This is a genomic window from Bacillus sp. LJBS17 (assembly GCF_019334685.1).
GTDB lineage: Bacteria > Bacillota > Bacilli > Bacillales > Bacillaceae > Bacillus > Bacillus subtilis.
This window is the reverse complement of sequence record NZ_CP079759.1, coordinates 172,501-287,843: the sequence shown is the minus strand read 5'-3', so window position 1 is coordinate 287,843 and position 115,343 is coordinate 172,501. Positions and strand designations below refer to the sequence as shown.

108 protein-coding genes, 5 tRNA genes, 3 rRNA genes, 2 pseudogenes and 1 other annotated feature (2 of these 119 only partly in view) are annotated in these 115,343 nt (G+C 44.7%); of the genes and pseudogenes, 41 read left to right on the top strand and 77 right to left on the bottom strand.

The genetic code is table 11. From position 1 onward, the window contains the following. Positions 1-200 carry the beginning of a YcdB/YcdC domain-containing protein gene (locus tag KXZ66_RS01580; RefSeq protein ID WP_151870466.1) on the bottom strand. The gene continues 1,222 nt to the left of window position 1, outside the view, so only the first 200 of its 1,422 coding nucleotides appear in the window; the start codon lies at positions 198-200; its stop codon lies beyond the left edge, outside the window. 173 nt (positions 201-373) lie between these two features. Here KXZ66_RS01580 and KXZ66_RS01575 point away from each other — a divergent pair, with 173 nt between their 5' ends. Continuing rightward, positions 374-505, top strand: coding sequence for a hypothetical protein (locus KXZ66_RS01575; protein ID WP_003246334.1), 132 nt, complete (start codon positions 374-376; stop codon positions 503-505). A gap of 22 nt (positions 506-527) precedes the next feature. Continuing rightward, entirely contained in the window at positions 528-1,592 is a 1,065-nt protein-coding gene (locus KXZ66_RS01570) for a DUF4352 domain-containing protein (protein ID WP_003234750.1), read from the top strand. 39 nt (positions 1,593-1,631) lie between these two features. On the opposite strand, the gene KXZ66_RS01565 is transcribed toward KXZ66_RS01570, so the two are convergent. From KXZ66_RS01565 to natA, 3 genes are all read right to left on the bottom strand, one after another. Then, positions 1,632-2,564 (bottom strand): aldo/keto reductase, encoded by a 933-nt coding sequence (locus tag KXZ66_RS01565; RefSeq protein ID WP_151870467.1) that lies wholly within the window; start codon positions 2,562-2,564, stop codon positions 1,632-1,634. 135 nt (positions 2,565-2,699) lie between these two features. Beyond that, complete coding sequence (natB, locus tag KXZ66_RS01560; RefSeq protein ID WP_151870468.1) at positions 2,700-3,860, bottom strand: sodium ABC transporter permease NatB; 1,161 nt, start codon at positions 3,858-3,860, stop codon at positions 2,700-2,702. Next, on the bottom strand, positions 3,861-4,601 hold the full coding sequence (natA, locus tag KXZ66_RS01555) for a sodium ABC transporter ATP-binding protein NatA (RefSeq protein ID WP_015252894.1): 741 nt from the start codon (positions 4,599-4,601) through the stop codon (positions 3,861-3,863). Between the two features lie 143 nt (positions 4,602-4,744). Here natA and natR point away from each other — a divergent pair, with 143 nt between their 5' ends. Together natR and natK are read left to right on the top strand one after the other, a co-directional pair. Beyond that, entirely contained in the window at positions 4,745-5,446 is a 702-nt protein-coding gene (gene natR / locus KXZ66_RS01550; protein ID WP_041850663.1) for a two-component system response regulator NatR, read from the top strand. A 12-nt stretch (positions 5,447-5,458) separates the two neighbouring features. Continuing rightward, positions 5,459-6,415, top strand: coding sequence for a two-component system sensor histidine kinase NatK (gene natK / locus KXZ66_RS01545; protein WP_088325262.1), 957 nt, complete (start codon positions 5,459-5,461; stop codon positions 6,413-6,415). Positions 6,416-6,454: 39 nt separating this feature from the next. Here the strand turns inward: natK and KXZ66_RS01540 are convergent, their stop codons facing one another. Then, complete coding sequence (locus tag KXZ66_RS01540) at positions 6,455-7,531, bottom strand: helix-turn-helix domain-containing protein (protein ID WP_003234762.1); 1,077 nt, start codon at positions 7,529-7,531, stop codon at positions 6,455-6,457. A 234-nt stretch (positions 7,532-7,765) separates the two neighbouring features. On the opposite strand from KXZ66_RS01540, the gene KXZ66_RS01535 reads away from it, so the two are divergent. Continuing rightward, on the top strand, positions 7,766-8,149 hold the full coding sequence (locus KXZ66_RS01535) for an RDD family protein (protein ID WP_151870469.1): 384 nt from the start codon (positions 7,766-7,768) through the stop codon (positions 8,147-8,149). A gap of 37 nt (positions 8,150-8,186) precedes the next feature. Here KXZ66_RS01535 and lipA read toward each other — a convergent pair whose 3' ends face one another. Both lipA and ansZ read right to left on the bottom strand, forming a co-directional pair. Then, entirely contained in the window at positions 8,187-8,825 is a 639-nt protein-coding gene (gene lipA, locus KXZ66_RS01530; RefSeq protein ID WP_003234767.1) for a lipase EstA, read from the bottom strand. A 161-nt stretch (positions 8,826-8,986) separates the two neighbouring features. Then, positions 8,987-10,114, bottom strand: coding sequence for an asparaginase AnsZ (gene ansZ / locus KXZ66_RS01525; protein ID WP_003234769.1), 1,128 nt, complete (start codon positions 10,112-10,114; stop codon positions 8,987-8,989). Between the two features lie 216 nt (positions 10,115-10,330). On the opposite strand from ansZ, the gene lmrA reads away from it, so the two are divergent. Together lmrA and lmr(B) are read left to right on the top strand one after the other, a co-directional pair. After that, a complete protein-coding gene (gene lmrA, locus KXZ66_RS01520; RefSeq protein ID WP_003234771.1) occupies positions 10,331-10,897 on the top strand; it encodes a transcriptional regulator LmrA in 567 nt (188 codons plus the stop codon). A gap of 38 nt (positions 10,898-10,935) precedes the next feature. Continuing rightward, the gene (gene lmr(B) / locus KXZ66_RS01515; protein ID WP_003234772.1) at positions 10,936-12,375 is read left to right on the top strand and encodes a lincomycin efflux MFS transporter Lmr(B); all 1,440 of its coding nucleotides are present in this window, start codon (positions 10,936-10,938) and stop codon (positions 12,373-12,375) included. 41 nt (positions 12,376-12,416) lie between these two features. Here lmr(B) and KXZ66_RS01510 read toward each other — a convergent pair whose 3' ends face one another. Beyond that, complete coding sequence (locus tag KXZ66_RS01510) at positions 12,417-13,529, bottom strand: aminotransferase class V-fold PLP-dependent enzyme (protein ID WP_151870470.1); 1,113 nt, start codon at positions 13,527-13,529, stop codon at positions 12,417-12,419. A 78-nt stretch (positions 13,530-13,607) separates the two neighbouring features. Here KXZ66_RS01510 and pcp point away from each other — a divergent pair, with 78 nt between their 5' ends. Then, on the top strand, positions 13,608-14,255 hold the full coding sequence (pcp, locus tag KXZ66_RS01505; protein WP_038427317.1) for a pyroglutamyl-peptidase I: 648 nt from the start codon (positions 13,608-13,610) through the stop codon (positions 14,253-14,255). On the opposite strand, the gene tatC is transcribed toward pcp, so the two are convergent. The 6 genes from tatC to cwlJ form a co-directional block, all read right to left on the bottom strand. Beyond that, a complete protein-coding gene (tatC, locus tag KXZ66_RS01500; protein WP_003234779.1) occupies positions 14,252-14,980 on the bottom strand; it encodes a twin-arginine translocase subunit TatC in 729 nt (242 codons plus the stop codon). The two genes, pcp and tatC, sit on opposite strands and share 4 nt — an antisense overlap. Positions 14,981-15,040: 60 nt before the next feature. Continuing rightward, positions 15,041-15,253 carry a sec-independent protein translocase protein TatAD gene (tatAD, locus tag KXZ66_RS01495; protein ID WP_003223835.1) on the bottom strand — a complete coding sequence of 71 codons (213 nt, stop codon included), beginning with the start codon at positions 15,251-15,253 and terminating at the stop codon, positions 15,041-15,043. 12 nt (positions 15,254-15,265) lie between these two features. After that, a complete protein-coding gene (gene phoD / locus KXZ66_RS01490; protein ID WP_014475691.1) occupies positions 15,266-17,017 on the bottom strand; it encodes an alkaline phosphatase PhoD in 1,752 nt (583 codons plus the stop codon). A gap of 18 nt (positions 17,018-17,035) precedes the next feature. Beyond that, the gene (locus tag KXZ66_RS01485; protein WP_003234785.1) at positions 17,036-17,212 is read right to left on the bottom strand and encodes a hypothetical protein; all 177 of its coding nucleotides are present in this window, start codon (positions 17,210-17,212) and stop codon (positions 17,036-17,038) included. 79 nt (positions 17,213-17,291) lie between these two features. After that, complete coding sequence (locus tag KXZ66_RS01480) at positions 17,292-18,023, bottom strand: vWA domain-containing protein (RefSeq protein ID WP_031315684.1); 732 nt, start codon at positions 18,021-18,023, stop codon at positions 17,292-17,294. 105 nt (positions 18,024-18,128) lie between these two features. Further along, positions 18,129-18,557 (bottom strand): cell wall hydrolase CwlJ, encoded by a 429-nt coding sequence (gene cwlJ / locus KXZ66_RS01475; RefSeq protein WP_015715185.1) that lies wholly within the window; start codon positions 18,555-18,557, stop codon positions 18,129-18,131. A 313-nt stretch (positions 18,558-18,870) separates the two neighbouring features. Here cwlJ and KXZ66_RS01470 point away from each other — a divergent pair, with 313 nt between their 5' ends. Beyond that, positions 18,871-19,257: a YndM family protein gene (locus KXZ66_RS01470; RefSeq protein WP_003246313.1), complete on the top strand. Its 387-nt coding sequence runs from the start codon at positions 18,871-18,873 to the stop codon at positions 19,255-19,257. After that, a complete protein-coding gene (locus tag KXZ66_RS01465) occupies positions 19,217-19,351 on the top strand; it encodes a hypothetical protein (protein WP_119122840.1) in 135 nt (44 codons plus the stop codon). The genes KXZ66_RS01470 and KXZ66_RS01465 overlap by 41 nt, the downstream gene beginning before the upstream one ends. Here KXZ66_RS01465 and KXZ66_RS01460 read toward each other — a convergent pair. The 15 genes from KXZ66_RS01460 to glnK all read right to left on the bottom strand — a co-directional run bounded on the left by KXZ66_RS01460 (position 19,312) and on the right by glnK (position 35,552). Beyond that, positions 19,312-19,998, bottom strand: a complete 687-nt coding sequence (locus tag KXZ66_RS01460; RefSeq protein ID WP_080121049.1) for an ABC transporter permease — start codon at positions 19,996-19,998, stop codon at positions 19,312-19,314. The two genes, KXZ66_RS01465 and KXZ66_RS01460, sit on opposite strands and share 40 nt — an antisense overlap. Positions 19,999-20,016: 18 nt before the next feature. Beyond that, positions 20,017-20,940, bottom strand: a complete 924-nt coding sequence (locus tag KXZ66_RS01455) for an ABC transporter ATP-binding protein (protein WP_125121482.1) — start codon at positions 20,938-20,940, stop codon at positions 20,017-20,019. Positions 20,941-21,031: 91 nt separating this feature from the next. Next, entirely contained in the window at positions 21,032-21,967 is a 936-nt protein-coding gene (gene ycbM, locus KXZ66_RS01450) for a two-component system sensor histidine kinase YcbM (protein WP_049140292.1), read from the bottom strand. Position 21,968: 1 nt separating this feature from the next. Next, positions 21,969-22,649 carry a two-component system response regulator YcbL gene (gene ycbL / locus KXZ66_RS01445; RefSeq protein ID WP_009966453.1) on the bottom strand — a complete coding sequence of 227 codons (681 nt, stop codon included), beginning with the start codon at positions 22,647-22,649 and terminating at the stop codon, positions 21,969-21,971. Between the two features lie 96 nt (positions 22,650-22,745). After that, positions 22,746-23,684: a DMT family transporter gene (locus KXZ66_RS01440; protein WP_151870472.1), complete on the bottom strand. Its 939-nt coding sequence runs from the start codon at positions 23,682-23,684 to the stop codon at positions 22,746-22,748. Between the two features lie 20 nt (positions 23,685-23,704). Then, a complete protein-coding gene (gene rtpA / locus KXZ66_RS01435; RefSeq protein WP_003234807.1) occupies positions 23,705-23,866 on the bottom strand; it encodes an anti-TRAP regulator in 162 nt (53 codons plus the stop codon). A gap of 96 nt (positions 23,867-23,962) precedes the next feature. Further along, positions 23,963-24,210, bottom strand: a binding site (T-box leader). A gap of 57 nt (positions 24,211-24,267) precedes the next feature. After that, positions 24,268-25,188, bottom strand: a complete 921-nt coding sequence (gene mphK, locus KXZ66_RS01430) for a macrolide 2'-phosphotransferase MphK (protein WP_151870473.1) — start codon at positions 25,186-25,188, stop codon at positions 24,268-24,270. 276 nt (positions 25,189-25,464) lie between these two features. Continuing rightward, positions 25,465-26,997 carry a galactarate dehydratase gene (garD, locus tag KXZ66_RS01425; protein ID WP_015715177.1) on the bottom strand — a complete coding sequence of 511 codons (1,533 nt, stop codon included), beginning with the start codon at positions 26,995-26,997 and terminating at the stop codon, positions 25,465-25,467. A gap of 90 nt (positions 26,998-27,087) precedes the next feature. Then, complete coding sequence (locus KXZ66_RS01420; RefSeq protein WP_003234813.1) at positions 27,088-27,789, bottom strand: FadR/GntR family transcriptional regulator; 702 nt, start codon at positions 27,787-27,789, stop codon at positions 27,088-27,090. 69 nt (positions 27,790-27,858) lie between these two features. Beyond that, the gene (gene gudD / locus KXZ66_RS01415) at positions 27,859-29,226 is read right to left on the bottom strand and encodes a glucarate dehydratase (protein WP_219144764.1); all 1,368 of its coding nucleotides are present in this window, start codon (positions 29,224-29,226) and stop codon (positions 27,859-27,861) included. Positions 29,227-29,262: 36 nt separating this feature from the next. Further along, positions 29,263-30,630, bottom strand: coding sequence for a glucarate transporter GudP (gudP, locus tag KXZ66_RS01410; protein ID WP_014475680.1), 1,368 nt, complete (start codon positions 30,628-30,630; stop codon positions 29,263-29,265). A gap of 84 nt (positions 30,631-30,714) precedes the next feature. Next, the gene (gene gucD / locus KXZ66_RS01405) at positions 30,715-32,181 is read right to left on the bottom strand and encodes an alpha-ketoglutaric semialdehyde dehydrogenase GucD (protein ID WP_041850657.1); all 1,467 of its coding nucleotides are present in this window, start codon (positions 32,179-32,181) and stop codon (positions 30,715-30,717) included. Between the two features lie 29 nt (positions 32,182-32,210). Next, the gene (kdgD, locus tag KXZ66_RS01400) at positions 32,211-33,137 is read right to left on the bottom strand and encodes a 5-dehydro-4-deoxyglucarate dehydratase (RefSeq protein WP_003246372.1); all 927 of its coding nucleotides are present in this window, start codon (positions 33,135-33,137) and stop codon (positions 32,211-32,213) included. Between the two features lie 227 nt (positions 33,138-33,364). Next, complete coding sequence (gene glnL, locus KXZ66_RS01395; RefSeq protein ID WP_041850656.1) at positions 33,365-34,309, bottom strand: glutamine utilization two-component system response regulator GlnL; 945 nt, start codon at positions 34,307-34,309, stop codon at positions 33,365-33,367. Positions 34,310-34,319: 10 nt separating this feature from the next. Beyond that, positions 34,320-35,552 (bottom strand): two-component system sensor histidine kinase GlnK, encoded by a 1,233-nt coding sequence (gene glnK, locus KXZ66_RS01390; RefSeq protein WP_072692859.1) that lies wholly within the window; start codon positions 35,550-35,552, stop codon positions 34,320-34,322. 301 nt (positions 35,553-35,853) lie between these two features. Here glnK and KXZ66_RS01385 point away from each other — a divergent pair, with 301 nt between their 5' ends. From KXZ66_RS01385 to mmuP, 4 genes are all read left to right on the top strand, one after another. Then, positions 35,854-36,837, top strand: a complete 984-nt coding sequence (locus KXZ66_RS01385; RefSeq protein ID WP_021481886.1) for a glutaminase — start codon at positions 35,854-35,856, stop codon at positions 36,835-36,837. A gap of 22 nt (positions 36,838-36,859) precedes the next feature. Then, on the top strand, positions 36,860-38,296 hold the full coding sequence (locus KXZ66_RS01380; protein WP_021481887.1) for an alanine/glycine:cation symporter family protein: 1,437 nt from the start codon (positions 36,860-36,862) through the stop codon (positions 38,294-38,296). A 128-nt stretch (positions 38,297-38,424) separates the two neighbouring features. Continuing rightward, complete coding sequence (mmuM, locus tag KXZ66_RS01375) at positions 38,425-39,372, top strand: homocysteine S-methyltransferase (RefSeq protein ID WP_165634629.1); 948 nt, start codon at positions 38,425-38,427, stop codon at positions 39,370-39,372. Between the two features lie 120 nt (positions 39,373-39,492). After that, positions 39,493-40,905: an S-methylmethionine permease gene (mmuP, locus tag KXZ66_RS01370; protein WP_009966441.1), complete on the top strand. Its 1,413-nt coding sequence runs from the start codon at positions 39,493-39,495 to the stop codon at positions 40,903-40,905. Between the two features lie 36 nt (positions 40,906-40,941). Here the strand turns inward: mmuP and KXZ66_RS01365 are convergent, their stop codons facing one another. From KXZ66_RS01365 to gamR, 3 genes and pseudogenes are all read right to left on the bottom strand, one after another. After that, positions 40,942-42,012 (bottom strand): branched-chain amino acid aminotransferase, encoded by a 1,071-nt coding sequence (locus tag KXZ66_RS01365; protein ID WP_019712566.1) that lies wholly within the window; start codon positions 42,010-42,012, stop codon positions 40,942-40,944. Positions 42,013-42,221: 209 nt separating this feature from the next. Next, a pseudogene (locus tag KXZ66_RS01360) lies at positions 42,222-42,501 on the bottom strand (DUF1648 domain-containing protein). Positions 42,502-42,534: 33 nt separating this feature from the next. Then, complete coding sequence (gene gamR / locus KXZ66_RS01355; protein ID WP_041850654.1) at positions 42,535-43,242, bottom strand: transcriptional regulator GamR; 708 nt, start codon at positions 43,240-43,242, stop codon at positions 42,535-42,537. Between the two features lie 218 nt (positions 43,243-43,460). Here gamR and nagB point away from each other — a divergent pair, with 218 nt between their 5' ends. The 3 genes from nagB to gltP all read left to right on the top strand — a co-directional run bounded on the left by nagB (position 43,461) and on the right by gltP (position 47,515). Then, positions 43,461-44,210 carry a glucosamine-6-phosphate deaminase gene (gene nagB, locus KXZ66_RS01350; protein ID WP_163138461.1) on the top strand — a complete coding sequence of 250 codons (750 nt, stop codon included), beginning with the start codon at positions 43,461-43,463 and terminating at the stop codon, positions 44,208-44,210. Positions 44,211-44,230: 20 nt separating this feature from the next. Next, the gene (gene ptsG, locus KXZ66_RS01345) at positions 44,231-46,126 is read left to right on the top strand and encodes a glucose-specific PTS transporter subunit IIBC (RefSeq protein ID WP_032724820.1); all 1,896 of its coding nucleotides are present in this window, start codon (positions 44,231-44,233) and stop codon (positions 46,124-46,126) included. A gap of 144 nt (positions 46,127-46,270) precedes the next feature. After that, on the top strand, positions 46,271-47,515 hold the full coding sequence (gene gltP / locus KXZ66_RS01340; RefSeq protein WP_014478694.1) for a glutamate-aspartate/proton symporter GltP: 1,245 nt from the start codon (positions 46,271-46,273) through the stop codon (positions 47,513-47,515). Between the two features lie 34 nt (positions 47,516-47,549). Here the strand turns inward: gltP and KXZ66_RS01335 are convergent, their stop codons facing one another. The 10 genes from KXZ66_RS01335 to purT all read right to left on the bottom strand — a co-directional run bounded on the left by KXZ66_RS01335 (position 47,550) and on the right by purT (position 56,213). Continuing rightward, complete coding sequence (locus KXZ66_RS01335; protein WP_003246287.1) at positions 47,550-48,518, bottom strand: oxygen-dependent tRNA uridine(34) hydroxylase TrhO; 969 nt, start codon at positions 48,516-48,518, stop codon at positions 47,550-47,552. 248 nt (positions 48,519-48,766) lie between these two features. After that, a complete protein-coding gene (locus tag KXZ66_RS01330) occupies positions 48,767-50,107 on the bottom strand; it encodes an erythromycin esterase family protein (RefSeq protein ID WP_038827913.1) in 1,341 nt (446 codons plus the stop codon). A 104-nt stretch (positions 50,108-50,211) separates the two neighbouring features. Continuing rightward, positions 50,212-50,490 (bottom strand): hypothetical protein, encoded by a 279-nt coding sequence (locus tag KXZ66_RS01325; RefSeq protein ID WP_021481898.1) that lies wholly within the window; start codon positions 50,488-50,490, stop codon positions 50,212-50,214. 54 nt (positions 50,491-50,544) lie between these two features. Beyond that, the gene (locus KXZ66_RS01320; protein WP_003234858.1) at positions 50,545-51,336 is read right to left on the bottom strand and encodes a phosphatidylserine decarboxylase; all 792 of its coding nucleotides are present in this window, start codon (positions 51,334-51,336) and stop codon (positions 50,545-50,547) included. After that, the gene (locus KXZ66_RS01315; protein WP_003234861.1) at positions 51,329-51,817 is read right to left on the bottom strand and encodes a DedA family protein; all 489 of its coding nucleotides are present in this window, start codon (positions 51,815-51,817) and stop codon (positions 51,329-51,331) included. Before KXZ66_RS01315 ends, KXZ66_RS01320 begins: the two co-directional genes overlap by 8 nt. Continuing rightward, positions 51,808-52,341 carry a CDP-diacylglycerol--serine O-phosphatidyltransferase gene (pssA, locus tag KXZ66_RS01310; RefSeq protein ID WP_031315691.1) on the bottom strand — a complete coding sequence of 178 codons (534 nt, stop codon included), beginning with the start codon at positions 52,339-52,341 and terminating at the stop codon, positions 51,808-51,810. The genes KXZ66_RS01315 and pssA overlap by 10 nt, the downstream gene beginning before the upstream one ends. A 195-nt stretch (positions 52,342-52,536) precedes the next feature. After that, on the bottom strand, positions 52,537-53,427 hold the full coding sequence (gene cesB / locus KXZ66_RS01305) for an enantioselective carboxylesterase CesB (protein ID WP_072175264.1): 891 nt from the start codon (positions 53,425-53,427) through the stop codon (positions 52,537-52,539). A gap of 170 nt (positions 53,428-53,597) precedes the next feature. Then, positions 53,598-53,996: a YbfJ family protein gene (locus KXZ66_RS01300; RefSeq protein WP_015715171.1), complete on the bottom strand. Its 399-nt coding sequence runs from the start codon at positions 53,994-53,996 to the stop codon at positions 53,598-53,600. After that, positions 53,959-54,900, bottom strand: a complete 942-nt coding sequence (mpr, locus tag KXZ66_RS01295) for an extracellular metalloprotease Mpr (RefSeq protein WP_015252930.1) — start codon at positions 54,898-54,900, stop codon at positions 53,959-53,961. The genes KXZ66_RS01300 and mpr overlap by 38 nt, the downstream gene beginning before the upstream one ends. A gap of 143 nt (positions 54,901-55,043) precedes the next feature. Then, positions 55,044-56,213 carry a phosphoribosylglycinamide formyltransferase 2 gene (gene purT, locus KXZ66_RS01290; RefSeq protein WP_257475332.1) on the bottom strand — a complete coding sequence of 390 codons (1,170 nt, stop codon included), beginning with the start codon at positions 56,211-56,213 and terminating at the stop codon, positions 55,044-55,046. Between the two features lie 215 nt (positions 56,214-56,428). Between purT and KXZ66_RS01285 the strand changes: the two genes are divergently transcribed. The 4 genes from KXZ66_RS01285 (at position 56,429) to KXZ66_RS01270 (ending at position 60,937) form a co-directional block, all read left to right on the top strand. After that, positions 56,429-57,256, top strand: a complete 828-nt coding sequence (locus KXZ66_RS01285; RefSeq protein ID WP_219144763.1) for an AraC family ligand binding domain-containing protein — start codon at positions 56,429-56,431, stop codon at positions 57,254-57,256. Further along, the gene (locus tag KXZ66_RS01280; protein ID WP_219144762.1) at positions 57,253-58,173 is read left to right on the top strand and encodes a DMT family transporter; all 921 of its coding nucleotides are present in this window, start codon (positions 57,253-57,255) and stop codon (positions 58,171-58,173) included. Before KXZ66_RS01285 ends, KXZ66_RS01280 begins: the two co-directional genes overlap by 4 nt. Positions 58,174-58,247: 74 nt before the next feature. Further along, positions 58,248-60,437 (top strand): glycoside hydrolase domain-containing protein, encoded by a 2,190-nt coding sequence (locus KXZ66_RS01275; RefSeq protein ID WP_041850649.1) that lies wholly within the window; start codon positions 58,248-58,250, stop codon positions 60,435-60,437. Positions 60,438-60,511: 74 nt separating this feature from the next. After that, positions 60,512-60,937, top strand: coding sequence for a hypothetical protein (locus tag KXZ66_RS01270; RefSeq protein ID WP_064672064.1), 426 nt, complete (start codon positions 60,512-60,514; stop codon positions 60,935-60,937). A gap of 34 nt (positions 60,938-60,971) precedes the next feature. On the opposite strand, the gene KXZ66_RS01265 is transcribed toward KXZ66_RS01270, so the two are convergent. From KXZ66_RS01265 to KXZ66_RS01255, 3 genes are all read right to left on the bottom strand, one after another. Then, positions 60,972-62,222, bottom strand: coding sequence for an MFS transporter (locus KXZ66_RS01265; protein ID WP_128442055.1), 1,251 nt, complete (start codon positions 62,220-62,222; stop codon positions 60,972-60,974). Then, positions 62,219-63,136 (bottom strand): bifunctional helix-turn-helix transcriptional regulator/GNAT family N-acetyltransferase, encoded by a 918-nt coding sequence (locus KXZ66_RS01260; protein WP_128441314.1) that lies wholly within the window; start codon positions 63,134-63,136, stop codon positions 62,219-62,221. The genes KXZ66_RS01265 and KXZ66_RS01260 overlap by 4 nt, the downstream gene beginning before the upstream one ends. 91 nt (positions 63,137-63,227) lie before the next feature. After that, positions 63,228-63,476 carry a YbeF family protein gene (locus tag KXZ66_RS01255; protein ID WP_015715167.1) on the bottom strand — a complete coding sequence of 83 codons (249 nt, stop codon included), beginning with the start codon at positions 63,474-63,476 and terminating at the stop codon, positions 63,228-63,230. A gap of 296 nt (positions 63,477-63,772) precedes the next feature. On the opposite strand from KXZ66_RS01255, the gene glpT reads away from it, so the two are divergent. Continuing rightward, the gene (glpT, locus tag KXZ66_RS01250) at positions 63,773-65,107 is read left to right on the top strand and encodes a glycerol-3-phosphate transporter (protein WP_003246460.1); all 1,335 of its coding nucleotides are present in this window, start codon (positions 63,773-63,775) and stop codon (positions 65,105-65,107) included. 98 nt (positions 65,108-65,205) lie between these two features. Further along, the gene (locus KXZ66_RS01245) at positions 65,206-66,087 is read left to right on the top strand and encodes a glycerophosphodiester phosphodiesterase (RefSeq protein WP_041850646.1); all 882 of its coding nucleotides are present in this window, start codon (positions 65,206-65,208) and stop codon (positions 66,085-66,087) included. Between the two features lie 47 nt (positions 66,088-66,134). On the opposite strand, the gene KXZ66_RS01240 is transcribed toward KXZ66_RS01245, so the two are convergent. Next, positions 66,135-67,754 carry a glutamate/serine transporter AimA gene (locus KXZ66_RS01240; RefSeq protein ID WP_041850645.1) on the bottom strand — a complete coding sequence of 540 codons (1,620 nt, stop codon included), beginning with the start codon at positions 67,752-67,754 and terminating at the stop codon, positions 66,135-66,137. Between the two features lie 267 nt (positions 67,755-68,021). Here KXZ66_RS01240 and KXZ66_RS01235 point away from each other — a divergent pair, with 267 nt between their 5' ends. After that, a complete protein-coding gene (locus KXZ66_RS01235; protein ID WP_003234883.1) occupies positions 68,022-68,282 on the top strand; it encodes a hypothetical protein in 261 nt (86 codons plus the stop codon). Between the two features lie 40 nt (positions 68,283-68,322). Here the strand turns inward: KXZ66_RS01235 and cypC are convergent, their stop codons facing one another. Continuing rightward, a complete protein-coding gene (cypC, locus tag KXZ66_RS01230) occupies positions 68,323-69,576 on the bottom strand; it encodes a CYP152 family fatty-acid peroxygenase CypC (RefSeq protein WP_021481914.1) in 1,254 nt (417 codons plus the stop codon). Positions 69,577-69,748: 172 nt separating this feature from the next. On the opposite strand from cypC, the gene blaOXA reads away from it, so the two are divergent. Continuing rightward, positions 69,749-70,552 (top strand): class D beta-lactamase, encoded by an 804-nt coding sequence (gene blaOXA, locus KXZ66_RS01225; RefSeq protein WP_070548428.1) that lies wholly within the window; start codon positions 69,749-69,751, stop codon positions 70,550-70,552. A gap of 29 nt (positions 70,553-70,581) precedes the next feature. Here the strand turns inward: blaOXA and KXZ66_RS01220 are convergent, their stop codons facing one another. The 4 genes from KXZ66_RS01220 to KXZ66_RS01205 all read right to left on the bottom strand — a co-directional run bounded on the left by KXZ66_RS01220 (position 70,582) and on the right by KXZ66_RS01205 (position 74,040). Then, the gene (locus tag KXZ66_RS01220; protein ID WP_003234886.1) at positions 70,582-70,773 is read right to left on the bottom strand and encodes a DUF5370 family protein; all 192 of its coding nucleotides are present in this window, start codon (positions 70,771-70,773) and stop codon (positions 70,582-70,584) included. Between the two features lie 16 nt (positions 70,774-70,789). Then, positions 70,790-71,038, bottom strand: a complete 249-nt coding sequence (gene csgA / locus KXZ66_RS01215) for a sigma-G-dependent sporulation-specific acid-soluble spore protein CsgA (RefSeq protein ID WP_003234887.1) — start codon at positions 71,036-71,038, stop codon at positions 70,790-70,792. A gap of 111 nt (positions 71,039-71,149) precedes the next feature. Next, positions 71,150-72,538 (bottom strand): amino acid permease, encoded by a 1,389-nt coding sequence (locus KXZ66_RS01210; protein WP_049140317.1) that lies wholly within the window; start codon positions 72,536-72,538, stop codon positions 71,150-71,152. Between the two features lie 317 nt (positions 72,539-72,855). Continuing rightward, on the bottom strand, positions 72,856-74,040 hold the full coding sequence (locus KXZ66_RS01205; RefSeq protein WP_219144761.1) for a DUF4885 domain-containing protein: 1,185 nt from the start codon (positions 74,038-74,040) through the stop codon (positions 72,856-72,858). 131 nt (positions 74,041-74,171) lie between these two features. Here KXZ66_RS01205 and KXZ66_RS01200 point away from each other — a divergent pair, with 131 nt between their 5' ends. Together KXZ66_RS01200 and KXZ66_RS01195 are read left to right on the top strand one after the other, a co-directional pair. After that, complete coding sequence (locus tag KXZ66_RS01200; RefSeq protein ID WP_219144760.1) at positions 74,172-75,029, top strand: hypothetical protein; 858 nt, start codon at positions 74,172-74,174, stop codon at positions 75,027-75,029. Positions 75,030-75,114: 85 nt separating this feature from the next. Continuing rightward, positions 75,115-75,885 carry a serine/threonine protein kinase gene (locus KXZ66_RS01195; RefSeq protein WP_219144759.1) on the top strand — a complete coding sequence of 257 codons (771 nt, stop codon included), beginning with the start codon at positions 75,115-75,117 and terminating at the stop codon, positions 75,883-75,885. On the opposite strand, the gene KXZ66_RS01190 is transcribed toward KXZ66_RS01195, so the two are convergent. From KXZ66_RS01190 to KXZ66_RS01090, 21 genes are all read right to left on the bottom strand, one after another. After that, positions 75,870-76,133 (bottom strand): hypothetical protein, encoded by a 264-nt coding sequence (locus KXZ66_RS01190; RefSeq protein WP_024571603.1) that lies wholly within the window; start codon positions 76,131-76,133, stop codon positions 75,870-75,872. The two genes, KXZ66_RS01195 and KXZ66_RS01190, sit on opposite strands and share 16 nt — an antisense overlap. A 138-nt stretch (positions 76,134-76,271) precedes the next feature. Then, positions 76,272-76,613: a hypothetical protein gene (locus KXZ66_RS01185; RefSeq protein WP_032724785.1), complete on the bottom strand. Its 342-nt coding sequence runs from the start codon at positions 76,611-76,613 to the stop codon at positions 76,272-76,274. A 208-nt stretch (positions 76,614-76,821) separates the two neighbouring features. Beyond that, positions 76,822-77,994, bottom strand: coding sequence for an MFS transporter (locus KXZ66_RS01180; protein ID WP_070548416.1), 1,173 nt, complete (start codon positions 77,992-77,994; stop codon positions 76,822-76,824). 126 nt (positions 77,995-78,120) lie between these two features. Beyond that, the gene (locus KXZ66_RS01175; RefSeq protein ID WP_003234907.1) at positions 78,121-78,423 is read right to left on the bottom strand and encodes an ArsR/SmtB family transcription factor; all 303 of its coding nucleotides are present in this window, start codon (positions 78,421-78,423) and stop codon (positions 78,121-78,123) included. A 483-nt stretch (positions 78,424-78,906) separates the two neighbouring features. Continuing rightward, positions 78,907-79,281: a Na-translocating system protein MpsC family protein gene (locus KXZ66_RS01170; protein ID WP_003246482.1), complete on the bottom strand. Its 375-nt coding sequence runs from the start codon at positions 79,279-79,281 to the stop codon at positions 78,907-78,909. Between the two features lie 57 nt (positions 79,282-79,338). Beyond that, positions 79,339-79,629: a DUF6407 family protein gene (locus KXZ66_RS01165; protein WP_049140332.1), complete on the bottom strand. Its 291-nt coding sequence runs from the start codon at positions 79,627-79,629 to the stop codon at positions 79,339-79,341. A 63-nt stretch (positions 79,630-79,692) separates the two neighbouring features. Then, a complete protein-coding gene (locus KXZ66_RS01160) occupies positions 79,693-80,220 on the bottom strand; it encodes a carbonic anhydrase (RefSeq protein ID WP_038827946.1) in 528 nt (175 codons plus the stop codon). Between the two features lie 76 nt (positions 80,221-80,296). Then, positions 80,297-82,912, bottom strand: coding sequence for a DUF2309 domain-containing protein (locus KXZ66_RS01155; RefSeq protein ID WP_219144758.1), 2,616 nt, complete (start codon positions 82,910-82,912; stop codon positions 80,297-80,299). Positions 82,913-82,926: 14 nt separating this feature from the next. Further along, positions 82,927-84,444 carry an NADH dehydrogenase subunit 5 gene (locus KXZ66_RS01150; RefSeq protein WP_219144757.1) on the bottom strand — a complete coding sequence of 506 codons (1,518 nt, stop codon included), beginning with the start codon at positions 84,442-84,444 and terminating at the stop codon, positions 82,927-82,929. A 1,068-nt stretch (positions 84,445-85,512) separates the two neighbouring features. Continuing rightward, entirely contained in the window at positions 85,513-86,136 is a 624-nt protein-coding gene (locus tag KXZ66_RS01145; RefSeq protein ID WP_083504421.1) for an undecaprenyl-diphosphatase, read from the bottom strand. Between the two features lie 295 nt (positions 86,137-86,431). After that, positions 86,432-88,234: a glutamine--fructose-6-phosphate transaminase (isomerizing) gene (gene glmS, locus KXZ66_RS01140; RefSeq protein WP_015252962.1), complete on the bottom strand. Its 1,803-nt coding sequence runs from the start codon at positions 88,232-88,234 to the stop codon at positions 86,432-86,434. 433 nt (positions 88,235-88,667) lie between these two features. Continuing rightward, positions 88,668-90,014, bottom strand: a complete 1,347-nt coding sequence (gene glmM, locus KXZ66_RS01135; RefSeq protein WP_015382618.1) for a phosphoglucosamine mutase — start codon at positions 90,012-90,014, stop codon at positions 88,668-88,670. 18 nt (positions 90,015-90,032) lie between these two features. Next, positions 90,033-91,487, bottom strand: a complete 1,455-nt coding sequence (cdaR, locus tag KXZ66_RS01130) for a CdaA regulatory protein CdaR (RefSeq protein ID WP_032724771.1) — start codon at positions 91,485-91,487, stop codon at positions 90,033-90,035. Continuing rightward, entirely contained in the window at positions 91,480-92,301 is an 822-nt protein-coding gene (cdaA, locus tag KXZ66_RS01125) for a diadenylate cyclase CdaA (RefSeq protein WP_003223651.1), read from the bottom strand. Before cdaA ends, cdaR begins: the two co-directional genes overlap by 8 nt. 160 nt (positions 92,302-92,461) lie before the next feature. After that, a complete protein-coding gene (gene rsiW / locus KXZ66_RS01120) occupies positions 92,462-93,088 on the bottom strand; it encodes an anti-sigma-W factor RsiW (RefSeq protein ID WP_015252964.1) in 627 nt (208 codons plus the stop codon). Between the two features lie 13 nt (positions 93,089-93,101). After that, complete coding sequence (gene sigW, locus KXZ66_RS01115; protein WP_003223646.1) at positions 93,102-93,665, bottom strand: RNA polymerase sigma factor SigW; 564 nt, start codon at positions 93,663-93,665, stop codon at positions 93,102-93,104. 230 nt (positions 93,666-93,895) lie between these two features. Beyond that, positions 93,896-93,967 (bottom strand) — tRNA-Gln (locus tag KXZ66_RS01110). A gap of 4 nt (positions 93,968-93,971) precedes the next feature. Further along, positions 93,972-94,056, bottom strand: a tRNA-Tyr gene (locus tag KXZ66_RS01105). 22 nt (positions 94,057-94,078) lie between these two features. Next, positions 94,079-94,151: transfer RNA gene (locus tag KXZ66_RS01100), tRNA-Thr, on the bottom strand. A 4-nt stretch (positions 94,152-94,155) separates the two neighbouring features. Then, positions 94,156-94,231 (bottom strand) — tRNA-Val (locus KXZ66_RS01095). 3 nt (positions 94,232-94,234) lie between these two features. Beyond that, a tRNA-Glu gene (locus KXZ66_RS01090) sits at positions 94,235-94,309 on the bottom strand. Between the two features lie 179 nt (positions 94,310-94,488). Between KXZ66_RS01090 and KXZ66_RS01085 the strand changes: the two genes are divergently transcribed. The 13 genes from KXZ66_RS01085 to KXZ66_RS01025 all read left to right on the top strand — a co-directional run bounded on the left by KXZ66_RS01085 (position 94,489) and on the right by KXZ66_RS01025 (position 108,919). After that, positions 94,489-94,944, top strand: coding sequence for a 2-thiouracil desulfurase family protein (locus KXZ66_RS01085; protein WP_021481932.1), 456 nt, complete (start codon positions 94,489-94,491; stop codon positions 94,942-94,944). A gap of 12 nt (positions 94,945-94,956) precedes the next feature. Then, positions 94,957-95,439: a GNAT family N-acetyltransferase gene (locus KXZ66_RS01080; protein WP_014475628.1), complete on the top strand. Its 483-nt coding sequence runs from the start codon at positions 94,957-94,959 to the stop codon at positions 95,437-95,439. Positions 95,440-95,548: 109 nt separating this feature from the next. Next, a complete protein-coding gene (murQ, locus tag KXZ66_RS01075; protein WP_172861270.1) occupies positions 95,549-96,463 on the top strand; it encodes an N-acetylmuramic acid 6-phosphate etherase in 915 nt (304 codons plus the stop codon). Between the two features lie 16 nt (positions 96,464-96,479). Then, complete coding sequence (locus tag KXZ66_RS01070; RefSeq protein ID WP_015252968.1) at positions 96,480-97,331, top strand: MurR/RpiR family transcriptional regulator; 852 nt, start codon at positions 96,480-96,482, stop codon at positions 97,329-97,331. Between the two features lie 25 nt (positions 97,332-97,356). After that, complete coding sequence (locus KXZ66_RS01065; protein WP_014478646.1) at positions 97,357-98,724, top strand: PTS transporter subunit EIIC; 1,368 nt, start codon at positions 97,357-97,359, stop codon at positions 98,722-98,724. A gap of 56 nt (positions 98,725-98,780) precedes the next feature. Then, positions 98,781-100,106, top strand: coding sequence for an N-acetylmuramoyl-L-alanine amidase (gene amiE / locus KXZ66_RS01060; protein WP_219144756.1), 1,326 nt, complete (start codon positions 98,781-98,783; stop codon positions 100,104-100,106). A gap of 27 nt (positions 100,107-100,133) precedes the next feature. Next, entirely contained in the window at positions 100,134-102,062 is a 1,929-nt protein-coding gene (gene nagZ, locus KXZ66_RS01055) for a beta-N-acetylhexosaminidase (RefSeq protein ID WP_124048579.1), read from the top strand. Positions 102,063-102,075: 13 nt separating this feature from the next. Beyond that, the gene (locus tag KXZ66_RS01050; protein ID WP_124048580.1) at positions 102,076-103,320 is read left to right on the top strand and encodes an exo-beta-N-acetylmuramidase NamZ family protein; all 1,245 of its coding nucleotides are present in this window, start codon (positions 102,076-102,078) and stop codon (positions 103,318-103,320) included. A gap of 190 nt (positions 103,321-103,510) precedes the next feature. Further along, on the top strand, positions 103,511-105,100 hold the full coding sequence (btr, locus tag KXZ66_RS01045) for a bacillibactin transport transcriptional regulator Btr (protein WP_021481938.1): 1,590 nt from the start codon (positions 103,511-103,513) through the stop codon (positions 105,098-105,100). Positions 105,101-105,190: 90 nt separating this feature from the next. Continuing rightward, positions 105,191-106,144 (top strand): iron ABC transporter substrate-binding protein FeuA, encoded by a 954-nt coding sequence (gene feuA / locus KXZ66_RS01040; protein WP_014475620.1) that lies wholly within the window; start codon positions 105,191-105,193, stop codon positions 106,142-106,144. Between the two features lie 18 nt (positions 106,145-106,162). After that, positions 106,163-107,167 carry a FecCD family ABC transporter permease gene (locus KXZ66_RS01035; RefSeq protein WP_021481939.1) on the top strand — a complete coding sequence of 335 codons (1,005 nt, stop codon included), beginning with the start codon at positions 106,163-106,165 and terminating at the stop codon, positions 107,165-107,167. Then, positions 107,160-108,170: an iron ABC transporter permease FeuC gene (gene feuC / locus KXZ66_RS01030; protein ID WP_003234980.1), complete on the top strand. Its 1,011-nt coding sequence runs from the start codon at positions 107,160-107,162 to the stop codon at positions 108,168-108,170. Before KXZ66_RS01035 ends, feuC begins: the two co-directional genes overlap by 8 nt. Beyond that, positions 108,167-108,919 (top strand): alpha/beta hydrolase, encoded by a 753-nt coding sequence (locus tag KXZ66_RS01025; RefSeq protein ID WP_219144755.1) that lies wholly within the window; start codon positions 108,167-108,169, stop codon positions 108,917-108,919. Before feuC ends, KXZ66_RS01025 begins: the two co-directional genes overlap by 4 nt. 8 nt (positions 108,920-108,927) lie before the next feature. On the opposite strand, the gene KXZ66_RS01020 is transcribed toward KXZ66_RS01025, so the two are convergent. Both KXZ66_RS01020 and KXZ66_RS01015 read right to left on the bottom strand, forming a co-directional pair. Continuing rightward, positions 108,928-109,848, bottom strand: coding sequence for a bile acid:sodium symporter family protein (locus KXZ66_RS01020; protein WP_072175431.1), 921 nt, complete (start codon positions 109,846-109,848; stop codon positions 108,928-108,930). Positions 109,849-109,993: 145 nt separating this feature from the next. After that, positions 109,994-111,430: a SulP family inorganic anion transporter gene (locus KXZ66_RS01015; protein ID WP_151870497.1), complete on the bottom strand. Its 1,437-nt coding sequence runs from the start codon at positions 111,428-111,430 to the stop codon at positions 109,994-109,996. 314 nt (positions 111,431-111,744) lie between these two features. On the opposite strand from KXZ66_RS01015, the pseudogene KXZ66_RS22470 reads away from it, so the two are divergent. Then, a pseudogene (locus KXZ66_RS22470) lies at positions 111,745-111,977 on the top strand (MFS transporter); the annotation flags it as partial. Between the two features lie 37 nt (positions 111,978-112,014). Here KXZ66_RS22470 and rrf read toward each other — a convergent pair. The 3 genes from rrf to KXZ66_RS01000 all read right to left on the bottom strand — a co-directional run. After that, positions 112,015-112,130: ribosomal RNA gene (rrf, locus tag KXZ66_RS01010) — 5S ribosomal RNA — on the bottom strand. A 54-nt stretch (positions 112,131-112,184) separates the two neighbouring features. Then, positions 112,185-115,106, bottom strand: a 23S ribosomal RNA gene (locus KXZ66_RS01005). 170 nt (positions 115,107-115,276) lie between these two features. Beyond that, a 16S ribosomal RNA gene (locus KXZ66_RS01000) occupies positions 115,277-115,343 on the bottom strand (it continues 1,482 nt past the right edge of the window). Together the 16S, 23S and 5S rRNA genes form the textbook arrangement of a ribosomal RNA operon.

Sequence of the window (115,343 nt, the reverse complement as noted above, 5' to 3'; positions counted from 1 at the left end):
AGGGATTCCAGCTCCCCGTCCGGTCCAAGTTCCACGATAATGCCGATATTCTCATCCTGAGGATCTGTCCAACAAAAACAGACTCTTTTGTCATCACCGCCATAATCTTCAATTTCCAGTTTTAAGTATGTCGGCACCCGGCCGATTTCCAGTGCTTTTTGTTTCAGTCCCTCTTTCTTCACAAAGGCAGCCCCTTTCATCCTTCTTAAGTTCCCTCCAACTAATCAAAAAGTAATAGTCTAAAATACACAGTTTTCTGAGTTTACCAGTTTTACCAGAACATTTTTCACCAAAAATAGGATGATGAACCTATTCAATATAAAAGCTAATAATCTTAAAATTAATTCCGTTGTAACTTTTTATAGGTCCATTCATGACAAAGGAGGGCGGAGTTTCCAGAAAATCCGGTGAAAACCGTGAGAAAAGAACTGATTTTTTTGGTTATATGATGCTAATCCATTCAAAAAGATCCATTTCTCAAAGACAAAAGACTCCCCTTTCCTAAACCATTCGAGGAGGAAAAATGAATGTTTCAGAAAAAAACGTACGCTGTTTTCCTAATTCTTCTGCTGATGATGTTTACAGCTGCTTGTTCCGGCAGCAAAACAAGCGCGGAGAAGAAAGAATCAGAAACAGAAAAAAGCTCAGATATAGCTCAAGTCAAAATCAAGGATGTCTCTTATACGCTTCCGTCTAAATATGATAAGTCCACTTCAGATGACCAGCTTGTGTTAAAAGTCAATGTCGCGGTGAAAAACACAGGAAAAGACCCGCTGAATGTAGACAGTATGGATTTCACATTGTATCAAGGTGATACCAAAATGTCTGACACAGACCCTGAAGACTATAGCGAAAAGCTTCAAGGCAGCACGATTAACGCTGACAAATCCGTTGAAGGAAATCTTTTCTTCGTTGTAGATAAAGGCAAGCAATACGAGCTCAACTATACGCCGGAATCTTACGGTGATAAAAAGCCAAAATCAGTTACTTTTAAAATTGACGGAAAAGACAAAAAAATTCTGGCGACGGCAGATAAGCTCCAAGATTCTGCAAAAGCGTTATCAGCTTATGTTGATGTCCTTCTTTTCGGCAAAGATAACGCCGATTTCGAAAAAATCACCGGCGCTAACAAAAATGAAATTGTAAATGATTTTAATGAATCAGCCAAAGACGGTTATCTCTCAGCTTCCGGCCTTTCCAGCACATATGCGGACAGCAAAGCGCTTGATAATATCGTGAACGGCATTAAAGAGGGATTAAGCAAAAACTCTTCCATTCAAGCAAAAACGACTTCAATCTCTAAAGACGAAGCAATTGTTGAAGCCACAGTTAAACCTGTAGATGCATCTTCTCTTTCAGACCGTATCGAAGACAAAGTGAAAGACTACTACAGTAAAAACTCTAGTGCCAGCTATGAAGAGGCAGTGAAATACGCGCTTCAAGTCTACCCTGAGGAATTTAAAAAGCTTGGACCTGCTTCATCTGAAAAAACAGTTGAAGTAAAAATGAAGAAAAATGACATCGACCAATGGCAGCTTGATATGGATGATTACAGAGCTGCAGAATTAGTCGAAGCATTCATCAAAGAATAAAACACCAAAAGGAAATAGCCTCGGAGGCTATTTCCTTTTTTATTTGAAAATGTCGCTGATGAAATTCACTTCATCTTCGGTCAGTTCAATGTTCAAGGTTTTCAGGTTATCCTGTAATTGCTCAGGTCGTTTAGCTCCTGGAATAATGGCATCAATCGCCGGTCTCGTTAACAGCCACGCCAAGGCGACATGTGCCGTATCCGCTTGTTTTTCCTCCGCTACTGCTTTCAGCTTATCTACTTTTTCGAGATTGTGGATAAACGTTTCACCCTGAAATTGAGGTTTATCCTTTCTGAAATCATCAAAGACTGTGTCTCGCGTGAATTTTCCTGTCAGCAGTCCGGACGCAAGCGGAAAGTAAGGAATAAAGGAGATGCCTTGTTTTTCACAGTATGGAAGAAGCTCTTTCTCGGCATCACGCTGTATGAGAGAATATTCGGCCTGGAAGACCTCCAAATAGCCGTCAGCATTAAAATCCTGCAATTGCTGATAATCGAGGTTCGAAGCGCCGATCGCTTTGATTTTCCCCTCATCCTTCAGCTCTTTCAAAGTGCCCGCCACTTCAGCGAGAGGTGTTTTTCCATCCGGAAAGTGAACATAATACAAATCAATGTAATCTGTTTTCAGCCGCTTCAGGCTCTTCTCCACCTCGCTGCGAAGAAACTCCCGGCTATTGTCTAATTCAATGCTGCCGTTCACTTCTTTATGAGCTCCTTTGGTGGCGATGATGAGCTCATTCCGCACGCCGCGTTCCTGTACGACTTCGCCGATTAATTCTTCAGATCGCCCCAATCCATATATAAAGGCGGTATCGATAAAGTTGACGCCGCCATCCAATGCCGTGCGCACTAAATCCTTCCCTGTTTCATCATTTAGATTTGGAAATAGATTATGCCCGCCGACCGCATTCGCGCCGAATCCGATCCGCTTCACCTTCAGCTTCGTTTTGCCGAGTGTACGTGTTTGATCCATTGTTCCTTCTCCTTTGAAACCAATTTTGATGAAAAATAGTGCAGGGTCACTTTTTGTATTAGATATCCTTTTTCTATTTTCCTTCTTTTTTCAGGATATACAAAAAGGAGAAAGTGTATTTCTCCTTTCGCAAGTTTATTTTGGAAGAACCCATTTGTCTTTCAGGAAGCAGGCTCTGGCTAGTAAAAAGAAGATGGCGATGAGCACGGCGATGGTTCCTGACGTAGACAAAATGGCAGCCGGGTCAACCATCCCGAATAAAAGCTGTTTAAATAACGCATGCAGGTTCAGAAACGGGATGAGAAAGTATGATAAGTCAAATTGGTTCGGTGCCTTGCTGAAGATGAAAAACATCGGGAACACAGGCAGAAAGACGACGAGAGACATATAGCTTTGCGCTTCTTTTACCGAGCTGGACATGATGCTGATGAAAAGTTCCATCGCAGATATCAGCAATGCAGAGAGCACAATGATTAAGGCTGAAGCGCCGATTACACTCCACATATGATCTCCCAGCTGGAAGGCCGTTTTTAAATTTTCGGTAAATAACACGGTGGACAAAATCAAAAACACCAAAGCCAATACACCTGAAGCCACGGCAAAAGTGGAAACCGCAAGCCACTTGCCGACCAGCACTTTGTTTCTGCTGACTGGCGTTAATAGCAGCGCCTCGATTGACTTCCGGTCCTTTTCACCGGCCATGATATCAAGAGCGATCGGCATTGCGCCGGAAACAATGGAAGTCAGAATCAGCATGGGCAGAATGGCGGAAAGCATAATAGCGGAAGTCTCTTTCTCCTCATCCGCTTCCTTTTGCTGAATCGTAAACGGCTGGATCACCGATTGATCAATATGCTTATTTGTTAAACGTTGCTGCACAATTTCATTTTTGTACTGATCTAAGGCAGACTGCACAAGCTGCATGGCATTTGAAGACCCTTGATCGATTGAATTGCCGTAAACATCAACCTTAAAAGGTGTCATGCTGTTGACATATGAGTCGAACTCTTTCGGGACGTTCAGATAGGCATCTGCTTTTCCTTCATCAACTGCCTCTTCAGGCTTTGCAAATGTTTTTACGCTGATTTCGTCAATCTCATTAAGCTTGCTTTCCAGTGCGGGCGGAAGCGAATGGCCGACAGCCAGCGTGTACTGCTCCCCTTTGTCGGACAGCATGCTTTCATAAAAGAAGACAAGTCCAAGCATCATAATCATCGGCACTAAAATTGTGAGTAAAATCGTTTTTCTGTCGCGCAAAGCGTCGATCATTTCTTTTTTATAAATATGGCTCAGCATTTAAGAAATCCCCCTGACAAGCTTAGACATAAAGATGTAATTCAAATCCTCACTGCGCTCGCTCTCGTATAGTGATTCAAGTGCCCCCCGGTAAATCACCTCTCCGCTGTGAATCATGATGACACTGTCACAGAGCGCCTGCACTTCCTCCATAATGTGGCTGGAGAAAAGAATCGTTTTTTGTTCTCTTTTCAGCTGCTGTATAAATTCGCGGAAGATGTTGCTTGACGTAATATCAAGCCCAGTTGTCGGCTCATCAAATAAAATGATGTCCGGATCGTGAATCAGCGCTCTGGCAATGGCGACTTTCTGCCTCATGCCTTTCGAAAACCCGCCCACTCTCCGGTTCATATAATCGCGCATGCCGAACCGTTTCGATAAATCTTCTATTCTTGCTTTGATCTCGTGGCGGTTCAGCCCATACAGCCTGCCGAAGTATTGGAGATTTTCTTTAGCGGTCATCCTGTCGTAAAGCCCGGTTTCTCCTCCGAATAAGACACCGATTCTTTTTTTGACCTCAGCCGGCTGCTTGACCGTGTCAAAGCCGTCTACTGTGATTACACCCTGTGATGGTTCAAGCAAGGAAGCAATCATTCTCAGCATCGTGGTTTTGCCGGCACCGTTTTCTCCGAGAATGCCGACCACTTCTCCTTTTTCAATTGTTAAGCTTACATCTCGCACCGCTTTAACTACTTTTTTCTTATCCTGAAACCTGCGGCTGCAATCGGTCAGTGTAATCATGTCACAATCTCCCTTATCTTTATTTCTAGTAATGACTATATAAGAAAAGCTGGATTAGTTGGATAAAGTTGTCGCGAAGAGTTCTTTTTATGTCGCGAAATGGGATAGAATAAAGATGATTCTATGTAACTAGGGGAATGATAATGGTAAAAGTCGGACTTGTAGATGATTATCGAGTAGATTTAGAGAAGCTGGAAGCGATCGTGTCAAGAATGCAGGACGTCGAAATTGTCTTTTCCACCGATTCAGCGGAGGAAGCCTACAGGCGGGTAAAGAATGGAGACATTGATCTGCTGCTTGCCGATATCGAGATGCCCCATATATCTGGCTACGAGCTTGCTGATTTGATCAAATCCCATTCACTTGATGTGGATGTGATTTTTGTTACCGGCCACGGCGGTTATGCGGTTCACGCCTTTGACCTGAACGTCCATGATTATATTATGAAGCCGTACTATGCCGAGCGTCTGGCCGCTTCCTTCGACCGTTACTTGAAAAAGAAAACGGAAACGAGTTTGAATGGGCGTATATTGATAAAGCAAAAGTCTGAAATGCACGTCCTGCAAAAGAAGGATATTATTTTCGCAGAACGGACGGGACGTTCGACGACGATTGTGACAACCGCCGAAGAGGTGCAAACGTATCAAACATTAAATGATATTAAAGGCGACCTGCCCGAAAAAGATTTTCTTCGTTCGCATCGTTCCTTTATTATCAACATTCATTACATAAAGCATTTTTCCGCTTATACCAAGCATTCATTCACAGTTTCCTTTGAGGGAACGTCTAAAAAAGCGATGATCACCAAGCAGCAGCTTGATTATTTTCAAAACTACTACTTTTGAGGAGTTCAGAACGTGATTACCCTTTTTCAATGTCTTTATCTGGTTTTATTTAGTTTCATATGTTATCAGGGAGCTGCTGCTTTTTCACACAGCACAGCCGCCTCTTGGCTCACCGCTGTTTTAGGCGCAGCTGCTGCAGGATTGTACATTTGGAATACGAATCGGGTGTGGAAACACTGTTCCTCAGGGCTTTGTGCATGGATTGCCGTGATTCAAGTGATGTCGGCGGGAGTGGTGCTGATCGGCACAGACATCATGCAGGCATTATGTGTAATCGTAATATTTGCAGGGTGTGAAGGGCTCCGTATCGGACAGTCTGCTTTGCAGGCAAGGCTTTCTGATCAAATTGATAAGCTGACTCAAGCTGAACAGCACGCCAATCAAATGCTGATTGATGTGAGAAGCCGGAATCATGACACAATGAAACATATCACTGCAATCAAATCAGCTCAGCCCAAGGCAGATACACAAGCATATATTCAAAACTGGGCGGATCAATACAGTCAATATGACCGATTTTTGAAGGGAGAGAACGCGTACGTTGCAGGGGTGCTTTATGATTTTTTAGAAAAAGCCCGCGCCTCGAATGTGAGTGTTTCGCTGCATATTCATACACCGCTTTCTTCCCTTCCGTTTTCGCCTGCTGATCAGGTCAGCTTGGTCGGCAACATATTAGAAAATGCGCTCGACAGCGCGGCGGAGGCCCGAGAAAAAGCAGAGATTAAACTGGAGACTTCACTGCGCAGCGGACTTTATGTACTGACTTGTGAAAACAGCACTCCCGGGATGGACCCAAAAGTGCTCGATACAATCTATCAATCGTTTGGCCGCTCAACGAAAAACGGCGCTCATGAAGGCATGGGCACATATATCATTCAAAAACTGGTGAAGAGCGCTTTTGGCAGGCTGGATTTTACCTACCGCCACCCCATCTTCCGGTTAGAAATCAAAATTCCGTTTCAGAAATAAAAAAACCTTGAAAAGCCCGGCTTTTCAAGGTTTTTTTCATTATGAGGATAACGCTTGTGCAAAACGATCTGCTTCATCTTGCAGCGTGCTTTCAATTTCTTTGTAACGGCTGGAAATCGTTGATGCACTAACTCCGTATTTTTTCGCCAGTTTAGCTTGAGAAACGGACGCGCCGTTGAGAGAAATCGCGTTTACATAATATTCAACTGCCGCCGCAAAAGCTTCCGGCTTTCTGATGACAGGTGATTTTTTCTCGCAGAATGTTTTCCAGATGTCAATAACAGCTGGGATCAATTCAGTCGGATACTCTTCCCCGCTCATGCCTTCTTCAATAGCCGCAGCGGTTTCTTTCTCCAAGTCGTTTGCCCACTCAACAGTGCTTACTTCCGCTTTCTCTGCTTGTGGCTCTTCATCTTTCTCAGCTAACAACGCGAACAGAACGTTGTTGAATTCCTGCTTCATGAAGTCCTCCGGCGTTTTGCCTTCCTTCACAGCGGCATCCGCATATTTCTTCACCTTGCTGATCAGCGCTTCTGTTCTCTTCACCGGGAAGATCGTGAACTGCATGAAGAATTCTGCTTTTTCCGCTTCGTGGATTGGGTATCCAAGAATCAGGCTTCCCACTGGAGGAAGGTCTTGATTGCTGGCGTCCATTTCCACTTCGAATTGTTTTGCCGTAATAACATCTTCAAAGTGAATGATGCCTTCCTTCAGGTCCTTCAGCAGCAATAAAGCAGGCGTCATGCTCTGCCATGATTCTACGATCTCACGCGTTTTAGGACGAGTGATCGAATCGCCTTTTTTCTGAAGGTACTCTTCGAAGATTGTCTTCTCACCAGCAAGCGGGTGGAAGAAGATTCCCCAGATTCCTAAGTTAAATACGCTGATGTCTTTCGTCTGTCTGTCCATAGCAGAAAGAAAATCATGCTGGTTGATAAAGCCTGAAATGCTTTCTCTATGTACTGTGAAGGCATACTCCACTAAGTCTTCCTGAATTTGTTTCGCTTCTTTTGCCGCTAGTTCCGCCGGGAAGTCGACAACTTTACTTCCGCAGCATTTTTTATATTTCTTGCCGCTGCCGCATGGGCAAGGGGCATTTCGTTTCACTTTTCCCACAATAAACCCTCCGAATTCTGTTGTAACTTTTCTATTTTAACAAAAATAACTTCTGAGGGCTTGGTTTCGGGCTAAAAAAGAATTTGGTAATGTGATAAGCTGGCTGATTATGCCAATTTACCTATGACATTTTCACCAACTTTTGTGATTTAAGGCTTATCACCTATTCCCACTTTAGGCCCTTCTTTTTTACAATCATTAGGTATTTATTTAACATTTTAAGGAGTGTTTCTATTGGAACTAGCTGGTTTCATGCTGCGCGCCTGCGCTCTTGTACTTGATGTAATCATTGCCGCAGCAGTGATTTTGGCAGCCGGATTTACGTTTGGCGATGAGTCCGCCGGTGTCATTATTGTCGCCATATTGATGCTGATTGTGTATCCTTTGCTGATGCCGCTGACAAATTGGAAGGGCACACTGGGCAAAAAAATCATCGGGCTGCAAATCGTGAGGGACGAAACACACGAGAAAATTTCTTTCCTACAGGCGATTGTCCGTTACATCATAGCGTGGGTGCATGTATTCTCCCGCCTGATCTATTTGACTGCCGCATTTACGAAGAAAAAACAAACCGTTCATGATATGGCGGCGAAAACCATTGTGCTGAAAGCAGAATAACCTTGAAGAATAGCATTCTTCAAGGTTTTGTTTTTCATTAATTCGTATTCTGGCCCCCGCCGTTCAGCCCTTCTTTAATCAGGCTGTTGACTTGGCTGCTGTACAGAAGGCCGATGTGTCCAACGCCATGGATTTGAACGTTTCTAGCACCGTCTAATCTTGATAAATAATTCATGACAATCATATCGGCACTGCTGTAAATGGATGTGTATAAAATCTTTTGATTTGGATCTGTTCCCGGAAGCGCCTTACCTGTCGTCAAACGGTTGGCGCCGCCAAGCGTCACGACGTTTTCAACTTTATTTCCGCCGTCCAGATTTTTTATGTAGTAAAGTGTGTTCGCGCCCCCCATACTGTGAGCGACAATATCCACTTTTTTCGCACCCGTTTCATCTAAAACCTTTTGCACAAATCGTGACAATACCGGGCCATTGTTATAATTTGTGCCTGTCTTGTCCCAAAAATCAACTGCATACAGCTTGTCCCGCGACCAGCCCTGAGATACGAGATAGCTCTTAATTCCCGCAAAATTGAATGATGCCCCTCCAATGCCGTGAACCATAACGACTGGATTGTGTTCAGCGGCTTTTACTGACGGCTGCAACGCAAACAGCGATGTAACAGACAGCATCAAAATTGTTACAAGTGCAATAATCCTTCTTTTTACAAATTTCATAATATCCTCCTTTTTTTGTAACAAATTCTCCAATTATATTACGTTACCAAATTAATTAAGTAAAGGGTAATTTTGGCTTATTTTTAAAGAAATTTTAAGATTCAGAGGTCATTATTGGTCCTAAAAAGCCAAAAAAAGAAGGCTTATTCGCCTTCTTTTCTTCAATACTCATTGAAATAAGCTTGGATTTTTTGAGGATCATTTGTTTTGGTAAGCGCAAGCATCAGCAACATCCGTGCTTTTTGGGGGTTTAAAGAGTTCGATGCCAGCAGGTCCTTTTCCGCATAGTCTTGGTTTGGTGTGACGACACCATTTCCCGTGCGGGTAGAGCGCACCACTGTAACGCCTTTTTTGACTGCGCTGTCCGCCCCTTTTTCGGCTGCATCAGATAAAGACCCGTTCCCAGAACCGGCAAATACAATCCCCTTTGCTCCGGCTTTTACAGCAGCGTCAAACAGGTAGCTTCCGTCATTTTGGTATCCATAGATAATGTCAACCTGCGGCAGCTCATCAAGATTAGAAACCGAGAAATCCGTGTCCTTCGTATGCTTACGGGTAATCTCATTATTAAAATAGATATCATCTGCAATTGTTCCGACGAAGCCCATTTCTTCTGATTTAAATGTATCTGTTGTGGTTGTGTTTGTTTTGGTGACATATCGGGCTGAGGCAATCCGGTCGTTAAGAACAACAAGCGTCCCTTTCCCTTTTGCCTCAGGGGCACCTGCCACTTTCACTGCATTGTACAGGTTAGAAGGCCCATCAGCGCTGATGGCTGTGGAAGGTCTCATCGAACCAACAATAACAACCGGTTTATCACTTTTCACGGTAAGATTCAAAAAATAAGCGGTTTCCTCCAATGTATCTGTTCCATGAGTCACGACGATTCCGTCTACATCATCTGAAGCGAGCAAGTGGTTGATGCGTTTCGCCAGCTTCAGCAATATTTTATTATCAATATTTGTGCTGCCGACGTTAACAATCTGCTCGCCGCTGACGTTTGCAATGTCTTTCATTTCTGGAACTGCCTCAATCAGTGATTCAACGCCGACAACACCTGCTTTATATTCAGTCGTTGAGGTTTTCGATTGATCGGCACCAGCTATCGTGCCTCCTGTCGCTAAAATTCTAATGTTTGGCAGACCTTTTTTTTCAGAGGCAGAAGCCGAAGAGACTTTTTGTGTCTGCGTTTTTTCTTTCGGGGATTCTTTTGTTTCAGGAGAATGTGAACATCCGGTAAAAACAAACAATAGTGCGGTAAAAAGTACGAGCATTCGTTGTTTTTTCATCTATTTCTCTCCTTACATCCATATGATGATTAATCATTGAACATTTTATCTATTCAGTCAAAAGATCAGTCAGCTTTTCTCTCAGTATTTTTTGTTGTCATATCCTTCTTTTTTTGTCTTTTCATACAATGAATTTTTCTTGACAATTGATGATTGAATCAAGATAATAGACCAGTCACTATATTTTTGATTGCAATTCAGTAAGGTGGGAATGTTATGAGTTATGGAGATTCCCGTGAGAAAATCCTTTCGGCAGCTACCCGGCTTTTTCAGCTGCAAGGGTATTACGGCACGGGGCTGAACCAGATTATAAAGGAAAGCGGTGCGCCTAAAGGCTCTCTTTACTACCACTTTCCCGGGGGTAAAGAACAGCTTGCGATCGAAGCCGTAAATGAGATGAAGGAGTATATCCGTCAGAAAATCGCGGACTGCATGGAAGCCTACACCGACCCAGCGGAAGGCATTCAAGCCTTTTTGAAGGAGCTCTCCTGCCAGTTTTCATGTACGGAAGACATTGAAGGCTTGCCTGTGGGCTTGCTAGCGGCTGAGACGTCATTGAAAAGCGAACCGTTGCGCGAAGCCTGTCATGAAGCCTACAAAGAATGGGCCTCTGTATATGAGGAAAAACTGCGGCAGACTGGCTGCAGCGAGAGCCGTGCAAAAGAAGCCAGCACTGTGGTTAACGCGATGATTGAAGGCGGTATTCTTTTATCTTTGACGGCAAAAAACAGTACGCCGCTCCTTCATATCTCCAGCTGCATTCCTGACCTGCTGAAGAGATAAAAAAACGACATCCTACATGCAGTTGATAGAGAGGGGAAATGATTTTGGAAACAACAGCTAAAGCATCTCAGCAATACAAAGTGATGCCGATTATGATTTCCTTGCTGTTGGCCGGTTTTATCGGCATGTTCAGTGAAACAGCACTGAATATTGCGTTAACCGACCTTATGAAGGAATTGAACATTACAGCGGCAACCGTCCAATGGTTAACGACGGGCTACCTGCTTGTACTCGGTATCCTTGTTCCTGTTTCAGGACTGCTGTTACAGTGGTTCACAACAAGACAGCTTTTTACCGTGTCACTAATCTTTTCAATTATAGGAACCTTGATCGCGGCGCTTGCGCCGAGCTTCTCGTTTTTATTAGCAGCAAGGATCGTTCAGGCACTTGGAACCGGTCTTTTACTGCCCCTAATGTTTAACACAATCTTGGTGATTTTCCCGCCTCATAAACGGGGCGCCGCAATGGGAACGATCGGTCTTGTCATTATGTTCGCGCCCGCCATCGGCCCAACTTTCTCAGGATTGGTTCTGGAGCACCTCAACTGGCACTGGATTTTCTGGATCTCTCTTCCATTCCTTGTGCTGGCGCTTGTGTTCGGTATCGCATATATGCAGAATGTATCTGAAACGACAAAGCCGAAAATCGATGTATTGTCTATCATCCTGTCGACGATTGGCTTCGGCGGCATTGTGTTCGGATTCAGCAACGCGGGTGAAGGCTCCGGGGGATGGTCCAGCCCGACTGTTATCGTGTCGCTGATTGTCGGCGTTGTCGGCCTTATCCTATTTTCAATCCGCCAGCTGACAATGAAGCAGCCGATGATGAACCTCCGTGCGTTCAAATACCCGATGTTTATTTTGGGTGTGATCATGGTGTTCATTTGTATGATGGTCATTCTGTCATCTATGCTGCTTCTGCCGATGTATCTGCAAGGCGGCTTAGTCCTGACTGCATTTGCATCTGGTCTTGTTCTCTTGCCGGGCGGTATTTTAAATGGATTTATGTCCCCTGTTACAGGCCGCTTGTTCGATAAATACGGGCCGAAATGGCTTGTCATTCCGGGATTTGTGATTGTCACAGTTGTACTATGGTTCTTCTCAAATGTAACGACCACTTCAACAGCTGTGCTGATTATCATCCTGCACACCTGCTTGATGATCGGGATTTCTATGATCATGATGCCTGCACAGACAAACGGTTTAAACCAACTGCCGCGTGAATTTTATCCAGACGGCACCGCCATTATGAACACGCTGCAGCAAATGGCCGGCGCTATCGGAACAGCGGTTGCGGTCAGCATTATGGCTGCAGGCCAGCATGATTATATGAGTACAGTTAAAAACCCTGCCGATCCGGCAGTCATCCCGCAAGCTTTGACAGCGGGTGTACAGCACGCATTTGTGTTTGCAATGATTGTTGCCATTATCGGTTTAATTGGCGCTTTCTTTATGAAGCGCGTGAAGGTAGATCATTAATATGAAAAGCCCCTGACTAATGTTCAGGGGCTTTTTTATGTTTACTTGTGGATCGTTTTCGCCGCGATTTCATCAATCGCGTGCCGCATTTCCTCCTTCGTATTATAAAAATGGGGAGCGAGACGGATAACTTTTTCCCGCGCCGCGCAAATCACTTTTTTCTTCTTCAGCAACGCCGCCGTTTCCGATGCCCGCTCATCCCGGATCGCAACCATGCCCGGCTGATCCCCACCTTGTGCCGCCGCCAGCTGCAGGCCTTTTTCAGCGGCATATTGAACTGCATCGGCACAGATCGTTTTCACATGATCCCTGATATGAGAAACCCCAATATGATTCAGCAGCGATAAAGCTGCTGCAGCTGCGTATACGCTGATAAAAGCTGGGGTGCCCGTTTGAAAACGGCGCGCGTCTTTTGCATAAGCCCCATCAAATCCGCTCTCTCTTCCGAACCAAGCTGATGCTTTCGGCTTCAGTGCGTCAGCCAGCTCCTTTCTCACATAAAGAAACGCCACACCCGGTATGCCGAGCAAATACTTCCGGGTGCCTGCTGCCAGCATATCTACGCCCCATTCCTTCACATCAATGGGAATATGCCCGGCTGATTGATAAGCATCTACAAACAATAAAGAGCCCTTTCTCTGAGAAATCTCGGCAATCGCTTTTATATCCTGAACATAGCCGTCACGATAATGAACGTGAGGAACACACGTCAGTACTGTTTCATCCGAAATATGCGTTTCATATTGTTCAAGCGGCAGCACGCCGTCTATTGATGGAATGACGGATACGGTATAATCGGAGTGTGCCTGCCAAACATGAGGCACCGCCGGAAAATCCATATCTGTATATACAACGTGCTTCTTTCCAAATGCAGTTAAGGACGATGCTACAGAAACCAGTGCATCAGAAACTGACGGCACAATCGCCACTTCATCCGGTTCAGCCCCGATCAGCTTTGCAAACTCGTTTCTCGCAAACTCTGTTTTTTCGATCGCTTCTTTCCAGTTCGTCCCCATATACAGCAGGCTATCATGATAATCCTGGATCGCCCTTGATACAGGCTCTGCCAATGCGCTCTGAGAACAGCTGGCAAGCATCATATGCGTCTGCAAGGTTGGGAATAAATGACGATACTGCTGCGGCAAATGCTCCATTATGATTCACTCCTTTACATTATTTTGATGAAAAACCCATAAATAAACAATAGAATAAAAGAAAAAGGAGATGGGAGAATGAGAAAAAAAGTGCTGATCACTGGCTTTGACCCTTTTGACAAAGAAACCGTCAATCCATCATGGGAAGCGGCGAAACGGCTTAATGGCTTCGAGACGGATGAGGCAATCATTACAGCGGAACAAATTCCTACTGTCTTTAGATCCGCTCTGGACACTCTGCGCCAAGCCATTCAAAAACATCAGCCGGATATCGTAATTTGTGTCGGCCAAGCAGGAGGACGGATGCAGATTACACCGGAACGAGTGGCGATCAACCTTGCAGATGCGCGAATCCCCGATAACGAAGGACATCAGCCGATTGATGAAGAAATTTCTCCAGATGGGCCCGCCGCTTACTGGACAGGGCTTCCCGTGAAACGAATGACTGCTAAGATGAAGGAACATGGCATTCCAGCTGCGGTTTCCTACACAGCAGGGACCTTTGTATGCAACTATTTGTTCTACGGGTTAATGGATCACATTAGCCGGACATCCCCGCACATTCGCGGCGGTTTTATTCATATTCCTTACATTCCGGAGCAAACAATCGACAAAACAGCGCCGAGCCTCAGCCTGGACACGATTGTCCGGGCATTGAGAATCGCCGCTGTTACGGCCGCACAATATGATGAGGATGTGAAGTCACCGGGCGGTACGCTGCACTAAGCGGCCGCCGCTGTTTCTTCCCTCAGCCTCTTTTTATAGACAAACGCCGATAGGGTGACACTCACTTCAAACAGGACAAGAAGCGGGATCATCACGAGAAAATCAGAAATAAAATCAGGCGGTGTAATTAATATAGATACGACAATCAGCAGAAAATAGGACAGCTTTCTCGCTTTGGCCAGTCTGTAAGGATTTAAGATACCCAGCCTTGTTAAAAACATCACCACCAAGGGCATCTCAAACAAGAAGCCGAACGGCAGGCTCAAATTCACCATAAACCTAAAGTAGCGGTCAGCCGTAAACATCGTTTCAAAGTGGCCGGAGGATAAATGAGTCAAAAAGCTGAGCACGATCGGAAACAAGACAAAGTATCCGAAGGAGATGCCCGCCAAAAACAACGCAAATAAACCTGGTATGTACATGAGCGTCACCTTGCGCTCCATTTTCGTCAGCGCCGGTGCAACGAAACGCCACAGCTGGTACGCGGCAACAGGGATAGAAGCCGCAATGGCACAAATGCCGGAAAGCATCATATACACCCAGAGGATTTCACTCGGCCCAAGCACAGCCAGCTTTCCATCCAAATCCCTGATCAGCCAGTCATAAATGTCCTGTACGAACAAAAAAGCCGTGATGAGAAATAGAAAAAATGCCGCAAGGGTGACGATAATCCGGCGGCGAAGCTCTTCTAAATGCCCGATCAGATGGGTTTCTTTTTTATCCATTCAAAAAAGCCCTCCCTTTCATAAAAAAAGAGGCAGACCCGGTGTCTGCCTCATCAGCATTCAGCCCGCGTTTTTGTCCTGCTTTACCGCTGTCAGCTCAGCTGATTTCTCTTCTTTTTCATCACCAGACACAAGTGATTTTGTGGCGCTTTTAAATTCCAGCAGTGTCCGTCCGGCAGCACGCCCGATTTCCGGCAGCTTGGAAGGGCCAAAAATAATGAGGGCGATGACAAAGATCAGAATCAAGCCCGGTATTCCAATGTTTGAAAACATAATTTCCACTCCTTAATTCGTGATTTTTGCCCGCTTCTTAATCATTTGTTTTTCGTGGGCTTTGTTGTGCGCAAAGAAACGATCCTCTTCGACCTCATCGGATTGCTTCACCCCGCCTTGGATTGTTGTGGATGATACCTTTCTCAACCCAGTTTGATCTTTCTGGTAAACGAATGAAGCCCTCGTGGAAATGGCTGCGCCCGGCTCGGTCACAAACGGCATCACCCGATAATCGGCTTTCCACTGGTGAGGCGTCACTGTACAGCGGACATATCCGCGATAGTCGTTAAAGAACTTGATGTGCGGATTTTCTTTTAAAATTTGGTCCGTATCCGCTCGCTTATCGGCGCCGTTCCCTCCGGAAGTGATCGAGGTTCCGACAAATTCGGCTCCGAATATTTTTGAACTTGTCTTCTCGAAATCGACATGCAAGTTCGATGCCCAGCTTGCGTGTACATCACCTGTCAGTACGACAACATTATTCAGATTTTTGCTTTTAATGAAATTGATAACCCGTTCGCGCTGAGCCGGGTAGCCGTCCCACGAATCCATGCTGTAGATCGGGCTTGCGCTTGTCCCGAAATTCCACTTGGCAAAGAAAATCTGCTGCGCCAGCACATTCCAGTGGGCTGTCGAACTGCCCAAATTGTTGAAGAGCCACTGCTCCTGTTCTTTTCCAAGCAGGGTCCGATTCGGATTGCGCGATTCATCAGAAGGCGGCTTATTGCCGTCGTTATTGGCTTGGTCGTCCCTGTACTGGCGGGTATCAAGCACATTGAAGGACGCCAGGTTTCCGTACGTAAAGTGCCGGTACAGCTGCATATCTGGGCCATTCGGCAAAGAGGAAATGCGGAGCGGCATATGTTCATAGTATGCCTGGTATGCTGCCGCGCGGCGGAGCACGAATGCTTCAACCGACTGTCCTTTTTCAGGTATTTTATTGGCATAGTTGTTTTCAACTTCATGGTCATCCCAAGTTACAACCCAAGGGAATGCCGCATGTGCAGCTTTAAGATTGGCGTCAGAACGGTATTGAGCGTGACGGTTCCGATAGTCTTGCAGCGTAATGATTTCCGCGCTGTTGTGCGTGCGGACATTGCCTGTTTTTGATACATATTCATTTGGGCCGTATTCATATATGTAATCACCGAGATGGAAGACAAGATCAAGCTTTTCCTTCGCCATATGCTTGTAGGCCGTATAATATCCGTGCTCATATTGCTGGCAGGAAGCAAATGCAAAGGTCATTTGCGGCACATTGGCGCCAGGGGCAGGCAGTGTTTTTGTTTTTCCGACAGGGCTTAGTTCATGGCCGGTTTTGAAACGGTAATAGTACACTTTGTTTGGCTCAAGCCCGTCCGCTTCCACATGAACGGAATGGGCAAGACTCGGTTTAGCCATTTCAGTGCCTTTTCTTACGATTTTGCGGAAATGCTCATCCTTTGCGACCTCCCATTTGACAGGCACCGCTTGCTTCGGCATTCCTCCGCCGTTCAGCGGATCTGGTGCCAGGCGCGTCCAAAGCACGACACTGTCAGAAAGCGGATCACCTGACGCTACCCCTAATGTAAACGGATAGCTTGAGAATTTAGGCGCAGCATTTACTTCAAAGGCCCCAACCGACTGGGCAATCGTTAATCCAAGAGAAAGTCCTGCAATCTTCCCCGCTCCTTGAATAAATTTACGGCGGTCAAACGTATTGTTTTGAAAGCTTTCCTCTTTCAGTTTCTGTACCCATTCATCAAAACGACTGTCGTATGCCATTCAAGATCCCCTCTCTCCTCATTGATCGTCTCCATTATAGGAAATCATTGTTAAACGACTGTGAAGAAGTGTGAACCGATTGTAAGCGCTGAACATTAAAAACAGGTCTTCCCTCACAAGCCTGCCGCTGAAACATGCCGAAAGCTGGCTGAATGACGCGTTTTCTGCATATCCTGTCGTTTGCAAGCCGCCCATTCGGACTATTTTTCTTCACATGATCTTAAAAAAACAAAAACACCGAGCCATTTCGCAGAATGGCTCAGTGCCTTATCAGTTATTTCGAAAACAATCTGCTGAAAAAGCCCTTCTTTTTCGGCTTTTCAGCAGGAGGCTCTTGTTCTCTTACAATCCCTTTTTCCTTCGCTTCTTTCAGCCAAAATGGAAATTCAGCAAGCAGAGCATCATAAAGCTCATCATCAGAAATGCGGTCAATCTCTTCGATATGCAGGAAATTCGTGTTATCAATGACACGCCCTTCTAACGTATCCAGTTTATTGAGAAAATCAAAGTTTCCGTTTCCGATGCCGACAAACTGCCAGAACACCGGTTTATCAGAAGAAGCTTCAATTATCGGTTTGATTGACTTTTTACAGCCCCCATCATTGATAAAAACAATGAAAGCAGGATACGAGCTCGGTTCCTCCGCAACATATTTGCGCAGCACGTCCTTCATGACTGGCGGCTCATCATTTCTGCCGAATTTATGCAAGCGGTCATTATTTAAAATTTCACGATCGACATAGCCCGAAAAATCCTTTTCTGAAACTGGCTTTAATCGGGAAAATTCATTATCATACACCCATACATCCAGCAAACCGTTATCATCAAACTGATCAGCCACTGCCAAAATCCGCTCCACCACATTTTGAACCGTCCCGTTTTTGTAGAGCGGTCTCATCGATCCCGTAATATCAAGAACCAGTCCGACACGAGCCGTCACCTTCGTTAACTGCTTTTTCTCCAGTACGATCTTTACACTTTTCTTTTGCAGGTCAATTGTTGCCATTCTGTCATCTCCGTCAGCTCTTTTTTCTTCGATTATCTCACAGGAATATTTTCCATTGCATCTTTTCAAAGAAAAACACCGTTCAACTTGAACGGTGTCCTGTCTCTAAAATGTGTTATATACATTTTCACACGTCTCCGCCGTCGGCTGATAAAAGCAGTGTGACTTAAATCTGGCCACAAACGGCTGGTTATACCACTGGGCTGGACAGTCCCCCTCCGGCCTGAAATACCATAAACTAAATTTTGCAGGCCAGCGCCTTTCACCATTAATCGACCGGCGTGCAAGGGCACGCTCGCTATCCCGCGCTCTTTGATAAAAATATCCATGAGTCACAGCCTCAAACGCGTGTGGCTGATAAATCATCTGCCTGATGGTGCGGAGGCCTTTAAAATCTGAGCAATTCGCCCGCAGCCGATTAATTCCAACGTTGCCGACAAGCAGCATCCCCTGCTTGCCTTCACCTTCCGCTTCCGCTCTGAGCAGCCTTGCCATCAAATCGACATCCGCACTCGTTGCTCTCACGACCGCCATCACGTCACCTCCCCTTGATCTCTTTTCATCATATTTCATTACTTCAGAAGTGATGACGGAGGGACAGGAGAAGTTTTTAAATTTATTCATCTAAAAACAGCAAACATAATGGGCTGTTGGGCATCAAAGCAGCGTCCGGTGCAGTACAAGCTTCACATTTCCGCTGTCGAAGCGCCGCAGCCTCAATTCCTGGATTCACATCATTGACCCCTCCCCAGCAGATTTGCACCCGCCTCCGAAAAAAAATAAGGTTTAACTTTTTACATTTGAGGAATTATACATAACAAATCAAATGACAAAAGGAGGAATTGTAATGACACATGTGAAAGCGCTCGCTATTAAAGGTATTATGACGATTATTGTGTTGTATCTGGTGCTTGGTCTGGGCTTTGGGTTCACGTTTGGTGATACGCTGCTAATGACGATTGTGTTAGGGGTTATTTCTTATTTACTGGGCGATCTTTATGTATTGCCGAAATGGAATAATATGATTGCAACTTTGGCTGATTTTGGTTTGGCCTTTCTCGTGATCTGGCTGATGGGCATGCCGCTTTCTATGGGGATGACTGGCGGTGAAGTTGCATTGGCGGCTTTATTCGGCGCGATTGTCATGGCAATCGGTGAATATTGCTTCCATTTCTATATGATGAGCAAAGAGATTGGCAAGAAGCATTATCTTGAAACAAGAACAGACTCATAATGGAAAGGCCGGTGCTGACAGCATCGGCCTTTTATACATATTGGGCGCCTTTGTTTACGCATCCTGCTTGTCCGCATTCCTGATCGCCATGTAGGAAAAGAACAATCCGAATGCCGCTAACGATAACGGGATATACACAACAGATGAAATCGAGAAGCCCGGACTTGTTGAGCTGATGAGCATCACAATTACTACAGATGAAATGATGGTCGCCGGAACCGAGTGTCTACGCATCCCAAAAAAGATGGGAACTAAACTGGTTCCAGCGGCGCCAAAAGCGAAAACCGCCATTTTGACCGCCTGTTGAGAAATGATCTCGGAAGTAAGCTCTCCCGGTATGAAATGGTAGATCGAGTTCAGCCAAAAGAAACCGGCGGCTATGAGTATATTTGAAAGTAAAATCGTGATAAACGTCAGTCCGCCCGCGATCATGAGCTTAGCGGTGAGCAGCTTTTTACGGCTGATCGGGTACGTGAACATCACAAGAATGGTTTTGTTTTTATATTCCGAAATCACCAATTTTACGATCAGCACAGCGCCAAATACGATAAATACCGCTCTGACGAAGGTGCCGATGATGAGGAATGCTTCATCCGTACTTTGGAACGAAACCCCACCATCGGCTTTTTCGGAATAACTGATCAGCCACATAAAACCCATAATGATCACGTTGGCAATAAGGGCACCTCTGATATACCAGCCCATTTTCATTTTTCTTAATTCGATTCTGATCAAATTCATCAACGTGTCTCTCCTCCTTTACGCACTGATGCTATTGCCGTTGATCAATTTGATAAAATAATCCTCCAGCGACGTATACTTTTTGTTCAATGATTCAATGTCTACATCATTTAAAATCAGCGCTTTGGATATAGCAGCCTGAGAGGCTTCAGCCTCGTAAATTCGAATCGTTTTCTCATTTAATATTTTAAAGTTGGTTAATTGCAGCTCTTTCTCCAGCACAAAGCAGGCCCTTGTCTGATTCGATGTAACAAGCTCGATGTATTCAGTGTTCTGGCCCCTGACATCCTCCATTGATACCTCTTCAAGCAGCCTGCCGTCCCGAATGACGCCGATTGTGTCCGCGATTTGTTCGATTTCACCCAGCAGGTGGCTTGAGATCAGCAGTGTCATCCCGTACTCTTTGCTCAGCACTTGAAACAATTGCCTGATTTTTTTAATGCCGAGAGGGTCAAGCCCATTCACCGGCTCATCCAGAATAAGCAGATCCGGCTTTGTAAGGATGGCACGCGCAATTCCAAGGCGCTGCTTCATCCCGAGGGAAAAGGTTTTGACGGGTTTTTTGTCGATTTGTTTTAAATTCACCATATCCAGCACTTCTTGTATGGCTTTTTTATTGTGGTATCCCATATATTCACAATGCAGATCTAAATTTTCTTCAGCTGTCAGGTTTTCATAAAAAATCGGATATTCAATCATGCTGCCGATGTTCCCCAGCACCTCATATGACGTGTGGGTGAACTTGTTCCCAAGAATGATGATTTCACCGCTTGTCGGTTTGACAAGGCTCGTCAGCATTTTCATGATGGTTGTTTTCCCCGCGCCGTTCGGGCCGAGAAAGCCATAGATTTCACCTTTTTTAATATGCATGCTGACATTGGATACGACCTCTATGCCCTGATACGTTTTGGTCAGCCCGTTTGTTTGTACGATATAAGTCAACTTTGTTTCTCCTTCCCTCTCTTTTCCTGTTTTCTATTGTAGCGGCGAGCCCTGTCATTTTTATTTCTCAAACCTTAAGAAATTCTTACGATTAATATGTCATGCGTTTCAATGTGATCGTAAATGCAGTCCGTTCGTACGGCTTGCTTTGGACGGATATGATGCCTCCCATTTTTTCTGTAAGCCGTTTTGTGATGGTTAAACCCAGTCCGCTTCCTTGAAATGCTTTATTTCTGGATTCTTCAAGTGTATACAGCCTCTCAAACACCCGCTGCTGATCGGTTTCACTAATCCCTTTTCCGCGATCCCATACGGTGATGGCGATGTTCCTCTCATCATAAGACAGCGTCAGCCCGATTAACTTGCCGGCCGCGCCATATTGAATCGCATTGGACAATAGGTTTTGCAGGATTCTGTCCAGAGCCTCTTCATTCGCCTGCGCATACACCGGCGTATCGGGGATATCGATGGCTGCTTGAAAGCCTTTTGACTGAACAGCGTCATAATAGTGCAGGATATTTCGTTTGCATATGTCGTTCATATGTACTTTGGTGATCGGGATCTCTTTATCTTCAGATTCTAATTTCGCTAAATCAAAAAAGGAATTGATCATCTGAATAAGTTCATTTGTTTTCTGGCGGAGCTTCTCCAGCAATCTTTCCCGCTCTTCGTCCGGCATGTTCGGGTCACTTTGAATGGCTTCGATATAACCGAGAATGACCGTTAACGGCGTTTTCAGGTCGTGCGACATATTGGTCAGCATCCGCTTCATGGATTGCTCTGTTTTCGCAAACCGGGCACTGATTTGCTGACGATTCTCAAGGAAAAGATTGATGTTAACAAGCAAGTCTTTGAGCACATGATCGTCTGTAGGAAGCAAAATTTGTCCTGCCGAATCCCGGCTGAGCATGTAGCTAAGCTGGTCAGCCGTGTAAGCCAGATTCCCGTCCCGCTTCTTTTTCATTATGAATTGAATCACATTCAGACACGCCAGAGCGATGACAGCTGCCACCCATAGCACTGTCATTCTAAAACTCTCCTAATTTATAACCGATGCCCCATAGCGTTTTAATATATTGAGGGGAGGAGGGGTCATCCTCAATCTTTTCTCTGAGCCGCCGCATATGTACGTTAATGATGTTCTGATCATCAAAGTACTCTTCATTCCAAACCGAACGGTAGATTTGTTCTTTCGTAAACACTTTTTTAGGATTTGATGCGAATAAGCACAGCAGCTGCCATTCTGTTGACGTCAGCTGGAGCGGTTCTCCGTTTTTCAAAACGGAAACATTGTCTATATCTATCGCAAGCTGGTGAATCCGGATCACCTTATTCACAGCCGGCTCCTCTGCCGAATATTGCGTCGCCCGCCGTATCGCGGCTTTTACTCTGGCTGTCAGCTCAATCATCGAAAACGGTTTGGCGATATAATCGTCCGCCCCAAAGCCCAGTCCCAATGCCTTGTCTACATCTCCGTCTTTTGCCGAAATCATTAAGACCGGTATATTGCTTTTTTCCCGGATGATTTTCAGAAAATCCATTCCGTTCAGCTTCGGGAGCATGATATCAAGGAGGACCAAATCGTATGAACCCTGCTGAAACAGCCGGATGCCCTCTTCTCCGTCGAAGGCATGCACAATTCCAAAGCCTTCTTTTGTTAAATAATGATCCACCATTTCACTGATTGAGTGGTCGTCTTCTACAAGCAATATGCGCTGCATCTTCTCACCTAACCTTTACAAAATCAAAAAACACACACGTAATTACACTTATTGTAATTGAAAAACGTGTGTGTTTTATAAAAATTATTCTTTTTTTCCTGTTTTCAGCTTCATGTATTCTATGCCCGTAATGACAAAGAATACAGCAGTGCATCCAATGACTTGAATAAGCCGAAGCCGTTCACCGAGAAATAAAGCTCCATAGAAAATCGTCAGGACAGGCCCTGCCATTGAAATGGCGGCGGCTCGCTGTGCCCCGATTCGTCTTATGCCCTCAAGCATTAGCACAAATGGAATCACAGTGGTTACGACTGCAATTACCGCGAACAAACCATACATAGAAAGCGGATATGCTGCCATTGGCGTATTCATGCCAGCCGCCGATTTTATCCCTGTGTAAAGCATCATGGCAGCTCCAGCAGCTGTCATCCCGTATGCATTGAGACGGATCCCCCCGATTTGATGGACGAGATGCCCGGAAAGGACAAGATAACCAGCATAGACGGCCGAAGATAACAAAATGAATACAGCTCCAATCATATTCGCCTGAAAAAGCTCAGCATTCCAGCCGCCCAGCGCCAAGAAAAGCCCAAACATGACTGCCAGAACTGCGAAAAGGTCCTGAATTGAAGACATTTTCCGGTCACGACACGCGGTGAATCCAAACACAAACAACGGATAGCTCATCAGCAATATACGTTCAACCATTGCGGATACATGGTTCAGCCCGATAAAATCAAGCAAGGGAGACAGAAAAAAACAAAACACTCCCGCGCCACAAGCCTTCCATAGGTCTCCTTTTTTCTTACCGTCTGGCATTGGAGGTCGGTATATTAAAAAAATCAGCCAAAATAGCGGAACAGCCAGCAGCTGCCTGTATAGCAGCACGGCATCTGGCTCAGCACCCATTTGGTATGCCCATTTTATCCAAATCGATTTAGACGCAAAACAAACTGTTCCGATCAGCAAAAAAATCGTACCTGCTGCGGCCTCACGAATCTTACTCTGCTCTTCTGCTCTCATCTCAGCTCAGCTTTTCTCCTTTACTTATTCAAATGCTTTTGGATAAAATCCAGAAGCGTATATCCTTGAGCAGTCAGAATAACACCTTTTCCGCTGCAGGCCGGGCAAGGTGTTCCTTCGATTTCTCCCGCTCTTTCACATTTAGGACATGCGACCTCAAGATCATCAGTTGCAATGACCATTTGATATCCTCCTTTCTAACTCATCTGCTATGCCACCACCAGCCATCATCCATTGGCCGTCACCTCCTTTAAGAAACACAAAAACCCCCGTCCTATGCAAAGGACGAGGGTCTCGCGGTACCACCTTTATTAACAGCTATACAGCCGTTCACTCTAAGTACAGAAAACCTATGTTTCGATACTCCTCTCTTGGTAACGGGGAGAGAAACCCGGCATCGCCTACTATCCGTTCAGCAAAGCAATTCAGAAGCCCATTCGACATCAGGGGAGGATCGGTTCACACCTGCCACCGACTCTCTGAACCTCCATTCTGATGCGTACTTACTCTTCCTCACGATTGTTGATCCGTTCTATTATTTGTAAAGTTTATAATACTTGGTTCTTGAAATGAAGTCAATTGGTTAACCCGGTTTTACACCAAGTGCTTCCAGCGCCATATTGATGTGTTCCTCCTGCTGTGTTTGCAGAGCTAGCTTGGCGATTTCCACCGGATACGCCGCCTGCATCTCTGAAATGTGTTCCTGCATTTTTGCCCATATTCGGCCGCCTGCTTGATCATAGTATTCAAGCAAACGGGCAGTTTCTTTTTCTCCGAAAATGGTTTGATAAAGAACAAAATCCTTGGCTGGGTCAGCAACCTTCGCTTCTGTCCAATCCAGAAGTCCTGTGACACGTCCATTTTGATCGATAAGGATATGCGGCGGGTGGAGATCGCCGTGTATCAAAGAAGAGAAACCCGGCCAGTATGCATCATCATTTATCCACTTTTGCCATCTTTCCCAAAGCGTCGTAGATACGCCAAGCTTATTCTTCACATCAACCATAGAGTCTGCTGTCATTTGCCTGAAATCTTCTGGCCTTATCACTTCTATTCCGGATTGCCCAGCAGATATTTGATCCGTGCCATGTAATTCAGCCAGTATGTCGGCAAGTGTGCGGACAAAGTCGTCTGACGGCGGCTGATGATCCATATTCCATACATATTGCTTTTGTTCCAAGTCAATTCCAGCAGCCGGCGTTCCTTTTAACATTGGGTAAGCGATCAATTCCGGTGTATGAATTCTCCAATCCGGCACATCAGCAGTCAGATTCGCGCGGAGAAAGGCAAGCGTTATGCCTTCTGCAGATGCTCTTTCCACAACATCACTTCGCCGCGGTTTTCGCAGCACCCATGGCATACCTGTGTCGTCCTTGGCAAATACAACTTGAAAGTCCATTCCGGTTTCATTCAATTGCGCGTTCTCAGAATGAACCGTCAAACCTTGGCTGCGTGCAAGCCCGACAATCTCAGTGATAAGCTGTTTTTCGTTAAGGTTTGTCATCCCATTTCCCCTTTCTCATGCTCCGGCCTGCAGTAGAGAGAAGGGATGCTTGAAGGCACAAAAAAGGGCAGGCACGCCACCCTCTTTTTTGATAATCATGTAAGGGCTCATACATAGGCGGATTCATCCCGATTCTCTCGCATTCAGGCGAGAGTTGTTCACTATTGAATTCGTGTCACTCGGAATCTAATGAATGCCATGCTGTAACCCCTCCGTTTCCTATACGCTGATTTTCATTTTACAGCATATTCCATCTTTCCGCTATAAAAACATGAATCAAGTCACTGGAGCAGGATTAAACAAGCACAAATCATTATGGAGACCCCAACGGTCTGCCCACGTTTGTTTGCGGCCGCTTGCCACATCCAAAATCGTCCTGAAGATTTCCCAGCCTACGTCTTCGATACTGGCCTCTCCTGTCGCGATTCGGCCGGCATTGATATCGATTAAATCAGCCCAATGCTCTGATAAGGAATGCCGAGTCGATACTTTCAGAACCGGCGCAGCAGCCAGGCCATATGGTGTTCCTCTCCCTGTCGTAAACACCTGCAAATTCATGCCCGCAGCCAGCTGCAGGGTGCCGCACACAAAATCGCTTGCCGGTGTCGCCGCGAACAGCAGGCCTTTTTGCTTTGCTCTTTCACCAGGGCCGAGCACGCCGGAGATGGGGCTTGTGCCTGATTTCGCTACCGAGCCTAACGCTTTTTCCACCACATTGGATAATCCGCCTTTTTTATTGCCTGGTGACGGGTTTGCGCTACGGTCTGCGTCTCCCCGCCGAAGATAGCTGTCATACCACTTCATCTCTTTGATCAGCGATTGTCCGACCTCTTCACTGACAGCCCGCGGCGTTAATAAATGAATGGCATCCCGCACCTCTGTCACTTCAGAAAACAAAACCGTTGCACCTGCGCGAACCAATAAATCAGCCGCATACCCCACGGCAGGGTTTGCCGTCACGCCGGAAAACGCATCACTGCCGCCGCATTGCAGGCCGATAACCAGATCCGAAACAGGGCATGACACCCGGGTTCTGCTGTTCAGCCTGATTAACCGTTCCTCCGCCATTTCCAAAATGGATTGAATCATCGCCGCAAAACCTCGGTGATCCTGGAGCGATAGAATGTCATCACCATTTTCGGAGGCAATTCTTTCCGGGAGGAGCTTTTCACATCCCAATCCGATTACCATTACTTCTCCGCCGAAGTTCGGATGCTTCGCAAGATTTTGAATCGTGCGGATCGGAATGACAGCGTCGGGCGCATTGATCGCCACGCCGCATCCGTATTGATGATGCAGCGGCACAACGTCATCGACATTTGGGTATTTCGGCAGCAGCTCTTCTTTTATTCGTTTGACTGCATAATCCAAAACGCCAACAACACATTGAACACTTGTCGTGATGCCGAGAATATTTTTTGTCCCCGTACTGCCATCCGCATTTCGATATCCTTCAAACGTATAGCCTTCAAGAGACGGCCGCGGCTGCGGCACTCTATTTGCAAGAGGAAGATCGTCTAACGCCGGAGGAGCGGGCATTCTCACGAGGTCTTCCCGTATCCAGCTCCCGCGTTTGATCGTCTCATCAGCAAATCCGATCACCTCTCCGTAACGCACGATCTCGTCCCCTTGATTGAGATCGGTGAGGGCCACCTTATGGCCTTGAGGAACATCCTCTTCAAGTACGAGCCCGCATGAGAAAACAGTGCCCTTTGGCAGTCCTCCATCATTTACAATAATCGCGGTGTTATCTATTTCATGCACTTTGATGTAAAGGGGGGCTTGGTTCTTCCTGAGGTTCATCGCCATATGAAAATCACTCCTCATATTTTAGTAAGCGTTTTCTAAATTGGTTTAAAAAAACCGCAGCTCTTACGTTTCAACTGCGGTTGCTCACCATTATTTTTCATCCATTCCTTTTAGAATTTTGTCACGGACAAATTTCAGATGCTCATACATGTGGTAATGTGCTTTGTACGGATCTCTTTTGGCAAGGGCGTCGTAGATTTTTTTGTGATATTCGACCGTTACATCTCTCTCCCTGTACGGAATTTGGCTGTCAATTTTCGCATGGGTGATCAGCAGGGACTGAATCATCCCTTCAACGACGGGGTTATTGGCGCTTAACGCAATAATTCGATGGAACTCTTTATCCGCTTCACCATAAAGATTGTCAGTGCTGTTGGCAATATCGTCGATCGTCTTCTGCAAACGCTGAAGCTCTTCCTCATTGATTTTTTCCGCGGCAATTGTCACGAGTCCGAGTTCTAGCGCCATCCGCGCTTCAATGATAGCCGGAAGATTATCAGTGGCCAAGGCAAGCATGACGGAAAACGGCTGCATGCCGATTTTATCGTTGAAATATGTGCCCCCTCGTGTTTTTCTCGTAATGACGCCCAGCGTTTCAAGTGAACTGAGTGCCTCCCGAAGCACAGGCCTGCTGACATGCAAAATGTCCATCAGTTCCATTTCTGTCGGCAATTTGTCTCCGGCCCTCAACTGTCCGCTCGATAATAAATGGACAATCCGTTCGATGACCTGCTTGGCTAATGTTTTCCGATTGACTGTATCGACTTTCAAATCCTCTAAACCTTCGTACACGAACAACTCTCCCTTCAGTTGTTCAATTGTAAGACAAAATAGCGGATATGACAATATTTACAATCAAACTTATCGCACAAGACACGGGCGCTTCCGGTCAAATTCCCAGTTGCTGATCAGGAACTGCATTGGGATCGCGTCATTCCGTGCGCCTAAATTCATTTTCCGATAGATCTCATGCGCTTTTTCCACTTGTTCCATATCAATATCGACGCCTAGTCCAGGCTTATCCGGCACCTTGACACAGCCAGAAGAAATCTCAAAAGGCTGTTTCGTTAATCGCTGCCCGTCCTGCCAGATCCAATGGGTATCAATCGCCGTGATCCGCCCCGGAGCCGCTGCTGCCACATGGGTAAACATCGCAAGGGAAATATCAAAGTGGTTGTTGGAGTGCGAGCCCCATGTCAAACCCCAATCATGGCACATTTGCGCAACCCGCACCGACCCTTGCATCGTCCAAAAATGCGGATCAGCCAGCGGTATATCGACCGCATGGAGCTGAATCGCGTGACCCATTTCCCGCCAGTCAGTCGCAATCATATTTGTCGCAGTCGGAAGCCCTGTCGCGCGGCGGAATTCAGCCATTACTTCACGAGCGGAGTAGCCATTCTCATCCCCGCACGGATCTTCCGCATACGCGAGCACATCTTGCTTTCCTTTGCATAATGCAATAGCTTCCTCTAATGACCATGCCCCGTTCGGATCAAGAGTGATCCTTGCCTCTGGAAAACGTTTCGATAATGCGGTAACAGCTTCGATTTCCTCTTCTCCCCGCAGCACCCCGCCTTTCAACTTGAAATCCTGAAAGCCATAGCGCTCCTGTGCGGATTCGGCAAGACGCACAATGGTCTCCGGCGTCAGCGCTTCCTCATGGCGCAGACGGAACCACGCACAATCTGACTGCTCATCGCTTTGATACGGCAAGGTCGTCCGCTTTCGGTCGCCGATATAAAAGAGGTAGCCGAGCATTTTTACTTCATCACGCTGCTTCCCTTCGCCCAGCAAAGCCGCGACCGGTTCCTGAAGAAACTTTCCAAGCAAATCTAACAAAGCCGCTTCCAGTGCGGTGACGGCGTGCACAGTGGTGCGCAAATCAAACGTCTGGTTTCCTCGCCCTCCCCTGTCCTGATCGCCAAACTGCTTTCTGACCGTTTGCAATATCGCTTGGTACGCACCGATAGATTTTCCGACAACAAGCGGCTCTGAAAGCTCCAGTGTGCGGCGAATATGCTCTCCGCCAGGCACCTCGCCGACTCCCTGATTTCCGCTGCTGTCCGTTAAGATTACGATATTCCGGGTAAAAAACGGGCTGTGCGCTCCGCTTAGATTCAGCAGCATGCTGTCATGTCCCGCAACAGGAATCACCTTCATTTCAGTAATTGAGGGAATATTCGATCTTTTCTCTTTTTGAACCTGCTCTTGTATCGGTGAACTCATGCATTTTCCTCCCTTTATAAAGCGCTTTCATAAATATTAGACAGGCAACGATTGATCGGGGTCTTGTTCTTGTTTCTTTAACACGACCCGTTTGATCGGCCCGACCAGCAGCAAATAGCTGAGGATCGCCGCAATCGCGTTAGCGCCGACAAACACAAGCGCGCCATTAAAAGATCCAGTGGCATTAACAATGTATCCGATAATAATCGGTGTTGTAATCGAGGCAATATTGCCGAAAGTGTTGAACAAACCGCCGCTTAATCCTGCACATTCTTTCGGAGACGTGTCCGACACGACAGCCCAACCCAATGCGCCGAAGCCTTTTCCGAAAAACGCGAGCGACATAATAACAACGACAAGCCACGCTGAATCTGTATAGTTGCAGACAATCATACTGCAAGACAGCAGCATGCCGGCAATGATTGGCACTTTTCTTGCAAAGGTCAGTGAACGGCCTTTTTTGAGCAAGATGTCTGACACAATGCCCCCAAGGACGCCGCCGGCAAATCCGCACAGCGCCGGCAGGGAAGCGACAAACCCAGCTTCAAGAATAGACATGCCGCGGGCCTGAACCAAATATACCGGAAACCATGTGAGAAAGAAATAGGTGAGAGTCGTAATACAGTATTGCGCAATGTACACGCCAATCAGCATGCGGTTCGTTAACAGCTGTTTGATATACGGCCATTTCGATTCTGTTTCTTGTTTGCTTTTACTGTCATCCATGGAAATCAGCCCGCCGCCCTGTTCGATGTACGCAAGCTCAGCTTCATTAACCTTCGGATGTTTTTTCGGTTCATACACCGTTTTTAGCCAGATGACAGCCAGAAGAATGCCTGCAATACCCATGACAACGAAAACGGAATGCCAGCCGAAAGAGTGGGTAAGCCAGCCCATTAAAGGAGAAAAAATGACGATTGCGAAGTATTGTGCTGAATTAAAAAAGGCTGAAGCTGTCCCGCGCTCGGAGCTTGGAAACCATGAGGCAACAACTCTGCCGTTTCCGGGAAATGAAGGCGCTTCTGATAAACCAACCAGAAAACGCAGTGCAAATAGCAGGATAATCGCTGTGCCGGCGGAGAAAAAGCCAATCGCCCCTTGCAGCAGCGTAAAAAACGACCAGAAAAAGATGCTTAACGCAATGATAGTCTTTGAACCAAAACGGTCCAGCAGCCAGCCGCCCGGAAGCTGTCCGATGACATAGGCCCAGCCAAAGGCAGAAAAGACATATCCCATGGCGACCGAGTCCAATCCCAAATCGTGCTGGACGGAATCTCCGGTGATGGAAAGCGTCGCTCGATCCGCGTAGTTAATAGAGGTCACAAGAAACAGCATAAACACGATGAACCAGCGCACGGACGTTTTTTTGCCCGCCGGTGTAACATTCGCAAAGTCTTTTTTCATAGTATCTTCTCCTTTTCAAAGTAGAGAATCATATGCTGGCTGTGATAAAGCCGGGAAAGAGACGCACGTCTCTTTCCAGCACCATTACGGCTTCACAAAAACGGTTTTAATCGCTGTGAAAAAGTCCTTCGCTGCCTCACCCTGTTCTCGGGAGTGGGAGCTCGACTGCTTCATGCCGCCAAAAGGCGCCTGCAGCTCAACACCTGCGCTTTCTGCATTGATCCGAACCAGCCCGGCATCGATTTCATCAATGAAAGAAAGCATTCGGCCGATGTTTTCCGTGAAGATGGATGCACTTAAACCGAACTTCACATCATTGGCAATGTTCAGCGCCTCCTCCATCGAGTCCACCTTGATCAAGGCGATCACCGGACCGAAAATTTCCTCCTGGGCAATTGTCATCTCAGATGTCACATTGTCAAAGATGGCAGGCTGAACATAATAGCCGTTTTGATACTTTCCGTTCTCCAGCTTTTCTCCTCCTATTAAAAGGGAAGCCCCCTCCTGTTTGCCTTTCTCAATGTATGACAGGCAGTTATCAAGCTGATTCTTGCTGGCAATCGGTCCCATCCAGACATCCTCTTTTAAGCTGTCTCCGATTGTAATATCTTTTGTGCGCTGGAGCAGTTTTTCTTTAAAGCGCTCATAAATTCCGCTTTGTACAATGACACGGCTTGTCGCGGTGCATTTCTGGCCGGTTGAACGGAAGGCCCCCGTTATGACAGCTTCAGCCGCAGCTTCAAGGTCAGCGTCATCAGCTACGATAACAGGGTTTTTGCCGCCCATCTCAAGCTGGTACTTAGCTCCCCTCGCTAAAGCGGCTTGCCCGATGATTTTTCCGACTTGATTTGAACCGGTAAACGTAACGGCGTTTACACCGTCATGCTCAGCAAGCCCCTGCCCGACAACAGAACCCGGGCCTGTCACCAAATTGATGACCCCTGCCGGGAGCCCCGCTTCCTCAAAGCAGGCAATGATCTTCGCGCATGTCACAGCTGTTTCTGTCGCCGGTTTGATGACAACGGTATTGCCGTATACCAATGCCGGCGCCATTTTCCAAATCGGAATCGCCACTGGGAAGTTCCACGGAGAAATCACGCCGACCACACCGAGCGGAACACGGGTGGTAAACATGAGCGCGTCTTTGTCAGTAGACGGAATGACGTCACCCGTTTTTCGCATGCCCTCTCCGGCGTAATAGCGCAGAATGGCAATCCCCCGGGCTGTTTCTCCCTTCGCTTCCGGCAATGTTTTACCCATTTCACGCGTTGCACAGGCGGCGATTTCCTCCAAGCGCTGCTCCATGATATCCGCTGTTTTGTATAAGTATTGGCCGCGCTCGGCACCCGTCAGCTTTCTCCAAGCCGTTTTGGCTTCATTGGCGGCGGCGACGGCACGTTCCACATCTTCAGCCGTTGAATTCTGTACATATCCGACAATATCATTCACATCGGCAGGGTTTTCGACCTTGACCATATCGCCTGATTGAGACTTAACCCACTCTCCTTTAATAAAGTTGAGGTACGTGTTTTGTTCCGTGATCACAGACATGCCCATTGCCCCTTTCGTGTTTTTTCTGGTCAAACCGTCGCGGCTTTTTTCGGAAAACGGTCAGCCGCCTGCTTCAAAATTGCTTCCAATTGCTGATAATGATCTTTTTCAACCGGGCCGACAGGCGGTCTGGCTGTATTCCTTACATTCAAACCCATGATTTCCATACCGGCTTTAATCAAGGATACGGCGTAGCCTTTTCGTTGTTTGCGAATGTCGTTGATCGGCAGAATCACATGCCGATAGAGTTCCTTCACAAGCTCGTCATTTCCGTTTTTCAATGCATCATAGAACATTCGCGAAATATGCGGGATATAATTTGAAATCGCTGAAGAGTAAGAGTGGAACCCGATCGGCAGATATGCCGGCATCGTCACTTCAGCCATCGGCATTCCGTTGAGCCATCCCAAGCGGTCGCCGATCGTATAGACGAGGTTGATATTCAAATCCATATTTCCTACCCCGTCTTTGACACCGACAAGCTGTTCACATTCGGTCAGACGTTTGATCTGTTCAACAGAGAGAACTGCGTTATCGCGCTGATAAAGAATCGCGTTCAAGTCAGTGCTTTCAATAATCGTTTTCGCATACTGGTACAGCCCCTCCTGTTCGCCATGCACCAAATACGGAGGCAGAATCAAGTAGCCGTCGGCGCCTTTTTTCTCCGACAGCTGCGCCCAATCAAGCGCTGTGCTGAGGTTGCCGCCCACCCCCGTGTAGACCGGCACCTTTCCTCCGGCTGCCGAGACTGCGACTTCCACCATTTGCTCATATTCCTTCTGGCTGAGAGATTGGAATTCACCAGACCCGCAAGCGATAAATATCGCTTCCAAGCCCTCATTCAGCAAAAACTCAATGTTTTGAAAAAGAGCTTCTTCCTCCAGTTTTCCTTGTGTGTTAAAAGGAGCAACCGGAAAACCTAAAATTCCAGCGGGTGCTTTTCTGATACGGCTCATCAACATAACCTCCTGTTATTTGTGTATACAGCCTCTATCTGTAAGCGCTTTTATTAATTTTTCTTTCACATCCGCTCCTTCCCCATATATCCTTTTGTTTAATTGTAAGACAAATAAACAATAAGTCAATATCTTTATTTTCTGATATTTTATAAAAAAGCGGTAAATCACTGTCCGGCCGGGATTCTGCGCAGCAAAAAAACAGCCTGGTCAGCCGGCTGTTTGGTTTATATCCTTCTTTGTTTCATCGTCTCATGCAAAAGCTTTGCTTCCAAAAAAAACACGTGGATGAATTTTTTCATATTTATTCTAGCAGGTGCAAGGGGTTTTGCATCCTTGGATTGGAGTTCTTTCATTTTCTGGCTGACAACCGGAAAATCAAAGAATTTCGATGCATAGGTTTCAAATTTTGGATTCGAAAAATCAGTTGTGCCCAGTGAAGCAAAATGGTGCAGCGAATGAATAATCGCTCTGCGGATACGCTGCTCCGAGGCTTTCATTTCGCGATTGACGTCCGTTTGTGAGGCCCCTGTCCCCAGCTTCCGTACCGCTACTTGGGTGAATATTTGTTTTAACGAAGGGCTTTGTTTTTCGTGCGGCTCGGATTGCTCGTGTTCTGCTAAATACTGCAGGACCGCCATGAGATCATGTGCGCCGCCTTCTCCCATCATGCCCAGCTCGGACAACAGGAATGTTCCTGCCTCTTTTAAACCGCTGTCACTCTTCTGCTGGGGACGCGCTTTCCGTTCAGTCCGATTGACAAGCCGGCTTAGAGAATGCTGGATGGCTCCAATCGAGTGTTCAAGCTCGATCCGCTCCTTCACCTTTTGGAGAACCGTGACAATTTCAATGCGGTTAATCGGCTTATGGATAAAATATTCGATGCCGAGCGAGTACGCTTCCCCGACCATTTCCTTCGCCTCCACTTGAGAGATCATTACGATTTTGCCGGAGTACGTATTCTGGATCTGACGAATCGTCTCAATGCCGTCTCTTCCGGGCATTAACAGATCGATTAATAAAATATCAATCTGCTTAAATTGCAGCATATGCCCTTCCACTTGGCTTCCGTCGTCAGCTTCACCAGCAGCTTCCCCGAGATCTTCGTCCTCAATGATCTGCCTTAAAATTGACCGCACCGCACGGTCATCATCTGCAATAAAAAAACGCATAGCTTTCGGTTCACCCTTTCTGAATCAAATGCCGGACAGGCAGCCTGATGGCAAACACCACTCCCCGCTGCTGATTATCAAACGTGATATCCCCTTCTAGCTCTGTCACGATTTCCTTTACGTAGGAAAGTCCGATACCTGTAGAAGGCGTGCCAAATTCGTCATATTTTGAAGTAAAGCCCGGGTCAAACACAATGTCTCCGATTTTCTCGGAAATCCCGGGGCCATTGTCTTCCACCTGGAATTCTACCATACTCTCATTTGGCTTACGGAGCCTCAGGCTGACCATTCCCTCTTCATCCATAGCCTCTACCGCATTTGCTGTTAGATTATTAATGATCGAAAGCACGATAAATACGTGATATTCGTCATGCTCTCCCTCGATCGAGCAGTAAAAATCAATCTGCTTCCCTAGTGCTTCAGCGTACTTTTCATTCATTCTAATCACGAGCTGCAGCAAATCAGAAGCCCTCATATAATCTCTCAAACTCTCATTCGAAATCAGTTTTGAAAGCCCTGCGAATATCCGCTGGTTGTCCTTTTTCACTTCATGAATCTCTCCGGCCAGTCTCAGGATTCTGCCGCTCAGCTGAACATCCTTGCCCTTCATTTCCCGATAGAGCTGATACGAATCGTTTGTCACTTTCTCTGTCGTTTTCAATGTCTTTTTTAGGTGCACCGTTTCTTCATATAAATTGGAAACGATCATCAGCATGTGCTCGTGCTGCTGCCTTGTCTGTTTTTCTCTCGATTGTGTTTCATACAGCTTCAGCACACTATAAAAGCTCATCACAATAAATGTGTGAGAAATCGCAATCACCGCAATGTCAGTGATTTTCTCAGGCGTGACAACCGTATGAAAAATGAGAAATTGCACAGCCAGCTCGACACAATCTGACACAACTTCAATCATAAACCCAATGAAACCGAGCATAATCGGCCGTTCACGGAAACGATTGGCCTTTAATATGGAAAACAGACAGGCGTAAGTCATATAAAAGAAAAAGCCAGACGCTTGATCATACAGAATCGGAGTCAGTCCATTGTGTCCTCCGCCCCATAATTCCAGAAAGACGCGAAAGATGAAAACAGCCGCTCCAGTCAGAAAACCCGGCAGCACAGCGGGCACATGCCGCAACAATGATAAAAAGAAGAAAAAAACCGGTGCCCCAAAGCTGACCCGGAATTCTTCATTGAGGGGATAAAATTTCAGTTCACCGGCCAGCGGCACCGTAATCAGCATGAGGGCCAGTATATATCCGTCTTTTTCAATAAACCGTTCCAGTTTTATGTTGATCACATCCTCGCTTTTTATTTTGGGGAATCGGGAGAAAACCTGCAAATTGCTTTTGACCCAGAACATGAGGTTTTTATAAATCTTACTGCTTATTTTCAAAATGTTTTTGTCGTATTTTGTATGATTCTGTAGTCTCCATTATACAGTAATTATACCTTCCGCTATTATGAAAGCGTTTAACGCCCCTTTAGCCTTCGTTTTGATACACCTCAGTCCTTTAAGAAAAAAATCAGTGAGGAGGAATTCGATGAAAGAATTGATAAAAGAGCACCAGAAAGACATAAACACGGCGTTACAGCTTCATGATTGGGTTGAATACTATCGCCCTTTTGCCGCCAATGGACAAAGCGCAAACTATATCCCCGCTTTAGGAAAAGTCAATGATTCACAGCTCGGCATCTGTGTATTGGAGCCTGATGGAACGATGATACACGCCGGCGACTGGAACGTCTCTTTTACCCTGCAAAGCATTTCAAAAGTGATTAGCTTTATTGCCGCCTGCATGAGCCGCGGCATTCCCTATGTGCTTGACCGCGTAGATGTCGAGCCGACAGGTGACGCCTTTAATTCAATCATTCGGCTCGAAATCAACAAGCCGGGAAAGCCCTTCAATCCCATGATCAACGCGGGTGCCCTCACCATCGCTTCGATCCTTCCCGGAGAATCGGCATACGAAAAGCTCGAGTTTCTTTACTCGGTGATGGAAACTTTGATAGGAAAACGGCCAAGAATTCATGAAGAAGTATTCCGTTCTGAATGGGAAACCGCCCACCGCAACAGAGCGCTGGCCTACTATTTAAAAGAAACAAACTTTTTAGAAGCTGACGTAGAAGAAACACTTGAGGTGTACTTGAAGCAATGCGCTATGGAGAGCACCACAGAAGACATTGCGTTGATCGGCCTGATCCTTGCTCATGACGGGTATCATCCGATTCGACGCGAGCAGGTGATTCCAAAAGATGTGGCAAAATTGGCCAAGGCATTAATGCTGACGTGCGGCATGTACAACGCTTCAGGCAAATATGCGGCGTTTGTCGGCGTGCCGGCCAAAAGCGGCGTCTCCGGCGGCATCATGGCGCTGGTGCCTCCAAGTGCCAGAAGAGAACAGCCTTTTCAATCCGGATGCGGCATCGGCATTTACGGGCCTGCCATTGATGAATACGGCAACAGCCTCACTGGCGGTATGCTGCTGAAGCATATGGCGCAGGAGTGGGAGCTCAGCATTTTTTAAACATGAAAAAAGAGGTGATTGTATGCAGCAAATCCTGGAACATATCGTCGGTATTGCAAATGATCTTTTGTGGTCAAAGCTATTAATTGTTTTGCTCCTTTCTCTGGGAATCTATTTTACGTTCAGGCTTAAGTTTTTACAGGTTCGCATGCTGAAAGAAATGGTCAGGGTATTAAGAGAAGGTGCTGCTTCCCGGTCAAAAAACAGCATTTCTCCGTTTCAAGCCTTTTGCATCAGCATGGCGGCCCGTGTCGGAACGGGAAATATTACGGGTATTGCCATCGCCATTGCACTCGGCGGGCCCGGTGCAATCTTCTGGATGTGGATTATCGCTATTATCGGATCAGCATCCAGCTTTGTGGAAAGCACACTGGCTCAGATTTATAAAGTAAAAGATGTAAACGGCTTCCGCGGCGGGCCGGCGTATTACATGGAAAAAGGGCTGAACAAAAGGTGGATGGGCGCGCTGTTCGCTGTGTTAATCACCTTATCGTTCGGTATCGTCTTCAACTCGGTTCAATCCAATACAGTCAGCCTTGCCTTTGAAAACGCGTTTGGCACAAACCGCCTGACATTGGGACTCATTTTAATTGCTGTATTCGGCACGATTATTTTTGGCGGAGTCAAGCGCATTGCAAAGCTGGCTGAATCCATTGTCGTCGTATTGGCTGTCCTGTATATCGGAGTTGCGTTTTTCGTCATTTTCTCCAACATTACGCAGCTGCCAGGTGTGCTTGCGCTAATCGTGAAAAATGCGTTTGGTTTTGACCAGGCCGCCGGCGGGGCTTTGGGCGCGGCACTCATGCAAGGCGTCAGACGGGGAATCTTTTCAAACGAAGCGGGAATGGGAAGCGCACCGAATGCCGCTGCCACCGCCACAACAAGCCATCCCGTCAAACAGGGGCTGATCCAAGCTTTTGGTGTACTGACAGATACACTGGTCATTTGTACAAGCACCGCCTTTATCATCCTGTTTTCGGATGCCTATCATACTCCGGGTCTGAGCGGAATCGCCTTGACACAAGCCTCTCTCAGCTCCCATGTCGGATCATGGGCATCAGGCTTTCTCGCCATTCTGATTTTGTTATTCGGATTCTGTGCTTTAATCGGAAACTATTATTATGGCGAAACCAATATCGGCTTTTTGAACAAAAGCAAAAAACTGATTTTTGTCTACCGTATCGGCGTGCTGGCAATGATCGTGTTTGGCTGTGTTGCCAAAGTCCAGCTCGTCTGGGATCTTGCTGATTTGTTCATGGGTTTGATGGTCGTCGTGAATTTAATCGCGATTTTCTTACTATCAAAGGTCGTTTTTACGGCGCTGAAAGACTATACACGCCAGAAGAAAGCAGGCAAGGATCCGGTCTTTTATAAAGATGTGCTCAAAAACCATAATGGCATTGAGTGCTGGCCGGTTTCAGACACAAAGACTGACACGCACAACAAACAAATATCATAAGAAAAGGGTGTTCAGACATATGGGCTGAACACCTTTCTCTTTTTGCGTTTATTGACAAACACGTAAGCCTCCATTACGATTTTCATATCTTTTTCAAAAAAATCTGAAAGAAGGCATCGGTACATTCTATGAATCCTATCCAACACATATTAGATACATACCCGCTTATTGTGCTAGACGGCGCCATGGCGACCGAGCTTGAACGCAAGGGCTGTGATTTGAACGACAGTCTGTGGTCGGCAAAAATCCTGATGGAAGAGCCGGAGCTGATTAAACAAGTTCATACTGATTATTTTGCGGCAGGCGCCGATTGTGCAATCACCGCCAGCTATCAGTCTACATTTGAAGGCTTTGCCGCACGCGGGCTGAGCGAAGCGGAAGCACGCCGGCTCATCGAGTTGTCCGTCAGCATCGCAGCTGAAGCACGCGATGAATTTTGGTCGCTTGAAGAGAACCGTTTGAATCGGCCAAAGCCGATCATTGCGGCTTCTGTAGGCCCTTATGGCGCTTATCTTGCAGACGGGTCTGAATATCGCGGCAACTACGCAATACCAGAAGATGAACTGATTGAATTTCATCGTCCCCGGATGAAGGCGCTGATTGAAGCCGGAGCTGATGTTTTGGCATGCGAAACGATTCCGTGTCTGACTGAAGCCAAAGCGATTGTTCAGCTGTTGAAGGAATTTCCTGAAACGTATGCGTGGATCAGCTTCAGTGCTAAAGACGGCTTGCATATCAGTGACGGAGCACCTGCAGCTGACTGCGCATCGTGGCTTGATGAACACCGCCAAATTGCAGCACTCGGCATCAACTGCACGCCGCTTCAGCATATCCCTTCCTTGATAGAGGAGTTAAAAAAGAACACGTCAAAACCGATCATTGTCTACCCGAATTCAGGTGAGCAATATGATCCGGAAACAAAAACGTGGAACGGCGCAGCATGCGCAGAATCTTACGGGGCGAGCGCCCGCACCTGGCATGAAAAAGGAGCGAGGCTGATTGGCGGCTGCTGCCGGACAAAACCCGAAAATATTCAAGAAATTGCGGCTTGGGCCCGCTCTTTAAAAACAACTTGACTTATCGGAATAGTTTGTATATTCTAACTTAAAGCCGGTTCGCCGGAGTCTCGTGTCACTTTCTGACATGAGATTTTTTATTAGGAAGGAAATAAATCGCTGATAGAAAGTTGGAAAAAGATGAACTCTGCCCACAACAAGAATGAGACAACCTTTCAGAGAAGTATGAAAAGCCGGCACCTCTTTATGCTTTCCTTGGGAGGTGTCATCGGAACCGGGCTGTTTTTAAGCTCAGGTTATACCATTCAGCAAGCAGGCCCGGCCGGAACGATACTCGCCTACTTAGTCGGGGCCGGCATCGTCTATCTGGTCATGCTATGCCTCGGTGAGCTGTCAGTCGCCATGCCTGTGACCGGCGCCTTTCACACCTATGCAGCCAAATACATAGGGCCGGGCACCGGATTTACGGTCGCTTGGCTGTATTGGCTGACATGGACCGTGGCATTGGGATCAGAATTCACAGCAGCCGGCCTGTTAATGCAGCGCTGGTTCCCCCATACATCGGTTTGGATGTGGAGTGCCGTCTTTGCGCTGTTCATTTTCTTGCTTAACGCATTTTCGGTCAAGTTTTTCGCTGAATCAGAATTTTGGTTTTCCAGCATCAAAGTATTAGCCATTGTATTATTTATTCTTTTAGGCGGCTCTGCCATGTTCGGCATCATTCCGATCAAAGGCGGAGAAGCCGCTCCGATGCTGTCCAACTTCACCGCGGAAGGCGGGCTTTTTCCAAATGGATTTGTCCCGATTTTGATGACGATGCTGTCCGTTAATTTTGCCTTTTCGGGAACGGAACTAATCGGAATCGCAGCCGGTGAAAGCGTTGATCCTGACAAGACGATACCAAAAGCGATTAAAACAACGGTCTGGCGTCTCTCACTCTTCTTTGTCGGAACAATTTTTGTGCTGTCAGGGCTGATTCCGATTCAAGATGCAGGTGTCATCAAAAGCCCGTTTGTCGCTGTCTTTGACAGAGTCGGTGTACCATACGCAGCCGATATCATGAACTTTGTTATCCTAACAGCGATCCTGTCAGCGGCTAATTCCGGACTCTACGCTTCTTCCCGGATGCTGTGGTCTTTATCAAAAGAAAAAACGCTTCATCCGACATTTGCAAAGCTGACGTCAAAAGGAACCCCTTTTAACGCGCTGGTGTTCAGCATGATCGGCGGCATTCTGTCGTTGCTGTCCAGCGTATTTGCGCCAGACACTGTATACGTTGTGCTCGTGTCGATTTCCGGTTTTGCCGTCGTTGTCGTGTGGATGGGTATCGCTGCTTCTCAATTCATGTTCAGAAAACGTTATATCGAAGCGGGAAACAAGGTTACTGATTTGAAATACAGAACCCCTTTGTATCCGTTCGTGCCGATTGCCGCGTTCCTGTTATGCCTGGCTTCCGTTGTTGGCATTGCCTTTGATCCGAATCAAAGAATCGCACTCTATTGCGGCGTTCCATTTATGGCCATTTGCTATGCAATATATTATGTAAAAAACCGCAAAAGCCAGCCGGCTGCTGATATGACTCATTCAAAATAAAAAGAACCTGCCTCCGGGCAGGTTCTTTTTCAGTTTTCACACTTCCACTGTCCAGTTAAACGGGCCCTTCACCTTGCCAAGCTGAATATCTGTTATCGTTTCATACAGCTTTTTCGAGAGGTCCCCGATTTGCCCGTCGCCTACAATCACCGTTTTTCCATGAATATTGAGTTCACCGACAGGCGTAACGACGGCTGCCGTGCCTGTGCCAAAGACCTCTGTCAATTCTCCGCGTGCAGAGGCCGCATACACCTCATCAATCGATATTCTCTCTTCACGAACCGGAATGCCCCAGCTTCGAATCAATTCAATCGCAGACGCACGTGTAACCCCGCTTAAAATGCTTCCGCTTAAAGCAGGTGTGACAGCTTCCCCGTTTATGACGAAAAAGATGTTCATGCTCCCTACTTCTTCCACATATTTCTTTTCGATGGCGTCCAGCCACAGTACCTGGTCATAGCCCAGTTCATTCGCTTTCCGCTGTGCCTGAAGACTGGCGGCATAGTTTCCAGCCGTTTTTGCAAACCCGACTCCTCCGTTGACCGCCCGCACATACTCATCTTCGACATAGATTCTAACCGGCTTCAGCTGATCGTCGCCATAATAGGAGCCGACAGGCGAAAGCACGATCATAAATGTATAGCTCCTGGATGCCTTCACACCGAGACTCGGTTCTGTGGCAATGACAAAAGGACGAATATACAGTGACGTTCCTTTTTTCTTTGGAACCCAATCTTTCTCAAGTTCAACTAATTGCGTCAATGCCTCAAGCACCAGCTCTTCGTCTAAAGGGGGCATGCTCATGCGCTCACACGATCTGTTCAGCCGTTTGATATTTTGATCCGGACGGAACAGGAGCACCCTGCCATCCTCTGTTCTGTATGCTTTTAACCCTTCAAAAACAGCCTGGCCGTAATGAAAAACAGATGAAGACGGATCAAGCGTAAGCGGTGCGTACGGCGCAATTCTCGGATGATGCCATCCAATCCCCTCTTCGTAGTCCATCACAAACATATAATCTGTAAAATATTGTCCAAACCCCAAGGAAGACGGGTCGGGCTTTTCCTTATAATATACAGTTTTTTCTCGTTCAATAAGCTTATTCAATCTAATCAGCACACCTTTCGCATAATTGTTTAAATATTCAGTCTTTTTAAAGCTGCAAAAAGTATACAGCCTTTCCTTTAATAATACGCCGCTTCACACCTATAAATTTCAGAATATTCTTTAGGATCATCAGCTATTATACACCACATTCATTGTCAGATGAAGCTGAAATTAAAGAAAAACAGCCAGTTTTATTCTGGCTGTTTGATTTAGACCGCTAAACAAAGGACGACAATGTGGCAAATCAGCAAAATATACACTGCGAACACTAATTGCCAATTGATCTTCCGCGCCCATGCAAACACCACCATCAAAACAGGCAGCATCACAGTCCCCGCCAGCTTGTTAACCGTCAGATTCGGACTGTTCGCAACATCATAATGAATCGGCATCTGCGTCGGCAGAGAAGGGTAAAATAAATACTATTGAAAGGATGAATGCAGCAATCACTGCTCCCCACAGCACTTTTCCATTCGTCAATAAAAACATAGAACCACCATTCCCTTCTTAAAACACATTGCTTTATGAATGATATGACTGTTCTATGGTGAATTTCGTTCGGTCTCCCCGGGTAATAATTTGCGCATATTCCACCACTTCTTCATTTTTATCATAGGTAAGGGATTCTGATAAAAACGCAGGCGCTCCGACATTGGTTAATAAGTGGCCGCTGATCGTTTCATCCGTTAAAATCGGTTCGATCGATTCCGTGCCCCTGCTGATTTCAATATTGTATTTTGTCCTTAACAATTCAAACAGCGAGCCGGTGCATTCCTCCTGCACCAGCCCCGGTGCCGCCTTCCAGGGAATATATGAGGTATGATACTGCAAAGGTTCCCCCTCGGCGTATCTGACTCTGACAAGCTTGTTGACAGGTTCATTCTCTTTCATTTTCAAAAGCTCGGCAATGGAGTGATCGGCAGGAATCACAACAAGCTCAAGCACTTTTGATTCAGAACGAAGGCCTCTCATTTGTTCTGCAAAGCTCGTAATCTTATGCGGAATCGGCGTTTGTATTTTTGCCGCCGATACAAATGTCCCTTTTCCTTGAATTCTTTTAATATATCCCTCAAGCTCTAGCTGCTGCAGAGCCAGTCTCACAGTTGTTCTGCTGACATCATATTGTTCGCAAAACTCACTCTCTGTCGGCAGCTGATCATTCGCCTGATATTTGCCCGATTTAATTAACTCAATGATTTTAAACTTGATAACAGAATATAAAGCTGTCATTTCATTCTCCCCATTCTGTATGCAATCCGTTCTTTTTCATTGAGACCATAATACCATTTGCCATCCCAATATGAAAGATTTGTATCCTTCTTTTATAACAAATTTTCAGAAATTAATATTGACAGTTTAATAATGTTGGTGCTAAATTCGTAATGACAAGTATTATAAATTGGTCATAACAAATATGGTGCTTGTCTATCTCTTTGAGGGGGTGTCACATGAAGATTCTGATCGCCGAGCACTACGAAGAACTCTGTAAGTTAAGCGCTGCCATTATTAAAGAACAAATACAAGCTAAGAGAGATGCCGTTCTCGGCCTGGCAACAGGAAGCACACCGGTCGGCTTGTATAAGCAGTTGATTTCAGGCTATCAGGCAGGCGAAATTGATTTTTCAAAGGTTACTACATTTAATTTGGATGAATACGCTGGTCTCTCTCCATCTCATCCGCAAAGTTATAACCACTTTATGCATGAGCATCTATTTCAGCATATCAATATGCAACCTGATCATATTCATATCCCGCAAGGAGACAACCCGCAGCTTGAGGCGGAATGCAAAGTATACGAGGATCTCATCCGCCAAGCGCGAGGCATTGATGTCCAAATTCTCGGCATCGGCGCCAATGGCCATATCGGTTTTAATGAACCGGGATCTGATTTTGAAGACCGGACACGTGTTGTGAAGCTCTCGGAAAGCACGATACAGGCAAATGCCAGATTCTTCGGCGGCGATCCAGTGCTGGTGCCGAGACTCGCGATTTCAATGGGCATTAAAACCATCATGGAATTCAGCAAACATATTGTGCTTTTAGCAAGCGGCGAGGAAAAAGCAGACGCTATTCAAAAGATGGCTGAAGGTCCTGTCACGACAGATGTACCAGCCTCTATTCTTCAAATACACAATCATGTAACCGTTATCGCCGATTATAAAGCAGCTCAAAAATTAAAGATTGCACCATGCTCATAAAACAATAAAAGGAGACTGTCATGTTTAAAAAGGCATTTCAAATTCTGCAGCAGCTTGGCCGCGCGTTGATGACTCCGGTTGCCGTCCTGCCGGCAGCCGGTCTTTTGCTCCGTTTCGGAGACAAGGACTTACTGAACATCCCTATTATAAAGGATGCGGGCGGCGTTGTATTCGATAATCTCCCGCTGATTTTCGCCGTGGGGGTCGCGATCGGATTAGCCGGCGGAGAAGGTGTAGCCGGACTTGCCGCTGTCATCGGATACTTAATTTTAACCGTCACCCTCGACAATATGGGAAAATTACTCGGCCTTCAGCCTCCGTATGAAGGAGCCGAGCACCTGATTGATATGGGGGTTTTCGGAGGAATCATTATCGGGCTTCTCGCCGCCTATTTATATAAGCGATTTTCATCAATCGAGCTGCATCCGGTCCTTGGATTTTTCTCTGGAAAACGCTTTGTCCCGATTATTACTTCCGTCAGTTCATTGGTGATCGGTGTCATTTTCTCATTCGTTTGGCCGCTGATCCAAAACGGAATTAACGCAGCCAGCAGTTTAATTGCCGATTCAACAGTCGGCCTGTTCTTTTATGCAACGATCTATCGTTTGCTGATTCCTTTTGGCCTGCATCATATTTTTTATACGCCTTTCTATTTTATGATGGGAGAATACACAGACCCATCAACAGGCAACACCGTAACCGGCGACCTGACAAGGTTTTTCGCGGGAGACCCGACAGCCGGGCGCTTTATGATGGGGGATTTCCCTTACATGATTTTCTGTCTGCCGGCCGTTGCTCTTGCCATTATCCATACCGCGCGTCCGGAAAAGAAAAAAATGATCTCCGGCGTGATGATTTCTGCGGCGCTCACATCTATGCTGACCGGAATTACAGAACCGGTTGAGTTTTCTTTCTTGTTCGTTGCGCCCGTGCTCTATTTGATTAACTCTATTCTTGCCGGCGTCATCTTTGTCGTTTGTGATTTATTCCATGTCCGCCACGGCTATACGTTCTCAGGCGGGGGAATTGACTACGTCTTGAACTACGGACTGTCTACAAATGGCTGGGTTGTCATTCCTGTCGGGATCGTGTTTGCTTTCATTTATTATTATTTGTTCCGATTTGCGATTCTGAAATGGAATTTGAAAACGCCCGGCCGTGAGACAGATGAAGACGGTCAGAATGAGGAGAAAGCTCCAGTTGCAAAAGACCAGCTTGCCTTTCACGTGCTGCAGGCCTTGGGCGGACAGCAAAATATCGCTAACCTGGATGCATGTATCACAAGGCTTCGTGTGACCGTTCATCAGCCAAGCCAAGTCAGCAAGGATGAATTAAAACGGCTTGGTGCAGTAGGTGTGCTGGAGGTCAACAACAACTTCCAGGCAATATTCGGAACCAAGTCCGATGCCTTAAAAGACGACATCAAAACAATCATGGCCGGAGACGTCCCTGCCACCGCCGCCGCGCTGGACACGGTAACTGACAAACCGCTGAAGCCCGATTCCGGTGAGACCTTTATTTATCCGATTAAAGGAGAAACAGTCTCTTTAGGGGATGTGCCTGATCAAGTCTTTTCAGAAAAAATGATGGGCGAGGGATTTGCGATTATACCATCAGAAGGAAAAGTCGTTGCACCTGCGGACGGCGAGATCGTCTCGATTTTTCCGACAAAACACGCCATCGGCTTTATGAGCGCCGGCGGCACTGAAATCCTGATTCATGTCGGCGTTGATACCGTCAAACTGAATGGGGAAGGCTTTGAAGCACATGTCACAAGCGGACAAGCCGTCAAACAAGGCGAACTGCTTCTCACCTTTGATCTCAATTACATCAAGCAGCATGCCGCTTCAGCCATAACACCGGTTATTTTCACAAATACCTCTGAAGAAGATCTAAAGCACATTCAAATGAAGTAAAAAAGTCCCCCCTGCTGCGGGGGACTTTTTCGCCAACATAATGAAAGCGCTGTCAAAATAAAATAACTTGAAAAAAGGTGTTTGCATTTGAATCACGAATGATATGAATATGCCTACATTCTATCGTTCTAAAGGGGGATTCATTTGAAAAAATTAATCGCGTTTCAAATTTTAATCGCTTTGGCTGTCGGCGCGGTGATCGGCCACTTTTTTCCTGATTTCGGGATGGCACTGAGGCCTGTCGGAGATGGATTTATCCGCCTGATTAAAATGATTGTTGTGCCGATTGTGTTTTCTACCATTGTCATTGGAGCCGCAGGAAGCGGAAGCATGAAAAAAATGGGCAGTCTCGGCATCAAGACGATCATTTGGTTCGAAGTGATTACAACGTTGGTATTAGGGCTTGGACTTTTATTAGCGAATGTCTTAAAACCAGGTGTCGGGCTTGACCTCTCCCATTTGGCAAAAAAAGATATTCATGAACTTTCCGGCTACACAGACAAAGTTGTTGATTTCAAGCAAATGGTCCTGGATATTATCCCTACAAACATTATTGATGTCATGGCCAGAAATGATTTGCTTGCCGTTATTTTCTTCGCCATTTTATTTGGTGTCGCCGCAGCTGGTATCGGCAAAGCTTCTGAACCAGTAATGAAGTTTTTTGAATCTACAGCTCAGATTATGTTCAAGCTCACGCAAATCGTCATGGTCACTGCTCCTATCGGCGTGTTAGCCCTGATGGCTGCTTCTGTAGGCCAATATGGCATTGAACTCCTCCTCCCTATGTTTAAGCTGGTTGGCACCGTATTCCTTGGCCTGTTCCTGATCCTCTTTGTCCTCTTTCCGCTTGTCGGTCTCATCTTTCAGATTAAGTATTTCGAAGTATTGAAAATGATATGGGATCTGTTTTTAATTGCATTTTCCACCACCAGCACTGAAACCATTCTCCCTCAGCTGATGGATAGAATGGAGAAATACGGCTGTCCCAAACGAGTGGTATCATTTGTCGTTCCCTCCGGCTTGTCATTGAACTGTGACGGCTCCAGCTTATATTTATCGGTTTCTTGTATCTTTCTCGCACAGGCCTTTCAAGTAGACATGACATTGTCCCAGCAGCTGCTCATGATGCTTGTGCTTGTGATGACCAGTAAAGGCATTGCAGCTGTACCCTCAGGATCGCTTGTAGTTCTTCTGGCGACTGCCAATGCTGTAGGACTGCCGGCTGAAGGCGTTGCCATTATCGCGGGTGTTGACCGCGTCATGGACATGGCGAGAACAGGCGTGAACGTACCGGGACATGCGATCGCCTGTATCGTGGTATCAAAATGGGAAAAGGCCTTCCGCCAAAAAGAATGGGTTTCCGCAAACAGCCAAACCGAAAGCATATAGAAAAAAGAACACCTCAATCCGAGGTGTTCTTTTTTTATTCAGCAGCAGCGTGATCTTCTGTTTCAATCGCTGCCAGTCTTGCGTTTACTTCTTCTTCTGTCATATTATGCTCTTTCACATACAGGTTTCTTGGGTTCGTGCGGCATTCGTGGCTGCAGCTGCGCATATATTTATACTCATTTTCCGGTGTGCATATCATTTTTTTATTGCAAGATGGATTTGCGCAGTTCACATAACGCTCACACGGTTCTCCTGTAAAGTAGTCCTTACCGACAATCACGTGCTCGACACGGTTGACAGGCACGCTGATTCTTTCATCAAATACGTAGCACTGGCCGTCCCAAAGCTTGCCTTGCACCTCAGGATCTTTTCCGTATGTCACGATTCCGCCGTCAAGCTGTGCTACATCTTCAAAGCCTTGCTTCACCAGCCATCCCGAGAACTTTTCACAGCGCACGCCGCCTGTACAGTACGTTAAAATCTTTTTGCCTTCAAGCATATCCTTGTGTTCTTCGATCCATTCAGGTAATTCACGGAAGGCTTCGATGTCAGGACGGACCGCACCTCTGAAATGGCCAAGGTCATACTCGTAATCGTTACGCGCGTCGATGACAATTGTGTTTGGATCCTGCATCTTCTCATAAAATTCTGCAGGCTTCAAATGCTGGCCTGTTGTTTCGTTCGGATCGACATCATCTTCAAGACGAAGCGTTACAAGCTCTTTTTTATGGCGGACGAAGATTTTTTTGAAGGCATGGCCTTCTGCTTCATCAATTTTAAATACCATGTCCGCAAAACGAGGATCAGCTTTCATTGTTTCCATATATTTTTCAGTCTGTTCAACCGTACCTGATACCGTACCGTTAATTCCTTCAGAAGAAACAAGGATACGGCCTAACAAACCAAGCTCCTTACAAAAAGCCAGATGCTGCTCTCTAAACGCCTCTGGATCTTCAATCGGAACATATTTATAGTAAAGTAATACTCTGTATTGTTTTTCCATGTTTTAAACACCCTGTTCAATTATAGTTAGTTGCTATGCACACTCTTACTATATCATACAGGAAAATGCCGCAAAGATGAACAGATCCGCCCAGACTGATAAAAATATCCAAGCTCTTACAAACCTAAGCGGCACAAGGGTTTCTCACGGCACACAAGTATTTTCCATTCATTTACTAATCAATGTAGTTATCTGAAAACTATCAAACAAAAGGTGAACTCCACCTGTTATAGCACAGGGGACACCGCTCACTTGATAATGACAGATGGCGTGATATACTCCAGCCAAATGACACCGTCATATTGTTCCTTAAGGATCATCTGCTCTTCTGTGAATCCCCAATAGAGTGCTGTGCGGGGGGTATACATCCACGAAGTGCCTTTCTTGTTTTTTGTATGGAGAAAATCAACAAAAACAGCCGGTCGGTCTGCCGCTTTCAGCAAAGCTTCAAGACTTCCAGACGGCGGCGGGCTTGTAACCGGCATAACCGTCTTATTATCAGAACTATCCAGACTTGCACCTGAGTAAGCATAAATGCCAATCGTATATGTTTGTTTTTTCAGCCGCTCCGGCAAATAATCACCCATGTTAGGGCCGTTTAGCTGTACCCAGTCCTTTATCATCTTCGTATTCTGTTTGCGCAGATGGTAATTGTGGCCCCAGACAATGATTTTCTTTTTCGGATAAAGGGTGTCAGCTACCCACTGAAATTGTTCAGCCATCATGCGGTCTCTCATAAAGAATGAAAAATCCTCAATATTCTCCGGATACTCCTCTAGTTTTTCTTTCATTTCTTCCAGCATATACGTTTCCATTACGTCAATTCTCAGCTGAAGAGACCGCATAAACATCTCATAAGCTTTCGGCTCTTTTGGAAGGTTTTCTTTTAGCTCTGAAGCGTGTGTTTCAGCGAACTTGATCAGCTTCTGATAGTTTTTCACAAGCTTTTCCTTCTTTTGCGAAAATTCATCAAACGTATTGCTGTCTGTCACTAACGTTGAAAAATTATTTTCTGATTGGGAGAGCAACTCTGCTTTCTCAGGGTTCACCGCTTTTACCCATTGAGTCGCAGCATCATTGAATGAATTCTTCATGCTTTGAATATCAAAACCGGTAAGGATCAGCGGATCGCCTTTCTCTTTTTGCTCTTTCATGTAATCAAACAATTCAACGACATCTTCTGTGTGCCATACAGCGTAAATGGAGTTTTTCATCGTGCTTTTAGGGGTTAATTGGTCCATATTAAGGTAGGATGCATTTGTATCAGGAAAACCGGACTCAAAGGCCAATACATCGTATCCCAGCTCTTCGTGGAGATATTTGATCATTCTGACCTTTGTGGCGTTGATTTCACCAGCGCCGTGTGTGGTTTCTCCTAACTGAACGATTCGTTTTCCCTTCAGCACCTTCTTCAGAAAGCGAAGGTCTTTGTTTGAAGCATTGGAAGCATCCAGCGGCTGTGCATGTCGTTCAATCCATGAACCCCAATATTTTTCTTCAGAAGCAGCACGGGCAGAGGCTGAAAAAGAAGAAAACGCCAGACAAACGATCAGCAGCGGCAGGGTCATTCTCACTATCATTCGTTTCAATTCTATCTCTCCTTTTCTGCTAGGTTCTCTAGTCATTACGAGATAGATATAGAAAAAGTTTCCTTTTCCTGCCAACAAAAAAAGCTTCTCTGTTGAAAGAAGCTTTAGCTGGATTCTCTCATCACCTGATGAAAGTAAAACCGATACGTATTTCGTAAAAATGTCTCAACCGGAAGCTGCACATCCGCTTGGTATTTGCTGATGATGAATGGAAACCGCTCGATTCCTTTTTCGCGCAAATTGTTCGCTTGTTCATCATCTATTGCCTTCTCTTGCAAAACCGCTTCAACGATCGGCCAGCACACTTCTCGCACTTGCCGCAGGACGGCTTCATCTCCGGTGTTCTGATAATCTGTAATCCAGCTGATGATTTGTTTCTCCATAAGTCTCACCTTTCTTCAAAAAAAGAGGCGCTGCGTTTATGCAAGCTCCTCTTTTTACTCTTCATAACCTATCAGTTCTCCGACTTGAACTTCTTGGCCTTCTGCTAAATGGGCGGACGGCTGGAACGCGTCTTTTTCAAAAATCAAAATGACGGTTGACCCGAATGAAAAGTATCCCAGCTCTTCGCCGATCTCCAATTCAGCACGGGTGCTCGTCTGCACGATAGAATTAATATTCATCGCGCCGACAGGAATCATCAGGACATTTCGGCTGCCGCTATTCAGCTCGTACACAAACCGATAATTTTTCGACAGCACATCTTTCCCGTATTTTAAGCCTAGTTGATTTACCGGGTATGAGCGATTTCCGAGCTCGGCCAGCTTTTGATACCTGCAGCTGATCGGAGAATGGAAACGGTGATAATGCCTCGGGCTTAGATACAGCACGACGAAGTATCCGCCGTTGTATTGATGGTCTGCGCTTTTACAGCCGGTGAGTTCAGCGAATGAGTAATCTTTTCCCTTCACCGTAAAGGTTTGATTCGGGTTGATGATTCCTACCGTCTGAACCACACCGTCAACAGGGCTGACCACCGCATGCGCCTCTTTTGACACAGGGCGCCGCTCCAGATTTATTTGTCGAATAAACAATTCAGACAGCGATCCGTAATCAGCAGCCGTACCGTCCACATCATCCCAATTCAGCCGAAAATGTTTTGAGAAAAGCGGAATGACCGGTTTGCTGATTTTTGACTCGCAAAATCCTTTAATCAGATAGGATGACAGACGATGATTCGTCAGCTCTATCAATGATCGATACAGAATCTTTACAGCCGTATTAAACATGAATAATCCCTATAACCCTTCCGATTGTAATAAAAACAAAGCACCATAAAAAGGCACCGATTGCCGCAAACGCAACATACGTTTTCAGATCCATTTTGCCGATCCCCGAAAAGTAGCACGTCACATGTCTGACGCCGGGAATAAAATAACCTAAAATAAGAGAATATGGACCGTATTTCTTCATCCATTTTTCCACTTTCATCATTCTTTTTTCTTTTAAGCCGACCCACTTGCCGTACTTGTCGATAAACGGGCGTCCGGCTTTTCTGCCAATCATGTAGCTGATCAGCATACCTAACAAAGCCCCGACAAAACTAATCAATATCGAAAGCTCATAATTCAATACATCGGTATGCGTGAAATAGCCAACAACGGTCATCATCACTTCATCTGGAATCGGCAATCCTACAATTCCTAATACCAGCATCAAAAAAATAGCGAGATAACCGTAATCCGCTATGAGCTGCTGAACTAATTCCATCTCCCAGACTCCAGGTTTTCTGCCGCATGTTTTTTAAAATGAGGGAATTTTATTTTACTCACCATCAAATATGAAAGTCCGCAAGAGCCGATTGCCAGAAGGATCGGGTTATAGGTAAAGCTTAAAATAACGAGACACATGCCCGCAAACGGAATCGGCATACCGATAAACGTCGGGAGCTTGCTTTGTTCAATGTTAAATTTAGAGAGGCGAAGCATTCCGCAAATGCTGTACGTCAATGCGCATAAGATCCCGATAAATGGCAGGGTATACAACGCGACACTGTAAGCAAGCATAGCAGGAGCCACCCCAAACGTAACCAGATCGGCAAACGAATCCAGTTCTCTCCCCATATCAGAAACGGCATTCAGCTTACGAGCAGCCATCCCGTCAAAGAAATCAAGGAACATGCCTGTAAAAATAAAAAGCACTGCTGAATGAATGTTGTGATATAGCAAGGAATGAATCGCCAGCAATCCGCAAATGAAGTTTCCTATCGTAATCATACAGGGGATGTAATTCACAGTGTAACCAAACCTCCAATTGTAAAACCATCTATATTATTTGACGATAGTGATCGAATAGCGTTACAGGAAAAATTTTTCTCCAATAAGCATGATAACATAGAATGCTCCCAAAAAAAGCAGCATTCAAATTCTATTATTATACAACATTTGTTACCTTTTGAAAAATGAATGCCAATCTTTTCATGTTCCTTACTAGTTTATCCCCCCGCATAAAAAGGACAAGACGCGTTGATTGACGTACTCTGGCTGCTCCAGAGATAACAGATGTCCGGCGTTCTTTACGATTTCAGCCTGAATTCCCGGCACCAATACCGAAGCCCGCTCAAAGGCCATTTGCTGATGGTACATGACCTCGTGCTCACCGAACATCAGCAGTACCGGGACTTGTATCGATTTCAATTCCTGGTCTGTGAACACGTACGGAAAGCCGTTTTCTGTCGGCTTCAGGCTCCTTTGTTCATCCTTCCATTCCACGCCCGCCACAATTTGTCTTTGCAGTAAAGGATGCAGATCATAACTGTCGCCTGTGATCCACTTGATATATGATTCAGCTCCTCTTGCCCCTGTAAGCTCTGCAGCGTATTTATAGACATCCGGATGAAATGAAATAAACGCTTCAGCGGGACTCATAACAACCGCCCGCTCTACTCTTTCAGGCGCGCGGAGTAAGAAATTCACGATATGGGACCCGCCAAGCGAAAGGCCGGCCAGGTGTGCCGTCTCAAGTCCAAGAGAATCAAAGACATCTTTCATCCATTCTGCAAAATCAGCTCTCGTTTCCATGGCTGCTGATGGTATACTTTTATTTTTGTCTCCTATTATATCGACCGCATATGTACGAAATTGACGGCTCAACGCCGCGATATTCGGATACCACATCGCAGAGCTGAAAAGGCCCCCGTGAAGCAAAATGAGCGAAGGTGCGTCCTTTGGCCCACTTGCAATGATATGTGTTTTTCCAAAACGAGTAGAAACATAGAATGCTTCCGACTCAATCGGCCACAAAGAAAGGCTTTGATCATATGCCTGGTAAAAGCGCAGACCACTTTCAACCGCGGCAAACTGCATTGAATCTTGTATCATCTTCTTCTTTTTCCTCCGGGTTTGATTAATATAAAATAAAGGATAACGCCCCTTTTGTCTCGTAAGAAAAAATACCTATTTCTTATTATCTCACATAATAAATTTCCAGTATATAGTTTGGTTTCCTGCAATAAATAAAAAAGGCAGTTCCCTTAAAATCAAGGAAACTGCTATTCTTTGAAGACTAATGGAATGGCATGATCTTTTTTATCCTCTGTTAACGAGATGTGATGGGTTACTGATGTTTCACCCTTCGTCAACGCGACTGAGTAATCGCCTTTTCTGCCGGTATCCCATTTGATATCTCCGTTTTTGTCTGTTTTACCGAGTATCTCGCCAATCTCTGTACTCGGCTCCTCATCTGAAGAGGGCGCTTTGACAATCGTCACTTGAACCCCTTCGACCGGCAGCCCCTTAGCATCCTCCACATGAAGAGTGACAGGAATAGTCGTTTCTTTTGGAGAAGAATGCGTCTGCGAACTGCACCCGCATAAAAACAAAATAGACATGAATATGGCTAGTTTGCTGTATTTATTGATTTGCCCAATATTGAATATTGTTGAATACATCGTTCGTCACCCTTGTTCCCAAGTTATATGACGATCCTCCGTTCGTGTGAATGGCAATAGCTGTCTGCCCTGTATCACTGTAGTTTCGATAAACAGGCGAGCCGCTTTGGCAGCCGTACGTATCGGTTGTATAGGTCAGCTTATACGTTTCAGCGGAGCGAATCGGCTTTGTATCAGACCACATCGTGCCAAAGGTTTTGTCACACGGGAATCCTGTCACTGACGAGGAAAGGCCCACGGGACTGCTGCTGTTTGTAGTCCGGTAGCCGTACCAGCCAACCGTGTTTCCAGGAGAACCGTTTAATTTAATAGCTCCGTAATCATAATTGGTGTCTTTGCTTTCCGTCCATCCTTTGACGGAGTAAAACATCGTGCCTGAATAAGTACCGTACGGATATGACGAACCATTGCGGCCCGGCGCGGCGGTTATCGTCGAAGCCCATCCATGATCCTGGCTGTACACACAATGTCCAGCCGTGACGACTGTATTTGGATTGACTAAAAATCCGGTACATCCATAAGTGCTTGAAGTGTTGGGATACTTGATTGACAGTTGAACGGTTGCTCTATATGGAAAAGATGTCGTGCTGGAGATTCTGGTGCGTTCATCAGTTCCGATAATGCTCGAAGGCTGTAAGGTTTGAATATTTTTCTCCAGTTCCGTTTGGCCGCCGTATAACGATTTACTTGTTTTTCCGGTTCCCTCATAAGGGGCGGAAACCTGTTCTGCTTTTGACGTTTGGTTTTTCGTAGCATCAGCTTCTTTACCAGTATTCGAAACAGAAGTTTGCGGGTTCTCTGCCGCTTTTGCCGGTACGCCAAAAGATACCGCTGCTGCCAAAGCCAAACACAAAACCGTTAAGTAAGCGAACCATTGTTTTCTGAATCTTGGAACTAATTTCATTTTGTCATCTCCCTCCTTTAGTGTCAACCACCCGTATTGATGGAAGACTTTTACATTATAATCGGGTTTCTGATTCTTATGATAAAACTTTTACGGAGAAAGAAAAAAACAGGCCTTGTACCATGACAAGGCCTGCTCAAACTCTATTTTATCGTTAGCTGGTCCAACGCTTTCTTTGCATTCTCTCTTGCCGTTTCAACTGTATCAGCAGCAGAAAGCGCAACTGCCATACGACGTCCGGCTTTCGTTATCGGCTTTCCAAAGACGCGCATTTGAGTCTTTGGGACTGCCAGTGCGTTTTCCAATCCTTCAACAGTGTAATCCGCTAATTCTTCCGGCGCTTTGAGGGGCCTGCTGGCGCCAGGAGAAAGCTGTGTGATTTCTGTAATCGGAAAGCCGAGAATCGCCCGGACATGCAGCGCAAATTCTGACAAATTTTGCGTCACCAGCGTGACAAGACCCGTATCATGCGGACGGGGAGATACCTCACTGAAATATACCCTATCTTTCGCAAGGAACAGCTCAACACCAAACAGGCCGTATCCGCCAAGCTCATCCGTGATCGTTTTCGCAATATGCTTCGCTTCTTCTATTTGCTGCTCTGTCATATCATGCGGCTGCCATGATTCGATATAATCCCCGTCCTTTTGCACATGACCGATCGGCTCGCAAAATGCCGTACCGTTAACCGCACGTACGGTTAAGAGTGTGATTTCTGATTCGAATGGGATAAACTCCTCAACGATCACGCGGCCGTTTTTCACCCGTCCGCCTTCCATCGCCGTCTCCCAGCAGCTCTCTAAATCCGCTTCAGAGCGGCAGATGCTTTGGCCTTTTCCAGAAGAACTCATCAATGGTTTAACGACACAAGGAAAACCGATCTGTGCTGCCGCTTGTATAAATTCATCATATGTATTCGCAAATTCATAGCCAGCCGTCGCAAGTCCAAGCGTTTCCGCCGCAAGCCGTCTGATGCCTTCCCGATCCATCGTCAGCTTGGCCGCACGGGCATTCGGGATGACGTGAAATCCTTCCTCTTCAAGCTTCAGCAATTCATCCGTCGCGATCGCCTCAACCTCAGGCACAATCAAATCCGGCTTTTCTTTCTCAATAATGGTTCTGATCTGCTCTGGGTCCAGCATATCAACGACATAACTGTTATGCGCGACCTGCATCGCCGGAGCATGCTCGTAACTGTCAACTGCCACCGTCTGTACCCCAAGACGCTGGGCTTCAATCACTACCTCTTTACCTAATTCACCTGAACCTAACAATAAAACCTTCTTTGATTGATACATCTTTGCCCCTCCTATCTGTTCCAAACCATTATAACTGAAATATTTGAAAAATAAATTTTTATTAAAAAAGATAAAATTATTATTGGGGGTTAAAATCTTTTAAATTCTTAAACGAAAGCAGACCAATAACGGTCTGCTTCCTCTATTCCTAAACAGCAACATCATACAAGAAATCTCCCAAAATCATGCTACACTTAATCCAAGACCACCACACCGACAGGAGGCATCCCATGCAAAACGAAACCCGCACACTGCAGCTTGACCCACACCTTCATATAGAAGCCTACCGCTTCAAGGGAATTATGCAGAAGTTCCCGAACCACTTTCACGATTATTATGTGATTGGATTTATTGAAAAAGGGCAACGGTATCTGGCCTGTCAGGATCAAGAATATATCATCAATCCAGGTGATCTTCTCCTCTTTAACCCCCGTGACACGCATAGCTGTGAACAGATTGACGGCCGGACGCTTGATTATCGGTGTATCAATGTCATGCCGGATATCATGGAGAAGGCGGTGAAAGAGATTACTGGCTCCGGGCATCTCCCTTATTTCTCCCAGCATGTGTTATTCCGCCATGAGCTGACAGCCAGCCTGCAGGAATTGCATATTTTGATATCCGAGGAAAAACAAGCTTTGCGTAAGGAGGAGCTGTTTCTTCATCTATTAGAGGAGCTGATCCGCCATTATTCAGATGTCACGTTCCTTAGCAGCATTCCAGAACCATCAGACGAAGTCAAAATGGTTTGTGAATTTTTAGAAGAGCATTATGCCGAAAATGTTACACTCAATGATTTGAGTGAATTAACAGGCTGGAGCAAGTATCATTTATTGCGTTCATTTACAAAACAAAAAGGCATTACCCCTAATAGCTACATGGAAACAATACGGATTAATCAAGCCAAAAAACTCCTTGAACAAGGGGTAAGGCCGATTGATGCGGCATTTCAGACAGGATTCAGCGATCAGAGTCATATGACGAAGTTTTTTAAACGGCAGGTGGGGCTGACGCCGAAGCAATACATGAAGATTTTTGAAAAGGAGCTTCACAGATGAACATACAAAGAGAAACTTCGGGGCATATCGCAGCCATTGTGACCATTCTGATTTTGGGGACGACCTTTATTTCGACAAAAGTTCTGCTGGCTGACTTCTCTCCAATGGAAATATTATTTTATCGGTTTTTGATGGGCTTTATCGCTCTTATCCTCGTCCGTCCCAACATGATTCCGTTCAGAAATTGGCGGCAGGAGCTGTTGTTTGCCGGAGCTGGTTTATTTGGCGTAACCTTATACTTTCTATTAGAAAATATAGCTCTCACCTATACATACGCATCCAATGTCGGCATGATCGTGTCCATTATACCGATGATCACTGCGGTTTTGGCCCATTTTCTGCTCGAAGGCGAAAAACTGCGTCTGACTTTTTTGATTGGATTTGTCTCGGCACTGATCGGGCTTTTATTGATTACGTTTAACGGCAATGTGGTACTGCGTCTAAATCCGCTCGGAGACATCATGGCAGCCGGGGCTGCTCTCGTGTTTGGCGGATACTCGATATTCATGAAAAAATTAAGCGCTTACGAATACCACATCATCGAGCTGACACAGAGAGTATTTTTGTATGGCCTATTATTTATGGTTCCCGCTTTATTTTTGTTCGACTTCCATTTGGACCTAAGCCGATTTTCATCTGCTTCAAATATACTCAACATGCTTTTCTTAGGGATTGGCGCTTCTGCCCTGTGCTTCGCCACTTGGAATTATTCAGTTGGCGTGCTCGGAGCCGTCAAATCCAGTGCGTATATATACATGGTCCCGGTTATCACAATCGCCGCTTCCCTCCTGGTCCTGCATGAAAACATGACATGGATCGCTCTTCTAGGAGGCGCCCTTACGCTTTTAGGCCTCTACATTTCGGAGATGAAACCGAAAGCGAAGCTGATGGAGAACGGATGTAAAATGGATGCTTAACGGCATCCATTTTTTTATTTTGTCCTACGTTTGCCACCTATAAATGAACGCAATCTAACAAAGGAGGAATCGAAATGGTTGATGAAATGGTCTTAATCACACAGCAATGGCTGAACGATACGTACAGCGGCAAACATGGGTATAACCCAGTTGAAGAAAGCGGGAAAACTGGGTGGGATACGATCTACGGTCTGACTCGGGCGCTTCAAATTGAATTGGGTATCTCAGAGCCAGCCGATAACTTCGGGCCGACAACACAGCGCTTATTTAAGCCTCTTAAACGCCAAGCTCCAGATTCAAAACCAAGCAACATGAATTTTATTTTACAAGGGGCTTTATGGTGTAAAGGCTTTAATCCCGGCGGTTTTACAGGCGTCTTTTACGAAAAAACAGAAAATGCGGTAAAAGAATTTCAAAAAGCTGCCGGACTGACAACACAGGATGGGATTGTCACCACGTTAATTATGAAAGCCTTATTAGACATGAGCGCTTTTAAGCTGGTGTCTGGGGGTGATTCAAGAATTCGCCAGATTCAACAAAACTTAAATCGGGACTACAATGACTATATCGGGTTAATGCCTTGTGACGGACTGTATGGCCGCGATACAAATAAAGCTCTTATTTATGCCCTACAAAAAGAAGAAGGCATGAGCACAAGTGTTGCCAATGGATTTTTCGGAAACGGCACCACAAGTTTATGCCCTACTTTAACTCCCGGCGATTCAAGAACAGGATTTGTCTTAATTGTTCAGTACGCCCTCTATTGTAACGGAAAATCGTTCGATCCTGGTGAGTTTGACGGCAAATATGGTGTGGGTGTTGTTTCAGCTGTTAAAGCATTTCAAGAGTTCATGTGCCTGCCGCAAACAGGTTATGCAGATATGCCAACCATTAAAGCTTTATTATCAAGCTCAGGAGACACAACTCGCACCGCTTCTGCTTGTGACACTGCTACAATTATAACCGCAGAAAAAGCTCAAACACTTCGGAATAACGGTTATAAAACGGTTGGCAGATATTTGACCGGAAATGTGCGGACAAGCAGCGGCCTCATATCAAAAGCCCTGACATCTAAAGAGCTTGCAGTTATTCTTGATGCCGGATTGAAGGTTTTCCCAATTTATCAAGACGGCGGCTATGAATCTTCTTATTTTGTCAAAGACCAAGGCACAAGAGATGCATATAGTGCCGCTTCTGCTGCTAGAAGATTAGGTTTTCCGTCAGGCACGACCATTTATTTCGCTGTCGATTTTGATGCATACGATTATGAAGTGACCGATAAAATCATTCCTTATTTCCAAGAGATTAAGTCAGCATTTACAAAAATGCAGACATTTTCAACCGCACCTAAGTATGAAATAGGGGTTTACGGACCAAGAAACATTTGTATCCGTACATCAGAAGCAGGACTGACAAAGTATAGTTTTGTGGCAAATATGTCAACAGGATTTAGCGGCAATCTCGGCTATCCGATGCCAAACAACTGGGCCTTTGATCAATTTTATGAAGGAACCATCGGAAGCGGTTCTGGAAGCATCGGGATTGATAAAGACGGATTTTCAGGAAGAGACTCAGGTGCAAGCAATGTAAATCCGCCGTCTGACCCGGTATATGATGCAAGGCTGCGTACACTGACAGACATTTTATCTACCATTCCGGCTTTAGAAAATCTAACAAGTTTGGCAAACGCGATGTTTGAATTTGATACGACAGAAACCATTTTCACATCACCTGAGTTGGATATTATTCTATCAACTTCACTTCTGGCAACCATACCAAGTGAAGGTTCACCAAACACAATTACCATTACAAATGGTAAACCAGGTGCCTATATCACGGGTTTATTGGGCGACACTCAAACGTCTCTCACTGCGTCACAAATCGACTCTTATCAAAACCTTTTAAATAGTCTCAGCTTATCAGTACGCAACGGTTATTTGGAGGTTTATGTAAATCCAACAGCTGAATCTTTAAATATTCAAATTAAAATCTATACACCTGATATTCCAGTAGGTGACAATGTCACAACTGGACTAACGACTACGATTACGTTTAAAATAAAACAGAAGCACTTTACTTTACCAGATACTGAGGAAGTATACTCACCAGATTGGGAATCTACTCTCACTCATATTACATTTGGAGTGGCTGCTGTATTAGGAATTGCTGCCTTGCTAACAGCTATACCTGAAACCTTAGCAGTAGGTGGAGCTGTAGCTTTTATAAGTGCGTTTTTAGCTTTATTCCCTTCTGCAAATAAATAATATATCAGCACTGCATGGGTCTATGGATCTACATCATTCCTCATGTAGTGCTTTACTTTTAAGGAGGATACTGGATGACTCTAAATCAACAAACATTTAAAGAAACCGTAAAAATAGCCGAAACTATTAAACAGTACAAGGAACATGATACAGAAATCCTGACTTTTCTAACCAAACAGGATTCTATCATGCTGAATCAATTAAAAGTATTCTTTAGTGAGCCTCAGCTGACTCTTATACATAGTATAAAAACAGTAATCTACGGTACATTAGTTACTCTATTTTTATATTTTACAACTAATGAATTACCCCATGCAGGGAGTTTGCTTGCTAGATTATTTTTTGTTGTTGTCGGGTTTATCTGGCTTGCCTCTTGTTTTAAAAACGCAAAAGCCATTCAAGTCTCCCAAAACTTCAAACAAAAATCCGAAAACGCCCGCATAGTCGGTATGATCGACTTCGTATTAGAACAAAAATACAAAAAAAGCATCTCTGAATAATCTCGAAATCAGAGATGCTTTCCCTTTGTCCTCATCACTTGTCTACCACAGCCGCACTGTCACGCGTGACCGCAGATGGCTCCCTCAGCATCACATTCATTACGCTCGCAAGCACGAGCATTCCAATCGACAAATAAAAAGCCAGTGTATACTCACCCGTTACCGTATAGATGACGCCGGGCACATACGCACCTAGTGCCGATCCGATCTGATGGGCGAGTGACAGCCAGCCAATCATGAGGCCGATCGAGTAGTTTTGAAAGTACTGGGTGGCGAGCATTTGAGTCGGTGCTACCGTTGCAAAGTCCACTAATCCAAACAGAATCGCAAAGGCTAAAAGCAAGTAGGGCTCGTGGCTGTAAATAAGAATCACGATCGACAGCGCCCGCACCGCATATAAAAAGCACAGGATTTTCCGGCTGCTCCACCGGTCCGCTACAATTCCGGACAGCAAGATGCCAGCAATATTAAAGCCTGCCAACAGACTGACAGCAGCACTCGTGACTGTGGTTGAAAAGCCATGATCATGAGAAAACGGAATCAAATGGGTATCCATCAGCCCCACGGTCGTAAATCCACAGATCAAAAACGGAAATATCAAGAACCAGAATTGCCTCATACGAAACATCCCGGCCACTGAAAGAGCTGTTGTTTTGGGTGCTGTTTCTTTTTCTGATGCAGCCAGTCCGCCTATCGGCTCTGTATTCTTTTCTGAAGGATTGTTCCGCAGCATCAGCAGGGCAGCCGGAAAGACAATCAAGATTAACAGCAGTCCCAACACCACAACCGTCAGCTTCCAGCTAAACCAATGGATCAACATGAGTGAGCCGGGAACGAGAAGCATTTGCCCCGCGCCAAAGCCTGCTTCCATGATCCCAAAGGCTAGTCCCCGCTTTTTGCTGAACCAATTGACGACCAATACACTTGCCGCCACATTCGATGCTCCGCCCACTCCAAGCGAGACACCCAGCCCGTAAAGCAAAAACAGCTCCCAAGGCGAAGTCACAAGGTATGTTAAGAAAATGCTGACTCCTGTCAGTAACGCACTCCATGCCAAAACAGCCCGGGCACCCCATTTGTCCACAAGCCGCCCAATCACAGGCTGTGATATGCCATAAACAATAAAACTCATCGTCGAAATCAGCGAGATGGTGCTTCTATCCATTGAAAACTGCCGTTCCCACGGCTCCACAAACGCACCAAACGACAGCCGCACCCCCTGAACCGCCAATAAGATCAAGAAGGTGACGGAGACGATGACCCAAGCATAATGCAGTCTTTTCATGACAGCTCCAAATCCCACCGTTCTTCTGTCAGCTGCTGTCCCCATAATGGCGCTTCTTGTTTCACTTCACTTATCTTGAATCCAAATTTTTCATAGAGCGGACGAGCCTCAGCCATGTTGCTCACCGTCCAAAGGAAAATGCGGTCAAACTTCATGTCTTGGCAGTATGCAACCAGATGCTCCAGCAATTGCGTGCCGAGCCCCCTGCCCCGAAAATCCGCATCAACCAGAAACCATCTGAGCTGGACTGTCTTTTCATCATGCTTGACCAACCCGACAGAGCCAGCAAATTTCCCGCCGCTTTCCGCAATCCATATTTTTTCGATGTCAGCGTCAAATGTCTCCTGAAGATAAGCTAAAAACGTGTCATCCCAACCGTGAGCCTCCGCGTAAAATTGTCTTTGTTTCTCAATAAGGAGTTGAAGATCCTCCGAAAGAAAATAATCTCTAATCGATATCTCTGATGCTCTGGCAGAAAGCGACTGTGAAAGAATCGCTTCAATCTCTGCCATCGCCTCGGCAAGCTTCTGCTGCTCCTTTTGGTTGATTTCCTTCAGCATCAGTTCCACTTGTTCATTGGCTTTCTCCTCCAGCTTTTTATAAATCGTTTTTCCTGTTTCTGTGACAAAAATGTAATGGTGGCGGGCGTCATCTTTGCTCCTCTGTTTATAAATCAAATCTTCTTTTTCAAACTGCTTCACAATCCTGCTGACATATCCCCGGTCAAGCCCCAGTTTATCCTGAAGAGCTTTTGCCGTACAATTAGGCGTATTATAAATCTCAAATAAAATCCGTGTTTCTGTTAAGGAAAACGGGCTGTCGTAAATGTGCTCATTAAGGAAACCAAGGACGTTTGTGTAAAATCGATTGAACTTTCTGAATTTTAATCCGACAGATGATTCTCTTGTTTTCAAATCAATCCCCACTTTCTAATATTGTTGACTAAGCCAATTATAATCACATATAGTTGCTTTAGTCAACGATATATTAGAGAGTGAGGTCTTTTTAATTTCCTGATTCCTTCCTTTTCCTTACCACAATCAATGTGATATAGGATAAAGCCAGAGAAACCAAGCTATAGACAACAGCCCATCCCAAAAATGATTCATTAAAAATGGTAAAGGTGAGCACAAGAGAAATCACCAAACTAAGCATTGGCATCAGATACGGGTTTTTACAAATACAGGTCCCGACAATCGATAGCAGCATAATTCCTAACGGTAAAATAAAGAATGCGATATCTAATTCATCCACCTTTAAACAGCCTCCCTCCAGATTTTTATGTTACTAGTAAAAAAATATAATTGCATTTAGTAAAAGGATAATATTTACTTACCTAAGGCCCAATTTGAAAATTACCCGTTTACATTCGCTCCGGACTATGATAATTTAAGAAAGCGCTATCATGATAAGTTAATAGCTTGGATGGAGATGAGGAGAGCCAGGAATCCAACCCCTTTTGACAAGGGGTGTTTTCTGGCTCTTTTTGTTTTTCGGGAAAGGAGGCACGCCACACATCCAGCACAAACAGCAAAGGGGGATAATTATTAATGCTTAATATATTTAAACCGGCTCCTCATATTGAGAGACTGGATGATTCAAAGATGGATGCGGCATACAAACGGCTCAGACTGCAAGTATTCATTGGTATTTTCATTGGCTACGCAGGCTACTACCTGCTACGGAAAAACTTTGCCTTTGCCATTCCTTATCTGCAGGAACAGGGATTTTCGAAAACAGAACTGGGTTTGGTGCTGGCCGCTGTGTCCATTGCGTACGGCTTCAGCAAATTCATCATGGGGATGGTGTCTGACCGCTGTAATCCGAGATATTTTCTGGCGACAGGCCTATTTTTATCAGCAATCGTTAATATTCTATTCGTTTCAATGCCTTGGGTGACTTCGAGCGTCACCATCATGTTTATTTTTATGTTTATCAACGGATGGTTTCAAGGAATGGGCTGGCCGCCATGCGGCAGGACAATGGCCCATTGGTTCTCCATAAGTGAACGCGGCACAAAAATGTCGATCTGGAATGTCGCCCATAACATAGGCGGCGGTATTCTTGCTCCGCTTGTCACTCTTGGGATCGCGATGTTCGTCACTTGGAAAAGCGTGTTTTTCTTCCCTGCCATCATCGCCATTATCATTTCATTTTTAATTGTTTTATTGGTTCGTGATACGCCTCAATCCTGCGGACTCCCGCCAATTGAAGAGTATCGGAATGACTATCCAAAACACGCTTTTAAAAATCAGGAAAAAGAATTAACAACAAAAGAAATTCTTTTTCAATATGTGCTGAACAACAAATTTCTTTGGTACATCGCTTTTGCCAATGTATTTGTTTATTTCGTGCGATACGGCGTGGTTGACTGGGCGCCTACTTACTTAACAGAAGCCAAAGGCTTTTCTCCTGAAGACTCGCGCTGGTCGTATTTTCTTTACGAATACGCAGGCATACCGGGAACGATCTTGTGCGGCTGGATCAGTGACCGATTCTTCAAAAGCCGCCGGGCACCGGCAGGCGTTTTGTTTATGGCGGGTGTTTTCATTGCCGTATTGGTGTACTGGCTGAATCCGGCCGGCAATCCGCTCGTAGACAATATCGCCTTGATCAGCATTGGCTTCTTAATCTACGGACCTGTTATGCTGATCGGCCTGCAAGCGATTGATCTAGCACCGAAAAAAGCAGCCGGAACTGCAGCCGGTTTGACCGGATTTTTCGGATACATCGGCGGATCCGCCTTCGCAAACGCCATTATGGGCTTTGTCGTTGACCGTTTTAACTGGAACGGCGGCTTTATCATGCTGATCTCTTCCTGCATTCTTGCCATCGTCTTCTTGGCTTTGACGTGGAATACAGGAAAACGGGCGGAACACGTTTAAGAAAGAAACATAAAAGATTAATCATTTTCCAACACGCCGTTTACATCCGTTTTTTAATATGAAAGACAGGTAGTCTTTATTAACAAGGAGGAGAAATCATGAAAAAAAATAGAATACTAGCCTTAGTTGTTCTGTCGCTGGGCTTACTCGCATTTATGACAACGCCAGTGTCGGCAGCGTCAAAAGGAAACCTGCTGTCACCTGACCGTATCCTGACCGTCGCGCACAGAGGGGCTTCTGGATATGTGCCTGAGCACACGATTCTGTCTTACGAAACCGCTCAGAAAATGAAAGCTGATTATATTGAGTTGGATCTGCAAATGACAAAAGACGGGAAATTGATTGTCATGCATGACGAAAAACTGGACCGTACCACAAACGGAACGGGCTGGGTGAAAGACCATACGCTCGCAGACATTAAGAAGCTTGACGCCGGTTCTTGGTTTAATGAAGCCTATCCGGAAAAAGCAAAGCCGCAGTACGTCGGCCTTAAAGTTCCTACATTAGAAGAGGTATTAGACCGTTTCGGAAAGCACGCGAACTACTACATTGAAACAAAATCGCCTGACACCTACCCAGGTATGGAAGAAAAACTGATCGCTTCTTTGCAGAAACATAAATTACTGGGGAAACATTCTAAGCCAGGCCAGGTGATCATTCAATCGTTCAGCAAAGAAAGCCTGATAAAAGTCCATCAATTACAGCCAAACCTGCCGACCGTTCAATTGCTGGAAGCCAAACAAATGGCGTCAATGACAGATGCTGCCCTGGAAGAAATCAAAACATACGCTGTCGGTGCGGGCCCGGATTATAAAGCTTTAAATCAAGAAAACGTCCGTATGATCCGCAGCCACGGCCTCCTGCTTCACCCTTACACAGTCAATAATGAAGCAGATATGCATCGCCTGCTTGATTGGGGCGTAACAGGAGTGTTTACCAACTATCCTGATCTTTTCCACAAAGTAAAAAAGGGTTATTAAACGAAAAAAACCTTGCGACAACTGTTCGCAAGGTTTTCTTCTACATTTTATTCTTTTCCGGCAGCAGCTTCTGACTGTCCATTAAGCAGCTGAGAATTTATCTCTTTCGCATCATTTAAGTATTCTGTCTGGTAGCCGCTCTTCAGCGCCCACACATAGAATACAAGTGATACCATCGCAATCAGAACCATATCCCAGCCATAATGAATGACATTCAGGCCGCCGAATTTATCACTGCCCAAATAAGAAATGACCATCATGGCCAGCAGATAAAACACCATCCAGACGCCGGCTTTGAAGTTTCGGCCAAACCCTTTCCATTTCGCCTTCGCCTGATAATAGAAATAAATCGGAAGACCGATCAGGATAATAAACAGAACCTGTCCTGTTAACGGCCAGCGCGCCCAATACAGCACCAGTGACGCAAAGATAAATCCAAGCGGGGCAATCACGTTCAAGCCTTTTAAACGAAGAGGCCTGTACAGGTCTTTCCCCGTCCGTCTCAATGTCATGACTGTGATCGGGCCGGTGATATAAGAAATTAACGTAGCAACGGAAATAATTTCCGCTAATACGCCCCACCCTCTGAACAGGAACAAAAAGATGAACGACACAATCAAGTTAAAGAACATTGCTTGTCGCGGAACGCCGTAAATCGGATGAAGCTTCCCGAATATACTTGGCATATATTTGTTTTTTTCCATTCCGTAAATCATTCGGGACGTTGTCGCCGTATACGTAATCCCTGTTCCAGACGGTGATACAAATGCATCCGCATATAACACAATAACTAGCCAGTTAATATTCAGCGCAATCGCCAGATCAGCAAAAGGAGAATTAAAATTCAGATGGCTCCAGCCGTGAGCAATATCAGAAGGATTCACAGCTCCAATGAAGGCGATCTGCAGCAGGACATAAATCACTGTCGCAACGAAAAGAGAGCCAACAACCGCAATCGGGATTGATTTCCCCGGGTTTTTTGCTTCACCCGCCATATTAATCGGGCTTTGGAAACCATTAAACGCAAAAACGATACCTGAAGTGGCAACCGCCGTCAGCACACTTGCCCAGCCATTCGGCGCAATGCTTTGACCGCCAGTAAAGTTTTCTCCGTGGAATCCGACAAACAGCAAAGCTCCAATCGTAAGACCCGGAATAATAATTTTAAAAATCGTAATTAATGAATTCGCTTTCGAAAATAGATTGACTGTCCAGTAGTTCAGCAGAAAATAAATGAGAAGCAATACAGAGGCAAACGCTAGTCCTTCCCCAGTCAGCGTTCCATTCTTCACCAAACCGCTTGTCCATTTCGCCCATTCCCAAGGCCAAGAACTCATATATTGAACGGAGGCCACCGCTTCAACCGGAATGACGGACACAATCGCAATCCAGTTGGCCCAGCCCGCAATAAAACCGATAAACGAACCGTGTGAATATTGCGTGTATTTGACCATTCCCCCCGCTTCAGGGAACATAGAACCTAGTTCACTATAAGAAAGAGCAATAAATAAAATGACGACCATTCCAATAACCCATGAAATAATAGCAGCTGGTCCTGCTATTTGAGCCGCACGCCAAGCCCCGAACAGCCAGCCTGAACCGATCATCGACCCTAGCCCGACCATCATGAGGGAAAACGTTCCCATTCTTCGATGCAATTGATTCATATCGTAAACACCTTTCATGTATGATGACATTCTCTTGCTAATTATATTATTATTCTGATTACTTTACTTTGTCAATATTTATCGAATTTTGACTGAAACTATAATAAGTCAATGTATATTACCTTCCAATACAGGAATGAAGTCACTAGTTTCTTCTTAAATGGAATTTACTGTTAATCCCAACGATAAAAACACAATAGGTTTAGCTATTTCCAAAACGGGAATGATACAGGAAACACTATTCTTAAAATAGAAAGGAGTATCACCATGAAACAAAAGCTGTTACTTTCAGGTCTCGCTGTTTCAACTGTCGGCATCACTTCTTATCTATTAAAAGACCCGTCAAATCGCCAAAAGGCAAGGGAATTCATTCACAGCATGAAGATGAAAATAACAAAACAGCCCGATATGGAAACGTTCCCAGTTGATAAAGCCGGCCACCCGGACCCGCAAGATATCGAGGATAACAAAATGGTATCAGAAGGCTCCATGTATCCCGTCCAATACTACGATGAAAAAAAGAAGTAATCAAAAAGCTCTCTTCGATAAAGGAAGAGAGCTTTTTGATTTAACTTTTTCGTCTGATTCCACTCATTACGAAGCCGCTTTCAGGCAATGACGGCATTCTGGCGAGACTGTAATGCAGTGATTGTTCCGGAACATCGTATTCAATCTGATGGACGAGGAAATCCAGGCTCGCTTTCATGACTTCAATTGTAATGCCTTCCCCTGGACAGCGGTGGCCTTTTTCGGCGTGTCCCCCGCCTTGAGGAATCATATCAAACGGATTTTCTTCCCGCTCCGCAAATCGTTCCGGCCGGAATTCATCGGGATGATCCCATAGACGAGGGTCGTGGTTCGTTCCATATACATCAAGCAGCACCGATGTGCCCTTCTTAAACTCACAGTTATTCCATACAAAATCTTTTTTGACAAGCGCCCCTAAAAACGGGCCGAACGGATAATATCTGCGGACCTCCTGCACAAACATTTCTCTTTCCCGGCTGTTTCCAGACCGCAGCCATTCCTTGTACTTCGGATGCTCATGAAGCGCCAAAGCTGAAAACACAAGAAAGTAAGAAATGGCGACAATAGGCCGCAGTACATTAATCAGCTCAATGGCTGCCATGCGGGAATCCAGCTGGCTTCCATCTTCTTGTGTGTGAAAAGCCATTTCATGCAGCGCTGTTCCGGGAGTCGTTTTCAGCAAGCCGGCACGAGCATCTTCAATCATGACTTCAATCCACTCTTCCGCACGTGGCCTTGCTCTTCTTCCCTTCCAATGCCGCGGTCCCACAGCACCGAACGCGTCGACCATGTCAATGAAGTCATCCGCTCTCTCTTTGACTTCCGTTTCCTTCAACGGAACACCTGCCCAATAGCACGCTACCCGGCACAGGATTTCTTTTGCTTCTTCAAATAACACAACCTCATCTGCCTTCTCCCATCTTGTGACTGCTGCTTTCCACTCCTCTGTCATCAACTCAGCCAAACGTTTTTGATGCGGCGGTGTCATCAACGACAGAAAAAGCATCTTCCGATGGATATGCGCGCTGCCATCCATTCCCTGAATCGCATTAACACCAAACAGCGATTTCTGCACCCGCTTAGGCAAAGCGTTCTGCCGCTGGAATCGATCCGTATCATAAAACACCTTCGCCGCCTCAGCGCCAGTCATGCAAATAAAGTTTTTTCCCAACAAACGGGCCTGAAACAGATCTGAATTGTAGCGCTCTGTTCTGTTTTTAATAAATAAATACCCTTCCTTCAGCAGTGTCAGACTGTTATCGAGACTTTTGTCATGTGGAATCTGCTCATTCATCCGCTTACCCTGCCTTCCTTTTTACCCTCTATTTTCACGTTATCTTCCGACTATAAACCCAGTAACAGTATTTGTTTGCAAAACCAAATTTAAGCGCTTTTTGATTATTTTTTAAAGGAAGAACAAACGAAAGAGAGAAAAGGTAGTTAATCAAAACAAAGGGGAGAACAAAATGAAAAAATGGATATATGTTGTGCTTGTGCTGAGTATTGCAGGGATCGGCGGCTTCTCCGTCCACGCAGCGTCATCTGCTCATGAAAAACACTTGAATGTCAGCAGAATGAATGTCGATGATGAATTCAAGGATACGGATGGAACCTTCATTCTTCACGATTTACAAAAGGAGCAGACATTTGTCTATAACAGAAAACGGGCAAATCAAAGACAAACTCCGCAATCCACCTTTAAAGTCGTGAACGCTTTAATCGGTTTGCAGGTCAAAGCTGTAAGAGATGAATACGATGTTAAACGATGGGACGGGGTCAAGCGTGAATTCGAATCATGGAACCGCGACCATACGCTTGGCTCGGCCATGCGCGAATCCGCAATCTGGTATTATCAGGCATTAGCGAGAGATATCGGCGAGGAAAGAATGAAAACATGGCTTCATACACTATCTTACGGCAACAAGGATATCAGCGGGGGAATTGACCAGTTTTGGCTGCAAAGCTCGCTCACAATATCTCCGCTGGAACAAGAAACCTTTTTGGAGAAACTATTTAAAGAGGAGCTTCCATTTGACAAACCGGTGATGAAAATCGTCAAGCGCATGATGATTCAAGAGGAAGGCGATCATTACACGCTCTACGGGAAAACCGGAACCCGCCTGACTGATATGGGATTAGGATGGTTTGTCGGATTCATCAAAACAGAGCATGGCTCTTATGTCTTTGTCACCAATGTCGATGATTCCGGCACAAAAGCCAAAAACATCACCGTGGATATCCTGAAAAAGTATGGCCTGATCACATCCTAAATAAAAGAGCCCTGCACTGCGGCAGGGCTCTAAATCTCATGCTCAAAACAATAATGATTCACAAGCTCTTCAATCAAATCATGATCGGGATATTCCCCGTTAAATTCAAATTCGATTTCTTCCACAAACTCTCCTTGATGGTACACATGGATGGCTCCGTTTTGACGGACAACGCTAAACTCCGGCTGAAATGTATATCCGCTTCGTTCAATTGCTCCCATTTCTTACCCGCCTTTCTCAAAGCAGTAATTCATACACCTCGTTTAATTCCTTGGCCCGTTTTTGATCCTGTTCATTCTGGGCATACTTAATTTCTTTTTCTAATACATGGTTCAAAAAAGACATTTCATTATCATCTAAGTCTTTTACAAATTCCTCTTCATTTGCATAACGCTTCGCCAGCATCTTCTTGCAAATACGCTGGCAGACTTCATTTTCTAGATGATTCGAAAGTGATTCGCGCAAATAACCGAGTGTAACATCCATTTCATGAACACCTTTCCTTCTGCTATCTTTACCCTATAGCTTGCTAAAATAGGGAAAATCCATACGCGAAAAATAAAAAAAGAGACATCCGTGAATGTCTCTTTTTTATCGTTATTCAGCTGCTTGTTCGCTTTTTGTCAAATTGGCCTGGGTGCGTTTGCCAACCCCAAACACATAATAACTAATGACCACAAGCGCTAAGAAAATTACGCCTACAATCAGAGAGATACGAGTATCATCGTTAAACCACATGCCAACCAGAACCATCAGCAAGAAAGCAATCGTCAAATAGTTAGTAAAAGGAGCAAACGGCATTTTGAATGGATGTTTATCTAATGCAGCACCCTTCGCTTTTCTGAATCCGATATGGCTGATCAAAATGATAAACCAAGGAATCATCCCTGGGAGCACGCTTGCGCTGTATACATAGACAAAGATCTTCGGCGGCGCGATATAGTTCAGTACAACACCGACAGCCAAACCGATCAGCACCGCAATTGTGCCATACAGCGGCACACCATTGCGTGAAATCTTCTTAAAGAATTTCGGTGCTTGTCCATTGACACCCAGTGTATACAGCATGCGGCCCGCGCTGAAAATACCGCTGTTACAGCCGGACATTGCCGCAGTAATCACGACAAAGTTAATAATGCCGGCCGCTGCCGTAATCCCGATTTTCGAGAACGTAGACACAAACGGACTTCCGAGTGAGTTGAGCTCATCCCAAGGATACACCGTCACGATCACAAAAATAGCGCCAATGTAGAAAATCAAAATACGCCAGATAATACTTTGAATCGCATTTCTTAGCGTGTTTTGCGGATTCTTTGCTTCACCCGCTGTAATCCCGATCAGCTCAACTCCTTGATAGGCCGCAATGACAAGAGACAGTGCAAAGAAGAAACCTGAGAAACCTCCTGCAAAGAAGCCCCCGTGAGACCACAGGTTCGACAAACCGATCGCATCTCCGCCATTGCCAAAACCGAAGAAAATAATTCCGATTCCCGCAATAATCATCAAGATAATCGTCACGATTTTAATCATCGCAAACCAAAACTCAAATTCCCCAAACGACTTAACAGAAATTAAATTCGCCGCACCAAGAATCACCATTGCCACGATACCAGGTATCCAAGCAGGCAAATCCGGGAACCAATACTTCATATAAGAACCGACAGCGATAATTTCTGACATGCCGACGATAATCCACTGGAACCAGTTGCTCCATGCTGTTATATAACCTGCCATCGGATGAATATATTGATGGCCGAACGTCGCAAAAGAGCCTGTGCTCGGCTCGACATACAGCATTTCACCCATCGCACGCATAATAAAAAAGATAAAAATTCCGCATATTGCATAAGCCAGAAGGACAGATGGGCCAGTCCATGAAATCGTGCTGGCAGAACCCATAAACAAGCCAACACCGATTGTACCGCCCAAGGCGATCATCTGAATATGGCGCGCGCCCAGGCCCCTCTTTAATTCTTTATTTGCCACTCCTCTTCCTCCTCCTAACAAAATACTCATAAATGAGAAAACAGCAGACCTGCTTGCCTTCACATGAATCAGTGATAACAATCAGAAAATTCAAACTTAAAATTGTTATATAATCTCCTAAATTACTTATTTCATCATAATAAATTTCTCTGGAAAATACAATTGTTTTTTTCAGGTAAACACCTTTGTTCAGAGTTTTGAATCGTTCACTTCTTTTAAAATCTTTTATATAAAAATAATAAAATTATTTGAATATTTAAATTAATACACCCCTTAGATTCTCATAAAAAATAAGCTGTTCTACATGAACAGCTTACCTAATAATTCACACCCGTTTGACGCTTTAATGCTTCAAGCCACCCGGTATCTCCGGTCCCATAGCTCTTGCTTTGTCCCACATCTCTCAGAGATCCATTGCTGTAATCAATTGATAGGATGAAATCCGGAATGGCATTATACCCGGCTTCCGCGATTTTACTGAGCTCTGAACGATAGTAAGATATAGCATAAGAAGCCGTTTGTTTCTGCACTGGATCTTTTTCAAGTTCTTCTTTATAGACGTCTAATAAGTCACGTCCATCAGGCGTGACATACCGCCCATCAATCACTTCTAAATCCTTCAAATGGTAGCCTGTAACTTCATACATCTCACGAGCAGCCTGATACTTTTGATAGGCCTCTTCGGAAAATTGTGTTGAATCACTGCTTTGGCTTTTCATGATGTGCAAAAATAGCTCTTTGCTGTTGTCCCCAGATTGCATTACTTGCTCAATCTGCTTAATCAGTGCCTGATCGTCTGACCCGCTTACCCGCACCTGATAGTCAATCGGTGTGATTGTAAACGTCAGCTCTGTCCCCTCTGGAATATGAATATGGTTTCGATTCAACAGCACTTGCAGCTGCTGGTTAACCTGTCCCCGCTGATACACCTTTTCATTCTCAGCTTCCACTTCCCCATGAAATGTGACATTCCGAAACGCAGCATCCTGAAGGTTATAGTTTTGGGCCTTGCCTTTGAATAGCCATTCTGTTTCATTATCGTAAGCGGCCTGTCTTTCTGCAGCTGACAGATCACTTCTGAAATAAGGAGACTTTGAATTTTGGTACTTATCCTTAATATAGCCTAATGGATCAGACTTTGTTTTGTTAATCGCATTCATCCTGCTGTATTTTTCATCTAGTATTTTGATTCTGATATCACTCTCAGATTCATAGGGGTTTTGGCATTGAATCACTGTTTCTTCCCCTGTGTCTGTCACTGTTCGATCATTCGCTGATTGATACACTTTGCTGAACATCCCGCTGTTTCCCGACACGCTGGTTTTAGAATAATTGAACTGATTGATTCCCCCAGTTGAAGATTGTGACTTAAGCCTGCTGTATGCCTTTTCCAGAACTGCCGCTGGATTTTCAGTCGCATTCTCCCGTTTGGCAGGCGCATTCTTGCTCAATATGTTCTGTGCCATCAGCTGAGTGCGGATAAATTGCCGATTCAGACGCATTGAATTCCCTCCCGAGTATTCTCTCTTATTCTTTTTTATCGGCAAAGATAATGTATATATTAACCTCAAAAAACATTTATTTACACCTAAATCGTTATTATGTATGATGGAAATAAAAGGAGGTTGTTTGCATGGTGAAAAAATGGCTTATTCCATTCGCTGTTATGCTGTCTGTCTTATTCACCTTTACGTATTCGGCATCAGCTGCCGGAGTCACTGCTATCACAGGAAACAATTCATTTGATACCGCAATGCCGATCGGTTATTGGAAATATAAAAATATCGATACAACAATACTTGAAGCTGGTCAAGATGAAGCCTATTTCACTTTTACGGCTAATAAGGGAGAAAAAGTATACGTGAGGAGTACATACCAGAGCGCGTATACAGGGATGAAAATTGAAATTTATGATAAGAATAGAATACCTGTTTCTCAAGGGACAGAAGTCATTAACCCTAATACGTTTTCTTCTTTTATTTATGCAAATGCAGACGCCCAAAACACGACAGATACCTTTTATGTGAAAGTGTCACGAGGCACCTATACCGGAAACATGTATTTTACACTTTCAATTGAAGACCGAATCAAATCAGGCAGCGGAACATTCCAATTCAGCGGCGTTGCTGAAAATAAAGGAAATACAAGCCTTAGCCCCTCAGGTTCTGATTCCAGCGTGATCAAGGTTGATTTAACAAACCAATCCGGGATACCGCGTGATGCCATTGTAACCAGAGTTCAGACAACCGCCACTCAAACACCAAGCCAGGGAAATACACGCCACCTGATCATGACGAGCGAAAACAACGAATGGCGCCGTGCTCTTGTAAACAGCTCGACTTCAGGGTCTTATGATATCTCTTTGTCAGATCAACTCAGTGTGGCAAAGGTATGGAGTTTTAAATATAATGCATTAGCGACAGCCAGATCGACGATGAGCAACGTAAAAGCAAAAATAGATTATGAATACGACGTGACAAAGCAGTTTTAACTTATACCGAGCCGGTTATCCGGCTCTTTTTTATTCTCCGTCTAGAAGGTAAACTATAGTCAGTACAACCAAGGGAAGTGCAGACATGGCATTAAAACTTCTAAAAAAACTGTTATTTGACCGCCCTCTAAAGAACGGCGTTATCTTAAATCATCAATACAAAATCGAAGAGTGCCTCGGTATGGGAGGCTACGGTTTGGTTTATTTGTGCACCGATATCCTAACTCAAACACCTTATGTCTTAAAACAGCTTCGGCCGACAAAAGCCAAAAAGGAAAAAGAGAGAGTCCGATTCCAACAGGAAATAAAACTGCTCAAAAGCATTCACCACCCGCAAATTCCGGGCTTCATAGATGAGTTCATCATAGACGGACAGGCTTATTATGTCATGCAGTTCATTGAGGGAGAGAATATAGAAGAATTATTATTTTTTCGAAAACAGCCGTTCACAGATCTTATGGCATTACAACTGATTTCGCAGCTGCTTGAGATTATAGAATACCTGCATGATCGCCTTATCTTCCACAGCGACATCAGAACGCCTAATATCATCATCAATGACGGCAGGCTCTGCCTCATCGATTTCGGCCTTGCCAAACAATTGACTCCTGAAGAAATGGAGGAAATAAAGGTACGAAAACAGGATGACTTCTTCGATCTCGGAGAAACGCTGTTATTCCTGCTGTACTCTCAATATAAAGGAAAAAAGAAGAAAAACGGCACTTGGCTGGAGGAATTAACACTGACAAAGGAAGTAACCTTGCTGCTGAAAAGATTATTGGGCATTGAGGAAGAGTATCAGCACACCGCTTCCATTCGCGAGGATCTAAACCGGGCCATTCAATCGGTCACATAAAAAAACCCTTGTCCCAAAAGCGGAACAAGAACTTTTTTTGGATTAACTGCTGCTGTAGCTCCGGCGTTTGTAACGATGACTGCCGCCATAACGGTCGTAGTGTCTTCTTTTGCCCGAACTGCTGCTGTAGCTGCGATAATGTCTGCGCCGACTGCTGCTGTAATGCCGGTGTCTGCGATATCGGTCACTAGAACTGCTTGAGAGGTACTTAATCGTTTTGATGATTTTTTTAAACATATGCTGTTCACCCCATTTCTTTCTCCCTATTATATAAATTTTATAGGAGAAAGAAAAAGAATAGACGAGAATCTCTTATCTCAGCCTTCCAAGGAGAGAGCTTCCACTTAAATACAAAACGTAATTCAGCGGTATTCTTTCACACAAAGTCACCACAAAGCTTTTTTCTCTTCTTCCTGCTCAATAAACAGATAATTTTCAGGACGGGCCAAAACAGAAAAAAGTGCCAAAAGCAATTTCCAACCTCGAAGCGGACTTCCGCATCTAAACTTCAACACTTCTCCTTCCGCTAAAGTAAACCTCAAAGTTGGGCTTGTACACCAAGCAATCTTCACTTGAATAACATGCTCACCAGGCGGTAAATCAATTCGCAGCCTTCCTCCATCTTTGATAGTTCCCATCTCAGCCCCATCAATTAGCACTGAATACTCTCTCATTTTGTTGATGTACTGCGATGTCCTGCTCATTTCAATGTACGTCTTTTGATTCACGATGACACATCCTCAAAGTAATGATCTTACAGGCGAGAAGCGCTAGAACCCTTCCGCCATACCGTTATTTCCCTTCCTAGTATATTATAACTTGCTGTGCTTCAGCTCTCCGTCGGCAAAAATCCCTTTCAGCTTCAGTGTGCCTTCTACTTGAGCTTTTTAAAAAAACACCCGCTTGTATAACGAGCGGATGTTAGATCTTTCGAAATTATTGATTGATATCTTTTAGCGCTTGTTTCGGTTGCGAATTGAAAATCAGCAATGATGCAATAATGGCAATCATAACCCCTAACGCACCAACCCAGGTAATCGAGGCCAATGATACGTTTTCCACAAAAACCCCTCCTATACCTGCGCCGACCGCCATGGCGAATTGCATCATTGACTGATTCATGCTAAGCAAAACACCTGACATTTCCGGTTCTATGGTAGCCAGGTGAAATTGCTGTGTCGGACCTGTAGACCATGCGGCAAACGACCATAATATAAGAATCACCAACACTCCGATATAGGAATGAGTAACAAGTGACAGCAGAATCAGTGTGACGATATGCAACGTCATCCCGCCAACGAGTGTAAAGGACACTCCCCATTTATCGGTGCTATATCCCCCAAACTTCGATCCAACCAAACTGGCAATTCCAAATATAAGCAAAACACCGCTGAGCAGCTTGCCATTTATACCTGAGATGTTCAAGAGATACGGTGACAAATAAGTGTAAGCAACAGAATATCCCCCGAGCCAGAAGAAAGTGATTGACAATCCCATAGCCACTTTCCGTTTTTTGAAAAGAGCAAGCTGTTGAAGCAAAGGCACAGGCTTATCCCCTTCAGTATGCGGAAGAGTAAAGAAAATAACGACCATTGCGATCAATCCCAACAAAGTAATGGCTCCAAATACAGACTTCCAGCCTAGTGCAACTGCTATCATTCTTCCAAGCGGAACACCAATGATTAAAGAAGCGGTAAATCCCATCACGACCGTAGCGATGGCACTGCCCTGCTTCCCTTCCGATGCAATCTTAGCCGCAATCGTTAATGCGGTGACAACAACCACACCTGCTCCCATCGCCATAATGATCCGCGCTGCAATAAACCATCCATAACCAGGCAGTACAAAAGCCAGGACATTACCGAACACAAACAAACCTAGGGCATACATCATCAATTTGCGTCTATCCATACTTGCTGTCAACGCCATAAGTACGGGTGTAGAAAGAGCATATACAAGTGAGAAAATGGTAATGAGCTGGCCCGCGGCAGCTAAAGTGATCCCGAGAGTATGAGCAATTTGATCCAAAATTCCGGAAATGATGTACTCTGAGGTTCCAACTAAAAAGCTGACAATGGCTAAAATATAAATTTTCCAAGTGTTAGACATAAAACATTCACTCCTCAATTATTAATAAACATATCACGAATTATCGATATGTTATTATAAAAAATAAACACATCGTAATATGTCGATATGTATGGTGTAAAAATAAACATCTTTTGATGTTTATTTTTATATCTCTGTTTTAAGAAAGTCAGCAAGTTTCCCAATGGCTTCTTCATCTCTTTTGTAATACGTGTACTTTCCGATTCGCTCCGCCTTAATTAGGCCGGCTCTTAAAAGGATGGTAAGATATTGGGAAGCCGTCGATTGCGTCATTTTCAATTTGTCTGTTATTTGACTAACACATACCCCGATTGTGTTCATATCAATCCCTTCATGGGGTGCAAAATGACGATCCGGTTCCTTCAGCCATTGCAAAATTTGCAGCCTTGATTCATTTGATAAGGCTTTGAATACTTCAATTGGTTCCATATCGATTATTATATCGTTATATTCCGATATGTCAATCCGTTTTTTGGATATATTTAATTAAAGCTAATTCCGTGAAATGAAACTGAAGACAGCATATCAATTTTGTTCACCGCTTAAATTTATCATCAAGCTTTACGAAATTGGTCTCATAATCGTGTCACTAAACACTTGGGGGAACCCGGCAGGTGACAAGGAGTTTTCAATTAAAATGAATTTAATATTGTTCAAGTGACTAATCACCACCATCAAATTCATGTATTTAAAATAGATGTAAAAAAACATCCGCTCATAACAACAGCGGATGTTAGATCTTTCTACAGGAATAACAAGACAGTATACTATGAATTGACATCTCTTTATGTCCGCTTAGGATATGAATAAAAGTTATCAATGATGCCATAATTGTAAAACAAAAGAATCGGCAGTTCATTATGTTCAATTCACAACCAATTCCATACCGTCAAAACATTTATTTTCTATAGATTATAAGATCTTTTCCAAATTTTTCTCTAGATCATTACATAATTTAAACACCATCACTCGTTCACCTGTCCGGGAGCTTAAATCAGTATGAAAACTTTTCACTTTTTCTCCGGTTATTTTTAAGATAATATCCTTAAGGCCTTCTATACCTGATTCGACTAACTCCGAACGAGTTTGTTTGATAGATAACATACCCTCTTTTGATCCACAAACTACATATTCGGCTGGTGTTAAAATCCCTTTTAAATTGACGATGATCATGTCCCGCAGTATATCAGTCTTAACAGATACAGACCCCCGCCCAAGATAATCCTTCTCCCATTGAGTAATGGACTTACTGATCTCTGATTCAATAGAACCCTTCGACTTTTTCATATCTAATACATCTCCTGAGCAAAAAAATTGGCATATTCTATTTGTGATTTCATCTCATTAATATTCTCTTACAACATATCCTTCATATACACCTTCTATATCCAAATCAGTTTTACCGTTTCTTGTGACCACTATCATTTTGGATAACATATTTTCTTCCATCATAGAGTGGACATGCAAAAATTGAACATTTCCTGAATGGGTTTCCTCAACTTCTTCATAAGACTTTAGATGATAAAAATCAATTGCTTTTCTAATTAGTTTTTTCATACATTCCATATTTTCACGATCAAACGAGTTCATTTCCTCTATTGTTTTCGTGACAAAATCAGTTAAATTAGCGCTCATACAATCTCCTTAGAACTGCTTTCTCCATATATGGGTGCGTTTAGAAGTTGAACCTGCATTTCATCATGACAAACAATGATCAGGTAAGGCTTGACCTGTTTTAACATCAGGAACCTCCACGATTGAGGGTTTTCCATCCTTATGATGAACGAATAAACCTCTAACTTTAACATATGACGGCACTAGGGGATGATGTCGAATCATATCAACACTTTTTTCAATGGTGTCACTGCTATTTTCATTTAGCCATTCATCGACCGTACCACCAAAAAATTCAGGCTTGCAATTTTGAAAGAGATAATCCAATGTTTGTATTTTATCTTTCATTGTTTCAAGTTGAGTTAGTCCATTACCTGCGGAAGTCTTCTTATCTTTTGTTCCTACTACAAAAATCTCCTCAACATCTTCCTGGTAAATCGCAAAAATAATAGATCTCATGATTTCTCCATAAGGATGTGAAATACTGGCACCATAGCTTTGTATAGTCAACATATTCTCTGCAGAAGTGTTAGTCGCTTCTTGTAAAATAGGCTCCAAACCGTTTTCAATATCCGTCAAAAATAATACTTTTTTATTTTGGTTTACATTCATACAGCACACCTCTTCCTTATGTTTATTATTTTTATTTTGAATAACAAATCCATTTGATAAATGCTTAGATTCATCATTACCAGCTTTCCCAACATCCTTCTGGATCAATATTAGCCAGTCGGACCCATCCATTTTGAACTTTTTGCAGAAATGCTGAGTCATGATTTAATAACCGTTCTACATATTCTCTAGGTGCTTGGATGAGTATCAATAAACGAAGAGGAGAATGATAGGCCTCGTGATCTGATTCCATGACCGATTGCCAAGGCAGTCCGGCTAACAAGTCGCTTGCATTCCCCTGCATAACGCCGAGACCTGCAGTAACGGTTTGAGTTGCTTTATTTCCGCTGCCATAATAATGAGGTGCTACCGTTGATGCGTAATATTGTAAATTAATCCATTGGGCTACAGTTCCAGGTCCTGCAATAATATTTGCTAGGAGTTCACCGCTTTCATCCTGCTTCCAATCATAATTATGGAGAAAGGCTCTGCCTTCCAAATCACAATCCTGAGTTAGTTCACGTTTACCGATAATAAAGGCGGCATTACGAGCCAGTCCCCATTCCGGACGTATCTCACTCCAATCTTCCGCAAATCGGTTTGCCTCAGCCTTCGGATTTTTTAGCTTCGATTGGAAATTCGGTAATTGGGCTAGACGTTCTGCGTTTACATGATGTCTCACTTTCGGCATAACGGCTTCAATTTGTTCAAATGCTTCTTGTGCAGCTTCGGAAAGCTCTGGTACATAAAGCCAATGTAATTCATCTACTGTTGTATTATGTTCAGCTGCCGCAAAAACCGTATCCTCAGGAATTTTAATTCCTTCAGTTAAAAGAGCCTCCCGTACCTCTGATAGATTACATAAAGCAGTTAATACTCTTGCATTGAATCCACCGGCCGCTCCACCACAGGCACCACAATCAAGGGCTGCAGAATAAGGATTATTAGTACTTTGACTGCCATGCCCGCAAATCACGACCAATGGTGCGATGTTCTCTGTTAACCCCATCATTTTTAATGCTTGGCGAGCATAGTTCACTTTTTCTTCATCAGTAAAACCCACAGGTATTTCTGCCTCTGTAGCATCATGATGAAGCGAGAGTTTTGTATCAGGTTTGCGTAACCAAGCCTCACGGAGATTACGAATGAAACGACCCGCCTTTCTTGGCACAAAGCTACGGGCTGCCATTTGCAGAGTAAGCCAAGGTCCGCTTAGCTCAGGCAGTAGTAAGCTCGAAAGCGCATTCTGCTTCATCGTTTTAAAGGTATGGCTTAAAGAATGAATTGCTTGCTTCCGTTGATTGTATTTTTTGAATACATCCTCATCTGCGAACTCTTTTATTTTATTTTGCGGTTTTTGTATGATCGGCAAGGAAGCATGACTGTGTTTACTGCCAAGTTCACAAGTTGCAATCGGCACCCCGAAGAAACCAGCAATACCAATCGTTTCAAACGGGCCTTCTTTTTCTAGTTGACGACGAAAAGGTTCTGATCGTACATCGATGCAGAATGCTAATTGAGCTAATGCAGATTTTTTACGGCCGGTTTCACGTTGTTTCGAGATAATCTTCTGGCTTAATCGATCAGTGTACGTTTGTTCCCAAGCTTCTAACCAAAGTTTCTTGCGAAGTTTTTCATCAAAGCTGTAGGCAAATGATAAATATTCGTTTTGTTCAATGGCCGTCATCTGTGACCATTCTTCTAATGTAAGCCCCCCCCAATGAATCCAAGCTGCTATAAGGGGAGCAATTGAAATTGTTTTCTTAGATCGTTCATTAGTCAAAGGTAAATATGGCTTTATAAGAGCCCACTCCATGGATATTCGAACCGCTAAATATTCTGTTAGGAGTGCATGTTCGTGGCTCGATTGTTGGGAGCACCAAAGCATCATCCCTGCCCATCCAGGTAATGAAAGTAAATGACCTTCAAGATAAGTCTGGATTTCTGACTCTGGGATTTCTAGTGCGAATAAAGCTTTCTGTAAAGCCAAATGTGCCTCTTTCGGCCAACCCTTTACCCTTTCCCGTTGCTTTTTGCTAAGTGCTGGATCATATTGAATAAGATGCTGCCAAGCACGATAGAAACCTTCCTCACGATTAGGCATTGTCCAGCCTGCTTGAGAGTCATCAAGATATAATTTACTCCACTTAATGACATGATGATCTAGTATATTGACTAGCCTTTCACCATCTTGATTCTCTATATACGAACTTAGTGGTTGCATAAACACATTCTCGATATGATCCAATCCACTACATTCACCTACTAATTTCTCCAGCTCATGTGATGATAAAAGGTCGGAAGGCAGGGGATCTAACTTTAATGCAGCATGACAAAATCGCTCTGCCACGTCCCGTGGGATGTGATAAGAATGTGAATCAAGCCAACGCTGCAGCCCCATTTCCACAAAATCTTCATCAATCTCACCTTTATTCTTTGCTGAACGGATCATAGACGCACTAGGGTATATATCAACATCGCGAGTGTTTTTCAACCAACTTGCAACCTGATCAAAAGGTTGGTTTTCAAGTCCCATCCACGGATTACGTGCAGCAAATGTAGAAATAGGCCAAAGTGGCGCAATCACTCGGCTGGCAGATGTAATGAAAACGTTAAGATCCCTTTCTTGAACATCAATATCTGTATCTATCTTTTTTACATTATCTTTCGTTAATACGGATGTAATGCCCATCTCAGATTAGCTCCTTATGAAATATATTGTTTAAGGTAGTCTGGGTGACTCTCTACTGACTTTGGTTTTGCTTCACCTAATCGAACTAACCAAAGATAGAGCACCGCGAAAAAAACGGAAGAACGATAACGAGCAACCCATGTACCTAAAGCACTGCCAAATAATAAGAGACATACGACAATCATGACAGCTGACATTGGAGGTTGAACACTTTGAAAAACGGTTGTATGCAGCCACTTATAGAAAAGGTTATGAATGATAAAATATACGAGGGCTGCTCCTCCTAAAACAGTTAAGCCGGCAATTCGGCCAATTCGGCCCTCTCCAAAAGCGACAAGCTGATTCCAAGAAACGGACAATGACCACCCTAAGATCAGCGCACTAATGAATTGATATCCCTCTCCAGGAGCAGCGAGCCAAAAAGCAACGCCTATTACTAAGGATAAAATCCGACCAGCCATGACCCATAAATAGGATGTTCTTTCATTAGTGCGAGCCGATACTTCATGACGCCCTACTGCTGAACCAGCTTGTAGAAACAACGTAGCTTTGAATAAACCATGTAAAATAAGATGAATAATGGCTGCTATATAGGCGCCTAATGCACACTGAATGAGCATAAACCCCATTTGTCCAATCGTGGAGCCTACTAACTGACGTTTATAATCAACCTGGACTAAACTAATTCCAGTTCCAATCAATACAGAAATGCTAGCAAGCAGAAGTAAAATAATCGAAGCGATACCACCATGAAATAGAGGTGAAAATCGAGTTAGTATTATTCCTCCTGCATTTACTAAACCTGCATGCATAATTGCAGAAACAGGGGTTGGAGCAACAATAGACTCAACCAACCATCTTTGGAACGGCCATTGAGCTGCAGGAATGATCACCGCCAGTACAATCAATAGCTGAATCCCTGTTCTCTCCCATTCTCCCAGCCCAGCTATACTTTCATTTGTTACAACCAATGATAACTGCCATTGACCTGTGGCATGAAAAAGCCACGTCATCGCAAAAAACAAAGAAAACCAACTTAACAAAAATAACCGTCCAGAAATTTTGGCTGCTTCACTAGCCACTTGCCAAGCACTGTTTAACCTAATAAGTAAGGTTAATCCAACAAGAGTCGCTCCCCAAAATAGAACCATCAAGCGGAGATCACCACTTAACCATGTCATTGAAGCAGCTCCTGTTGTGAAAGTAAAAAGCGTAAAATATTTTCGATAAGATCGATCCCCCATTAAGTAACGTACAGAAAAACGCTGAATGATGAATCCAATTGCAAGAACAAAGAAAGTCATTAAACAAGCTAAGGAATCAAAGTGCCAAGGGCCAACATTTCCACTCACACCACTATTGGCAAGAATCAGTAAGGAAACCAAAAGTGGTAAAGCCAAGATCCCAATATGAATGCGAACAAAACTCAAGGGTACTCGCGGATGTAAAAACAATAGTCCACTAATCCCAGAAGCCATAAGCATAATAAAAAATAATGTTAATAATGATGACAAACTCAGTGAAACTAACATTCTAAATTCTCCCTTTTTTAAAACTCATTATTGGTCAAAAGACCTTTCAATCAGATCATATTTGTTTATTATTTATTTCAATTTTTATTTATCTCTATTTTTTCCAACAAAAAAGCCGACAACTTCAAAATTTCAATGATTATGTTAGATCATTGAATCCTGAAAATTGTCGGCTTCACTTCAACTAACTTCAGCGAAGTTTTTTGAAGAGCTACCTTATTATTGGTCATTTTACTTTATACAATATTTTAAGTTCATTCTAAAGGAATGAACTCACCGCTACACTTTAATATAGTGCTTGATTATAAATAAATCGACTTATGCTTCTCTTTCGCTTAAATTAGGATACTTTTTCATCCTGTCAAGATTAGTTGAAAGAATGCTAAAGACCTAATAATGTAACAAACGAAAATAAACATCTGGTCGCGATTATTAAGATAAATATAAGATATGCTAAATTTTAAACATTGTCAAGATGTTGGAATACAGAGAATGAAGTATCAAATCCTTCTTTCCCTTTAAATATACATCCTGAATCTTTATCCAAGGCTTATGATATCTATCACTTTAATTTTTTGTAGAAATACAAGAAGAATTTTATAATCATTTTTCTATTTTCTTGTTTAGTAAATAACTAGGTTCAATTAGGAACTATAAATAAATACTGGTTCCTACTTTATTTTCAACAGCCTTAACGACCAAGAAATTGAACTAGCTGTGTGGATAGTGTTATAGCTAGAATTCCCCAATTTCTCCGTAGATATCACTTTTCTTAAAAATACCTTCTATAATATTTTCATATTCTTATGGCAATCCTAATATCAGTAAAATTAAACATAGCCATCTTTAAAACAAAAAACCCCTTTGGCTAAAACTGTAGCTTTAAAATAAAGGTTGATCAAAAATAACACATGAACCTTCAGTTTACGGCAAATTTAAAGAATCCATAGAAAAAAAGATAGATCAAAATGGATTCTACAGCTTTAAATACAGATGGAATCTTTATAAAAGAGTTTATCATTTTAGGTTACGATTTTTTGAACATTAGCACCCGATTGTTGAATAAATCTAAAGGTTTTTTGACTTGTTTTCCTTTCTTTTGAAGCGATAAAGAAGTATGTTTTCACATTTTTCATAAATTTTCATGGTAGTTTGAGTAATATTTAGTTTAGGGAATGTTAAATATATAAAAGTTGAAACTGCTAGGCTTATTAATACTCCTGCTAAAACATCAAAAGGATAATGAACCCCAACCCATATACGGGAGACTCCCACAAGAACAGCTAACAATACCCATAAAATTGACCAGCCTCTCTTAAAGAGCCAGAATGAAATACAATATGAGAAGAATAAAATTGTATGGTCACTTGGAAAAGAATTGTCTTTTTCTTTATGTATCAGTTTATTAACCTCTCCCAATTCAACAAAAGGTTGATAATTCGAGTGAAATACCCCTGAAACCTTCCCTATCGTAAAGGCACAAATGAAAGCAATAGATGCACAAAGAATCATAATTCTATTATCCGTATCTCTTGTAAACCAAATAAAAAGAACACTTAGTGCAAGTAAAAAAACCATATATTCAGCAATAAAACTAAATACAGGATTCAAAAAGGGATGTTCTTTTCCTAAGTCATTAACTAGTCTAAACAGTGATATATTAACTTCTGAAATATCCAAACCCAACACCATCCAATCTCTTTTAGAACATAATAAAAGAAAATTAGATGACCTGCCATCGAACCAAATTACATTATTTGAGATTAAAGTTACATTTTTGTAAGATTGGTGTCACATCATTTATGTAAAAAGGGGGCCAAAAATCAATTGGAATCCCCTTATAATTTTTAGTTACCTGCCTCTTTAGTTAAAATAGAAAAATACCCTTAGACAAAAATTATCTAAGGGAAAAAGCATCGCATCATTTTTATAAACGTCGTAACTTTATTTTAAAGCCGCAAAAACAACCAAAGGGGTTAAACATTTATTACTCCACAGTAACACTTTTCGCAAGGTTACGCGGTTTATCAACATCACAGCCGCGATGCAGTGCAGCATAGTAAGCGATCAGCTGCAATGGAACAACAGATACCAACGGAGCAAGCGCTGGATTTACTTCCGGCAGTACGAATCTGTCATCCGCATCGTCTAGGCCTTTTAGTGAGATGATGCATGTGTTTGCTCCGCGAGCGGCAACTTCTTTGACGTTTCCGCGGATGCTTAGGTTTACGTGCTCTTGAGTTGCCAGTGCGAATACTGGTGTTCCTTGTTCGATCAAGGCAATCGTTCCGTGCTTCAGCTCACCGCCGGCAAAACCTTCTGCCTGGATGTAAGAAATCTCTTTCAGCTTCAGTGCGCCTTCGACACATACGAAGTAGTCAAGGCCGCGTCCGATGAAGAAAGCGTTTCTGGATACAGTCAGGTATTCACGGGCGATCATTTCCATTTCGTCTTTCTGGTCGCATAGAGCTTCCATTGCGTTTGCAGCGATACCGAGTTCTTTGACGAGGTCAAATCCGATATCGATGCCGTTTTTGTCAGCAGCCACAGAAGCAAGAACCGCAAGAACTGCGATTTGTGCAGTGTATGCTTTCGTTGACGCAACAGCGATCTCAGGGCCTGCATGAAGCAACAATGTATAGTCAGCTTCACGAGAAAGCGTTGATCCAGGTACGTTTGTGATTGTCAGGGCTTTGTGTCCGAGCGCTTTGACTTGAACGAGAACCGCGCGGCTGTCTGCTGTTTCTCCGCTTTGAGAAAGGAAAATGAAGAGCGGTTTCTTAGACAGAAGCGGCATGTTGTAGGAGAATTCACTCGCTACATGCACTTCAACCGGCACGTTTGCCCACATTTCAATATATTGTTTACCGACAAGTCCTGCATGGTAGCTGGTTCCGCAGCCAATGATATAGATGCGGTCCGCTTCCGCTACAGCGGCAGCGATATCGCCAGGCACAGACAGCTTGCCGTTTTCATCTTGATACGTTTGGATGATTTTGCGCATAACAACAGGCTGCTCATCCGTTTCTTTCAACATGTAGTGAGGGTACGTGCCTTTTTCGATATCACTGGCATCAAGCTCAGCAATATAAGACGCACGTGTAATCACGTCACCATCAAGGTTTTTGATGACAACTTGGTCATCAGTGACGATAACCATTTCTTTATCCATCAGCTCAACATATTCGTTGGTTACTTGAAGCATCGCCATCGCATCAGATGCTACGACGTTGAATGTATCTCCAAGACCTACTAATAGAGGGCTTTTGTTTTTCGCTACAAAAATCGTTTCTCTGTTGTCGTTATCGAATAAAGCAATTGCATAAGAGCCTTTTAACAGTGTAAGTGTTTTGCGGAACGCTTCTTCTGTCTCAAGTCCTCCATTGACGAATTGCTCGATTACTTGAACGACTACTTCTGTATCGGTGTCACTTTTGAGCTCTACATCTTGCAAATACTCTTGCTTCAGCTGAACATAGTTCTCGATCACGCCGTTATGAACAAGTGTAAAGCGGCCCAGTGCGCTTTGATGCGGGTGAGCGTTCAGATAGCTTGGTTCGCCGTGTGTCGCCCAGCGAGTATGCCCAATTCCGGCTTTCGCTTCTACATTGGCATCCACAACTTCACGAAGATCTGCAATGCGTCCTTTTTCTTTGAACACATGGATTCCCTGTTCGTTTGCAACAGCAATACCAGCAGAGTCATAACCGCGATACTCAAGCTTTTCTAACCCTTTTAATAAAATTTCCTTCGCATCAAGCTGACCGATATAACCTACGATTCCACACATATTTTTCTTCCTCCTAAGATTGTAAAAGGAGACGAAGAAAGTCAAATTTCAAGGGGACTTTCAATCGTCCCCTCCTACATGTTTTTTGGAAGATCATGTGATTTCTCTTTGTTCAAGGAGTCACCCCCTTGGTTTGAAGAAATCCTTACGGCTGTGATCTGCACACTCAGCCGGGAGGCATCCGCCGAAAATTCGATAACCTCCATCCTCGTCAACTAAGCCTTTTTCCGGGCGCTTAGTTCGGGCGCTATAATTATAGGTAAAGCAATAATCCCGTCTTCTTTTCCTATTGAGAAAATAAGAACAAGACAAGCTTGATTTTACAACATGTGGCATAAACGGTCAATTGTTTTTTAAACAACTTTGCCGTATGTCTCACAATTATCTTATGTAAACCTCGCTTGTCTTGTTCACTCTCTGATAATAGACTTCGTTACTCTAATCCCATTTCTGACCGGACGACTTCAACAATGCGATTGACATACTCATCGCACAGCTCTTTCGTCTTCGCTTCAGCCATGACACGGACGAGCGGTTCAGTTCCTGAAGGGCGCACCAAAATCCGGCCGTCGCCGTTCATTTCTTTTTCAACTTCAGAAATAATTGCTTTTACTTTTTCATTTTCTTCAACTTTATATTTATCAGTCACTCTCACATTGACTAACAGCTGCGGGAACTTCTGCATTTCAGCTGCAAGCTCTGACAGCGGCTTGCCTGTTGCTTTCAAAGTGTTCATCAGCATAATAGCAGACAATAATCCGTCCCCTGTCGTGTTGTAATCAAGGAAAATAAGATGTCCTGACTGTTCTCCGCCGACGTTGTAGCCGTCTTTTTTCATTGCTTCTACTACGTAGCGGTCGCCGACAGCTGTCTGTACGCTTTTGATGCCTTCTTTTTCGAGCGCCTTATAGAAGCCGAGGTTGCTCATCACGGTTGAAACCACTGTATCATCCTTTAAACGGCCCTCTGATTTCAGATGTTTTGAGCATATGTACATGATTTGGTCGCCGTCTACAATATTTCCTTTTTCATCGACAGCAATCAGGCGGTCGCCGTCACCGTCGAACGCAAGACCGAGATCCGCGTTTTTCTCTTTGACAAACGCGCTGAGCGCTTCGGGATGAGTCGAACCGACGCCGTCATTAATGTTTAATCCGTTCGGGGAAGTCCCCATTGTAGAAACATCTGCATCTAAATCAGCAAACAGGTGTGTCGCCAAGGATGACGTTGCGCCATGGGCACAGTCCAATGCCACATGAATGCCTGTGAAATCTTCATCAGCTGTCTGTTTTAAGAATTGCAGATATTTTTGTCCGCCTTCAAAATAATCGTTTACAAGTCCAAGGTCTGCTCCGACAGGTCTTGGCAGCTTATCCTCAGGTTCGTCCATCAGGCGCTCAATTTCAGCCTCCTGTTCATCAGAAAGCTTAAATCCATCTCCCCCAAAGAATTTGATGCCGTTATCCTGCACTGGGTTATGAGAAGCGGAAATCATGACGCCCGCCTCTGCATCCATCGCTTTTGTCAAATAAGATACACCTGGTGTAGAAATGACACCCAGGCGCATGACTTCTGCGCCAATGGATAAAAGTCCGGCGACAAGGGCTCCCTCCAGCATATGGCCGGAGATGCGTGTATCGCGGCCTATCAGCACTTTTGGACGTTGTTTGTCTTTTGTCAGCACATAACCGCCGAAACGTCCGACTTTAAAGGCCAGCTCAGGTGTAAGCTCACTATTGGCGACACCTCTTACACCGTCTGTTCCAAAATACTTGCCCATTTTATAATCGCTCCTTTTTTATTCCGATGAGGATTGTGAATTCGCAGTGGATTCATCCTCATCCTGATCTTGGTTTTGATCTTTATTTTCGTCTTGGTTTTGATCGTTGTTGTTTTTATCAGTGTTCTTTGTATCTTCTTGCTGATTGTTCTTTTGATCATTTGTTTGTTTATCTGTGTCATCCTGGTTCCCTGATGTATTGCTGCTGTTATCATTCGTTGATGTATTGCTTTTCTTAGACGTCAGCTTGATTTTGGCGGTTTTCCGCCCCAAGGACCAAGTTACATTCTGTGGCCCGTTCACTTCAAGCTTCACGCTATGCTCCCCGTCCTCTAAATCTGAAACATTCACATACAATTCAATATCTGATTTTTTCAGTTTATTTATATTCGTGGGAGAGCCTTTAGCCGTTACATCTATCGCTTGTGATTCAGGATCAAGAAATTCAATGTTTTGTGAGCTGCTCAGCCCTACAGTCTTGATAGGGACATTCTCGAACTTCTGATCCGCTTCACTATCGACTTCTATATGCAAAGTCACCTTTGACGGTGAGATTTTTTTGACACCGTCAGGAAGCGGAATATCTGCCTCGATATCGGAATCCTTGTTAATTTTACTTAAATCTAAGCTGACGCCGTCAATAAATTCAAGAGAATCCAACACATCCTGTGAGCCGTAAACCGTTACCTCACTGGGGCTGGATTCAATATTCGCTATGCTGACACCGTCAGGAAGGCTTCCTGTCCGTTCAATTTTAAAGGGCACTTTTTTACTCGGGCTTGTCACCGGAACGGTAATCTTGATGACCGAGGGCTCCACGTCGACAGGAAGCGCGTTTCCGTCTTTATCATAGACAGTCACTTTCGCTTCCTTTTCAATCGTTTCATCTGCGTTTTCCAAATTCACTGAAGCTTTTACAAGAGAAATATTATCGATGACATTTTTCGATCCGGTAATCTGCACATTTTTCGGACTGACAATCGGCTGCTCCGGAGAATAGCCTTTTTTCATCTTGCTTTTGTTGTAGTACTCCACTTCTACGGGAAAACTTTTGGTCGTCCGTTCCTGAATGGTCACTGTCGTAACAGACGGATTAATTGAGATTGTCAGCCCATCCGACACGTTTTTGGCCTTAAGCTCAACCTTATGTGTGCCGGTTTTCAAATGTTCCATATCAGCATATATTTCAAAGTTCTTGGTCTGCCGAGCCTTTTTCACGGCGCTTGTCGAGCCTTTTATCGTGACATTAACCGTTTGCGGAACACCCGTCACGACGTAATTTTCATCATCATAATACGCTTTAACCGGAATATCAGTCAGAGTTGCTTCATCAGTTGTTGATGTCGGAAAGAAAGATTCACCCGGTTTTTTCGGAGTCGGTGCTTGGTTGCTGTTAACCGCCACATAAAGCAAGAGCGCGAAAAGTAGAGCAATGATTTTCACAGCCCAGCGGTTGTTTAAGAATTTATCCATTTTTCTTGCCCCTCCAATACCAGCGGTTAGAAGAAGTGTCTCTGGTGTTTTTCTTAAACTCGGCTTCAAGCATTTCTTTCAGCGCTTCTTCTGTAAGCTCTCTGTGAAGGTCGCCGTTCTTTGCCACACTGACGCCGCCGGTCTCTTCAGACACAATAATCGTCAAACTGTCTGTTACTTCACTGATACCGACAGCTGCTCTGTGCCGCGTGCCCAGTTCTTTTGAAATAAACGGGCTCTCAGAAAGCGGCAGATAACAGGCGGCCGCGGCAATTTCATTATTTTTCATAATCACCGCACCGTCATGAAGCGGGGTGTTTGGGATAAAAATATTGATCAGCAGCTCAGAGCTGACTTTGGCATTCAGTGGTATGCCAGTCTCAATATAATCCCCCATTCCAGTATCCCGCTCAATGGTCAGCAGGGCGCCTATACGGCGTTTCGCCATATAATTGATCGCCTTTGTAATGGCCTCAATCGTTTTCTGCTGCGCTTCTTCAACAGGCGTGCCGCTCCTCGAAAAAAAGCGGCCGCGGCCTAGCTGTTCAAGCGCTCTTCTCAGCTCAGGCTGAAAAATAATAATAATTGCTAAAAATCCCCATGTTATCGCTTGGTCCATCAGCCATTGAAGTGTGCTGAGGCCCAAATATTGGCTGGCCATACGAACAAGCACGATGACTACAATTCCTTTTAACAGCTGAACCGCTTTCGTGCCGCGTATCACCATAATCAATTTATATATCACATACCAAACAAGGAGAATATCAACGGCATTGCCGAGGTACTGCAAAAAAGGGATATCCTCAAAAGCCATTTCCTCGTCCTCCAAGATTTCAGTCATTTCGTATTTTGTGTTTTACGGGTTACGCATATGTACTTTACATAGCGAGCCCATTATACCACATTTCGATTTAGCAAGTGAAATGTGCCAGCCCTCTCAGCCCGCAAAAAAAGAGCAAAGCGGCTAACGCGCTTTACTCTTCTCCGTTCGGACTGAATGCATCGAGTACACTTTTCCCCGCAGACTTCATCTTGTACCATGTCCAGTCGAATAATTGATTGATTTCTTCAATCTGACCGGTGACTTGTCCAGCAGAGGCCATATACTTTTCGCCGTTTACGACGGTTACATCCCCGTCTATTTTGCCTTTAATAATCAGCTTGCCGTTTTTAACAGTGACATCACCTTTGACCGTCTCACCTTCTGGCACGGTCACAGTATGGTTATGAACCACAAGATTCGGCTGCTTGGACACGCTGAAATTGTGGTCATTATGCCAGCTGTTAAAAAAACCCCCGCCCATCAAAATGATGAATACCGCAGCAGCTGCGATAACGGGATGGGTTCTGAACCATCTTTTTACAGAAGCTCTTTTCTTCTCCTTAGGCAATTTTGCCATGACATTAGCGGTAAAATCCGCGGGGGCTTCGACATGCGATGTGCTCCGTACGAGCGCTATGGATTTCTCCATCTCGTAAAAATGCTTTCTGCATTTCTCGCATGTCTCCAGATGTTCATTTAATACGTGTTCATCTTTTGGAAGGATATCTCCATCAAGATGCATATGCATAAGCTGCACAATTTGTTCAGGACAGCTCATTTCATCACCCCACTTAAAGATCCCTTAATTGTTTTCTAAGAGCCTCTCTGCCTCTGTGAATCCGCGTTTTCACAGTCCCCACAGGAATGTTTAGAATCTCCCCGATTTCAATTAATGAGAGTTCGTCAATATACTTTAATACGATGACTGTTCTGTATTTGTCAGGAAGCTTTAAAATTTTCTGCTGTATCGTGTTTGAGAGCTCCAGCGACACAACTGCATCTTCAGGCAAAACACCATCTGCGGCGATTTGAGAATACATGGTCAAGCCTTCCGTACCAGCCACCTCTGCATCGAGGTAATAATCCGGCTTCTTTTTGCGAATGCGGTCAATGGTCAAATTGGTCGCGATTCGATAAAGCCAAGTTGAAAATTTCCGGTTAATATCAAAACTGTCGATATTAACGTACGCTCTGATGAAAGCTTCCTGTGCAATATCCTCCGCCTCATGCACATTGCCAAGCATACGGTAGCAAAGCTGATAAATTTTATCTTTGTAAATATCTACGATGTCCGCAAATGCATCCTGGTCGCCTTTTTTGACTTGTTTAATTCTTTTTTTAATCATCATTTCCATATTTATCTAACCTCTGCCTTCACCGGTCTGTATGTATACGAGTTTCGTTTCAAAAGGTTTCAATTTTTTTATAAAATAAGTTTATCAAATTTTTGGCAGGGTGTAGATGGTAATTCGTGAATAAACTACCTTAACATATTTTTAAAATTATTATACAGACTGAACAGTTAGAAGTTGGAATGATTTTTCCGAAAAGAAAAAAGACACCTTTTGATCAAAGGTGTCTGTGACTGGGCTAGCTGGATTCGAACCAACGCATGACGGAGTCAAAGTCCGTTGCCTTACCGCTTGGCTATAGCCCAATAATGGTGGAGGGGGGCAGATTCGAACTGCCGAACCCTGAGGGAGCGGATTTACAGTCCGCCGCGTTTAGCCACTTCGCTACCCCTCCACATAAAATTTTGAAAAAACAGTGCCGGCAAGAGGACTTGAACCCCCAACCTACTGATTACAAGTCAGTTGCTCTACCAATTGAGCTACACCGGCAAGATGGTGGAGGATGACGGGCTCGAACCGCCGACCCTCTGCTTGTAAGGCAGATGCTCTCCCAGCTGAGCTAATCCTCCAAATGGTGACCCGTACGGGATTCGAACCCGTGTTACCGCCGTGAAAGGGCGGTGTCTTAACCGCTTGACCAACGGGCCGTTGTGTTCTCGTCGAGCTGACAAAAGTTATTATATACAGGTCACCCCCTGTTTGTAAAGAGGAAAATTAAATTTTTTATTTTCAAACTTTTTAACTCCTTTTTTAACTGAAAAAGCCTCCCAACTAAAGCCATTTATTTTATGATAGAGACAAGCAAAGCAAGAGAGGAGAACCCAATATGATTCTAGTCAGTTCTTGCCTTGGAGGCATTGAATGCAGATATAACGGCTCTCACGCAGCGTCGGAGAAAATCAGAAAACTAGTCGATGAAAAGAAAGCAGTCATGGCTTGCCCTGAACTTCTCGGCGGCTTCTCTACCCCACGCGAACCCGCAGAAATCATAGGAGGCACCGGCGAGGATGTCCTCAATGGAACAGCGAAAATCGTGACAGCTTCAGGAGAAGACGTCACAGAACTATATATGGAAGGCGCCGCGAAAACATTGGCTTACGCAAAAGAAATCAACGCTTCTGCCGTCATATTAAAAGAAAACAGTCCATCTTGCGGAAGCGGTTTTATCTATAACGGCACATTCTCTGGGAAAAAAATCACCGGCAGCGGAGTAACCGCCGCACTGTTAAAACAAGCGGGCTACCGCGTCATTTCGGAAAACGAGCTTGACGACATATTGTAAGGAGGCCACCCCATGACTCAAGACATTTCTTTATCCTTCTATAAGCCTGAACACTTGCCCGAGCTTCAATCATTCACGCTCACCAACGATGACAAACGCTTTACCTCCCTCCCGAAAGAGGTGCTGTCTCAGGCTCTGGGCATACAGGACCGATACCCGGTTGTCATCTTAAAAGACGACCTTCCAGTCGGTTTTTTCATTTTACATGCATCAAAAGAAACGCTTGCTTCCTATTCTAACAATCCATTTGCTTTACTGCTCAGCTCCCTGTCTTTAAACGCTGTGCATCACGGAAAAGGCTATGCGAAAAAAGCCATGCTTTTGCTTCCCGCTTTTGTGAGCGGATATTTTCCATGGTGCGACGAAATCATCTTGGCCGTCAATCATCTGAACATACGCGCAAAACACCTTTATATGAAAAGCGGGTTCCTTGATAAAGGACGGCGAAGAATCGGGCCGCTTGGAGAACAGTTGATCCTTCATCATTTCTTATAGTCTTGAGTGAAATAAAATTTCAAAAACTTAAAAACATAGTTGAAATATCATAACAGAAATGAATATACTGAATATTGAGATATATTATTTTAAAACAGGGGGCATCCTCATGTCAGAACCATTAAACCTTCACCGTCTTACAACAGAATCACGCAATAGCCAAACAGTTGAAATCCACAAAGCAAACACTCTCGGCATCCTCAAAATGATCAACAACGAAGATATGAAAGTCGCTGCAGCCGTTCAAGAGGTTCTCCCCGACATCAAAACAGCTGTAGACTGCGCTTATGAATCGTTTCAAAATGGAGGCCGGCTCATATATACAGGCGCCGGCACAAGTGGCAGACTCGGCGTCATGGATGCTGTTGAATGTCCTCCCACCTACAGCGTAAGCCCAGATCAGGTCATCGGAATCATGGCTGGAGGCCCCAAAGCCTTTTTACAGGCAGCAGAGGGCATTGAAGACAGTGAAGAAGCAGGAGCTGAAGATTTAAGAAACATACAGCTCACTTCAAATGACACCGTCATTGCCATCGCAGCAAGCGGCCGCACACCCTACGCCGCAGGCGCCCTAAGATACGCCCGCAAAGTCGGAGCACACACCATCGCCCTTACTTGCAATGAAAATTCCGCCATCAGCAAGGATGCGGATCACAGCATTGAGGTTGTCGTCGGACCTGAGGCCATTACAGGATCAACACGTATGAAAGCCGCAACCGCTCATAAAATGATTGTAAACATGATATCTACCGCTGTAATGGTCAAAATCGGCAAGGTTTACGAAAACTTGATGGTAGACGTCAACGTCAGCAACAAAAAACTAAAAGAACGCGCCATCAGCATTATCCAAAGCCTTACAAACGCTTCATACGACACAGCCAGATACACTCTGGAACAAGCCGATCATCACGTCAAAACAGCAATCGTCATGCTCAAAACAAGCACAGATCAGAAACAAGCAAAGACATTACTCGATGAAGCAAACGGTTTCATTGACAAAGCAATCGAACATTACCATCCATGATAAGGAGAGAACTAGAATGGCCACAGGCGGTTTAGCGATCATCCAATCAATGAAGCATAAGCTCCCTCCATCCGAGCGCAAACTTGCAGATTATATCCTAGCCCATCCCCACAAAGCAATCGAAAGCACGGTCAACGAAATCAGCGCCTTAGCCAATTCAAGTGACGCTGCCGTCATCAGGCTCTGCAAATCACTCGGTTTAAAAGGATTTCAAGATTTAAAAATGAGAGTAGCGGGCGATCTGGCAAAGCCTACGTTTCAGGGCTACCGGGATATTGTTCCCCACGAGCCGCTGCCCTCCATTTCCGAAAAAACGGCCGGCAATGCCATTCAAGCCATTCAGGATACTTCAGACCTGATGGACTACAAAGAGCTTGAACGAGCGGTTTCTCTGCTTCTCAAAGCTCATACCGTGCATTTTATCGGCCTCGGGGCTTCCGGCATTGTCGCCAAGGACGCCCAGCAAAAGTGGCTTCGCATTCATAAACAAGCAACCGCGTTTACAGACACTCATCTTGTGGCATCTTTAATCGCAAATGCAGATAAAGACGACATCGTATTCGCCATTTCGTTTTCAGGAGAGACACAGGAAATCATTGAACTGTTTGCCATGGCCAAGGAAAAAGGCATCACAACGATCAGCCTCACACAATTCAGTCAGACATCCGTCTCCGCACTGGCTGATGTCCCTTTGTATACAGCCCATTCCAATGAAGCCTTGATTCGAAGTGCAGCCACTTCCTCCCGCCTCGCCCAGCTTTTTATAATTGATGTTTTGTTTTTAGGCATGGCGGCTGAGCAGTATGAAACGACAACCGGTTATATAGATAAAACGAGAGCAGCCATACAATCTATGAGAATAAAATAAGGCATCTTGAAGGGGAGGGGTTTTAATGAGCAAAGAAAATAACTACCATCATCTCGCACAGAAAATCCTTGAGCTATGCGGAGGAAAATCCAATATTTCTTCATATACGCATTGCATGACACGCCTGCGCATTACGCCTTACGATGAAAGCAAAGCAGATGCTCAGGGTTTAAGAAAGCTTGACGGCGTATTGGGGGTCGTTGAAGCTGAAACCTTACAAATTATCCTCGGCACAGGAGTTGTCAATCATGTTACAGCTGCTTTCTCAAAGCTCGTGTCAGCAGAAGAAGGTGCCGATGTCAAAGAAGCAGCGGCCAAAAAGAAAGCCGATATCAATCGAAAAAACGCCACTCCTTTTAAACTTTTCTTACGTAAAATTGCCAGCATTTTTATCCCTCTTATTCCCGCTCTAGTCGCTTCCGGTTTAATTACTGGGATTACCAAAGCAATTATTCAAGCAGGCTGGCTCTCTGCAGACTCACAAATTGCGGTTATCCTGACAGTCATCGGATCAGGGCTGTTCACTTATCTCGGCATTCTCGTCGGTATTAACGCTTCGAAAGAATTTGGCGGGACACCCGCACTTGGGGCTTTAGCCGGGATCTTGATTATCAATCCGGAGATCGCAAAAATCAGTTTATTTGGAGAAGAGCTTCTCCCGGGCAGGGGAGGTCTGATCGGCGTCCTTTTCGCAGCCATATTCATTGCTTACACCGAACAATTTATTCGCCGTTTTATTCCTCAATCACTTGATATCATTGTCACACCCACCGTTTCACTGTTAATCACCGGAATCGTAACGTATGTCGTATTTATGCCTTTAGGCGGATTCATTTCTGATGCTATTACATCCGGCCTACTGTCCATCCTGGACATCGGCGGCATCGCTGCGGGCTTTATTCTGGGCGCAACCTTCCTTCCTCTCGTCGTAACCGGACTGCATCAAGGCTTGACGCCTGTGCACATGGAACTGATCAATTCAATTGGCAATGATCCTCTGCTCCCTATTTTGGCTATGGGAGGTGCAGGACAGGTAGGCGCGGCCTTTGCCGTTTTCGTGAAGACGAAAAAAACAACACTGAGGAAAGCAATCGCCGGCGGGCTTCCATCGGGACTGCTCGGCATTGGTGAACCGCTTATTTTCGGAGTCACGCTGCCGCTTGGCCGTCCGTTTTTAACAGCATGTTTAGGAGCTGGAATCGGCGGCGCCTTTCAAGCTTATTTTCAAGTAGCCACCATTGCGATTGGTGTCTCCGGACTGCCGCTTTCCTTTCTAGTCCTGCCTTCGCAAATCATCCTGTATATCGTTGGGCTCTTTATTTCCTACGCGGCCGGCTTTTTATTGACCTATGCATTCGGATATAAAGATGAAATGGCTTCTCAGTTCGATTAAATTGTTTCTGTATTAGGGATAGTAAACGGGATAGAAGCACAGAAAGGGGCTAGCCTGTGAAAACAAAGACACTGTTCATATTCAGTGCCATTTTAACCCTATCGATATTTGCGCCAAATGAAACCTTCGCACAAACAGCAGACAACTTGATTGAGCCGAAAACCATAAATGCAGAAACTGCACAATTCTCGACGAAGAAGCTAAGGAAGGTAGATCAGATGATAGAACGGGATATTGCAGCAGGATTTCCAGGCGCCGTTCTTGTGGTGGTGAAGGATGGACGCATTATAAAAAAAGCAGCATACGGCTACAGTAAAAAGTACGAAGGGTCAGAACTGCTGCGCCGTCCAGCCAAAATGAAAACCAGAACGATGTTTGACTTAGCCTCGAATACAAAAATGTACGCAACAAATTTTGCATTGCAGCGCTTAGTCAGCCAAGGAAAACTTGACGTCTATGAAAAAGTTTCTGCATATTTGCCGGGTTTCAAGGATCAGCCGGGTGACCTCATAAAAGGAAAAGACAAGATACGTGTCATCGATGTCCTCCAGCACCAATCAGGGCTCCCATCAAGCTTTTACTTTTACACGCCGGAAAAAGCCGGCAAGTACTATTCCCAGGAACGGGACAAAACGATTGAATATTTGACGAAAATTCCGCTCGATTACCAAACTGGGACAAAGCACGTATACAGTGACATTGGATATATGCTACTCGGATGTATTGTCGAAAAACTCACCGGTCAACCGCTTGATGTCTACACGGAGCAAGAGCTCTACAAACCGCTCAGGCTGAAGCATACCTTGTACAATCCGCTGGAAAAGGGCTTTAAACCGAAACAGTTCGCAGCTACTGAACGCATGGGCAATACACGTGACGGCGTTATTCAATTCCCTAACATCCGCACAAACACGCTGCAAGGAGAGGTGCATGACGAAAAAGCGTTTTACTCAATGGATGGCGTGTCTGGGCATGCCGGATTGTTCTCAAATGCAGATGATATGGCCATACTGCTGCAAGTCATGTTAAACAAAGGTTCATACCGAAACATTTCTTTATTTGATCAGAAAACAGCCGACCTGTTTACAGCACCTTCAGCAACAGACCCGACATTCGCTCTTGGCTGGAGGCGGAACGGAAGTAAAAGCATGGAATGGATGTTTGGCCCTCATGCCAGCGAAAATGCTTACGGGCATACCGGCTGGACGGGGATAGTTACAATTATTGATCCAGCATACAATTTGGGCATCGCATTGTTAACAAATAAAAAGCATACGCCAGTTATTGATCCGGAAGAAAATCCAAACGCCTTTGAGGGTGATCAATTTGCAACAGGCAGTTATGGAAGTGTCATAACCGCGATTTATGAAGCGATGGAGTGAATGATTAGACGATAGGAGGAAGTTTCTATGAGACCTGTCTTTCCGCTTATCCTTTCAGCCGTTCTCTTTCTTTCATGCTTTTTCGGTGCCAGACAGACAGAAGCCTCTGCATCCAAACGTTCAATCGATGCCAATCAGATTGTCAATCGTATGTCGTTAGATGAAAAACTCGGCCAGATGCTGATGCCTGATTTTAGAAACTGGCAAAAGGAAGGCGAGTCCTCTCCGCAAGCCCTTACAGAAATGAATGATGAAGTCGCCAGCCTCGTCAATAAATATCAATTCGGAGGCATCATCCTTTTTGCAGAAAATGTAAAAACAACAAAACAAACTGTCCAACTGACAGACGATTACCAAAAGGCAAGTCCAAAAATCCCGCTCATGCTGAGTATTGATCAGGAAGGCGGCATTGTAACGAGGTTAGGGGAGGGCACTAATTTCCCAGGGAATATGGCGCTGGGCGCAGCCAGAAGCAGAATCAATGCGTATCAGACCGGCAGCATCATCGGGAAAGAGCTCTCTGCCTTAGGCATCAATACAGATTTCAGCCCTGTCGTGGACATTAACAATAATCCTAATAATCCTGTAATCGGCGTACGGTCATTCAGCTCCAACCGAGAACTGACATCACGCCTCGGTTTATACACGATGAAAGGGTTGCAGCGGCAGGATATCGCGTCTGCCCTCAAACATTTCCCGGGACATGGAGACACGGACGTTGACAGCCATTATGGACTGCCGCTAGTTTCCCATAACCAAGAACGGCTTCGCGAAGTCGAGCTTTATCCTTTTCAAAAAGCAATTGATGCTGGTGCTGATATGGTGATGACAGCCCATGTTCAGTTTCCCGCCTTTGATGACACCACTTACAAAAGCAAACTCGATGGGTCGGATATTCTGGTTCCAGCTACACTTTCAAAAAAAGTGATGACAGGTCTTCTTCGTGAGGAAATGGGCTTTAATGGTGTGATCGTTACCGATGCGCTCAATATGAAGGCAATCGCAGATCATTTCGGACAGGAAGAGGCTGTGGTCATGGCCGTAAAAGCTGGTGTCGATATTGCATTAATGCCAGCCTCAGTCACTTCAATGAAAGAAGAACAGAAATTCGCACGTGTTATTCAAGCTTTGAAAGAAGCCGTGAAAAACGGGGATATCCCTGAACAACAAATCAACAAATCAGTTGAAAGAATCATTTCCCTGAAAATAAAACGCGGCATGTATCCAGCGCGAAACAGCGACAGTACAAAAGAAAAAATAGCCAAAGCCCAAAAAATCGTAGGAAGCAAGCAGCACCTGAAAGCAGAGAAAAAAATAGCTGAAAAAGCAGTAACTGTATTAAAAAATGAACAGCACACTTTGCCGTTCAAGCCTAAAAAAGGCAGCCGAATCTTAATTGTGGCACCTTACGAAGAACAAACTGCTTCAATCGAACAAACCATTCACGATCTCATCAAGCGAAAGAAAATCAAACCCGTATCTGTCGACAAAATGAATTTTGCCAACCAAGTATTTAATGCCGAGCATGCAAAACAAGTAAAAAAGGCTGATTATATCATAACCGGCTCCTATGTCGTCAAAAATGACCCTGTCGTCAACGACGGTGTCATCGACGACACAATATCAGATTCAAGCAAATGGGCCACCGTGTTTCCGAGAGCTGTCATGAAAGCCGCACTGCAGCACAACAAACCATTTGTCTTAATGAGCCTGCGCAACCCCTATGACGCAGCCAATTTCGAAGAAGCAAAGGCACTGATTACAGTCTATGGCTTTAAAGGATACGCAAATGGCCGTTATCTTCAACCTAATATTCCGGCCGGAGTGATGGCGATATTCGGCCAGGCAAAACCTAAAGGCACACTTCCAGTTGACATTCCGTCAGTCACGAAACCAGGGAACACCCTTTACCCATTTGGCTACGGATTAAATATCAAAACTGGAAGACCGCTTTAATAAGGAGGGACACATGAGAAAAACAATATTCGCTTTTCTGACAGGGCTCATGATGTTCGGAACGATAACCGCTGCCTCTGCTTCACCCGATTCAAAGAATCAAACGGCTAAAAAGCCTAAAGTCCAGACTGGTATAGACACGCTTTTGCCAGACTATAAAAAACAGCTCAAGGGAAAACGCATCGGACTGATCACCAATCCAACCGGAGTAAACGCATCTCTGAAAAGCAGTGTCGATATTCTTTACGAGAACCCAGATATCAAACTGACAGCTTTATTCGGCCCTGAACACGGCGTCCGCGGTGACGCCCAGGCTGGAGACGAAGTAGGCTCTTACATTGACGAAAAAACCGGGGTACCCGTATACAGCCTCTACGGAAAAACGAAAAAACCGACTCCAGAAATGCTGAAAAATGTCGATATTCTAATGTTTGACATTCAGGATGTCGGGACCCGTTTCTACACGTACATTTATACAATGGCATACGCAATGGAAGCCGCTAAAGAAAACGGCATTCCATTTATGGTGCTGGACCGTCCGAATCCTCAAGGAGGGAATCATATTGAAGGACCAATCTTAGAACCTGAATACGCCTCATTTGTCGGATTGTATCCCATTCCATTGAAGCATGGGATGACGATAGGCGAATTGGCTTTACTGTTCAACAAAGAATTTAGTATTAATGCCGATCTTACAGTGGTAAAAATGAAACACTGGAAGCGAAAAATGGATTTTGACGATACCCGATTGCCTTTCGTCCTCCCTTCGCCTAACATGCCGACGGTGGAAAGCACATTTGTTTATCCTGCAACCGGGCTGATTGAAGGAACAAATATATCCGAAGGGCGAGGGACAACAAAGCCATTCGAATTGATCGGAGCTCCCTTTATCAAAAGCACAGAACTTGAAGAAACATTAAACAGCCTCCATTTGCCGGGCGTTACATTTAGGGCAGCATCCTTCACACCGACGTTTTCTAAACATCAAGGAACGCTTTGCCACGGTGTGCAGCTCTATGTGACAGAAAGAGATAAGTTTGAAGCCGTTAAAACGGGTCTTTCAGTCATTAAAACCATACACGATCTCTATCCTGAGGATTTTGAGTTCCTGTCAACAGGTTCATTCGATAAACTGGCAGGCAACGGCTGGATCAGGACAAAAATTGAAAATGGAACTTCGATTGAGAACATCATAAACAGCTATGAAAAAACACTCCAACAATTCAGCAAAACAAGAAAAAAATATCTCATTTATTAGAACGTAAGCATCGTATGTTACACGTGTAACATATTCTTACCGAACGAAAGACCCTTACTTTTACACATGTGTAAGGGTTTTTTTCATACTAAAAAACCACCCGCTTTATATAGGAAAACTTTCATTTATTTGGTACAATTTTTATTGAAAATGATTATCAATTGAATGCTTCTGAAAAGGTGGTCTACTCGTGCAAAATGCAGTGATTTATCAACCAGTACAAATTGAATATCTAAAAAAGACAAGTGATCTCTTCTCAGAACAGCAGTTAGCCGATTCATTCGTGCTGATTTTTCATTTAAAAGGAAACGGCTATATTTCGATCGGAACAAACACCAATCCTCTGCAAAAAAAGACACTTTATGTTTGTCCGCCTAACGAGACCTTTGGCTTTACTCCAGCAGCCGATGGACATATAGATGCCTGTATAATCAGGCTTCAAAGCTATATCAAGGAAACCGGACAAGATATTTTCACACCGTGCACAGAATCGGAATTAGCCAACCTGAAGCTTATGAATGTTTCACATATCGAAAATCTTGCAGTCCGGCTTCAAGAGCTTGCCGCACTATGGAATGAATCGTCTCAGCTTTCTCAGCTAAAATGTGGGATTGAAATACAAAGCCTGATTTATGACCTCTTTACTGCCAGTTTATCTGATCAAACGGATACACATTCAGCAATCGAAAAAACAAAACACTATATCGAAACCCATGCCGATACAAAAATCACGCTTGCCCAGCTGTCGCAAATGGCAGGAATCAGTGCCAAACACTACAGTGAAAGCTTTAAAAAATGGACAGGACAGAGCGTAACAGAATTTATTACGAAAACACGAATCACAAAGGCAAAACGGCTCATGGCAAAATCAAACTGCAAATTGAAAGAAATCGCACACCAAACCGGTTATCAAGATGAATTTTATTTCAGCAGAATCTTTAAAAAACATACAGGCTGTTCACCTACAAGCTATATGAAAAAACGCCGAAAGAAAATCGCTGCATACGGAAGGGGCACAATGGGCCATCTCATCCCTCTTCACCACATACCTTTTGCGGCCGCTCTGCATCCGAAATGGACGTCTTACTACTATCAGCATTATTCGACAGATATACCCGTCCAGCTCAGTGCATACCGGTTTAATGAAAAGTGGGAAGAAAACCTGTACACGTTATCACAGGCAGAACCAGATGTGATTGTCAGCATGGATTCTATTTCTCCAGAAGAAAAAGATCGCCTGAATCGCATCGCAGAAGTCATGTACCTTCCTTCAGAAGAAAGCTGGAGAACCCACTTTCTGCAAACTGCCTCATTTTTAAAGGAGGAGTCCGAAGCAGAAAAGTGGCTAGCGGATTATGACCAGCAGACAACAGCCGCCAAAAAAACGCTTCAGCACGTTCAAGGGCTGCGTTTTCTCTTTTTGAGGCTGCATAAGCAAAACTTCTATCTGGCACATAACCGAAGCGTCCGCGAAGTTTTCTTTGGGGATTTAGGATTCAGCTCGGCAACAACGGCTGACACACCTTCAGAACAAGCGATTTCGTTAGAAAATATCGCAAATTACCAAGCTGACTGTATGATGCTTTTTCTTTTTAAAGAGCCGGAGACCATAGCTTACTACCAGCAATTACAGCAGACAGAAGCATGGCAAAACCTAAGCGCGGTACGGAATAACCGTGTTTATCTTCTATCCCTTGATCCGTGGAATGAATACTCAGCTTGCGGGCACGAACGCATCGTTCAGCAAACTGTTTCTTTACTATCCGGAGATTATCCATGATAAATCAGGAATTTGTCCATGGTGTTATATCTGTTCATTCTCTATAATTCCAATTGATAATAGTTATCAATTGAACAGGGGGCTCTATAGATGAAAAAGATATCTCTTACCTTATTAATCTTGCTTCTCGCGCTGACAGCGGCAGCTTGCGGCAGCAAAAATGAATCAACTGCCAGCAAGGCAAGCGGCACAGCATCTGAGAAGAAGAAAATTGAATACCTTGATAAAACATATGAAGTAACTGTACCGACAGACAAAATCGCCATTACGGGAAGCGTTGAATCAATGGAAGACGCGAAATTGCTTGACGTTCATCCGCAAGGCGCAATTTCATTCTCCGGCAAATTCCCTGATATGTTCAAAGACATTACTGATAAAGCCGAACCAACCGGAGAAAAAATGGAGCCAAATATTGAAAAGATTCTTGAAATGAAGCCAGATGTTATCCTTGCTTCAACAAAGTTTCCGGAAAAAACGCTGCAAAAAATCAGCACAGCAGGCACAACGATCCCAGTTTCTCATATCTCTTCAAACTGGAAGGAAAACATGATGCTGCTTGCCCAGCTGACTGGAAAAGAGAAAAAAGCAAAGAAAATTATTGCAGACTATGAACAGGATCTAAAAGAAACAAAAACAAAAATCAACGATAAAGCGAAAGATTCAAAAGCGCTTGTCATCAGAATCAGACAAGGCAACATTTACATTTACCCTGAACAGGTGTATTTCAACTCCACACTATACGGTGATTTAGGCCTTAAGGCGCCGAACGAAGTAAAAGCTGCAAAAGCGCAAGAGCTGATTTCATTAGAAAAATTAAGTGAAATGAACCCGGACCATATTTTCGTCCAATTTTCTGATGATGAAAATGCAGACAAACCTGATGCCTTAAAAGATTTAGAGAAAAATCCAATCTGGAAAAGCCTTAAAGCAGTCAAAGAAGACCATGTGTATGTCAACTCAGTGGACCCTCTCGCACAAGGCGGCACAGCTTGGAGCAAAGTCCGTTTCCTGAAAGCGGCTGCTGAAAAATTGACACAAAACTAATTCAGAGTAGGTTTTTGTATGTATTCAAAACAGTGGACACGTATCATATTGATTACTTCTCCATTTGCTATAGCGCTGTCGCTTTTGCTTTCAATCCTTTATGGGGCAAAGCATCTTAGCACAGATATTGTTTTTACATCTCTTATTCATTTCGATCCGGGAAACACAGACCATCAAATTATATGGCACTCCCGGATTCCAAGGGCTGCCGGCGCTCTGCTCATAGGGGCAGCCCTTGCTGTTTCTGGAGCGCTTATGCAGGGCATTACGCGCAATTATTTAGCTTCGCCATCCATTATGGGTGTTTCAGATGGTTCAGCGTTTATCATTACGCTTTGCATGGTTCTGCTCCCGCAATCATCTTCGATTGAAATGATGATATACTCTTTTATCGGCTCAGCGTTAGGAGCTGTGTTAGTATTCGGCCTTGCCGCCATGATGCCAAACGGATTTACCCCCGTGCAGCTCGCCATCATCGGCACAGTCACAAGCATGCTGCTCAGCAGCTTATCAGCGGCCATGTCGATTTATTTTCAAATTTCTCAGGATCTCAGTTTCTGGTACAGTGCCAGACTTCATCAAATGAATCCGGATTTCCTGAAGCTCGCCGCTCCGTTTTTCCTGATTGGCATTATAATGGCCATTTCTCTCAGCAAAAAGGTCACCGCTGTATCATTAGGGGACGACATTTCTAAAAGCTTAGGACAAAAGAAAAAAACCATTAAAATCATGGCGATGCTTTCCGTCATCATTCTAACCGGCAGTGCCGTAGCGCTGGCCGGAAAAATTGCGTTTGTCGGGTTGGTTGTTCCGCATATCACGAGATTTCTCGTCGGCTCTGATTACAGCAGGCTGATTCCGTGCTCCTGTATTTTGGGCGGAATCTTTTTAACCCTGTGTGATCTCGCAAGCAGATTTATCAACTATCCGTTTGAAACACCGATTGAGGTCGTAACATCCATTATCGGCGTACCTTTCTTCCTTTATTTAATTAAACGAAAAGGAGGGGAGCAAAATGGCTAAAAAATATGCATTGTTCATCGCTTTGATTCTTGTTGTCAGTTATTTCAGCTTAACGAGCGGATCATTTTCTGTTCGTCCTGCTGAGCTGCTCTCCACTCTTTTTCAAATCGACCCGAATCCGCAATATGAAATTTTGCTGTTCGATTTAAGGCTCCCGCGGGTTGTCATGGCTGCTATTATTGGACTCGGTCTTGGCATTGCAGGCGCTGTTATCCAGGCCATCACGAGAAACGGGCTTGCTGATCCTGGAATTCTCGGAATCAACGCAGGGGCAGGAGCCGGCATTGTAGCGTTTATGCTCTTATTCCAAGGCCAGAAGGAAGTGACATCCATAGCTGCAGCGATGGGAATGCCGCTCTTTGGATTGATAGGCGGGCTCATCGCGGCGATCCTGATTTACATATTTGCATGGCACAGAGGCAATTTAGATTCAGGAAGAATTATTCTGGTAGGGATTGCAATCAATTCAGGATTCAGCGCCCTGTCTTTGTTTTTATCTTTAAAAATGGACCCGCAAGACTATCAAATGGCCATGGTGTGGAAAAACGGAAGCATCTGGTCTGCTAACTGGACGTATATCACAGCCGTACTCCCATGGATGCTGCTGTTTATACCGATTCTTATCGGCAAATCCCGCCTGCTCGACACCATTCGTTTTGATGAAGACACAGTCAGAAGCCTCGGCATTTCATCAAATAAAGAAAAAACCATCCTGCTCGTAGCCTGTGTAGCAATCATCAGCGCCTGTGTCTCCGTAGCGGGAAGCATGGCGTTTGTCGGCTTAATTGCTCCCCATATCTCACGGAGACTGGCTGGCGTCGAACATCGCTATATCCTGCCACTGAGCGGTTTAATCGGGATGCTTCTTGTGATAAGCGCAGACTTTGCCGGAAAACTGTTTTTTCAGCCCGCAGAAGTGCCTGCAGGCATCATTTTGGCGATCCTCGGAGTTCCTTATTTCTTATATCTGCTTTTCAAGCAAAAAAAGGGGGAGAATGCTTGAAAGGATCTCTTTCAGAACACAAAGCCGGCAACAGGAGGTTCACGCTGTACCTCCCTCCTTCCTACAGCACAGACAGCGGGGGATTTCCTGCTGTTTACGTGCAGGATGGCAGTTCTTTGTTCCAAAACCAAATCGAATTATTAGAAAGCGCAGTTCAACAGCAAAGGCTCCCTGAACTCGTGCTGATCGGTATCGAACCCGAAAACCGGCTTGATGAATACACCCCATGGCCGGCTGCATCACTCAGTGATCGGTTCACGAACTTCGGCGGAATGGGATATCACTATCTGTCTGATATAACGAACCAGTTCATTCCGCTAATCGAAGAAAACTGGAACGTCACCAGGGAACCGCAGTCAAGAGGAATGATCGGTGCCTCATTAGGCGGCCTCATCTCAATGTTCGCCTTATTAAAATATCCGTCAATGTTCGGGAAAATAGGCTCTATATCAGGTTCATACTGGTACGAGAACGCAGCGGAAACCATTCATATATCTTCTTTAAAGCCTGGCACTGCACGTGTTTTCATGTCTGTCGGGAGTGAAGAAGGCCGTGAAAAACAATCCATTCAGCGACATATGCTGAAAAAAACAAAGCAAGTTCATCAAAGTCTAAAAGAAAAAGGCTTCACTGAAGACCAGTTGTGTCTTTCAATTGAAAAAGGAGCGGTGCACCACCGCAAGTATTTCTGCAAACAGTTCATCAACGCGATCGAATGGCTATACGGAAAAAACCGCTCAACCCTATGAGCGGTTTTTTATACTTTCTGCAACATTGGTTTTAATTCAAAACGATTCAGCATATAGCCAAACAAAGCAGCCAATATCTGCTGAAACAGCATGCCAATCACAACAGGAACGGCAACCTGAGACGGGAAGAACGTAACGGCAAGAACTGCGCCGGCACTAATATTCCTCATGCCTCCCGTAAATATAAGAGAGACTATTTCCTCTTGCCGCCTTTTCATCATTTTTCCGATCAGCCAAGCAGCGGCATAACCTGTTAACGCGATAAAGAATACCGTTACAGCTATTCCTGCAAATCTCAAATCAATGGATTTGAAATAAGGAGCAATCGCTGAACTGTTAATCGCAATCACTGCCATCAAGCAAAGCTTTGAAAAAGGCGACAGCACACTGCTCAAAGACGCAGTTCTTTCTGGAGATGACATCTGATTAAACAGCATGCCCAGAAAAGAAGGAATCACGACCATTACAATCAGACCTTTCATCATTCCCCACACATCCATATGAACCTGAGCGCCGGCCAGCAATGAAAGACTCAGCGGTACGATTAGCGGTGACAGCACAGTATCAATTAAAATAATCGAAAGTGTCAAACCGACATTCCCTTTGTACATCGCTGCCCAAATCAAGCTTGTAATCCCCGTAGGAATCACAACAGCCAATGTTAAACCGGTAATCGTCAAAGGATCACCTTTAAATATAAGATGGCCGCTGCCCCAAGCAAAAAGCGGCATGAAAATATGAAGAACGAATAGTGCAAGAATCATAGGGAGAGGATGAGACAATGCATGTCTCAAAGATTGAAAGTTCGCGCTCAGACTGCCTGCAAACGTAATAAAAGCAAAGATCCAAGGCACAGCCCATTCATACCCATTTAAAAACTGAGACAGCAGCACGCCCAGCACCACACTAGTCGGCGTTAACAGCGGCATCACTCTCCCCAATACACGGTTCAGCTTCTGAAGCATCATATGCAAGTCCCCTATTTAAAATTTCTCTTCTCTCTATTATATCAATGCTGCTTAAGTGTATGTTATATAAAAAAGCCCAGATCTCATTCATCTGGGCTTCTCTATTTTATGCCATCTGTTTCATTAGAGATTTACTCGCTTTATTCAAACCTTTTAACTCAGCTTCAATGCCTTGTTCCTTAAACTTCGCAACAATCTTATCAAGTGCGGCCGCACCAGAATCGTCCCATACGTGAGCTTCAGTTAAGTCAATCACAACCCGCTCAATATCCTCTTGATATATAAACGCATTCGTAAGATCAGTCACTGACGCAAAAAAGATTTGCCCCTTCACTTGATACGTTCTAAGCTTTTGATCCTCTGCATGAGAAACGATTTTCAGCTTCGAGATTTTTGCTACAAAGAACACGGCACTTAAAAGAACACCGACAAATACACCCTTAGATAAGTCATCCGTCACAACAACCGTAACCACAGTCACAACCATGACAATCGAGTCCGTGAGCGGCGCTTTTTTGAGACCTTTTAAAGAAGACCAATCAAAAGTGCCGACAGACACCATAACCATTACAGCTACTAACGCCGCCATTGGGACTTTCACCACGACATGACTTAACACCGCAATTAAAAACATCAGAAAAGCACCGGCAACAAATGCTGACAAACGTCCGCGACCGCCCGCTTTTGTATTAATGACAGATTGTCCGATCATAGCGCAGCCTGCCATTCCGCCAAAGAATCCAGTCACGATATTCGCAATTCCCTGTCCGCGGCTCTCTTTATTTTTATCACTGTCCGTATCCGTCATTTCATCAATAATCTGCGCTGTCAGCAAAGATTCAAGCAACCCGACAAACGCTAAAGCAATTGAATAAGGAAAAATAATTTGCAGTGTTTCAAAGGTAAACGGAACAGCAGGGATTAAGAAATGAGGCAATGAACTAGAAATATTGCCCATATCACCAACCGTCCGCACATCCACATGGAAAGTGACCGCAATAATTGTCATCACAATAATCGCCACAAGCGGAGACGGAACAGCAGTCGTAAACCTTGGCAGCACATAAATGATAACCAACGACCCGGCAAGCATCGCATACATGCTCCAAGAAGCACCTTCAAACTGGGGAAGCTGCGCAGAGAAAATAAGGATCGCCAGCGCATTCACAAACCCGATCATCACAGAACGCGGGATGAATTTCATTAATCTTGCAATTTTACTGATACCTAAAATCACCTGAATAATGCCTGTCAAAATCGTAGCCGCAAATAAATACTGAAGCCCATGATCAGCAACCAGCGACACCATAACGACTGCCATTGAGCCTGTCGCAGCTGAAATCATGCCAGGTCTGCCGCCAAAAATAGAAATAATAATGGCTATACAAAATGACGCATAAAGACCGACCATCGGATCCACACCGGCTATAATAGAAAAGCCAATCGCTTCAGGAATTAATGCTAACGCAACTAAAATGCCAGCAAGAATGTCTTTTCGGATATTGCCGAACCATTGCTGTTTTAATGTAAAACTATCATTCAAATATAACGACTCCTTTTTAGTAAAAATTTATCCGCACCATATCTATTGTATTGGGAGCTTTTTTTATTTTACGGGAGAAAATGAAAAGAAAAACGACCGGAGAAAACGGGGAAACGTTGAGTATATTGTATTGAGGCAAGGAGTTGTCATACAAAGAGTATCATAATAAATTTTTATCAATTACGCAAGATGAATGCTGAAGAAAAAAATGGCTCAAATATATAGTCTGAGACATTTTATCATATCCGGATGAAACCAAGAATCGTTTTAATGACAGTAATATCTTTTCTCCCATTTGGCAACCCGAGCCGGTTTCCGAACAAACGACAGGCATGCTGCTCGCTACCAATGGATTGGCGGCTCTATCCTGCCAATCGCAGTCGGATGGAGTCTGGATGAGTCTCCCGTACAACCTGCATTTTGATTATTTATGACTCTCATGTTGATCATGCTGGTGATTGTATTGGGATACAAAAATATTAGAAAACTTAAAAAGCAGAAGCTTGATAAAATGGATACTGACGAAAGCAAATCGGCACAGATATAAAATAAAAAACCCAGCTCATTGAGCTGGGTTTAAGCTTGCTTGGCGGCGTCCTACTCTCACAGGGGGAAACCCCCGACTACCATCGGCGCTGAAGAGCTTAACTTCCGTGTTCGGTATGGGAACGGGTGTGACCTCTTCGCTATCGCCACCAAACAAATTGAGAGTGTTCTCTCAAAACTAGATAACAGATGTGACATCATTCAAAATGTGGTTAAGTCCTCGATCGATTAGTATCTGTCAGCTCCATGTGTCGCCACACTTCCACCTCAGACCTATCAACCTGATCATCTTTCAGGGATCTTACTTCCTTGCGGAATGGGAAATCTCATCTTGAGGGGGGCTTCATGCTTAGATGCTTTCAGCACTTATCCCGTCCGCACATAGCTACCCAGCGATGCCCTTGGCAGAACAACTGGTACACCAGCGGTGCGTCCATCCCGGTCCTCTCGTACTAAGGACAGCTCCTCTCAAATTTCCTGCGCCCGCGACGGATAGGGACCGAACTGTCTCACGACGTTCTGAACCCAGCTCGCGTACCGCTTTAATGGGCGAACAGCCCAACCCTTGGGACCGACTACAGCCCCAGGATGCGATGAGCCGACATCGAGGTGCCAAACCTCCCCGTCGATGTGGACTCTTGGGGAGATAAGCCTGTTATCCCCGGGGTAGCTTTTATCCGTTGAGCGATGTACCTTCCATGCGGAACCACCGGATCACTAAGCCCGACTTTCGTCCCTGCTCGACTTGTAGGTCTCGCAGTCAAGCTCCCTTGTGCCTTTACACTCTGCGAATGATTTCCAACCATTCTGAGGGAACCTTTGGGCGCCTCCGTTACCTTTTAGGAGGCGACCGCCCCAGTCAAACTGCCCACCTGACACTGTCTCCCCGCCCGATAAGGGCGGCGGGTTAGAAGGTCAATACAGCCAGGGTAGTATCCCACCGATGCCTCCACCGAAGCTGGCGCTCCGGTTTCCAAGGCTCCTACCTATCCTGTACAAGCTGTACCAACATTCAATATCAGGCTGCAGTAAAGCTCCACGGGGTCTTTCCGTCCTGTCGCGGGTAACCTGCATCTTCACAGGTACTATAATTTCACCGAGTCTCTCGTTGAGACAGTGCCCAGATCGTTGCGCCTTTCGTGCGGGTCGGAACTTACCCGACAAGGAATTTCGCTACCTTAGGACCGTTATAGTTACTACCGCCGTTTACTGGGGCTTCAATTCGCACCTTCGCTTACGCTAAGCGCTCCTCTTAACCTTCCAGCACCGGGCAGGCGTCAGCCCCTATACTTCGCCTTACGGCTTCGCAGAGACCTGTGTTTTTGCTAAACAGTCGCCTGACATATTCACTGCGGCTCTCTCGGGCTTGCACCCTAACAGAGCACCCCTTCTCCCGAAGTTACGGGGTCATTTTGCCGAGTTCCTTAACGAGAGTTCTCTCGATCACCTTAGGATTCTCTCCTCGCCTACCTGTGTCGGTTTGCGGTACGGGCACCTCTCACCTCGCTAGAGGCTTTTCTTGGCAGTGTGGAATCAGGAACTTCGCTACTATATTTCGCTCGCCATCACAGCTCAGCCTTATGGGAAACGGATTTGCCTATTTCCCAGCCTAACTGCTTGGACGCGGATATCCAATACCGCGCTTACCCTATCCTCCTGCGTCCCCCCATTGCTCAAATGGTGAGGAGGTGGTACAGGAATATCAACCTGTTGTCCATCGCCTACGCCTTTCGTACTCGGCTTAGGTCCCGACTAACCCTGAGCGGACGAGCCTTCCTCAGGAAACCTTAGGCATTCGGTGGAGGGGATTCTCACCCCTCTTTCGCTACTCATACCGGCATTCTCACTTCTAAGCGCTCCACCAGTCCTTCCGGTCTGGCTTCACAGCCCTTAGAACGCTCTCCTACCACTGTTCGAAGAACAGTCCGCAGCTTCGGTGATACGTTTAGCCCCGGTACATTTTCGGCGCAGAGTCACTCGACCAGTGAGCTATTACGCACTCTTTAAATGGTGGCTGCTTCTAAGCCAACATCCTGGTTGTCTAAGCAACTCCACATCCTTTTCCACTTAACGTATACTTTGGGACCTTAGCTGGCGGTCTGGGCTGTTTCCCTTTCGACTACGGATCTTATCACTCGCAGTCTGACTCCCAAGGATAAGTCATTGGCATTCGGAGTTTGACTGAATTCGGTAACCCGGTAGGGTCCTAGTCCAATCAGTGCTCTACCTCCAAGACTCTTACCTTGAGGCTAGCCCTAAAGCTATTTCGGAGAGAACCAGCTATCTCCAGGTTCGATTGGCATTTCACCCCTACCCACACCTCATCCCCGCACTTTTCAACGTGCGTGGGTTCGGCCTCCATTCAGTGTTACCTGAACTTCACCCTGGACATGGGTAGATCACCTGGTTTCGGGTCTACGACCACGTACTCATGCGCCCTATTCAGACTCGCTTTCGCTGCGGCTCCGCATCTTCTGCTTAACCTTGCACGGGATCGTAACTCGCCGGTTCATTCTACAAAAGGCACGCCATCACCCGTTAACGGGCTCTGACTACTTGTAGGCACACGGTTTCAGGATCTCTTTCACTCCCCTTCCGGGGTGCTTTTCACCTTTCCCTCACGGTACTGGTTCACTATCGGTCACTAGGGAGTATTTAGCCTTGGGAGATGGTCCTCCCGGATTCCGACGGAATTTCACGTGTTCCGCCGTACTCAGGATCCACTCAGGAGAGAACGAAGTTTTGACTACAGGGCTGTTACCTCCTATGGCGGCCTTTCCAGACCTCTTCATCTACCTCGTTCCTTTGTAACTCCGTACAGAGTGTCCTACAACCCCAAGAGGCAAGCCTCTTGGTTTGGGCTAATCCCGTTTCGCTCGCCGCTACTCAGGGAATCGCATTTGCTTTCTCTTCCTCCGGGTACTTAGATGTTTCAGTTCCCCGGGTCTGCCTTCTCATATCCTATGAATTCAGATATGGATACCACTCCATTACGAGTGGTGGGTTTCCCCATTCGGAAATCTCCGGATCAAAGCTTGCTTACAGCTCCCCGAAGCATATCGGTGTTCGTCCCGTCCTTCATCGGCTCCTAGTGCCAAGGCATCCACCGTGCGCCCTTTCTAACTTAACCGTTAAAAAGAATCACTATGTGATATCTTGTGTTACTAATTGAATGTGATGTCTACTGTTATCTAGTTTTCAAAGAACACGTTTCGAAGGAATGATCCTTCAAAACTAAACAAGACAGGGAACGTTCTGTTTATAAGACCCAAGGTCTTATATTCCGTATAATATCCTTAGAAAGGAGGTGATCCAGCCGCACCTTCCGATACGGCTACCTTGTTACGACTTCACCCCAATCATCTGT

Excerpts from the sequence above, each read along its gene's own strand:
- KXZ66_RS01510 (WP_151870470.1), bottom strand. The coding sequence starts at position 13,529 with ATGGAGCATTTGCCGCAGCAGTATCGTCATTTATTCCCAACCTTGCAG.
- rsiW (WP_015252964.1), bottom strand. The coding sequence starts at position 93,088 with ATGAGCTGTCCTGAACAAATTGTGCAGCTTATGCATATGCATCTTGAT.
- KXZ66_RS01175 (WP_003234907.1), bottom strand. The coding sequence starts at position 78,423 with ATGGAACCAATTGAAGTATTCAAAGCCTTATCAAATGAATCAAGGCTG.
- gudD (WP_219144764.1), bottom strand. The coding sequence starts at position 29,226 with ATGAGTTCACCGATACAAGAGCAGGTTCAAAAAGAGAAAAGATCGAAT.
- KXZ66_RS01320 (WP_003234858.1), bottom strand. The coding sequence starts at position 51,336 with ATGTTTAATACGGCTGTAAAGATTCTGTATCGATCATTGATAGAGCTG.
- lmrA (WP_003234771.1), top strand. The coding sequence starts at position 10,331 with ATGAGTTATGGAGATTCCCGTGAGAAAATCCTTTCGGCAGCTACCCGG.
- KXZ66_RS01050 (WP_124048580.1), top strand. The coding sequence starts at position 102,076 with ATGAGAAAAACAATATTCGCTTTTCTGACAGGGCTCATGATGTTCGGA.
- KXZ66_RS01485 (WP_003234785.1), bottom strand. The coding sequence starts at position 17,212 with ATGGGCGGCTTGCAAACGACAGGATATGCAGAAAACGCGTCATTCAGC.
- KXZ66_RS01440 (WP_151870472.1), bottom strand. The coding sequence starts at position 23,684 with ATGAGAGCAGAAGAGCAGAGTAAGATTCGTGAGGCCGCAGCAGGTACG.
- nagB (WP_163138461.1), top strand. The coding sequence starts at position 43,461 with ATGAAGATTCTGATCGCCGAGCACTACGAAGAACTCTGTAAGTTAAGC.
- KXZ66_RS01170 (WP_003246482.1), bottom strand. The coding sequence starts at position 79,281 with ATGAAAAAGTCGAAGGGTTCTATTGAATCAGAGATCAGTAAGTCCATT.
- KXZ66_RS01150 (WP_219144757.1), bottom strand. The coding sequence starts at position 84,444 with ATGTTAGTTTCACTGAGTTTGTCATCATTATTAACATTATTTTTTATT.
- KXZ66_RS01380 (WP_021481887.1), top strand. The coding sequence starts at position 36,860 with ATGCAGCAAATCCTGGAACATATCGTCGGTATTGCAAATGATCTTTTG.
- cesB (WP_072175264.1), bottom strand. The coding sequence starts at position 53,427 with ATGATACAAGATTCAATGCAGTTTGCCGCGGTTGAAAGTGGTCTGCGC.
- mpr (WP_015252930.1), bottom strand. The coding sequence starts at position 54,900 with ATGAAATTAGTTCCAAGATTCAGAAAACAATGGTTCGCTTACTTAACG.
- csgA (WP_003234887.1), bottom strand. The coding sequence starts at position 71,038 with ATGGATGTTACACTCGGTTATTTGCGCGAATCACTTTCGAATCATCTA.
- kdgD (WP_003246372.1), bottom strand. The coding sequence starts at position 33,137 with ATGAGCCGTATCAGAAAAGCACCCGCTGGAATTTTAGGTTTTCCGGTT.
- KXZ66_RS01200 (WP_219144760.1), top strand. The coding sequence starts at position 74,172 with ATGGTGAAAAAATGGCTTATTCCATTCGCTGTTATGCTGTCTGTCTTA.
- rtpA (WP_003234807.1), bottom strand. The coding sequence starts at position 23,866 with ATGGTCATTGCAACTGATGATCTTGAGGTCGCATGTCCTAAATGTGAA.
- KXZ66_RS01385 (WP_021481886.1), top strand. The coding sequence starts at position 35,854 with ATGAAAGAATTGATAAAAGAGCACCAGAAAGACATAAACACGGCGTTA.
- KXZ66_RS01565 (WP_151870467.1), bottom strand. The coding sequence starts at position 2,564 with ATGGATCAAACACGTACACTCGGCAAAACGAAGCTGAAGGTGAAGCGG.
- KXZ66_RS01145 (WP_083504421.1), bottom strand. The coding sequence starts at position 86,136 with ATGGTGTTGGGTTTGGATATTTCAGAAGTTAATATATCACTGTTTAGA.
- KXZ66_RS01160 (WP_038827946.1), bottom strand. The coding sequence starts at position 80,220 with ATGAATGTAAACCAAAATAAAAAAGTATTATTTTTGACGGATATTGAA.
- KXZ66_RS01300 (WP_015715171.1), bottom strand. The coding sequence starts at position 53,996 with ATGTATTCAACAATATTCAATATTGGGCAAATCAATAAATACAGCAAA.
- gudP (WP_014475680.1), bottom strand. The coding sequence starts at position 30,630 with ATGAAAAAAGACTTTGCGAATGTTACACCGGCGGGCAAAAAAACGTCC.
- feuC (WP_003234980.1), top strand. The coding sequence starts at position 107,160 with ATGGCTAAAAAATATGCATTGTTCATCGCTTTGATTCTTGTTGTCAGT.
- glnK (WP_072692859.1), bottom strand. The coding sequence starts at position 35,552 with ATGCTGATTACGGTGCCGCTGGCCGGTGAACTGAAATTTTATCCCCTC.
- mmuM (WP_165634629.1), top strand. The coding sequence starts at position 38,425 with ATGAATCCTATCCAACACATATTAGATACATACCCGCTTATTGTGCTA.
- natA (WP_015252894.1), bottom strand. The coding sequence starts at position 4,601 with ATGATTACACTGACCGATTGCAGCCGCAGGTTTCAGGATAAGAAAAAA.
- KXZ66_RS01165 (WP_049140332.1), bottom strand. The coding sequence starts at position 79,629 with ATGAGCGCTAATTTAACTGATTTTGTCACGAAAACAATAGAGGAAATG.
- glmM (WP_015382618.1), bottom strand. The coding sequence starts at position 90,014 with ATGGGCAAGTATTTTGGAACAGACGGTGTAAGAGGTGTCGCCAATAGT.
- glnL (WP_041850656.1), bottom strand. The coding sequence starts at position 34,309 with ATGCGTTTTTTTATTGCAGATGATGACCGTGCGGTGCGGTCAATTTTA.
- murQ (WP_172861270.1), top strand. The coding sequence starts at position 95,549 with ATGTCAGAACCATTAAACCTTCACCGTCTTACAACAGAATCACGCAAT.
- KXZ66_RS01235 (WP_003234883.1), top strand. The coding sequence starts at position 68,022 with ATGAAACAAAAGCTGTTACTTTCAGGTCTCGCTGTTTCAACTGTCGGC.
- KXZ66_RS01065 (WP_014478646.1), top strand. The coding sequence starts at position 97,357 with ATGAGCAAAGAAAATAACTACCATCATCTCGCACAGAAAATCCTTGAG.
- cdaA (WP_003223651.1), bottom strand. The coding sequence starts at position 92,301 with ATGGCTTTTGAGGATATCCCTTTTTTGCAGTACCTCGGCAATGCCGTT.
- KXZ66_RS01570 (WP_003234750.1), top strand. The coding sequence starts at position 528 with ATGTTTCAGAAAAAAACGTACGCTGTTTTCCTAATTCTTCTGCTGATG.
- lipA (WP_003234767.1), bottom strand. The coding sequence starts at position 8,825 with ATGAAATTTGTAAAAAGAAGGATTATTGCACTTGTAACAATTTTGATG.
- ycbM (WP_049140292.1), bottom strand. The coding sequence starts at position 21,967 with ATGACAGTGCTATGGGTGGCAGCTGTCATCGCTCTGGCGTGTCTGAAT.
- KXZ66_RS01315 (WP_003234861.1), bottom strand. The coding sequence starts at position 51,817 with ATGGAATTAGTTCAGCAGCTCATAGCGGATTACGGTTATCTCGCTATT.
- KXZ66_RS01460 (WP_080121049.1), bottom strand. The coding sequence starts at position 19,998 with ATGAATTTGATCAGAATCGAATTAAGAAAAATGAAAATGGGCTGGTAT.
- KXZ66_RS01470 (WP_003246313.1), top strand. The coding sequence starts at position 18,871 with ATGACACATGTGAAAGCGCTCGCTATTAAAGGTATTATGACGATTATT.
- cwlJ (WP_015715185.1), bottom strand. The coding sequence starts at position 18,557 with ATGGCGGTCGTGAGAGCAACGAGTGCGGATGTCGATTTGATGGCAAGG.
- mphK (WP_151870473.1), bottom strand. The coding sequence starts at position 25,188 with ATGACAAACCTTAACGAAAAACAGCTTATCACTGAGATTGTCGGGCTT.
- KXZ66_RS01480 (WP_031315684.1), bottom strand. The coding sequence starts at position 18,023 with ATGGCAACAATTGACCTGCAAAAGAAAAGTGTAAAGATCGTACTGGAG.
- KXZ66_RS01270 (WP_064672064.1), top strand. The coding sequence starts at position 60,512 with ATGACTCTAAATCAACAAACATTTAAAGAAACCGTAAAAATAGCCGAA.
- KXZ66_RS01265 (WP_128442055.1), bottom strand. The coding sequence starts at position 62,222 with ATGAAAAGACTGCATTATGCTTGGGTCATCGTCTCCGTCACCTTCTTG.
- tatC (WP_003234779.1), bottom strand. The coding sequence starts at position 14,980 with ATGGATAAAAAAGAAACCCATCTGATCGGGCATTTAGAAGAGCTTCGC.
- feuA (WP_014475620.1), top strand. The coding sequence starts at position 105,191 with ATGAAAAAGATATCTCTTACCTTATTAATCTTGCTTCTCGCGCTGACA.
- KXZ66_RS01325 (WP_021481898.1), bottom strand. The coding sequence starts at position 50,490 with ATGGAGAAACAAATCATCAGCTGGATTACAGATTATCAGAACACCGGA.
- KXZ66_RS01180 (WP_070548416.1), bottom strand. The coding sequence starts at position 77,994 with ATGTCTAACACTTGGAAAATTTATATTTTAGCCATTGTCAGCTTTTTA.
- glmS (WP_015252962.1), bottom strand. The coding sequence starts at position 88,234 with ATGTGTGGAATCGTAGGTTATATCGGTCAGCTTGATGCGAAGGAAATT.
- KXZ66_RS01280 (WP_219144762.1), top strand. The coding sequence starts at position 57,253 with ATGAACATACAAAGAGAAACTTCGGGGCATATCGCAGCCATTGTGACC.
- KXZ66_RS01085 (WP_021481932.1), top strand. The coding sequence starts at position 94,489 with ATGATTCTAGTCAGTTCTTGCCTTGGAGGCATTGAATGCAGATATAAC.
- KXZ66_RS01335 (WP_003246287.1), bottom strand. The coding sequence starts at position 48,518 with ATGGAAAAACAATACAGAGTATTACTTTACTATAAATATGTTCCGATT.
- KXZ66_RS01155 (WP_219144758.1), bottom strand. The coding sequence starts at position 82,912 with ATGGGCATTACATCCGTATTAACGAAAGATAATGTAAAAAAGATAGAT.
- natR (WP_041850663.1), top strand. The coding sequence starts at position 4,745 with ATGGTAAAAGTCGGACTTGTAGATGATTATCGAGTAGATTTAGAGAAG.
- KXZ66_RS01220 (WP_003234886.1), bottom strand. The coding sequence starts at position 70,773 with ATGGGAGCAATTGAACGAAGCGGATATACATTTCAGCCGGAGTTTAGC.
- KXZ66_RS01070 (WP_015252968.1), top strand. The coding sequence starts at position 96,480 with ATGGCCACAGGCGGTTTAGCGATCATCCAATCAATGAAGCATAAGCTC.
- KXZ66_RS01035 (WP_021481939.1), top strand. The coding sequence starts at position 106,163 with ATGTATTCAAAACAGTGGACACGTATCATATTGATTACTTCTCCATTT.
- tatAD (WP_003223835.1), bottom strand. The coding sequence starts at position 15,253 with ATGTTTTCAAACATTGGAATACCGGGCTTGATTCTGATCTTTGTCATC.
- cypC (WP_021481914.1), bottom strand. The coding sequence starts at position 69,576 with ATGAATGAGCAGATTCCACATGACAAAAGTCTCGATAACAGTCTGACA.
- ansZ (WP_003234769.1), bottom strand. The coding sequence starts at position 10,114 with ATGAAAAAACAACGAATGCTCGTACTTTTTACCGCACTATTGTTTGTT.
- cdaR (WP_032724771.1), bottom strand. The coding sequence starts at position 91,487 with ATGGATAAATTCTTAAACAACCGCTGGGCTGTGAAAATCATTGCTCTA.
- blaOXA (WP_070548428.1), top strand. The coding sequence starts at position 69,749 with ATGAAAAAATGGATATATGTTGTGCTTGTGCTGAGTATTGCAGGGATC.
- ptsG (WP_032724820.1), top strand. The coding sequence starts at position 44,231 with ATGTTTAAAAAGGCATTTCAAATTCTGCAGCAGCTTGGCCGCGCGTTG.
- natB (WP_151870468.1), bottom strand. The coding sequence starts at position 3,860 with ATGCTGAGCCATATTTATAAAAAAGAAATGATCGACGCTTTGCGCGAC.
- KXZ66_RS01275 (WP_041850649.1), top strand. The coding sequence starts at position 58,248 with ATGGTTGATGAAATGGTCTTAATCACACAGCAATGGCTGAACGATACG.
- gamR (WP_041850654.1), bottom strand. The coding sequence starts at position 43,242 with ATGACAGCTTTATATTCTGTTATCAAGTTTAAAATCATTGAGTTAATT.
- KXZ66_RS01020 (WP_072175431.1), bottom strand. The coding sequence starts at position 109,848 with ATGCCGCTGTTAACGCCGACTAGTGTGGTGCTGGGCGTGCTGCTGTCT.
- KXZ66_RS01195 (WP_219144759.1), top strand. The coding sequence starts at position 75,115 with ATGGCATTAAAACTTCTAAAAAAACTGTTATTTGACCGCCCTCTAAAG.
- gucD (WP_041850657.1), bottom strand. The coding sequence starts at position 32,181 with ATGTCTGTGATCACGGAACAAAACACGTACCTCAACTTTATTAAAGGA.
- mmuP (WP_009966441.1), top strand. The coding sequence starts at position 39,493 with ATGAACTCTGCCCACAACAAGAATGAGACAACCTTTCAGAGAAGTATG.
- pcp (WP_038427317.1), top strand. The coding sequence starts at position 13,608 with ATGAGAAAAAAAGTGCTGATCACTGGCTTTGACCCTTTTGACAAAGAA.
- KXZ66_RS01080 (WP_014475628.1), top strand. The coding sequence starts at position 94,957 with ATGACTCAAGACATTTCTTTATCCTTCTATAAGCCTGAACACTTGCCC.
- KXZ66_RS01285 (WP_219144763.1), top strand. The coding sequence starts at position 56,429 with ATGCAAAACGAAACCCGCACACTGCAGCTTGACCCACACCTTCATATA.
- glpT (WP_003246460.1), top strand. The coding sequence starts at position 63,773 with ATGCTTAATATATTTAAACCGGCTCCTCATATTGAGAGACTGGATGAT.
- KXZ66_RS01240 (WP_041850645.1), bottom strand. The coding sequence starts at position 67,754 with ATGAATCAATTGCATCGAAGAATGGGAACGTTTTCCCTCATGATGGTC.
- garD (WP_015715177.1), bottom strand. The coding sequence starts at position 26,997 with ATGGCGATGAACCTCAGGAAGAACCAAGCCCCCCTTTACATCAAAGTG.
- phoD (WP_014475691.1), bottom strand. The coding sequence starts at position 17,017 with ATGGCATACGACAGTCGTTTTGATGAATGGGTACAGAAACTGAAAGAG.
- nagZ (WP_124048579.1), top strand. The coding sequence starts at position 100,134 with ATGAGACCTGTCTTTCCGCTTATCCTTTCAGCCGTTCTCTTTCTTTCA.
- sigW (WP_003223646.1), bottom strand. The coding sequence starts at position 93,665 with ATGGAAATGATGATTAAAAAAAGAATTAAACAAGTCAAAAAAGGCGAC.
- KXZ66_RS01575 (WP_003246334.1), top strand. The coding sequence starts at position 374 with ATGACAAAGGAGGGCGGAGTTTCCAGAAAATCCGGTGAAAACCGTGAG.
- KXZ66_RS01205 (WP_219144761.1), bottom strand. The coding sequence starts at position 74,040 with ATGCGTCTGAATCGGCAATTTATCCGCACTCAGCTGATGGCACAGAAC.
- KXZ66_RS01245 (WP_041850646.1), top strand. The coding sequence starts at position 65,206 with ATGAAAAAAAATAGAATACTAGCCTTAGTTGTTCTGTCGCTGGGCTTA.